Source organism: Colwellia psychrerythraea, from assembly GCF_000764185.1.
GTDB classification, from domain to species: Bacteria; Pseudomonadota; Gammaproteobacteria; order Enterobacterales; family Alteromonadaceae; genus Colwellia; species Colwellia psychrerythraea_B.
The window spans coordinates 57,672-173,014 of record NZ_JQEC01000057.1 but is presented as its reverse complement, the minus strand read 5'-3'; the positions used below and the strand labels follow the sequence as shown (position 1 = coordinate 173,014).

Annotated in this window: 93 protein-coding genes and 3 tRNA genes (2 of these 96 cut by a window edge); 29 read left to right on the top strand and 67 right to left on the bottom strand. The window is 37.9% G+C overall.

What is annotated here, in order from left to right; translation table 11 throughout:
• Positions 1-997, top strand: partial view of an HlyC/CorC family transporter gene (locus GAB14E_RS03330; protein WP_033084019.1) — the 3' portion only. 308 nt of this gene lie to the left of the window's left edge; 997 of the gene's 1,305 nt are visible here — the last part of the coding sequence; the start codon falls outside the window, past its left edge; the stop codon is at positions 995-997.
• Between the two features lie 611 nt (positions 998-1,608).
• Here the strand turns inward: GAB14E_RS03330 and GAB14E_RS03335 are convergent.
• From GAB14E_RS03335 to GAB14E_RS03345, 3 genes are all read right to left on the bottom strand, one after another.
• Positions 1,609-2,229, bottom strand: a complete 621-nt coding sequence (locus tag GAB14E_RS03335) for a transglycosylase SLT domain-containing protein (protein ID WP_033084018.1) — start codon at positions 2,227-2,229, stop codon at positions 1,609-1,611.
• A gap of 1,802 nt (positions 2,230-4,031) precedes the next feature.
• On the bottom strand, positions 4,032-5,636 hold the full coding sequence (gene gshA, locus GAB14E_RS03340) for a glutamate--cysteine ligase (RefSeq protein WP_033084017.1): 1,605 nt from the start codon (positions 5,634-5,636) through the stop codon (positions 4,032-4,034).
• A 177-nt stretch (positions 5,637-5,813) separates the two neighbouring features.
• On the bottom strand, positions 5,814-8,696 hold the full coding sequence (locus GAB14E_RS03345; protein WP_081967906.1) for a M16 family metallopeptidase: 2,883 nt from the start codon (positions 8,694-8,696) through the stop codon (positions 5,814-5,816).
• A gap of 87 nt (positions 8,697-8,783) precedes the next feature.
• Here GAB14E_RS03345 and GAB14E_RS03350 point away from each other — a divergent pair, with 87 nt between their 5' ends.
• A complete protein-coding gene (locus GAB14E_RS03350; protein ID WP_033084016.1) occupies positions 8,784-9,476 on the top strand; it encodes a TIGR01621 family pseudouridine synthase in 693 nt (230 codons plus the stop codon).
• A gap of 135 nt (positions 9,477-9,611) precedes the next feature.
• On the opposite strand, the gene GAB14E_RS03355 is transcribed toward GAB14E_RS03350, so the two are convergent.
• From GAB14E_RS03355 to prfB, 3 genes are all read right to left on the bottom strand, one after another.
• On the bottom strand, positions 9,612-10,958 hold the full coding sequence (locus GAB14E_RS03355) for a sodium-dependent transporter (protein WP_033084015.1): 1,347 nt from the start codon (positions 10,956-10,958) through the stop codon (positions 9,612-9,614).
• 270 nt (positions 10,959-11,228) lie between these two features.
• Entirely contained in the window at positions 11,229-12,803 is a 1,575-nt protein-coding gene (lysS, locus tag GAB14E_RS03360; protein WP_033084014.1) for a lysine--tRNA ligase, read from the bottom strand.
• Positions 12,804-12,989: 186 nt separating this feature from the next.
• A protein-coding gene (gene prfB / locus GAB14E_RS03365; RefSeq protein WP_197061239.1) for a peptide chain release factor 2 occupies positions 12,990-14,088 on the bottom strand; the annotation gives its coding sequence in 2 pieces (ribosomal slippage) (positions 12,990-14,012 and positions 14,014-14,088; 1,098 coding nt in all).
• Positions 14,089-14,715: 627 nt separating this feature from the next.
• Here prfB and GAB14E_RS03375 point away from each other — a divergent pair.
• Positions 14,716-15,795, top strand: a complete 1,080-nt coding sequence (locus GAB14E_RS03375; protein ID WP_033084012.1) for a hypothetical protein — start codon at positions 14,716-14,718, stop codon at positions 15,793-15,795.
• Between the two features lie 11 nt (positions 15,796-15,806).
• Positions 15,807-16,982 carry a PorV/PorQ family protein gene (locus GAB14E_RS03380; RefSeq protein ID WP_033084011.1) on the top strand — a complete coding sequence of 392 codons (1,176 nt, stop codon included), beginning with the start codon at positions 15,807-15,809 and terminating at the stop codon, positions 16,980-16,982.
• A 181-nt stretch (positions 16,983-17,163) separates the two neighbouring features.
• Here the strand turns inward: GAB14E_RS03380 and GAB14E_RS03385 are convergent, their stop codons facing one another.
• The 3 genes from GAB14E_RS03385 to dsbC all read right to left on the bottom strand — a co-directional run bounded on the left by GAB14E_RS03385 (position 17,164) and on the right by dsbC (position 20,792).
• Positions 17,164-17,874: an ABC transporter permease gene (locus tag GAB14E_RS03385; protein WP_033084010.1), complete on the bottom strand. Its 711-nt coding sequence runs from the start codon at positions 17,872-17,874 to the stop codon at positions 17,164-17,166.
• Between the two features lie 49 nt (positions 17,875-17,923).
• Entirely contained in the window at positions 17,924-19,702 is a 1,779-nt protein-coding gene (gene recJ, locus GAB14E_RS03390) for a single-stranded-DNA-specific exonuclease RecJ (RefSeq protein ID WP_033084009.1), read from the bottom strand.
• Between the two features lie 295 nt (positions 19,703-19,997).
• Positions 19,998-20,792, bottom strand: a complete 795-nt coding sequence (gene dsbC / locus GAB14E_RS03395) for a bifunctional protein-disulfide isomerase/oxidoreductase DsbC (protein WP_033084008.1) — start codon at positions 20,790-20,792, stop codon at positions 19,998-20,000.
• Positions 20,793-21,030: 238 nt separating this feature from the next.
• On the opposite strand from dsbC, the gene fldB reads away from it, so the two are divergent.
• The 3 genes from fldB (at position 21,031) to GAB14E_RS03410 (ending at position 24,413) form a co-directional block, all read left to right on the top strand.
• The gene (gene fldB / locus GAB14E_RS03400; RefSeq protein ID WP_033084007.1) at positions 21,031-21,549 is read left to right on the top strand and encodes a flavodoxin FldB; all 519 of its coding nucleotides are present in this window, start codon (positions 21,031-21,033) and stop codon (positions 21,547-21,549) included.
• Between the two features lie 186 nt (positions 21,550-21,735).
• A complete protein-coding gene (srmB, locus tag GAB14E_RS03405) occupies positions 21,736-22,989 on the top strand; it encodes an ATP-dependent RNA helicase SrmB (protein ID WP_033084006.1) in 1,254 nt (417 codons plus the stop codon).
• Between the two features lie 224 nt (positions 22,990-23,213).
• Entirely contained in the window at positions 23,214-24,413 is a 1,200-nt protein-coding gene (locus GAB14E_RS03410; protein WP_033084005.1) for a porin, read from the top strand.
• A 93-nt stretch (positions 24,414-24,506) separates the two neighbouring features.
• Here the strand turns inward: GAB14E_RS03410 and aqpZ are convergent, their stop codons facing one another.
• The 4 genes from aqpZ to yaaA all read right to left on the bottom strand — a co-directional run bounded on the left by aqpZ (position 24,507) and on the right by yaaA (position 28,484).
• Positions 24,507-25,205, bottom strand: a complete 699-nt coding sequence (aqpZ, locus tag GAB14E_RS03415) for an aquaporin Z (protein ID WP_033084004.1) — start codon at positions 25,203-25,205, stop codon at positions 24,507-24,509.
• A gap of 70 nt (positions 25,206-25,275) precedes the next feature.
• Positions 25,276-27,078: a TIGR03545 family protein gene (locus GAB14E_RS03420; protein ID WP_033084003.1), complete on the bottom strand. Its 1,803-nt coding sequence runs from the start codon at positions 27,076-27,078 to the stop codon at positions 25,276-25,278.
• Positions 27,078-27,611, bottom strand: coding sequence for a DUF2062 domain-containing protein (locus GAB14E_RS03425; protein WP_033084002.1), 534 nt, complete (start codon positions 27,609-27,611; stop codon positions 27,078-27,080). Before GAB14E_RS03425 ends, GAB14E_RS03420 begins: the two co-directional genes overlap by 1 nt.
• Positions 27,612-27,710: 99 nt before the next feature.
• On the bottom strand, positions 27,711-28,484 hold the full coding sequence (gene yaaA, locus GAB14E_RS03430; protein WP_033084001.1) for a peroxide stress protein YaaA: 774 nt from the start codon (positions 28,482-28,484) through the stop codon (positions 27,711-27,713).
• Between the two features lie 266 nt (positions 28,485-28,750).
• Between yaaA and tal the strand changes: the two genes are divergently transcribed.
• The 3 genes from tal to GAB14E_RS03440 all read left to right on the top strand — a co-directional run bounded on the left by tal (position 28,751) and on the right by GAB14E_RS03440 (position 31,034).
• Positions 28,751-29,713 (top strand): transaldolase, encoded by a 963-nt coding sequence (tal, locus tag GAB14E_RS03435; RefSeq protein ID WP_033084000.1) that lies wholly within the window; start codon positions 28,751-28,753, stop codon positions 29,711-29,713.
• Between the two features lie 164 nt (positions 29,714-29,877).
• Positions 29,878-30,051, top strand: a complete 174-nt coding sequence (locus GAB14E_RS24940; RefSeq protein WP_156115784.1) for a DUF3545 family protein — start codon at positions 29,878-29,880, stop codon at positions 30,049-30,051.
• 179 nt (positions 30,052-30,230) lie between these two features.
• Entirely contained in the window at positions 30,231-31,034 is an 804-nt protein-coding gene (locus tag GAB14E_RS03440) for an alpha/beta fold hydrolase (RefSeq protein ID WP_033083999.1), read from the top strand.
• A gap of 211 nt (positions 31,035-31,245) precedes the next feature.
• On the opposite strand, the gene eno is transcribed toward GAB14E_RS03440, so the two are convergent.
• Positions 31,246-32,544 carry a phosphopyruvate hydratase gene (gene eno / locus GAB14E_RS03445; RefSeq protein WP_033083998.1) on the bottom strand — a complete coding sequence of 433 codons (1,299 nt, stop codon included), beginning with the start codon at positions 32,542-32,544 and terminating at the stop codon, positions 31,246-31,248.
• 118 nt (positions 32,545-32,662) lie between these two features.
• Positions 32,663-34,303 (bottom strand): CTP synthase, encoded by a 1,641-nt coding sequence (locus GAB14E_RS03450; protein WP_033083997.1) that lies wholly within the window; start codon positions 34,301-34,303, stop codon positions 32,663-32,665.
• 529 nt (positions 34,304-34,832) lie between these two features.
• Between GAB14E_RS03450 and GAB14E_RS03455 the strand changes: the two genes are divergently transcribed.
• The gene (locus GAB14E_RS03455) at positions 34,833-35,429 is read left to right on the top strand and encodes a DUF4202 domain-containing protein (protein ID WP_033084104.1); all 597 of its coding nucleotides are present in this window, start codon (positions 34,833-34,835) and stop codon (positions 35,427-35,429) included.
• Between the two features lie 118 nt (positions 35,430-35,547).
• On the opposite strand, the gene GAB14E_RS0123420 is transcribed toward GAB14E_RS03455, so the two are convergent.
• The 5 genes from GAB14E_RS0123420 to rlmD all read right to left on the bottom strand — a co-directional run bounded on the left by GAB14E_RS0123420 (position 35,548) and on the right by rlmD (position 41,325).
• Entirely contained in the window at positions 35,548-36,000 is a 453-nt protein-coding gene (locus GAB14E_RS0123420; protein ID WP_231562105.1) for a YbaN family protein, read from the bottom strand.
• Positions 36,001-36,012: 12 nt separating this feature from the next.
• On the bottom strand, positions 36,013-36,600 hold the full coding sequence (locus GAB14E_RS03460) for an RNA methyltransferase (protein ID WP_033083996.1): 588 nt from the start codon (positions 36,598-36,600) through the stop codon (positions 36,013-36,015).
• Positions 36,601-36,719: 119 nt separating this feature from the next.
• Complete coding sequence (mazG, locus tag GAB14E_RS03465) at positions 36,720-37,556, bottom strand: nucleoside triphosphate pyrophosphohydrolase (protein ID WP_033083995.1); 837 nt, start codon at positions 37,554-37,556, stop codon at positions 36,720-36,722.
• A gap of 76 nt (positions 37,557-37,632) precedes the next feature.
• Positions 37,633-39,846, bottom strand: a complete 2,214-nt coding sequence (gene relA / locus GAB14E_RS03470) for a GTP diphosphokinase (protein ID WP_033083994.1) — start codon at positions 39,844-39,846, stop codon at positions 37,633-37,635.
• 75 nt (positions 39,847-39,921) lie between these two features.
• Positions 39,922-41,325: a 23S rRNA (uracil(1939)-C(5))-methyltransferase RlmD gene (gene rlmD, locus GAB14E_RS03475; RefSeq protein ID WP_033083993.1), complete on the bottom strand. Its 1,404-nt coding sequence runs from the start codon at positions 41,323-41,325 to the stop codon at positions 39,922-39,924.
• A 415-nt stretch (positions 41,326-41,740) separates the two neighbouring features.
• Between rlmD and barA the strand changes: the two genes are divergently transcribed.
• Positions 41,741-44,584 (top strand): two-component sensor histidine kinase BarA, encoded by a 2,844-nt coding sequence (barA, locus tag GAB14E_RS03480; protein ID WP_033083992.1) that lies wholly within the window; start codon positions 41,741-41,743, stop codon positions 44,582-44,584.
• Positions 44,585-44,655: 71 nt separating this feature from the next.
• Here the strand turns inward: barA and GAB14E_RS03485 are convergent, their stop codons facing one another.
• The 11 genes from GAB14E_RS03485 to rpoE form a co-directional block, all read right to left on the bottom strand.
• The gene (locus tag GAB14E_RS03485) at positions 44,656-44,904 is read right to left on the bottom strand and encodes a hypothetical protein (protein WP_033083991.1); all 249 of its coding nucleotides are present in this window, start codon (positions 44,902-44,904) and stop codon (positions 44,656-44,658) included.
• Between the two features lie 121 nt (positions 44,905-45,025).
• Positions 45,026-45,766, bottom strand: a complete 741-nt coding sequence (gene pdxJ / locus GAB14E_RS03490) for a pyridoxine 5'-phosphate synthase (protein ID WP_033083990.1) — start codon at positions 45,764-45,766, stop codon at positions 45,026-45,028.
• A 56-nt stretch (positions 45,767-45,822) separates the two neighbouring features.
• On the bottom strand, positions 45,823-46,545 hold the full coding sequence (gene recO, locus GAB14E_RS03495; protein ID WP_231562104.1) for a DNA repair protein RecO: 723 nt from the start codon (positions 46,543-46,545) through the stop codon (positions 45,823-45,825).
• 5 nt (positions 46,546-46,550) lie between these two features.
• Positions 46,551-47,468: a GTPase Era gene (gene era / locus GAB14E_RS03500; RefSeq protein ID WP_033083989.1), complete on the bottom strand. Its 918-nt coding sequence runs from the start codon at positions 47,466-47,468 to the stop codon at positions 46,551-46,553.
• Positions 47,469-47,471: 3 nt separating this feature from the next.
• On the bottom strand, positions 47,472-48,260 hold the full coding sequence (gene rnc, locus GAB14E_RS03505; protein ID WP_033083988.1) for a ribonuclease III: 789 nt from the start codon (positions 48,258-48,260) through the stop codon (positions 47,472-47,474).
• A gap of 38 nt (positions 48,261-48,298) precedes the next feature.
• Complete coding sequence (gene lepB / locus GAB14E_RS03510; RefSeq protein ID WP_033083987.1) at positions 48,299-49,231, bottom strand: signal peptidase I; 933 nt, start codon at positions 49,229-49,231, stop codon at positions 48,299-48,301.
• Between the two features lie 79 nt (positions 49,232-49,310).
• Positions 49,311-51,101, bottom strand: coding sequence for a translation elongation factor 4 (gene lepA / locus GAB14E_RS03515; protein WP_033083986.1), 1,791 nt, complete (start codon positions 51,099-51,101; stop codon positions 49,311-49,313).
• 119 nt (positions 51,102-51,220) lie between these two features.
• On the bottom strand, positions 51,221-51,703 hold the full coding sequence (locus GAB14E_RS03520) for a SoxR reducing system RseC family protein (protein WP_231562103.1): 483 nt from the start codon (positions 51,701-51,703) through the stop codon (positions 51,221-51,223).
• On the bottom strand, positions 51,693-52,733 hold the full coding sequence (locus tag GAB14E_RS03525) for a MucB/RseB C-terminal domain-containing protein (RefSeq protein WP_033083985.1): 1,041 nt from the start codon (positions 52,731-52,733) through the stop codon (positions 51,693-51,695). Before GAB14E_RS03525 ends, GAB14E_RS03520 begins: the two co-directional genes overlap by 11 nt.
• A 56-nt stretch (positions 52,734-52,789) precedes the next feature.
• Positions 52,790-53,488 carry a sigma-E factor negative regulatory protein gene (locus tag GAB14E_RS03530; protein ID WP_033083984.1) on the bottom strand — a complete coding sequence of 233 codons (699 nt, stop codon included), beginning with the start codon at positions 53,486-53,488 and terminating at the stop codon, positions 52,790-52,792.
• A 46-nt stretch (positions 53,489-53,534) separates the two neighbouring features.
• Entirely contained in the window at positions 53,535-54,161 is a 627-nt protein-coding gene (rpoE, locus tag GAB14E_RS03535) for an RNA polymerase sigma factor RpoE (RefSeq protein WP_231562102.1), read from the bottom strand.
• Between the two features lie 236 nt (positions 54,162-54,397).
• On the opposite strand from rpoE, the gene nadB reads away from it, so the two are divergent.
• A complete protein-coding gene (gene nadB, locus GAB14E_RS03540; protein ID WP_033083983.1) occupies positions 54,398-55,999 on the top strand; it encodes an L-aspartate oxidase in 1,602 nt (533 codons plus the stop codon).
• Between the two features lie 15 nt (positions 56,000-56,014).
• Here the strand turns inward: nadB and GAB14E_RS03545 are convergent, their stop codons facing one another.
• The gene (locus GAB14E_RS03545; protein WP_331386607.1) at positions 56,015-56,515 is read right to left on the bottom strand and encodes a protein YgfX; all 501 of its coding nucleotides are present in this window, start codon (positions 56,513-56,515) and stop codon (positions 56,015-56,017) included.
• Positions 56,448-56,723: an FAD assembly factor SdhE gene (locus tag GAB14E_RS0123415; RefSeq protein ID WP_033084099.1), complete on the bottom strand. Its 276-nt coding sequence runs from the start codon at positions 56,721-56,723 to the stop codon at positions 56,448-56,450. Before GAB14E_RS0123415 ends, GAB14E_RS03545 begins: the two co-directional genes overlap by 68 nt.
• 209 nt (positions 56,724-56,932) lie before the next feature.
• Here GAB14E_RS0123415 and ygfZ point away from each other — a divergent pair, with 209 nt between their 5' ends.
• Complete coding sequence (gene ygfZ, locus GAB14E_RS03550; protein ID WP_033083981.1) at positions 56,933-57,907, top strand: tRNA-modifying protein YgfZ; 975 nt, start codon at positions 56,933-56,935, stop codon at positions 57,905-57,907.
• 29 nt (positions 57,908-57,936) lie between these two features.
• Positions 57,937-58,425: an FKBP-type peptidyl-prolyl cis-trans isomerase gene (locus tag GAB14E_RS03555; protein WP_033083980.1), complete on the top strand. Its 489-nt coding sequence runs from the start codon at positions 57,937-57,939 to the stop codon at positions 58,423-58,425.
• Between the two features lie 157 nt (positions 58,426-58,582).
• Here the strand turns inward: GAB14E_RS03555 and recA are convergent, their stop codons facing one another.
• The 3 genes from recA to GAB14E_RS03565 all read right to left on the bottom strand — a co-directional run bounded on the left by recA (position 58,583) and on the right by GAB14E_RS03565 (position 63,335).
• The gene (recA, locus tag GAB14E_RS03560; protein ID WP_033083979.1) at positions 58,583-59,614 is read right to left on the bottom strand and encodes a recombinase RecA; all 1,032 of its coding nucleotides are present in this window, start codon (positions 59,612-59,614) and stop codon (positions 58,583-58,585) included.
• Between the two features lie 525 nt (positions 59,615-60,139).
• A complete protein-coding gene (locus GAB14E_RS24290; RefSeq protein ID WP_156115783.1) occupies positions 60,140-62,356 on the bottom strand; it encodes a putative bifunctional diguanylate cyclase/phosphodiesterase in 2,217 nt (738 codons plus the stop codon).
• Between the two features lie 85 nt (positions 62,357-62,441).
• Positions 62,442-63,335 carry an ArgP/LysG family DNA-binding transcriptional regulator gene (locus GAB14E_RS03565; protein WP_033083978.1) on the bottom strand — a complete coding sequence of 298 codons (894 nt, stop codon included), beginning with the start codon at positions 63,333-63,335 and terminating at the stop codon, positions 62,442-62,444.
• Between the two features lie 119 nt (positions 63,336-63,454).
• Here GAB14E_RS03565 and GAB14E_RS03570 point away from each other — a divergent pair, with 119 nt between their 5' ends.
• A complete protein-coding gene (locus GAB14E_RS03570; protein ID WP_033083977.1) occupies positions 63,455-64,075 on the top strand; it encodes a LysE/ArgO family amino acid transporter in 621 nt (206 codons plus the stop codon).
• A gap of 92 nt (positions 64,076-64,167) precedes the next feature.
• Complete coding sequence (mutS, locus tag GAB14E_RS03575; RefSeq protein ID WP_033083976.1) at positions 64,168-66,777, top strand: DNA mismatch repair protein MutS; 2,610 nt, start codon at positions 64,168-64,170, stop codon at positions 66,775-66,777.
• 164 nt (positions 66,778-66,941) lie between these two features.
• Here mutS and GAB14E_RS03580 read toward each other — a convergent pair.
• From GAB14E_RS03580 to GAB14E_RS03605, 6 genes are all read right to left on the bottom strand, one after another.
• A tRNA-Phe gene (locus tag GAB14E_RS03580) sits at positions 66,942-67,017 on the bottom strand.
• A gap of 223 nt (positions 67,018-67,240) precedes the next feature.
• The gene (locus GAB14E_RS03585) at positions 67,241-68,509 is read right to left on the bottom strand and encodes an erythromycin esterase family protein (protein WP_033083975.1); all 1,269 of its coding nucleotides are present in this window, start codon (positions 68,507-68,509) and stop codon (positions 67,241-67,243) included.
• A 113-nt stretch (positions 68,510-68,622) separates the two neighbouring features.
• Positions 68,623-68,961 carry a DUF1289 domain-containing protein gene (locus GAB14E_RS03590; RefSeq protein ID WP_033083974.1) on the bottom strand — a complete coding sequence of 113 codons (339 nt, stop codon included), beginning with the start codon at positions 68,959-68,961 and terminating at the stop codon, positions 68,623-68,625.
• Between the two features lie 118 nt (positions 68,962-69,079).
• Positions 69,080-70,609 (bottom strand): SulP family inorganic anion transporter, encoded by a 1,530-nt coding sequence (locus GAB14E_RS03595; protein ID WP_033083973.1) that lies wholly within the window; start codon positions 70,607-70,609, stop codon positions 69,080-69,082.
• 230 nt (positions 70,610-70,839) lie between these two features.
• Positions 70,840-71,508, bottom strand: a complete 669-nt coding sequence (locus tag GAB14E_RS03600; protein ID WP_033083972.1) for a GntR family transcriptional regulator — start codon at positions 71,506-71,508, stop codon at positions 70,840-70,842.
• A 162-nt stretch (positions 71,509-71,670) separates the two neighbouring features.
• Positions 71,671-72,720 carry a S1C family serine protease gene (locus GAB14E_RS03605; protein WP_033083971.1) on the bottom strand — a complete coding sequence of 350 codons (1,050 nt, stop codon included), beginning with the start codon at positions 72,718-72,720 and terminating at the stop codon, positions 71,671-71,673.
• 147 nt (positions 72,721-72,867) lie between these two features.
• Here GAB14E_RS03605 and GAB14E_RS03610 point away from each other — a divergent pair, with 147 nt between their 5' ends.
• Positions 72,868-73,239 carry a hypothetical protein gene (locus GAB14E_RS03610; protein WP_033083970.1) on the top strand — a complete coding sequence of 124 codons (372 nt, stop codon included), beginning with the start codon at positions 72,868-72,870 and terminating at the stop codon, positions 73,237-73,239.
• A gap of 29 nt (positions 73,240-73,268) precedes the next feature.
• Here GAB14E_RS03610 and trmB read toward each other — a convergent pair whose 3' ends face one another.
• Positions 73,269-73,994 carry a tRNA (guanosine(46)-N7)-methyltransferase TrmB gene (gene trmB, locus GAB14E_RS03615; protein WP_033083969.1) on the bottom strand — a complete coding sequence of 242 codons (726 nt, stop codon included), beginning with the start codon at positions 73,992-73,994 and terminating at the stop codon, positions 73,269-73,271.
• Between the two features lie 192 nt (positions 73,995-74,186).
• Complete coding sequence (locus tag GAB14E_RS03620) at positions 74,187-74,525, bottom strand: YggL family protein (protein ID WP_033083968.1); 339 nt, start codon at positions 74,523-74,525, stop codon at positions 74,187-74,189.
• 149 nt (positions 74,526-74,674) lie between these two features.
• Between GAB14E_RS03620 and mutY the strand changes: the two genes are divergently transcribed.
• From mutY to GAB14E_RS03640, 4 genes are all read left to right on the top strand, one after another.
• Positions 74,675-75,760 (top strand): A/G-specific adenine glycosylase, encoded by a 1,086-nt coding sequence (gene mutY, locus GAB14E_RS03625; protein WP_033083967.1) that lies wholly within the window; start codon positions 74,675-74,677, stop codon positions 75,758-75,760.
• A gap of 66 nt (positions 75,761-75,826) precedes the next feature.
• Positions 75,827-76,099 carry an oxidative damage protection protein gene (locus GAB14E_RS03630; protein WP_033083966.1) on the top strand — a complete coding sequence of 91 codons (273 nt, stop codon included), beginning with the start codon at positions 75,827-75,829 and terminating at the stop codon, positions 76,097-76,099.
• Positions 76,100-76,314: 215 nt separating this feature from the next.
• Positions 76,315-76,390: transfer RNA gene (locus tag GAB14E_RS03635), tRNA-Phe, on the top strand.
• 113 nt (positions 76,391-76,503) lie between these two features.
• Positions 76,504-76,579 (top strand) — tRNA-Thr (locus GAB14E_RS03640).
• Positions 76,580-76,987: 408 nt separating this feature from the next.
• Here the strand turns inward: GAB14E_RS03640 and GAB14E_RS03645 are convergent.
• Positions 76,988-77,635 carry a PEP-CTERM sorting domain-containing protein gene (locus GAB14E_RS03645; protein WP_033083965.1) on the bottom strand — a complete coding sequence of 216 codons (648 nt, stop codon included), beginning with the start codon at positions 77,633-77,635 and terminating at the stop codon, positions 76,988-76,990.
• 257 nt (positions 77,636-77,892) lie between these two features.
• On the opposite strand from GAB14E_RS03645, the gene GAB14E_RS03650 reads away from it, so the two are divergent.
• Positions 77,893-78,120, top strand: a complete 228-nt coding sequence (locus GAB14E_RS03650; RefSeq protein ID WP_033083964.1) for a response regulator — start codon at positions 77,893-77,895, stop codon at positions 78,118-78,120.
• Between the two features lie 416 nt (positions 78,121-78,536).
• On the opposite strand, the gene GAB14E_RS03655 is transcribed toward GAB14E_RS03650, so the two are convergent.
• A complete protein-coding gene (locus GAB14E_RS03655) occupies positions 78,537-79,589 on the bottom strand; it encodes a DUF2955 domain-containing protein (RefSeq protein ID WP_231562101.1) in 1,053 nt (350 codons plus the stop codon).
• The gene (locus GAB14E_RS03660) at positions 79,579-80,727 is read right to left on the bottom strand and encodes an HlyD family secretion protein (protein ID WP_033083963.1); all 1,149 of its coding nucleotides are present in this window, start codon (positions 80,725-80,727) and stop codon (positions 79,579-79,581) included. The genes GAB14E_RS03655 and GAB14E_RS03660 overlap by 11 nt, the downstream gene beginning before the upstream one ends.
• A gap of 314 nt (positions 80,728-81,041) precedes the next feature.
• Here GAB14E_RS03660 and GAB14E_RS03665 point away from each other — a divergent pair, with 314 nt between their 5' ends.
• A complete protein-coding gene (locus GAB14E_RS03665) occupies positions 81,042-83,207 on the top strand; it encodes a cation:dicarboxylate symporter family transporter (RefSeq protein WP_033083962.1) in 2,166 nt (721 codons plus the stop codon).
• Positions 83,208-83,301: 94 nt separating this feature from the next.
• On the opposite strand, the gene GAB14E_RS03670 is transcribed toward GAB14E_RS03665, so the two are convergent.
• The 4 genes from GAB14E_RS03670 to GAB14E_RS03685 form a co-directional block, all read right to left on the bottom strand.
• A complete protein-coding gene (locus GAB14E_RS03670; RefSeq protein WP_033083961.1) occupies positions 83,302-84,150 on the bottom strand; it encodes an N-formylglutamate amidohydrolase in 849 nt (282 codons plus the stop codon).
• Between the two features lie 380 nt (positions 84,151-84,530).
• Complete coding sequence (locus GAB14E_RS03675) at positions 84,531-84,911, bottom strand: TM2 domain-containing protein (protein ID WP_033083960.1); 381 nt, start codon at positions 84,909-84,911, stop codon at positions 84,531-84,533.
• A gap of 13 nt (positions 84,912-84,924) precedes the next feature.
• Positions 84,925-85,191, bottom strand: coding sequence for a membrane protein insertion efficiency factor YidD (yidD, locus tag GAB14E_RS03680; RefSeq protein ID WP_052094009.1), 267 nt, complete (start codon positions 85,189-85,191; stop codon positions 84,925-84,927).
• On the bottom strand, positions 85,184-85,408 hold the full coding sequence (locus GAB14E_RS03685) for a DUF4177 domain-containing protein (protein ID WP_033083959.1): 225 nt from the start codon (positions 85,406-85,408) through the stop codon (positions 85,184-85,186). The genes yidD and GAB14E_RS03685 overlap by 8 nt, the downstream gene beginning before the upstream one ends.
• A 237-nt stretch (positions 85,409-85,645) precedes the next feature.
• Between GAB14E_RS03685 and GAB14E_RS03690 the strand changes: the two genes are divergently transcribed.
• A complete protein-coding gene (locus GAB14E_RS03690; protein WP_033083958.1) occupies positions 85,646-86,371 on the top strand; it encodes a YebC/PmpR family DNA-binding transcriptional regulator in 726 nt (241 codons plus the stop codon).
• A 159-nt stretch (positions 86,372-86,530) separates the two neighbouring features.
• Here the strand turns inward: GAB14E_RS03690 and GAB14E_RS03695 are convergent, their stop codons facing one another.
• Complete coding sequence (locus GAB14E_RS03695) at positions 86,531-87,760, bottom strand: metallophosphoesterase (RefSeq protein ID WP_033083957.1); 1,230 nt, start codon at positions 87,758-87,760, stop codon at positions 86,531-86,533.
• Positions 87,761-87,904: 144 nt separating this feature from the next.
• Positions 87,905-90,952 carry a TonB-dependent receptor domain-containing protein gene (locus GAB14E_RS03700; protein ID WP_033084095.1) on the bottom strand — a complete coding sequence of 1,016 codons (3,048 nt, stop codon included), beginning with the start codon at positions 90,950-90,952 and terminating at the stop codon, positions 87,905-87,907.
• A 556-nt stretch (positions 90,953-91,508) separates the two neighbouring features.
• Between GAB14E_RS03700 and GAB14E_RS03705 the strand changes: the two genes are divergently transcribed.
• Positions 91,509-93,746: a winged helix-turn-helix domain-containing protein gene (locus GAB14E_RS03705; RefSeq protein ID WP_033083956.1), complete on the top strand. Its 2,238-nt coding sequence runs from the start codon at positions 91,509-91,511 to the stop codon at positions 93,744-93,746.
• Positions 93,747-93,845: 99 nt separating this feature from the next.
• Here GAB14E_RS03705 and parC read toward each other — a convergent pair whose 3' ends face one another.
• The 12 genes from parC to GAB14E_RS03760 all read right to left on the bottom strand — a co-directional run bounded on the left by parC (position 93,846) and on the right by GAB14E_RS03760 (position 108,460).
• On the bottom strand, positions 93,846-96,155 hold the full coding sequence (gene parC / locus GAB14E_RS03710; RefSeq protein ID WP_033083955.1) for a DNA topoisomerase IV subunit A: 2,310 nt from the start codon (positions 96,153-96,155) through the stop codon (positions 93,846-93,848).
• A gap of 101 nt (positions 96,156-96,256) precedes the next feature.
• The gene (locus GAB14E_RS03715; protein WP_033083954.1) at positions 96,257-97,564 is read right to left on the bottom strand and encodes a GGDEF domain-containing protein; all 1,308 of its coding nucleotides are present in this window, start codon (positions 97,562-97,564) and stop codon (positions 96,257-96,259) included.
• Positions 97,564-99,474 carry a GGDEF domain-containing protein gene (locus GAB14E_RS03720; protein WP_231562100.1) on the bottom strand — a complete coding sequence of 637 codons (1,911 nt, stop codon included), beginning with the start codon at positions 99,472-99,474 and terminating at the stop codon, positions 97,564-97,566. The genes GAB14E_RS03715 and GAB14E_RS03720 overlap by 1 nt, the downstream gene beginning before the upstream one ends.
• A 100-nt stretch (positions 99,475-99,574) precedes the next feature.
• Positions 99,575-100,795 (bottom strand): organoarsenical effux MFS transporter ArsJ, encoded by a 1,221-nt coding sequence (gene arsJ, locus GAB14E_RS03725; protein ID WP_033083953.1) that lies wholly within the window; start codon positions 100,793-100,795, stop codon positions 99,575-99,577.
• Between the two features lie 11 nt (positions 100,796-100,806).
• On the bottom strand, positions 100,807-101,847 hold the full coding sequence (locus tag GAB14E_RS03730; protein WP_033083952.1) for an ArsJ-associated glyceraldehyde-3-phosphate dehydrogenase: 1,041 nt from the start codon (positions 101,845-101,847) through the stop codon (positions 100,807-100,809).
• A gap of 163 nt (positions 101,848-102,010) precedes the next feature.
• Positions 102,011-103,252, bottom strand: a complete 1,242-nt coding sequence (locus GAB14E_RS03735; protein ID WP_033083951.1) for an HlyD family secretion protein — start codon at positions 103,250-103,252, stop codon at positions 102,011-102,013.
• A 1-nt stretch (position 103,253) separates the two neighbouring features.
• Entirely contained in the window at positions 103,254-103,646 is a 393-nt protein-coding gene (locus tag GAB14E_RS03740) for a hypothetical protein (RefSeq protein ID WP_033083950.1), read from the bottom strand.
• 82 nt (positions 103,647-103,728) lie between these two features.
• A complete protein-coding gene (parE, locus tag GAB14E_RS03745) occupies positions 103,729-105,621 on the bottom strand; it encodes a DNA topoisomerase IV subunit B (protein WP_033083949.1) in 1,893 nt (630 codons plus the stop codon).
• An 86-nt stretch (positions 105,622-105,707) separates the two neighbouring features.
• A complete protein-coding gene (locus GAB14E_RS03750; RefSeq protein WP_033083948.1) occupies positions 105,708-106,301 on the bottom strand; it encodes a YqiA/YcfP family alpha/beta fold hydrolase in 594 nt (197 codons plus the stop codon).
• 50 nt (positions 106,302-106,351) lie between these two features.
• Positions 106,352-107,236 (bottom strand): metallophosphoesterase, encoded by an 885-nt coding sequence (locus tag GAB14E_RS23775; protein WP_035126985.1) that lies wholly within the window; start codon positions 107,234-107,236, stop codon positions 106,352-106,354.
• A gap of 18 nt (positions 107,237-107,254) precedes the next feature.
• Positions 107,255-107,749 carry a DUF1249 domain-containing protein gene (locus GAB14E_RS03755; protein WP_052094008.1) on the bottom strand — a complete coding sequence of 165 codons (495 nt, stop codon included), beginning with the start codon at positions 107,747-107,749 and terminating at the stop codon, positions 107,255-107,257.
• Positions 107,750-107,815: 66 nt separating this feature from the next.
• Positions 107,816-108,460 carry an NUDIX domain-containing protein gene (locus tag GAB14E_RS03760; RefSeq protein WP_033083947.1) on the bottom strand — a complete coding sequence of 215 codons (645 nt, stop codon included), beginning with the start codon at positions 108,458-108,460 and terminating at the stop codon, positions 107,816-107,818.
• A gap of 143 nt (positions 108,461-108,603) precedes the next feature.
• Here GAB14E_RS03760 and tolC point away from each other — a divergent pair, with 143 nt between their 5' ends.
• Positions 108,604-109,947, top strand: coding sequence for an outer membrane channel protein TolC (gene tolC, locus GAB14E_RS03765; protein WP_033083946.1), 1,344 nt, complete (start codon positions 108,604-108,606; stop codon positions 109,945-109,947).
• A gap of 141 nt (positions 109,948-110,088) precedes the next feature.
• Here tolC and GAB14E_RS03770 read toward each other — a convergent pair whose 3' ends face one another.
• Positions 110,089-111,183, bottom strand: coding sequence for a glycosyltransferase family 4 protein (locus GAB14E_RS03770; RefSeq protein ID WP_033083945.1), 1,095 nt, complete (start codon positions 111,181-111,183; stop codon positions 110,089-110,091).
• Positions 111,184-111,331: 148 nt separating this feature from the next.
• Here GAB14E_RS03770 and lpxL point away from each other — a divergent pair, with 148 nt between their 5' ends.
• Complete coding sequence (gene lpxL, locus GAB14E_RS03775; protein WP_033083944.1) at positions 111,332-112,270, top strand: LpxL/LpxP family Kdo(2)-lipid IV(A) lauroyl/palmitoleoyl acyltransferase; 939 nt, start codon at positions 111,332-111,334, stop codon at positions 112,268-112,270.
• A 108-nt stretch (positions 112,271-112,378) separates the two neighbouring features.
• Positions 112,379-113,077: a TcpQ domain-containing protein gene (locus tag GAB14E_RS03780; protein WP_033083943.1), complete on the top strand. Its 699-nt coding sequence runs from the start codon at positions 112,379-112,381 to the stop codon at positions 113,075-113,077.
• Between the two features lie 73 nt (positions 113,078-113,150).
• Here GAB14E_RS03780 and glnE read toward each other — a convergent pair whose 3' ends face one another.
• On the bottom strand, positions 113,151-115,343 hold the 3' portion of the coding sequence (glnE, locus tag GAB14E_RS03785; RefSeq protein WP_033083942.1) for a bifunctional [glutamate--ammonia ligase]-adenylyl-L-tyrosine phosphorylase/[glutamate--ammonia-ligase] adenylyltransferase. The gene runs 666 nt beyond the window's last position; only the last 2,193 of its 2,859 coding nucleotides appear in the window; the start codon falls outside the window, past its right edge — the gene reads right to left on this strand; the stop codon is at positions 113,151-113,153.

Below are 115,343 nucleotides of genomic sequence, written 5' to 3'. Positions count from 1 at the left end.
CACCATTATATTAACCTTAATCGTGCTTATTTTTGCTGAAGTGACCCCGAAAACATTGGCGGCCTTATATCCAGAAAAAATAGCTTTCCCAAGTTCAATTATTTTATCACTGTTATTAAAAGTCATGTTGCCTTTTGTTGTTACGGTTAACTGGATAACCAATGGCATTTTGATGATGTTAGGTATAAATGCTGAGCAAAGAGAGCAGCATAGTTTAAGTAGCGAAGAATTAAGAACCGTAGTGAACGAATCTGGTGCTTTATTGCATCAGCGTGACCAAGATATGTTAGTCGGTATTTTAGACTTAGAAAAAGTTGTCGTTGAAGATATCATGATCCCCCGAAGTGAATTAGTTGGCATTGATGTTAACGATGACTGGAAGAAAATACAGAAGCAACTTACCCAAGCAAATCATACCCGAGTGCTGCTTTATCGTGACAGTATCGATGATGTTGTCGGATATATTCATGCCCGTGATGCCTTAAAGCTGCTATCCAAAAGTCAGTTTACTAAAGCGACCTTACTTAGAGCAGTACGTGAATTATACTTTGTTCCTGAGGGAACTCCTTTAAACATTCAATTGCTAAAGTTTCAACATGCTAAAGAGCGTTTAGGCTTAGTGGTTGATGAATATGGCGATATCCAAGGGCTTGTGACTTTAGAAGATATCCTAGAAGAAATTGTTGGTGACTTCACCACAACCATGACACCGACAACCAGTGACGAAGTTAACTTGCAGCCTGATGGCAGCTATTTAGTTGATGGCAGCGCGAGTATTCGAGATATTAATAAAGAAATGTCATGGAAGTTGCCCACAGATGGTCCTAAAACGCTCAATGGCTTGATAATAGAGTACTTAGAAGATATCCCGCAGAGTAATATTAGTTTACGTATTTCAGGCTACCCTGTAGAAATCATTGATGTAGCAGATAATAAAATAAAAACTGTGCGGGTAATGCCTGAACATTTTGTTGATGATAGCCCTGAAGAAGACTAATTATACACTTAGAAAGTTAATCACAAAGTTATCCACAGAATAAGCTTTTTGAATATTCTTATTCAGCTTTCCACAATTTCTGTGGATAACAATAGCCAACCCTATCAGTAGCAGCCTTTACTTATTTCAACAGTTTTTTACTAAAAACGCAGTCTTTTTTTTCCTGTTTTTTTACAAAACCGCTAGCTATTTCTGAAGCTATTATCACAGCTAGCCTTCGCGGTTTTTTGTTGTCAAAGGAAGGAATTGGCAAGCTTTATGCGTTTGTTTTATTATTAAACACATAATTCCACTGGCTAAAAATTACCAAGTTACTTTTGCTGTTATTGCTAGGGGCTGTTGATCTTTCAGGGTTAATTTTGTTCGCTTCTTTTCAAAAGAGTAGAGCGTTTTAATCGCGGCGAGTAGTGTGTAGCCTAGTCATTCTAAGCAAATACTACTCAACAAAGAATAGAACGCTTTTAGCCGAACCCTTCGGACAGCGTTTGTTGGGAGTTTTTACTACGTTATCGCCTTTTGTGTGGAATAACCAAATGGCAAAGGCCCTGCCTTGTATCAATACCCAACGATTCGCTGTAAAAACAATCTCGAAAGATCAACAACCCCAAGTATTAACCAAAGAATAAGCGCCACAACCAACCGTGGTCTAGATCTTTTTCACAGCTCTTTAATTGACTACTGTAGCGTCGAGCGCGATTATCCACTTTACGCGATACTTTCACTAACCAAGGTTTTTTCTTATAACTTTTATGCTTAAAGCCGCCCCAACCTTCGTGGTAATTTAAGTACTGACTGTATGCATCCCACTTAGAGACACCATTAACTTTTTGGGTTTTAAAAATAAACCACCCCATAAAATCAATTGCGTCCTCAAAATCATCGCGATCAGCACCTGAATTACCTGTTTCCCGCACGTAATCTTTCCAGGTCATCGTTTTAGCCTGTGCGTAACCGTATGCACTACTTACTCTGCCCCAAGGAATAAAACCGAAGAGATAGTCCCTTGGTGGAATTGCATTATGGCGAAATGAGCTTTCTTGATACATCATACTCATAGGTACATGAATGGGCACCCCCCAGCGTTCCCGTACATCTTTAGCAGCAAAGTACCAATCACGGTGTTCGCGAAATATTTCACATATATTTTCGGGATTTTTAGGTGGTGGCGTGGCACAACTAGCAAGCAAGAAAACACTTACCACCGTTAACAATGCAGTTTTATATGAAGGCATACACGAATAATGGTTATTTAAATTTGTCAGTTATAATGCCAGAAACCCCTGTTTAATGGCAGTTTTTGGCAAAATTTTTATTTATTTTAACTAAATTGAAAAAGTTTTAAAATAATTTGAACTAAACTAACAAACAGCACTCTTATTTATCAGTTATGTTATTCCCTTAGTGTTTCATGTTTTACGCGCTCTCTAATTTTAGTTGGGCGCTTTTTTTTGTCTTCAATTCAGCAAATAGAAAAACAGCTATGTTATTCCCCCCCCCCCTTATTAGTGAAGTCTCATGCTTTTACTGTGCTTACCTTTAATAGTTAACCACTTTTTTGTGCCTTTAATTCAGCAAATAGAATAACAGCTATGTTATTCCCACCCTTATTAGTGAAGTTTCATGTTTTTACCGCGCTCTCTAATTTTAGTTGGGCACTTTTTTTGTCTTCAATTCAGCAAATAGAATAATAGCTATGTTATTCCCACCCTTATTAGTGAAGTCTCATGTTTTTACTGTGCTCTCTAATTTTAGTTGGGCGCTTTTTTTTACCTTCAATTCAGCAAATAGAATAACAGCTATGTTATTCCCACCCTTATTAGTGAAGTTTCATGTTTTTACTGTGCTAACCTTTTTTATCAGGCTGTTATTCTCGCCCTATTTTTCTCGATAATAACTAAATAAATTTTATTATAGATAATTTGAACTAAAACAATAAACAGCACTCTTACTTAACAGTTATGTTATTCCCTTAGTGTTTCATGTTTTTATCGCGCTCTCTATTTTTAGTTGGGCGCTTTTTTTTGCCCTAAATTTGAAGGTGAACATAACACTGATGTTATTCCACCTAATTTAGTGAAGTCTCATATTCTTACTGTGCTTATCTTTTCTTAATAAGGCTGTTATTCTCGCCCTATTTTTCTCGATAATAACTAAATACATTTTATTATAGATAATTTGAACTAAAACAATAAACAGCACTCTTACTTAACAGTTATGTTATTCCCTTAGTGTTTCATGTTTTTATCGCGCTCTCTAATATTAGTTGGGCGCTTTTTTTTGCCCTAAATTTGAAGATGAACATAACACTGATGTTATTCCGCCCAATTTAGTGAAGTCTCATACTTTACACACGCTAACTTATCTTTAGAAAGTAGTTGGGCGATTTTTTTTACCCTAAATTTGAAGGTAAACATAACATTGATGTTATTCCGCCCAATTTAGTGAAGTCTCGTGTTTTACATGCGCTATCTTATCTTTAGAAAGTAGTTAGGCGCTTTTTTTTTGCCCTAAATTTGAAGATGAACATAACACTGATGTTATTCCGCCCAATTTAGTGAAGTCTCGTGTTTTACATGCGCTATCTTATCTTTAGAAAGTAGTTAGGCGCTTTTTTTTTGCCCTAAATTTGAAGATGAACATAACATTGATGTTATTCTACCGCTTTGGCTGGAACTTTCTTGTTTGTAGGCACTTTATAGCTAAGTGAACTTATACCTCGAATATAAAAAGAAATAATAGTGATGTTAACAGAAGCTTTACTGGAGTTTAATTAGGGTGAAAATAAGGTGTTTGTCAAAGCAAGAAGTTATCAATAAATATATTTGAAATAAAATGAACTTATCCGCTATTACGACGTCTTAACTATTGAAACATTCTTCCCTGGATTGCTTTCATTTGATTTAAGTTTTGTTTACTTAAATAACCGGCGCGTCACCTTGACGCGCTTTTTTTATAGCTATCTTTTTGATTTTCCACTATTGATTCAACATAAGTGATTCAACATAAGTTACAGTGTTGGCATTATGCAAACTTTTTATGCAAAATAATCGGATAAAAAATCATCGAAATCAAGCTCATCGTCTGCTTCAATTTTTTGTTGGGCTTGATGTGATGCTGGCACACTGTTATCAAAAAAGGCTTGATCGTAAAACTGGTAGTCACGAGCTTTAGCTTGCTGCTGATATAGGCTTGCTTTATCTAAGGCGTAACCAGATAAGCATTGTTCTTGAATAACTGATATTAACTGCGCAGAGGGCGTTAAACTGGCATCATTAATTTTAGCTTGCTCACGAACAATGGCGGCACTGTAATTACTGGTTTGGTAAGCCTTATCTAACAGTTCAGCCACAAGGTGCAGCTGCTCAAAGATCTCATTACCCCAAGTAGTAACCGATTTAAGTTTAACTTCACCTTGGTTATTACTATCAGACAATAATAACTCAGGGTCTCTACCACGTAACACTACCTCATTCATATTTGAGTCATGAATCTTTTGTGCCGCACAATCAAACTCTTCATTATCGAGAAATGCACAATAAGTAAGGAATATATCTAAGAAGTGAACTTGCTCAATGCTAATACCTGTGTCGGAAAAAGGGTTTACATCAAGCGCTCTAACCTCAATATATTCAACACCACGTTCACCTAATGCAACTGACGGCTTCTCACCCGATTTAGCAACACGTTTAGGGCGGATTGGTGCATACAACTCATTTTCAATTTGCAGGACATTATCGTTAAGCTGCTGGTATTTACCGTTTACTTTGATACCAATATCAGCGAAGTCTTTAGACTTTAATTTGATCGCTTGCTGCACACCATCGACATAATCAGCTAAGTTGTTATAACAGATTTTCAATGCCGATTGCTCTGAGCTGGTATAACCTAAATCACTCATACGTAACGAGGTAGCATGCTCAAGATAAAGCGCACCAAAAGGTGATTTTTTAAAAGGTAACTTATGTTCCTTACCTTGTAAAAACGAGCCACAAATGGTCGGAGAACTACCGTATAAGTAGGGGATCAACCAACAAAAGCGCTTATAATTTCTTAAAATAGAAAAGTAACGCTCAGAAATAAAATCATCTAAGGCTAATGGCTGTTCACTAGATGTCGCTAATTTTTCAGCATCATGTAAGTTTTTCTGTACTTGCCAAAAGTCTTGCGAAAACGAAAAATTAAAGTGAATACCTGAGATCACTTGCATCATTGAGCCATAGCGATTTTTCAAACCTTGACGGTAAACTGTCTTCATTTTACCGATGTTTGAACTACCATATTGCGCTAACGGTATCTTTTCAGCATCGTTAACAAAACATGGCATACTCATCGGCCATAACAGTTCACCTTCAATATTCTCAAGAGTATACTTTTGAATATCTTGTAGCTGGGCAATGGCTTGTTCAGGAGAATGGCTTACCGGGGTAATAAACTCAAGTAAGGTCTCTGAGTAATCAGTCGTTATTTGCCCGTGGGTAAGCGCTGAACCAAGCTGGTGATAATGACCATGCTCTGATAACTTGCCTTCAGGCAATATTCGTAATGCTTCTCGCTCTATGCCGCGGCCAATACCTGCAACTGCAGCCAAATTTTCACTTTGGCTGAAAGTGCCAATATAATCTGTTAATGAGAGTGTCAAAATAATTCCTATCTATACTCGTTAGGCTAACATGTAGTCTAATTATTAGTTTAATTTAGTATTTAGCGAGTCAAAGGTAAAAGACCCCTTACTGATAACGATATAAATAAGGGGCCTTTTAGTTATTTTCAATACTTTGTGAATTAAAATCAGCTTTATTTATTACCCAGAATATTATTACTTAGCCAATTCCAGTTCAACCACCTCAATATTAAGCGCTTTTAATTGTGGCCTGACTACTTGACCGTCGCCAACGACAATCCATTGCATAGGTTTTGCTAATTCTTTTGCCGCAATAGCATTTAATTGCTCAAGGCTGATATTGTGTATTATCTCACTTTGCTTTTCACCATAATTAGTCGGTAAATGAAACTGTAACAATTGTCTTAAGAAACCACTTTTCTGACTTGGTGTTTCAAAACTCAACGCTTCATTTTGTGAAATAGCTTGACGCATAAAAGTGACTTCTTCTGTAGTTAAACCATGCAATTGATAGTTTTCCAGCTCTTTTTCAATTTCGACCATAGCATCATAAGTGTGCTCTTTTTTAACACTAGCGCCAGCACTGAAACGGCCGAGAGTTTTACCTGCTGAGAAGTAACTTGAAGCGCCATAGGTGTAGCCCTTGTCTTCACGTAAATTTAAGTTAATACGGCTGTTAAACGCGCTACCTAACGGGTAATTCATTAACGTCGCTTTAAAATGTTCACCTGTTGCATCATAAGTCATTGCTCTACGAGATAACTTAATTACCGACTGGCTAGCATTAGGTAAGTCAACAAAATAAAGTTTACTTGGGGTTACGTCTGGAAATAGATAATCACCATGGACATTATAGTCTTTGCCTTGCCATGCTTTTAATGGCCATAACTTGCTAAGAAAATCAGCTTTATCGATATCACCAACCACCACTAAGCTCGCTTTAGCTGGAGAGAAGTAAGCTTGATAGAAGCTTTTAATATCTTCAAGTGTTATCGCCGACACAGTAGCTATAGTACCACTATCAGCTAATCCAAAACGATTATCCTTGCCGTAGGTTACTTGCTTTAATGCTCTACTAGCTAAAGTACGAGCATCTTTATTACCCTGTTGTAAACCTTGAATCAATTGATTTTTCACGCGGTTAAAGTCATCTTCATTAAAAGCAGGCTTGAACATCATTTCATTCATTAGCGCTAAAGTAGCATCAAGGTTTTTTACTAAGCTATTAACTTTAATATAAGTGTTACGACCACCGGCACCAATTGAAATATTACTACCTAATATGGCTAGTTCGTTTGAGAGCTCTTCTTTACTGTGCACTGTCGTGCCTTCATTCATTAAACTTGCTGTTAAACTAGCTAAACCAGCTTTCTCCACTGAATCTAGCAATACTCCACCATCTAAACTCAATAATAAGCTTACTGTTGGAGTTTCACTATTCTTAGTCGCTATGATTTCAATGCCATTATCAAACTTCTCCCGCCATAAAGTAGGCACGGTAATCTGTGGATTAGCACCTGATAATGGCATTACACTGCGATCAAAGTCACTGGTGTTTTTCATTAGTGGTGTATCAAGCTCTGCTAGCAATGGCGGCTTACTAACATCTGGTAGGGCAAAGTTATTTTCTTTAGCGACTAACACTTCTTGGCCTTCTGGCACTATCGATAATATCGCGGCACCTTTCCCGTGAATGTATTGTTTAAAAACACGCATTACATCGGCTTTAGTCACTTTATTATACCGAGCAACTTGTTGCTCGGTATAATTAGCATTACCCAACATAGTTTGATAATGCGCTAAGTTAGATATTTTTCCTGAAACACTCTGTAGGCCATAAATGGTGCCAGTTTCAATACCTACTTTTGTTTTTAATAAATCATCGGCGTTAACACCACGCTCTTCAAACTCAACTAAAGTATCATTAATGACTTTTTCAATTTTTGCTAGTGATAGACCTTGCTGTGGGTTTGGTAAAGCAAAGAAGTTCATGCCACAAGCTAATTCACGACATGGGTGACTTGCTCCCGCCTGCACGGCAACACCCGACTTTACAAGGTTTTTATAAAGTAATGATGTTGGACCACCGCCTAAGATATTAGCCAAAACATCAAGAGCTGGCTCATCGTCATGCATACCATAAACTGTTGGGAAGCTGATATATAGTAGTGGTAAGGATACATTATCGGTAAATGAGTAATAACGATTTTCCTCAAGTGTTACCGGCGTTTTAGCCATATTTTCAACCGCAGGCCCCTGGCTTAACCCACCAAAGTATTTATTTACCCAAGCAAGAGTTTGCGCTTCATCGATATCACCACCGATGGTAAGTACGGCATTATTAGGTCCGTACCAACGTGAGAAAAATTCTTTTAAGTCGGTGACAGTACCGCGATCAAGATCTGACATATAGCCAATAACTGGCCATGAATATGGATGTTCACGTGGGAAAATCATCTGATTAACGGTTTCATTTAATCGACCATAGGGACGATCATCAACATTTTGACCACGTTCATTTTTTACTGTCGCGCGTTGTATTTCAAATTTTTCAGGGGTAATTGCTTCAAGTAAAAAACCCATTCGGTCAGACTCAAGCCATAACATTTTCTCTAACTGGTTTTTCGGTACCGTTTCAAAATAGTTGGTGCGATCTGAATTTGTCGTGCCATTTAAATCACCACCACTTTGTGTGACCACTTTAAAGTGCTGCTCATCGGCAACATTTTGTGAACCTTGAAACATCATGTGTTCGAAGAAGTGAGCAAAGCCAGATTTACCCAATTGTTCACGAGCTGAGCCAACATGATAAGTAACATCAACGTGCACTAGCGGGTCTGAATTATCTTGATGTAAAATTACAGTCAAGCCGTTAGCTAACTTGTATTTTTTAAAAGGTATATTAATGGTATCTTGCGTAGCAACTACCGTTTCAACCAAGCTTACACCGCTAGGTAGAATGGTTGTTTCTTGACTACTACAGGCAAATATTAATGCTGTAGTAGCGGCAATTGCCGTGACTTTAAATATAGAACTAAATTTTTTTAATATCGATGAAGAAAAGCGCTTCTGAGGGATATGTGGCAAAATAACATCCTGTAAAAAGGGTAAAATATAAGAGTTTGAATTATCATAGCAAACATAAATCCTTTTCGGTTAATTTAAATGTTTAAAACTATTACAGAACATACTGACTTTATAGTTGTTGATAAAAATGCAGGAATAAATTTTCATGATGAAGGAGATCTCGGCTCAGGACTGTTCTCTTTAGTTAAAAAACAACTACAACGCCATAATGTAGATGCTGAACTTTTTCCAGTGCACCGCTTAGATAAAATGACTTCTGGCTTAGTTATCTTTGCCAAAAACCTTACCTGTGCCCAAGTCTTTGGCAAGCTATTTAATGACCATGACATCGAAAAGTACTACCTTGCCATTAGTGACAAAAAGCCGAGTAAAAAACAGGGTTTAATTAAAGGCGATATGGCTAAGAGCCGCCGCGGTATGTTTAAATTATTACGCACCATGGAAAACCCAGCAATCACTCAATTTTTTTCATTCAGCATTGCCAATAAACAACGTTTATATTTACTCAAACCTCACTCAGGTAAAACTCATCAATTACGCGTTGCATTAGCAAGTATTGGCGCACCTATTGTCGGTGATCCTTTATATTACAGTCAGTCAATCGCAGACAGAGGTTATCTCCACGCCTATTCGCTCAAGTTTAGCTATTTAGGCGAAGAGTTCGAGTTCACTTCCCTACCGACAAAAGGCAAGTATTACCTTAATGAAGCGCTTATTGAGCAATTAGCAGCAATAAAAAAGCCTTGGCAGTTAAACTGGCCAAGGCTTTAAGCAACTTTCAATATTTAATAGCTTTACAGCAAGATGTTAGTATTTAGACAAGGCAGAGTGTGTGACATGTAGTCTGCTACAAGAACACACGGTTACTCCGACTTAGCAGACCGCATAAATTTCAAATAAGAGCGGTTAAAGAGAGTGCCAAAAAACTAAACCTATAGCTGTCGGACAAACAAACTTAGTATACCAAGGCCAAATCTTCCAGAAGAGGCTGTGCTCAACAGTATCATTGCCTTGTTTAATCTCCGCTAAGATATCACTTCTATGCCATATCCATGTAGCAAATACACAGCACAGCATGGCAATAATTGGTTGGCCATATTGCGTTGATAGAATGGCGACAAAATCTAACATCCATTCTAAATTTAACACTATAATAATACTTAATACTAAAATACCTAAACCAATAAAAGTTGTAGCTCGTTCACGTGACATATCATGACGTTCTACCGCAAACGACACGGGTCCTTCAAGCATTGAGATACTCGATGTTAATGCTGCTATCGACATTAAAACAAAAAAGCCAAAAGCAACAAATAAACCAACCAAACCCATACCCGAAAAAAGCGCCGGTAGTACGGTAAATACCAAGTTAGAGCCAGATATTAAGCTACCGTCTTCTGCAAATATAGCAACACCCTGGGCCTGTGCTACATACATAGAAGGAATAATTAATAGGCCAGCTAAAAAGGCAATAGAAACATCTATAAGGGTTACTTGTGCGCCAAGAGTGACTAAGTTTTCTTTTTTAGCAATATAAGAGCCATAAATGATCATCACACTGGTGCCCAGTGACAAGGAGAAAAACGCTTGCCCTAAAGCACTTATTAGCAAGTCGGGTTCAAATACACGGGATATGTCTGGATTTAAGTAAGCAGAAAACCCCTCCTTTGAGCCTTCCAGCGTAAATACGTAAATGATTAATAATATCAACAAACCGATGAGCATCGGCATTAAGCGTTTAGACCATTTTTCAATGCCCTGTTCAACACCCCGGCGAATGATAAATATGGTTAGGCTCATAAAAAATGCGGTAAATAGAATATTACGTGTTAACGAATGATTGATAAGCCAATCAGCTGCGTCAATTAAACCCGCTAACCTTGCTATTGGTTCAATAGCGTAAGACATCATCCAACCAGCGATAATGCCATAAAAACTTAAAATGAGTGCTGCACAAATAATACCGCCAAAACCAACAACAAAACCAAAACGTCTTTGCCAGGGATTACGGGCTATTTTTTGCATACTACTAACGGCGTTAGCTTGGCCATAACGCCCTATTAATAGCTCAGCCATAAAAGCAGGATAAGCTAAACAAAATGCCAACACTAGATAAACTAGTACAAAAGCAGCACCGCCATTACTTGCAGTTTGAGTTGGAAAACCCCAAATATTACCTAAGCCTACAGCTGAACCTGCTGCAGCCATAATAAAACCGAAACGCGAACTAAAGCCGCCTCTTGAAACACCCATTTATTACCCCAGAACTTTTTTGCTTTTCACGCCGTTGAGCCTGTTAACCATACCTAGCTCAGCGTGATATTATTTTTATAATGATTGATCGTATGGTGGCACTAATCTACGCAATTACAGATAAGATGAACAGAGCCATAAGATAAAAAAAAAAAAAGCCCAGTGTATAGCTTTATTTACGAGCTTTACACCAGGCTTTACCTTTATATTCGCTAATAGTTACTAAAGCTCAAAGCTATAGTAAAGCGACGATATAGTTAATACTGCTAATTATTCCGCTTCAGGACGCATATGTGGGAATAAAATTACGTCTTTGATCGTTGGTGAGTCAGTAAACAACATCACTAAACGGTCGATACCAATACCTTCACCTGCCGTTGGCGGTAAACCGTACTCTAAGGCATTGATATAATCGGCATCATAATGCATGGCTTCATCATCGCCAGCATCTTTTTCTGCCACTTGTTTTTGGAAACGTTCAGCTTGATCTTCAGCATCGTTAAGCTCTGAGAAACCATTGGCTAATTCACGACCGCCAACGAAGAACTCAAATCTATCAGTAATAAATGAATTGTTATCATTACGACGTGCCAGTGGTGAAACTTCCCACGGGTATTCAGTGATAAATGTAGGTTGATCTAATAAGTGCTCTGCTACTTCTTCAAAGATTTCACAAATATATTTACCTGGGCCCCAAACTTTTGAAGCACTACTTTCTTTAACACCAACCGCTTTCGCCATGGCTTTGATTGCATCGAAGTTATTTTCTGGGTCACGTAATACAGCTTCATCAAGGCTTGCTGCCGCGCGATGGTCTTTACCGTAACTCAAAATAGCATCAACCATTGATAAACGTGCAAACGGCTTACCGAGGTCGTAGAATTTTTCTTCTACTACTTCGCCATCAGCATTCTTAACGGTATTACGAATAGTGGTAGTACCTAATACATCTTGGGCAATAGTACGTAACATTTCTTCGGTGGTATTCATCAGGTCATGATAATCAGCGTAGGCCTGATAGAATTCAATCATAGTGAATTCTGGATTATGACGGGTTGAAATACCTTCGTTACGGAAACTACGGTTAATTTCAAACACACGATCAAAACCACCTACCACTAAACGTTTTAAGTTAAGCTCTGGCGCAATACGTAGGTACATATCAAGATCAAAAGTATTATGATGGGTCATAAATGGCTTAGCTGTTGCGCCGCCCGGTATGATTTGCAGCATCGGTGTTTCTACTTCCATAAAATCACGCTGCGTTAAGAAGTTACGAATACCAGCAACAATCTTTGAACGAATTTTAAAAGTATTACGAGTATCTTCATTGATAATTAAATCAACGTAACGCTGACGATACTTAGTTTCTTGATCAGATAAGCCGTGAAATTTTTCTGGTAATGGGCGTAAAGATTTGGTTAATAGCGAGTACTCATCCATATTCACGTAAAGATCACCTTTACCTGATTTATGTAAAATACCTTTAATACCAACAATATCGCCAATGTCTAATGAACCCCATTTAGCTCGGATTTCTTTTTGCACTGTTTTTTCAGCGTAGCCTTGAATACGGCCTGACGAGTCTTGTATTACTAAAAATGGTCCACGTTTTGCCATAACACGGCCGGCAATAGCATATGTAACTTGTAGTCCTTCAAGCTCTTCTTTGGTTTTTTCACCGTGTTCAGCTTGAATGTCTGCAGCTAAATGTTCACGATTAAAATCGTTAGGAAAACCATTAGCTGAACAATTAGAGCGAATCTTTTCAAGTTTTACACGGCGCTCAGCAATCAGTTTATTTTCATCTTGTGCTACGGGTGCATTATTGGCTTTATCTGTCATGTTAATTTCTCAAAGTTATCTTTAATTTTTCAATGTGTGATTCACACCTTGTTGAGGTAACTATGTCTTTCCTCTATTACCTTCAGTGAATCCATAATGTGTTCATGGATTCCCGATAAGACACTTCGGGAATGACGTAAACACGCTAAAGTGCTTACCTCAATGTTGGTTAATCTATGATTACTGCTACAAACCAGACTTTAAGCTGGCTTCTAGGAATTTATCTAAATCACCGTCTAACACGGCTTGGGTATTGCGGTTTTCAACACCTGTTCGTAAATCTTTAATCCGGCTATCATCTAGTACATAAGAGCGAATTTGACTACCCCAACCTATATCGGATTTACCATCTTCTAACTCTTGTTTACCTTCATTTTGCTTTTGCATTTCCATTTCATACAATTTGGCTTTAAGTAGCTTCATCGCTGTCGCGCGGTTCTTATGCTGAGACCTGTCTGCCTGACAAGCAACCACAGCGCCAGTTGGCACATGAGTTATGCGAATGGCAGAATCTGTTTTGTTAACGTGCTGACCACCAGCGCCTGATGCGCGAAAAGTATCAATACGCAAATCTGATGGATTGATATCAATCTCAATATTGTCATCAATTTCAGGATAAATAAACGCTGAAGCAAATGAGGTATGGCGGCGACCCGATGAATCAAATGGCGATTTACGAACAAGACGATGCACACCTGTTTCCGTACGCAACCAACCAAAAGCATATTCACCGGTGTACTTAATAGTACAGCCTTTAATACCAGCGACATCACCATCAGTGACTTCAATCGCTTCAGTTTTATAGCCGTGCGCCTCACCCCAACGTAGATACATACGCATCAGCATTTCAGCCCAATCTTGCGCTTCAGTACCGCCCGAGCCAGATTGAATATCTAAATAACAGTTGTTGGCGTCTTGCTCACCTGAAAACATCCGGCGAAATTCTAATTTCTCTAGTACTGCATCAAGGGCATCAGCTTCCACCTCTGCATCGTCGAAGGTTTCTTGATCTTCTTCTTCAACCGCTAGCTCAACTAAATCTGCGATATCTTCACAACCAGTTTCAAGTTCAACAATTGTATTAACGACTTCTTCAAGGGCGCTGCGCTCTTTACCTAGGGCTTGAGCACGCTCTGGCTCATTCCAAACTTCAGGTTGCTCTAACTCACGAGAAACTTCAACTAAACGTTCAGCTTTAACATCATAGTCAAAGATACCCCCGAAGCGAATTAGCGCGTTCACGGATTTCTTTTAATTTACTTAATATAGGATTTGTTTCGAACATAAATCTTCAAACATAAATTTTAATGAGTAGTCTTTTGTTATATCGCAAGGCAAAAGACAAATAGTGGCGCATTGTAACGTAAAATAGGGGGTAAATAAATGACTATAAAATGCAAGTATTTCTTAAGTTTACTATTTAGTTAAAGCACAACTTTTTCATGAACCAGTTTCGATTGAAATTGGTATTAAGACTGGCAATTACATACATTGATATTTACTTATCAAATTATTAATAGCTTTAAAAAAGCCTGTAACTGTAAAGTTTACATTATTAATAAAATAGACTCTGCAAAGTGGCTTCAATAAATACTCATCACCTTCAAATAGCCCATCTTTTCTTATTAAAAGCACCTGTTTTTTATAGCTCCATTTTAAGGTTATTTTTGATTGTCTATGTATTTCCAGAACGATAAACATTCATTAACACTCCCATTCATTTAACTAACAATAATAATGTATTGCACTGACCATTTGAGCCCAATGCGGACTTCAACGGCACATTCAATTGCTTTATTAATAATATTGATTAAACAGGGTTATTCAATAATTTTGCCTATACTTTCAAATGTTAATTAATAATACATTTTCATACGTAGAGTATGCTATTGAATAATACAAGGAAAATACTATGAAGACAGCTTATCTACTTGCTTTTATTCCAGCGAGTTTATTCATTAATGCTTGTAATGATTCCGAAAGTGAATTGTGTCGTTATTACATCCAAAACGATTTAGACAAAGGAAGTTTTGAGTCAGCTATTGCTCGTCTTGCTGATGAAAGTTGTCAAAAAACGTATCCTAAAAATGAATATTTGGTGGATTTAAGCAGTGCATATTTAGGTAAGTCAGGTTTGACTTTACCTGTATTATTGCGTGCCATGATTGAAGATGATGGCGCTACCGAAAAACTTACTTTTGAAAGTTTTGTCGCTGAGATAACCGAATCAGCGACAACATCAGCACTCTCAGATTTGGACGTTTCACGTTCAGCACTCGATGAATACCTAGAAACTAGCAGTTGCAAATCAATAGAATTCCCCACGTCGGCGCAGGAAACTGTTTGTTTGATCACCGGCTTTATTGATGTGTTAAAAACCACCATGGCCATTGATGCACTTACTGGTGGCAATGTTGCAGCATGGGCTGCTAATCAAAATGGTGATGACCCCTCTATGTTGCGCTCAAGCTGTGGGCTTAAATACAGCTATGAACATAAAAATGATATCGACTTCTCTACACCATATAACAATTGTGAAACTGGCGTAACGGTCGATAATAGCGAAGAAGTGACTTTTACAGCGACTAACGGTAGTGAAAAAACATATAACTACTTAACTATCAGTTATCAAGGTGAGTCTGAATATTTTTTAGAGTCAACAGCACTAGGTAGTACCATCTTCACCAAAAACTATTGCGAAGTTGACTTCGCCATTTGTAATGATGGCGGACTAAATGCTTGTTATACCTGTCCACTAAGCCAAGATGAAGAAGACCTTAATATTAAAGATTACCTAGTAGATGCTTTAAATAGTGGCTTTGATAGCATTGAAGCGGTAATTAAAAGCTCAGGACAAGATGATGATGCCGAAATTCAACAATCAATTAATGCCTTTAAACTAGAAATAAAGCCTGGAGGCTGTTCCGCTGTACCTGAGGGTGAAGACTGTTTCACTATGGATGATATTATTAATTATTTAAATAAAAATTAAGGAATTGCATAATGAAAAAATGGATCATTCCAGCACTCGCTGGATTTACATTAGCGCCTTTATCAAATGCAGCTGATCTCGCCTATCTATACAACGATATGCGCATTATGGGAATGGGTGGTGCAAACATAGCATCAGGTGGTTACAGTAGCTCGGTATTCGCTAATCCTGCAGGTATTGCTAATTTAGCTAAGGATCATGGTTTAATTGTCGAGCTTCTTGGTATCAACTTGACGGCTAGTGCTGATGCTAGCGATATTGTGAGTGACTTAACTGATGCTATCGACAGTGATAATGAAGATGAAATCATTGATGTATTAGAGAAATATTCTGGTGAACGTACCCATATAGATGTTGCGAACTATAGTTCAGTGAGCATTAACCATGGTAACTATGCTTGGAGTGTTGGTTTACTGGCAGCCACAGATGTTAACTTAACCCCACATGCAAACAGCATAGATGGAATTTTAGAAGTACAAAGCCGTGGTTATGGCGGGATAATAGCAGCATACACCTATACCATAGAGAATGTCGGCAATGGTGATCTACAGCTTGGCTTAGGTGCTAAATACCTTTTTCAGAAATCGTTTGAAGGCAAACTAACGCCCGCAGATTTATTAAATGGCGACGATATAGGCGACGAAATTCGCGATAGGATGGAGAAAGATAGCGATGGTTACTCCATTGACTTAGGCGCCATTTATCAGTTTGATTATATGAAAGAGCTCAAACCAGCAATTGGTTTAAGCATTATGAATATAGGAAGTCTAGATTTTGACGATAGTTATGGCGGACAGCCGACAACGGTTAACATTGGCGCCTCAATTGAACCTAATATCCCTTTCATCAAAAAAACACGTATTGCATTAGATTATGTTGATGTATTTAATGCCAATGAATACCGACTCTATGATTTAGATGTAAATGATGTTGTAAGTTATAGCGATTATGAAGATAGTGACTTTATGAAACGCTTACGCTTTGGTATCTCAGGATTAATCTATGATAACAGTTGGTCGTCTCTAGAAATCGCCACAGGTATTTATCAAGGGGGTTTAACAGCAGGCATTGATTTTACTGCATCAGTGTTCCGACTCGGGTTCGCTACCTATGAAGAACAAACCGGCCCTGAGCATGGTGACGAATCAGACAGACGTTATTCGTTAAACCTTAGTATCGCTTGGTAAACTAACCCTATTCACTTTGAATGGCGCTAACAGCGCCTATAAACATTATCCGCTACATTTTAACTTAACACCCGCTGAACTTAGGTACTCGCTGCCTTATTGCCAGTATCACTCAACCTATCTCTGAAAAGAAATGTGTAGATTGGGCATAAGCTAAAGTACTTCAGATTAACTTAGGGCTTTATTTATCCAGTTTGGTCTTATTTAACATTAAGAATATTGCCGATGCTAAACCTGCTGAAGCAAAAATCATACACATCACCATAATTTGATAACGGGCGGCAATAAATGGTGAGACACCAGCCAGTATTTGCCCTGTCATCATGCCAGGTAATGAAACGATACCAACCGCAAATAAAGCATTGATATTAGGGATCATTGATGCTTTAAAGGCGATATTACGCGCTTGTTGATAATGTTCGCCTCGGTTTAGCTCTGCAAAAAATCGTTCACCAGATAAACTAACACTATTCATACCGTTGGCGAAGACCATACCTGCAAGTGGTACAAGAGTTTTTGCTTGATGCCAAGGCTCTAAATTCAACACTCCTTGAGTTATAACTAACAAAACAACAAGGCTGCTGATAAAAATAGCCAAAAATGCACTTTGAAAAAGTGTCTTTCTCGGAGATTCAATATTATTTAACGCAATCCAACTCGAAAATAACATCATCATCAGCAGCAATGAGCCAATAACCCAAGCATTCTGACTTTCAAATATGTAACTTAAGACATAACCCACCAGTAATAATTGCACTAACATGCGCACTAAAGCATGCAAGGTACGCTTTTTTGGCAGTGACCAGTTAGCTAATATAATCAGTACCAAAACAACGGGAATAAATGCTATAGCGAGTTTAGTCAATGGGATAGTCGCTAGTGCTTGATCCATAGCTATCTCTTTAGTTGTACATAATTTATGTTAGTCATTTAGTGTTGCCTTAAACTGTGCGAATATCTTCAATCATCAGCTGTACTGTGCGTTTACCTCGAAATTCATTTACATCAAGGCGATAAGCAAGCTCAATTTGATTCGCCTGTGCATTAGGCCAAGCTTTAACATCAACATTAAAAGCAATACCATCGAAAACTTGTTGGCCGGGTGCCCCTGCTTCATCAATAAAATTTTTCTGCACGACTATCTTTAAATGTTTTTCGCCGACAATTCGCTGCTGCACTATAGTAAAAGTATCATCAAATAATGGCTCAGGAAAATTTTGTCCCCAAGGGCCGGCTTCTCGTAATTGCTCGGCAAATTCAAGGGTAAGCATATCGCTATTTAATTCACCATCGGAAAGGATAATGCTTTCTAAGTCTTCTGGCTTTAACCACCTTTCAGCCAATTCATCAAACTTCTGCTGAAAGAGAGTAAAGTTTTTTTCTTTAATTGATAAACCTGCTGCCATGGCATGACCACCGAACTTAAGAATTAAACCTGGATTTTGGCTATCAATATGCTCAAGTAAATCACGTATATGTAACCCCGGAATTGAACGTGCTGAGCCTTTAATTTCAGCTTGTTCAGGATCATTATCTTCGACTTTAGCTTTAGCAAAGACAATACAAGGGCGATGAAACTTCTCTTTTAAACGTCCGGCAACAATACCAATAACCCCTTGATGCCAATCTGCTTGAAAAAGGGAGATAGCACTAGGTAAATTCGACTCATCAAAATTGAGTGAGGTGAGTACTCTTTCAGCTTCTTGTTGCATCCCCTGCTCTATTTCTCGGCGAGCTTTATTTAAATCATCAAGCTCTGCCGCCATCACGCGAGCACTTGATAAATCATTAGCGAGTAAACAGTTAATACCATAAGACATATCATCTAAGCGCCCTGCCGCGTTGATGCGTGGACCTAGCGCAAAACCAAAATCACTGGCCACAAGCCTTTGCTGGTTTTTATTAGCGATTTCAATCAGTGCCTGAATGCCTGGCCGTGTTTGTCCTGCGCGAATACGCTTTAAACCTTGGGCAACTAAAATACGATTATTGGCATCAAGAGAAACCACATCAGCCACAGTGCCCAAAGCGACTAAATCTAATAATTGTGCAATATTAGGTTCGCTAATGCCTTGCTCAGAAAAGTAGTTTTTTTCGCGGCAATACTTTCTCAAAGCTAGCATTAAATAAAAAGCTACACCAACACCAGCAAGGGCTTTACTAGGAAAATTACAGCCCTCTTGATTAGGGTTAACTATGGCATCGGCGATTGGTAAAGAATGTCCCGGTAAGTGATGATCGGTAACTATAACTTGCATGCCTAAATCTTTTGCCCGTTTAACGCCGGCAATACAGCTAATACCGTTATCGACGGTGATTAGCATTTGTGCTTGTTGCTGCGCTGCAAGGTCAACGATTTCAGGTGTTAGACCATAACCAAATTCAAATCGATTTGGCACAATAAAGTTATGATGATTACTACCAAACAGACTTAGCGCTGTCATCATTAACGCTGTACTCGTTGCTCCATCGGCATCAAAATCACCGACAATGATAATACGGGTTTTATTCATTAGCGCTTGATGCAATAACTGACATGCTGTGTCCATGCCCATGAGAGCTGTTTCATCGACCATGCCTTGTAAACGGGCAACATTAAGCTCAAGTTCATCTGCTGATTTCATACCACGACTGGCATATATTTGTTTTATGGTTTCGGGCAAGCTATCGGGCAAGTGACTGGTAGATACTCGCGCTCGACGAATAATTTTTTTAATCATATTTATTCGGTCTCAGTTATACCAATTCCAATAAGTTTCTCCCCCCTCAGCGAGAGTTAAAAGGCTTAGAGGCAAGGCATTGATTGTAGGTAATGGTTATTCCCTTATCAAAATCAATAACGAAGCTTAAAAGCATTTGAAACTCGCCCTTTGGTAGCGAACTTAATGGACTTGGTATTATTCTTGTTATGATCACAATCAGCTGTTGTGACTTTTTTTGGTATAAAAAAAGTACTTACTGATAATCAGCAAGTACTTTTATAATAAAAATTTATCGGCACTTTGAAACAATAGGTTAAGTCTTTTTCAATAATTCTTCTAATTGTGCAGGCGGCTGGTACCCAGGGATCATCATACCATTTGATAAAATAATCGCTGGCGTGCCGTTAACACCGATTTGGCGACCAAAATCAAACTGTGCTTCAATCGGTGCTTCGCAAATACGATAAGCAATACCACTACCAGACTTAGCACTCGTTAATGCTTTAGCGGTATCGTCACTACACCATACTGAACGTAAATCTTTAAAACCTTGACTCAGGTTCCCAGTGCGATCTTTAATACCTGAACGCGGATAAGCTAAGTAACGAAAGGTGATGCCACGTGCATTGTAATCTGCCATTTGTTCATGCATTTTACGACAATAACCACAGGTAATATCAGTAAACACTGTCACCACATATTTTTCATTGTCGGCTTTATATTCAATCATGTCATTTTCAAAGGTTTTTATCCCCTCTAGACGTATTTTAGCTAAACTCTCTTCAGCTAAATCTGTCACAGTTGCGCCTAAGCTATAAACTTTACCTTGAATGAAATAATCACCGTTATAACTTGCATAAAACAAACCTTGATTGGTGACCAGCATAGCAATTCCTGGCACAGGTGTTTTTTCAACTTTAACCACAGTTAAGCCTAAAGAGCTGTTAATTTTTGCTTTCAAAAGGTCGACATCAAGTACAGTTGAATCATTCGCAGGTTTGGCTATTGCCGCGGGGGTTTTAGCTTGCGTATCAGCATTAGCGTTTGGTAAAAGCATAGCTAAGGTAAACGCAGCAAGCACGGTGCTATAAACAATGGTTTTATACATAAAGATTCCTAACAAATTTCCAACAATTAACAAGTAAAAGTAATAAGCCTTTAAATTAAGCATAATTTATAAGCTCATTTAAATAGACCTGGCATTATGCAAGGAAATTACAGCCATAGCACATTATTTGCAACTTAAAATAGCGAGTATAGTGAATTAACTTGTAAACAAAGATAAATGTTTTTGCTAAAATCCCACTGAAATATCTCATTGTTGAATTAAAATTGGAAATAGCAGCATGAAAATTGGTTTGTTTTATGGTTCAACCACTTGTTACACAGAGATCGTTGCCGAGAAAATTCAGGCAATAATCGGTGCCGATCTGGTTGATATATTTAATATCAAAGATCAACCATTATCCCATTGCCTTGATTATGATTTTATCATTTTTGGCATATCCACATGGGATTACGGTGAGCTGCAAGAAGATTGGGAATCAATTTGGAGTGATATTAACCAGCTTGATCTTTCTGATAAGATTATCGCTTTGTATGGTATGGGAGATCAAGTGGGATACACTGAATGGTTTCAAGATGCGCTTGGTATGTTACATGAACAAGTAGTAGCACAAGGCGCAAAAGTTGTTGGATATTGGCCAAATCAAGGTTACGAGTTTACCGCCTCAAAAGCACTCACTAGCGATGAAAGCCACTTTGTCGGTTTATCGTTGGATGAAGATAGTCAATATAACCTAACAGACGATCGTCTAGATAATTGGTGTGAAAAAATATTGTTAGAGTACAGTAACTTACTCTAGATATTAGTTTCATTAAAACCTCTAACAAAGTTAATTTACTCGTTCATTTACTTTACCCATTCACTTTAGCTAAACGCTATAGCTGACAAATAAGCTTGCCCTTGCGATAAATAGTTACAGCAAGGGCTAAACCCACTATAATTGCCGCCATATTAATCTTTTTTAACCCTTAGTGAATTATCCCCTATGTTTGAGCAATTTGATCTAGACTCTGAACTATTAGCCAGTATAAAGAAACTTGGCTACACCAAACCCACTTCAATTCAAGATCTCGTTATCCCTGAAGCGATGGCTGGCAAAGATGTACTAGCATCAGCCCCCACAGGTACGGGTAAAACAGCTGCCTTTTTATTACCTATTGCCCAACACTTGTTAGACTACCCAAGAACACAACCAGGTTTTCCACGAGTTTTAATTTTAACGCCGACCCGTGAACTAGCGATACAGATTGGCGAAGACAGTAAACAACTTACTGAACTTACAAAAATAAAAACTGGCGTAATCACGGGGGGGGTTAATTACGGTAGTCACTCTGATATTTTAACAACTACAACCGATATTTTAGTGGCAACCCCTGGGCGCTTATTAGAATATATTGAAAACGAACAATTTGATGCGCGTGAAATTGAAATTTTAGTGCTAGATGAAGCGGATCGCATGCTCGATATTGGTTTTAGTGACACCATCAACCGCATTGTTGCTGAAGCTCGCTGGCGCAAACAAACCATGCTGTTTTCAGCAACTCTAGAAGGTGCTGGTGTACTAGGTTTTGCCAAAGAGGTACTCAATGACCCTATATTTTTAGAGTCAAATCCATCACGCAAAGAGAAAGCGGTAATTCACCAATGGCTTCACTTAGCTGATGATGCTAATCATAAACTCAATATGTTGGTCAATACCCTTAAACAAGAGGGTGTAGAGCGTACGGTGGTATTTGCCAATAAACGCGAAACTGTGCAGTACCTTTCGGGCAAACTTTACGCTGAAGAGTTACCTTGTGTTTGGTTAGAAGGTAAAATGCCACAAGATAAACGTAATAAAGCAATTTCGCGTTTTAAAAATGGTGAGATTAAAGTATTAGTGGCAACCGATGTTGCCGCCCGTGGTTTAGATATTGATGATATCACTCACGTTATTAATTTTGATATGCCACGTAAAGTTGATATTTATATTCACCGTATTGGTCGTACAGGTCGAGCTGGCAATAAGGGTACTGCCATCTCTTTAGTTGAAGCACATGACATGGGCGTTATTGGAAAAATTGAGCGTTACACCAAAGAACGCATGTCACGCCGCGTTATTCCAGATTTACGACCGAAAAATAAGGAATCACGCGTTGTTAACAAAAAAGCTAAACTCAAACTGACTAACTCTCAGAAAAAGGCTAAAGCGAAGAAGCAAGTGAAGAAAAACGCAAAACGCGCTAAAGCGGCTAAGTAGCACAAGCTAGTAGTTAAACACCATATTTCGATTACACTTTATGACAATTTTATTGCGCTTTTATTGCGCTTAAGTCTGCCGTGTAATATTTCTGTCATAAAGCAATGCTGTAATAGCGCCGCATTCACTTTATGGATGAAGTTTATTCCGATATTTATTGAGGCCAAACTCAAAAGTGAGTTAGGCCCCAAAATAGGGTCTTCAACTTTATGATAGTAATTAATATGAAAAATCAGACATTAACAAATAAAACATCAGTACGTGTAAAAACACTCATAACACTTGCTGTAGCTGCATCACTTAGTACTCCACTGGCTCACGCACAAACCAAAGAAGCGACTGAAAAAGCTGAAACGACAAAAAGCAGTGAAAGCAGCTTTGCAGACGCTTGGGACTTTGCCGACTTATATGAGAATGAGCAAGGTGATTACTTGAAGTTATCAGGCCGTCTGCAGCTAGATTCTGCTTGGGTTGATAGTGATCAAGGTGACTATAACGACACTGCATGGCGCCGTTTTCGTTTTGGTTTCAAAGGCCAACAAGGTGAATTTAAATTTGCCCTTGAAGCTGATGTTAATTTAAATGATTCATTAGACGATGCTTATAATCGCCTAACTGATGCCAATGTTAGCTGGTCGTTAGATAAAGACACCGAACTTAAATTCTTAAAACAATCTGCAGGCTTTACTTTAGATGGTAAAACCTCATCAAAGAAACTATTAACTCCACAGCGTAACAACCTAACTAATAACTTATGGTTTACCTCTGAGTATTTTACTGGTGTAAGTGTTAAAAGTAAGCTTAGTAATGACTGGTCGTATAAAACTGGAATATTTTCTAGTGATGGCGCAGATGAAATATCAATAAGCGACGCCAGTTACTTCGCAACATTTTCGACCACTAAGAAACTAGCGAAAAATAACCTTTGGGATAAAGGTGAAGTGAGTTTTGATTACGTTTATAACGATACCCATGTCGATGGTGATACCCGAGATTTCTCACAAGTAATTAGTGCCTCAAGTAAATTTAAGCAAAAAGACTGGGGCTTACAAAGTGATATTTCATGGGGTAAAGGTGACTTTGAGCAAAGTGACTTATTTGGTGTTGTAATAATGCCAACCTATCAGCAAAGTGAAAAAATTCAGTGGGTTGCTCGTTACACTTACTTAAATAGTGCAGAAGATAATGGCGTTCGTTTAGGCCGTTATGAAAGCAAAGTGGTTGATGAGCACGGTGAGAGTAGTGTAAGTGGTGAGCGCGGTGATAAATACCAAGAAGTTTATGCTGGCGTTAACTGGTTCTTAAACGGCCATAAACTAAAACTCCAAGCTGGGCTGCAGTACGCAAAAATGGAAGATAATGCCAATGATGGTGGCGCGTATGATGGCTGGGGCTTTACGGTAGCAATGCGTAGTTATTGGTAAAACTCAGTTTATAGATAATAAAAAGACCGTATTCCATCTGGTAATACGGTCTTTTTATTTGTCTTTTATATTATTATTAATATTAATATTGAGCTAACTTACTTCTTGCTCTTCTTTAGCAATAAAGCGATATAACTTAGCACCAATAAAACCACCAACAATGGGGGCAAGCCAGAACAACCAAAGTTGTGCTACTGCCCAATCGCCTACAAATACGGCTACACCAGTACTACGTGCCGGGTTGACTGAAGTATTAGTAACAGGAATACTGATCAAATGAATTAACGTTAAACATAAACCAATAGCAATTGGTGCTAAACCTGCTGGTGCACGTTTATCTGTTGCGCCCATAATGACAAAGATAAACATCATAGTGAATACAACTTCAGCAATAAGGGCGGCAGTCATAGAGTAACCACCAGGCGAATGCTCACCAAAACCATTTGAAGCAAAACCTGCAGACAAATCAAATCCGGCTTGACCACTAGCAATAAGATATAACACGCCACCGCCAATAATAGCGCCAATGACTTGCGCGATGATATATGGCATGAGTTCACTGGCAGGAAATCGCCCACCAGCCCAAAGACCTACAGATACCGCGGGGTTTAGATGGCAACCCGAAATATGACCTATCGCATATGCCATGGTCAATACGGTTAAACCAAATGCAAATGAAACGCCAAGTAGACCAATACCTATTTCAGGAAAACCTGCCGCCAACACCGCGCTACCACAACCACCGAGTACTAACCAAAAAGTACCTATGCATTCTGCAATATATTTATTCATTTTTATTCCTTTAATTGTTAATAAATTTTGCTTAAGCCAAGTCATAACGCCATAAGTTTAAAACAATTACTTAACCAAACAAATCACCTAGCTTATCTTTTAACTTGTCTTTTGCTTTGTTTTTAAGTTTATCTTCAAGTTTCTTTTGTTGTTGTTTTACAATATCCGAATTCTTCAAATCATCAAGTGCTTTATCGGTATCAGTCAGCAAAGCTTCCAAATCAAGAAGTTCTGCCGTTTGACTATCACCAAGCTTCAAGGCATTCGCTAACTTTTCATTTAAACCTTCATTAACTTTACGCTTAAAGTCGTTAAGCTTCCCCGCGACTTGCTGCTTAAAAGCTCCCGTTAATGCTTCATTTAAAGATGAAGCAATACTAAATTTTGGTTGGCTAAGCTCGCCACTTACAGCAACATCAACCGTTAGCTTGTCTAGCGACTTAATAGTATCAAGTAATAACTTAGTCATTTTAGACTTCGCCTGACCTTGATAACTCGCTTGCTTAAGTGAAACCCCATTACTCGCTTCAATTTCACTATTCATTAAGCTAAAGCTGCCCTTACCGTTAAGTTTTGCCGCTGTCAACGATAACGTTAACGCCTTACTTTTTGTTAATTGTATATTTGCTAATGATCTGTCACTAACCAGCCATTCTCCCTCTGCATTGAAATCACCTGACTTTGACAGCTTGAAGTTACTGTTTAGACTAAGTTCACCATTTGACGTTGAGCTAATATTGATCAGGCTATCTTGACCTCTGATCCAATGCTGATGTGTTAATTCACTGCCAGTTACCATTAGTTCACCCTGCTCAAGTTGAATTGAGAACAGTGCCTTTTTAACTAATATTGATGGTAATGGCGTGTCTTCTTTAAAGTAGACAAAACGTCCATTTTCATGAGCCTTCTCTTTAGCCTCACTACTATCACCTTTCATGTTTTCCATAAGTGGTGACACTTTTTCATAGGCCCACTTCGCCTTTTGTACATACTCTCTTGCTTGTTCACCAAAAAGAATGTGAGCGAAGTCTTCAGTATCAATACTTTCAAGCTGATAGGTTTTTTCTATCTGTTGCCAATCTTTTGTTGGTGCATTTGTTATCTCATTCACTTGCTTAGCCAATAAGCTTTTACTGTCTAACACTTGCTTTTTAGCTTTTTTAACCAGTGCTTGATCTGCCTTGAATTCGGCTTTAATAAGTTCAAATTCAGTTTTTATTTTTTCTATGTCAGCTAATGAGTTAACTTTCATCTTACCTAAATTTTTCACCTTATCTTGGTAAGACTTCAACTTAGCTTTATTAGGTAATTGCCCCTTTAACGCTTTAATTTTTACTTGCTCAGTTTTATAGCTAGCTTTTAATTGCTCACCGGCCTTAACTGTTAATAAGTTACTGTCATTAAGTAAACTCTTAACATCTGGCAACTGCATATCAACTTCTGGCAATAGTGCTTTCCCTTGCTCAGCTAAACTGTCACCGCCGTGTTCATTAACTGTATCGTTAAGGTAAACTTCACCTGCTTGAGACCTTACGCTAGAGAATGCCAGTTGGCTGACTTCTAGCTCATCAATGATTATTTTGCCAAATAAATACTGCCAAACATCAATACCCGCAGTAGCACGGTCAAAGCTAAATAAGTTCTGTGTCGGTGTTTCTTTATCTGTTACTTGCAAGCCGATAACACTGACCTGTAACGGCGAATAGCCAAACTTAACCTCAGCTAAATTGACTTCAGCGCCAAAAGCACTTTCAGCTGAACTGATAATAGCTTTCTTAACCAGAGTTTCTGCAAAGAAATACAAAAAGGCTACCACTAAAGCACTTAAAACTATAAAGGCAATAATGCCCTGCCAACGAATAAACCGTGCCATTACAGGCCTCCTTTAGTTAAGCTAGAGCCACCGGAAAAGCTAGTGTATAAACGATAAAATTTAGATGCTTTTAATGCTTGTACGATTCTAAATTTTTCAAAAAAAGTCATGATATGTACGCGATATTTCTCAATAATAAACTTACTGATAAAATAGATTGGTGCACATAACAAAGCACCTAAAACAAATGCGCCAAGCACATAAGTATGGTGCCAATGAGCTAATTTAAATAAACTCAGCTGGTAAAGGGAAGTAAAAAAAACAGTCAGGTTAGGTGTAGTGAGCAAAGACTCACCCAGCTGAACTATAGCGGGAGATAAGAGGTAACTTAGTCCTGAGAAGAAACCAACCGCAAGAATAAAGCTGCCTAAATGTACTCGAATAAGTAGTACAAAAAATATTATCACTATATTGTGCAAAGTAAAAATTGGCGATAACCCTACGATAAAACCTAACGCTATTGCTAAAGCTATTTGCCTGATGGAACTATCACTGTTTAAGGCATGCAATAGCTTTGCTAGTAAAGTTAACATGTCACCTCCTGTTAAAATGTTTAAAGTATTAAGTGTTTCTGTGTTTAAGTAATGTGAATGCGAACATCACCAATATAGCTAAAACTAGATGAGCTAATATTAACTCTCTTTACGGGTAAAAACCCAATCGTTACCTTTCGACATAGTGGCATCGTATTGATAACCAGCCAAATCAAATGCCTTAATTTTCTCAACCGATGTCAATTTATTTTGAATGATGTAACGCGCCATTAGCCCGCGAGCTTTTTTAGCAAAAAAACTGATTATTTTATATTGACCATTTTTCCAATCTTTAAACGTTGGTGTGATAATCGTGGCATTCAAAGACTTTTGTTTTACTGATTTAAAGTATTCAGTAGAGGCTAAATTAATAAGCACATCATCATTATTATCTTTTAGCGCTTTATTAAGTTCATCAGTGATAATCTCACCCCAAAATTGATATAAATTATCACCACGACTATTACCAAGTTTACAGCCCATTTCTAAACGGTAAGCTTGCATTAAATCTAAAGGTTTTAATAATCCATATAAGCCGGATAGAATTTTAAAATGCTGCTGGGCAAAATCAAAATCATCATCGCTAAACGATTGCGCATCTAGTCCAGTGTATACATCACCGTTAAAACTTAATATCGCTTGTCTAGCGTTATCTTGAGTAAAAGGTGTTGACCATTGACCAAAACGTGCGGCATTCAAACCAGCAAGTTTATCACTCAATTTCATCAAACTGGCAATGTCGCTTGGTGAAAGTTTAATACAATCATCAATTAATAATTGACTTTGTTCAAGTAAGGCAGGCAGGCTAAACTTCTGGGTAGCAAGGGGGGATTCAAAGTCTAATTTTTTTGCAGGTGAAACAACAAGTAACATATATTTTCGCCAATTTTTGTGAGTACTTAATAAAGCATAATATATCATAAGGCTTAAACAAGTTAACAGCGTTTAATCTAAGGTAATAAATGCTTAACTAGTCACGTTTGGCGTAAGTTACAAACAAAAATGCAATAATTTGTTAAAAATAGCGCAATAAAGGGTGCTTTTTTATTTTTATGTTGTAATATTTCTCCAGCTATATTCATTATCGAATTTAGAAGTGCTTAATAAGCAAATCTCCAGGACAACTTTAAGGTAACGCCATGACAAATTCTTCTTCACAACTTGCACAATTAAAACAAATGACCACCGTTGTGGCTGATACAGGTGACATTGAAGCTATCGCAAAGTTTCAACCTCAAGATGCGACAACAAACCCATCACTATTATTAAAAGCCGCATCGTTACCTAATTACCAAGGCTTAGTTAAAGATGCTGTTGGTTGGGCCAAAACACAATCGGATAATGCTGAGCAACAAGTTAGCGATGCTGCTGACAAACTATCTGTATTGATTGGTCTAGAGATCTTAAAAACTGTGCCAGGGCGTATTTCAACCGAAGTAGATGCTAGATTATCTTTTGATACAACGGCGTCTATTACTAAAGCACATACGCTTATTGCCATGTACAACGAAGCTGGCATTAGCAACGATAGAATTTTAATCAAACTTGCTTCGACTTGGGAAGGCATCAAAGCGGCCGAACAACTCGAAAAAGAAGGTATTAACTGTAACTTAACCTTATTATTTAGTTTTGCCCAAGCCCGTGCTTGTGCCGAAGCAGATGTATATTTAATTTCGCCATTTGTTGGTCGTATTTTAGATTGGTTCAAAAAAGACACTGGCAGAAGTGATTATGCAAGTAATGAAGATCCCGGTGTTGTGTCAGTAACGAGTATTTATAATTACTACAAACAACAGGGATTTAATACAGTAGTTATGGGTGCTAGCTTCAGAAATATTGGTGAGATCCTTGAATTAGCCGGTTGTGACCGTTTAACTATCAGTCCACAATTAATGGATGAACTAGCAAACAATACTGATACCATTGTACGAAAACTTATTGCCAGTGAGGTTTCTGCAGAGAAAGAGTCGGTATTAAGCCAAGCACAATTTCGTTGGTTGATGAATGAAGATGCCATGGCGACAGAAAAACTTGCTGAAGGTATTCGTAACTTTACTATTGACCAAGTTAAACTTGAGCAGCAATTAGCCGCTATGATCTAGTTATTCAGCCCTAGTAAAAACATTTCACCTTTCGTACAAATAATGATGATTTAAAACGCATATTTTATAAAAAATATGCGTTTTTTCGTTTTCATCGCTAAAAAACTATGTTAAAAATAAGGTGCATTTGTTTTCAATGTGATGGTAAAAATAAGGGGCGCTTAATGGATAAGATAAACCAAGTTTTAAAGTCAACAAACCAAGTAGCAAAAAAACGTGTCATATCAACAACTAAAAGAAAATGGCGTGAAATAGAATCTATTCGTGATAAATTTCAGCTAGAAAAAGATATGCGCATGTATGAAGATTCATTGGAATATATGTTAGAAGAGTTCTAATCTGGTAAGTTAACTGTACAATCAGATAAAACGAACCTGTAAAAAAGCCCAGCCTGCTGGGCTTTTTCGTACCATAGCTTTGCCATTTTTAATTCCCTACCGGCAAAAGAAGTAATTTGTTGACAAAATTCAAACGTCCGTTTAAATTTTAACTATCAATTTTTATACGAATAAACTCAATGCCAAAAAATGTTATCAATTTTGCTCACGCAAACGGTTTTCCTGCGGGCAGTTATCAAACATTATTTAATTATCTGCCTGAGAATATGCATGTCATCGCATTAGATAAATATGGTCATCAAAAAAACAAGCCAATTAATCATAACTGGCAAGCTCAAGTAGAAGAGTTAATATACTTTGTCGAATCGAAACAAGTAGATAACAATAAAGTCATTTGCCTAGGTCATTCGTTTGGCGGCGTAATTTCTTTTATTGCTTGTTGCCAAAGGCCTGATTTATTCAAAGGGCTTATCATGTTAGATCCACCTGCCCTCAGTGGTGCCGGAGCCTTAGCAGCAAGGCTAGTGAAAAAAACTAGGTGGATAGATAAGTTTAGCCCTGCAGGGCGTGCTGAAAATCGTCGTGCTCAGTGGCCATTGGGTTCAGATATAGGCGCGCTATTTTCTGGCAGAAAACTATTTAAATACTTTGATAGTCGCTGTTTAACAGATTATATAACGCATGGTATTTGTGAGCGCAACAATCAATTAGAGCTTTCATTTGATGCCCAAGTTGAGGCCAATATATTTAGAAATATCCCTTCAAATTTATCAAGCTACAAAAACAAGTTAACAATACCTGCAACTTTAGTTTATGGCTCTAACACGGATGTGTTTCCTCACCATATATTTAGCCGCTTTGTTAAGCTTAATAAACATATTAAACTACAAACTACGCCAGGCGGTCACATGTTTCCACTAGAGAGCCCGGAAAGAACAGCTAAGTTAATTACAGATATAATAAACAGCTTTCCTGAAGAGTAATCCCCCCCCTTCCTACTTTAAACTACAGCCACAAAAAAACGCGACCTAGATCGCGTTTTTCATATATTTAGTTCTGTTATGAATTAAGTATATTAATAATGATTAATACTGAAGCAAGAGGGTAAAAGAAGAAGGCGTTTGCACGGAGCTGACGCTAGTCAGTGAGTACATGCAACGCAGTTATCTTACACACTAGCAAAGGTATTGATTATTATTGGCCTTTAATTTCACTACGACCATTAAAAATAGCTTTATCACCTAAGAACTCTTCAATACGTAACAATTGGTTGTACTTAGAAACACGGTCAGAGCGACATAAAGAACCAGTTTTGATTTGACCAGCTGCTGTACCTACCGCTAAATCAGCAATAGTAGCGTCTTCAGTTTCACCAGAACGATGGGAAATAACCGCCGTATAACCAGCATCTTTTGCCATTTTAATCGCAGCTAAAGTTTCTGTTAATGAACCAATTTGGTTAAATTTAATTAAGATTGAGTTAGCAACACCGGTATCAATACCACGTTTGAATATTTTAGTGTTGGTAACAAATAAATCATCACCAACAATTTGTACTTTATCGCCAAGTAAATCAGTTTGGTATTTAAAACCATCCCAATCAGACTCGTCTAAACCATCTTCAATAGATACGATTGGGTATTCTTTACAAAGATCACCTAGGAAGTCAGAAAATTCATTTGAAGTGAATTGCTTGCCTTCACCTTTAAGGTCGTAAATCCCTTTGTCTTTATCGTAAAACTCAGTAGCCGCACAATCCATGGCTAAAGTAACGTCTTCACCTAAAATATAACCAGCAGCCGCTACTGCTTCTTTAATTACTGCTAAAGCATCTGCGTTAGAAGCTAAATCGGGAGCAAAACCACCCTCATCACCAACCGCAGTATTTAAACCTTTGGCTGATAATACTTTTTTCAGAGCATGAAAGATTTCAGCGCCCATACGTAATGCTTCACTGAAGTTTTTAGCGCCAACAGGTTGAACCATAAACTCTTGAATATCTACGTTGTTATCAGCATGTTCACCACCATTGATGATGTTCATCATAGGAAGAGGTAAGCTATAAACACCCGGTGTGCCATTCAAATCAGCAATATGTTCGAATAATTGTACGCCTTTATCCATGGCCGCTGCTTTAGCTACTGCAAGTGATACGGCAAGAATAGCATTGGCGCCAAATTTTTCTTTGTTTTCAGTACCATCTAAATCAATCATGATTTTATCGATATTGGCTTGCTCTATAGCACTTTGACCAATTAGAGCAGGAGTGATGTCATTCTTGATAGCAGCAACGGCTTTTAATACACCTTTACCTAAATAACGAGACTTATCACCATCACGTAACTCTAATGCTTCACGTGAACCAGTAGATGCGCCAGATGGTGCAGCAGCACGACCCCAAGCACCAGACTCAAGATATACATCGGCTTCAACGGTTGGGTTACCACGAGAATCCATGATTTCACGTGCTAATATTTTGCTAATTTTTGACATTATCATTCCTGTTAAAATGTATGACGCTCAAGTAATCCTTTGAACGGTAAAGTTAATTTTTAATATTGCTAAACTGAAAGCAAAAACCGCAGCGCTAGCTACGGTTTTAATAAAGTTGTTATGCGTTTGTTTTTTGTTTTTGCAATTCAAAGCTCATTGCCACAAAACTTTCAAACAGCGGGTGTCCATCACGTGGAGTTGAATTAAACTCCGGATGGAATTGGCCCGCAATAAACCATGGGTGATCAGGCATTTCAATCACCTCCACTAAACTTTTATCTGTAGATAGACCCGAGAACACTAAACCTGCTTTGTTTAATTGTTCACGGTAGTTATTATTTACCTCATAACGATGACGGTGTCTCTCATTAATTGTTTCACTGCCATATACGTCACATGCCTTGGTACCTTTCACCAAGTGACACAATTGAGAGCCTAAGCGCATGGTACCGCCTAAGTCTGATTGCTCACTTCTGTACTCAACTTGGCCTTCATCGTCTAACCATTCACTGATCAAACCAACCACTGGGAATGGTGTTTCACTATTAAATTCAGTACTGTGCGCATCAGTTAAACCAGCAACATTACGAGCAAACTCAATTAATGCTACTTGCATACCTAAACAGATACCTAAATAAGGTACTTTGTTTTCACGGGCATATTGTGCGGCTAAAATTTTACCTTCAACACCACGCTCACCAAAACCACCCGGAACTAAGATTGCATCAAGGTCAGCTAAAATACCAACACCTTTTACTTCCAAGTCTTGTGAGTCAACGTACTTTATATTTACAGTGACTTGGTTTTTAAGGCCGGCATGCTTTAATGCTTCGTTGACTGATTTATAAGCATCAGGTAATTCAATGTACTTACCGACCATACCTATAGTGACTTCGCCTTGTGGGTTCGCTTCATGATAAAGCACTTCTTCCCATTCAGATAAATCAGCTTCTGGTACATCTAGACCAAAACGCTTCACTACGATTTCATCTGTTCCTTGCGCTTTTAATATCGCAGGGATTTTATAAATACTGTCAACATCACGCATTGATACCACAGCTTTTTCTTCCACGTTAGTGAATAAAGCTATTTTGGCTCGTTGTGCATTAGGAATAGCGCGGTCTGAGCGACACACTAAAATATCGGGCAAAATACCGATAGAGCGTAAGTCTTTTACTGAATGCTGTGTTGGTTTAGTTTTGATTTCGCCAGCAGCAGCCAAATAGGGCACTAAGGTAAGGTGCATAAACATGGCACGATCACGGCCTACTTCTAGAGCTAATTGACGAATAGCTTCTAAGAATGGCTGTGATTCCATATCACCAACCGTACCACCGATTTCAACCATGGCTATGTCGTAGCCTTCTGCACCTTCGATTACTCGACGTTTAATGTCGTTAGTAATATGTGGAACAACTTGAATAGTTGCGCCTAAAAACTCACCTTTACGTTCGCGAGCTAAAATATCTTGATAGATACGGCCGGTAGTAAAGTTATTTCGCTTGGTCATTTTGGTGCGAATAAAGCGCTCATAATGGCCCAAATCGAGATCAGTTTCAGCGCCATCTTCGGTAACAAAAACTTCACCATGTTGTATTGGGCTCATGGTACCTGGATCAACGTTAATATACGGATCAAGTTTTAACATGGTAACTTTTAAACCACGCGCTTCAAGAATTGCGGCTAGTGATGCTGCGGCAATACCTTTACCAAGAGACGATACTACACCGCCAGTTACAAAAATATATCTAGTTGTCATGTTTACACCGATGTCAGAAAAAACAGAATTTTGTGCTTAATTGGTTAATATTTATAAACTTTAATTAAAACTAACAATGGTAAATAACACTATACATATGTATTTAATAAGCAATTAAATACAGTCATAGCGTAAATATTTAGTTGTTGAAATAGAAGTTTTGCCAAACAAGCAGGACGGGACAGTATTATACGTAAAAGGCAATACCAATTCAATTAAGTTTTTATTACCTCGCTAGAATCAAAAGCCTTGTAAACAAGGCATTGATTGACGGTAATGGTTACTCAGATGAGTGGCAACGGTCCTCTCTAATAAACTACTCCCCTGCAGCGCTCTTATCAAAAAGAATAACGGTATAAGTTTGTTTGATTTGTTCTATACGAAAAATAATCACAACGGCACATTACAGTAATAAAAATTGTGTATGTTTATTATGATCTTATTGAGCTGTATTTAGCCTGATTCTTTTTGATCATTAGTTGCGTATAATGTTACTACTTCTGTGAATAAAACTGTGATTGATTTTACTATGACTATAGAAAATTTAAACAATACCTTAACCGCTGTTGATGAAATAAACAGCCAAGATCCAAATTCAATATTATCTAATGGCGCCAGCCAAGCAAAAGAGCTCGTTTATGGTCAGCAAATGACTGAGTGCTTGAAACAATATTGGCCACAAGCTAATGAGTTATTGCAAATTGCAGTTCGTGCCCAGCATATTAAACGTTGGCAGCTAAAGCGTACTGAGTTCAACGAGGGCAAAGCTGGGTATTATCAATGGCGAATTGCTCAAGGTAAGTTTCATGCTGAGCTAACGGCAAGTATTATGATTACTCAAGGCTACACAACGGAACAATCTGAGCAATGCGCTACCATAATCCGAAAAGAGAACTTAAAAACAAATAGTGATAGCCAAACCTTAGAAGATGTTGCTTGCTTAGTTTTTCTTATGCACTACTTTGATGAGTTTGCGGCTAAATATACTGAGCAAGATAATGAAGCGAAGATTGTTCGTATTGTGCAATTGACTTGGCATAAAATGTCAGAAAAAGCACATGATATTGCTTTAGGTTTAACCTTGCCGGATCATTTAGCTATTATAGTAAATAAGGCACTTGCCTAGACTATTTGTCCATATTATTAACATATCAAGTGACAATACAGACTTTCCTATCTGCTAATGTTTGAAAGTCTGCATAATTTTTAAATGTTGTCTTTATTACTTATTATAAAATTCTTGCCTATTTACTTAATGGTAAACGCATTAAAAAAATAAACGGCCCAATAACTAAAGCAATTACCAGCCCTGTCAACATAGCACTTTGTAACATAAACGCCGACCAGCATACTGATAAAGCGATAGTTAATAAGGCAATACGTTTCGCTTTTTTAGGAATAGTTCTATGTTGTTGCCAATCGAGGATCAAGGGACCGAAGGTTTTATTTGCTAATAATTTTTGCTGCATTCTTGGCGAAGACTTAGAAAAACAAGCTGCTGCCATTATTAAGAAAACCGTTGTTGGTAGTATAGGTAATATCGCACCTAATATGGCTAAACCAACACAAAACAATCCGGTTATTTTCAACAAGATAATCTTGGTTTTACTCTGGACTGATGGTGAAACTGGACAGGATCTGACATTTAGTTTTGAATCTGTAGCTAATTTTTGCTCAGTACTAATCACTCTTTCCATGTATAAATACCTTTAGTTACCAGTGTTAGCTTTAACTTTCACTTTGTTATTCGTATCACGACTTTGGCGAATCAGCACATCATCCGTTTGGCCATGTCCTTCTTGCATAGCACTAGATTTAGCTAATCGGTCATAAAGTAACACGTTAACCGAAGCCGCTAGGTTCATACAACCAACGGTAGGAACATAAACAACATCATCAGCAAAATCTATAACTTGTTGCTTTATAGTGCCATCCTCGGGACCAAATATATAAACGGCCTGCTGTGGGTGAACAAAATGTGGTAATGGTGTAGCGCCTTCCACTAAGTCAACACATATGATTTTAGTCGTCGTTGGAATATTTTCCAGTAAGTCTTTAATATTTATAAAATCATCTACGCCTAATAAAGGGATTTTTCCTTGAACATTTTTGGTGTCAGTCTTTAGAGACTCTTTATTATATTTAGCCGCCTGCGCATAACGCTTACCAGTATACAGCACTTGATCTACTTGATAACAGCCAGCAGCGCGCATTACCGCACCAACATTTGTTGGGCTCTTAGGGTTAGTCAAACCAATAGTAACGTGTTTTGGGCCGTGTTCTTTGTTTGTTATCATTAAATCGCTCATAAAATTATTAAGGAATTGCATAGCCGTTATCAATCAAAATGTATGATGCAGAATTTTTAAGAACTTCCAATGCAAGACTATAAATTGAAATAGTGGCGCCGTGTATATTATGCCTTTTTCTCTTGGTTTTTAACTTGCTGCCAATAATCTTCTAATTCAGATAAATCGTGTTCATGAAAGCTTTTACCCGATTGATTGACTTGTGCTTCTACACCATTAAAACGTTTAGTAAATTTTTTATTCGCTTGGCGAAGCAATGTTTCTGGATCTTCTTTGGCATGGCGACATAAATTAACGACTGCAAACATCAGATCGCCCAACTCTTCTGCTAGCGCTTTTTCATCCAGTGATTCGGCTTCTAATTCATCTTTAACTTCTTGCACTTCTTCTTCAATCTTAGCGAAGACATCGTATTTATTGTCCCAATCAAAGCCCACATGAGAGCAACGTTTTTGAATCTTTGCGGCTTGCGATAAAGCTGGTAAATTTTTCGGAATATCAGCCAAAATGCTCAACTGAATAAGGTCGTTATTTTTACCCACTTGTAACTTGTTTTTTTGCTCTCTCTCTAATGTTTTTTCATTTTCCCAATTAGTCTTTATTTCATCATCAGTTTGTAAATTTACTTGAGCGAAAACGTGGGGATGGCGACGAATAAGTTTTTCACAAATTGCGGCAATTACGGTGTCAAAATCAAAGTGCTGCTGCTCTTGACCTAACTGACTATAAAAAATCACTTGAAATAGTAAGTCTCCAAGCTCCTTTTCAAGTTCAATAAAATCACCTTGTTCGATAGCATCAACCACTTCATAGGCTTCTTCTAAGGTATGGCTGGTTATTGAGGAAAAGTCCTGCTTAATATCCCATGGACAACCAGTAATGGGATCTCGCAGTTGTGTCATAATCCAACGTAGTTTTTCTATTGAGGCTTGTTCATCTATCATTGTTATATTGCTTCTTAGTTTCGTTTTATCTTCAGTAGTCAGTGCATAGTGTTTGCATCATATTAGTAAAGAAAAATTACAGTCGCCTTACCTGGGTAACATCATCTAGTTGACGTAATTTATCTAAAACACGCATTAATAGTTCACTGCTAGCGACTTCTAATTTTAAGTTCATGCTCACCGTCTGTTTAGCTTTATCAGTATTGCTATCCATACCAATAATACTAACTCTTTCGTTGGCTATAATGGTCGAGATATCACGCAACAAACCTTGTCTGTCACTACCAATGATTTGTGCTGAGGCTTGATAACTGTGCTTATCTTCACTACCCCATTGCACTTCAACCAAACGTTCAGCTTGTAAACTTAGGGCATTAGCAAGCTGTTCACAATCTTGTCTATGCACTGATATGCCGCGGCCTTGAGTAATAAAACCAGAAATAGAATCACCTGGAACTGGCTGACAACACTTAGCCATATGAGTAAGTAAATTACCCACGCCAGAAACGGTTATGCCATTATCATCTTGTGCAAGGGCTTTATTTGTTGGGCTTTGCTTTACTAAACTTTGTGGGTCTATTTCTTCTTGAGGTTTTAACTTATTATCAAGTTGAGTAAAGTAATTAACAACTTGCTGTAGTCTCGCATTACCTGTACCAATAGCAGCATAAAGATCGTCTACCGCTTTCATATTAAACCGCTTTGCTGCTGCTAATAAATCTATATTGGTCAAATCATGCTTAGCAATTTCACCATCAAATAATTCTTTGCCGTGGGCAATATATTTATCCCGGTCAAGTAACTTAAAAAAGTGTTGAACTTTAGCCCGCGCGCGCGAAGAGTATATATAATTTAAATTAGGATTTAGCCAATCTCTGCTTGGGTTCGGCTGTTTACTGGTTAGTATCTCTACTTGGTCACCCGTTTGAAGTTGGTGAGTAAAGGGGACAATTTTGCCAAACACTTTTGCACCAATGCAACAATGACCAACATTAGAATGAATATAATAAGCAAAATCTAGCGGAGTAGCCCCCATAGGCAAGTCGATTACATCACCACCAGGCGTAAATACATAAATTCGGTCTTCAAATACCTGACTGCGTAACTCATCAAGTATCTCACCACTTTCCGAGACATCATCTTGCCATTGTAATATCTTTCTCAACCAACCTACTTTGTCATCAAAGCTATTACTTTTTCCGCTAGCATTACCTTCTTTATATCGCCAATGCGCGGCGACACCAAGCTCTGCATCATCATCCATTTTCTTGGTACGAATTTGTACTTCAACTGACTTGCCTGCTGGTCCTAATACCACTGTATGTATTGATTGGTAGCCATTATTTTTAGGGGTTGCCACATAATCAGAAAACTCTTTGGCAATATGCTGCCACTGGGTATGAACAATACCAAGAGCAGAATAACAATCTTGCACTCTTTCAACCACCACACGTACAGCGCGCACATCAAAAAGCTGCTCAAAATCTAGGGACTTTTGCTGCATCTTTTTCCAAATGCTATAGATGTGCTTAGGGCGCCCATAAACCTCGCCAATTATTGATAGTGTTTTGAGCTCACCGCTTAACTGACCAACAAAGCTGGCCATATACTCTTCTCTTTCTAATCGAGTTTCATCTAAAAGTTTAGCTATTTTTTTATAAACCAGAGGGTGTAGATAACGAAAAGAAATATCTTCAAGTTCCCACTTTAACTGACCTATTCCTAAACGGTTCGCTAATGGAGCATAAATATTCGCGCTCTCTTTTGCTGCCAGTACACGTGTTTCTTCATCGCTGTTTTTCTTTTCGCGAAGATCACATAAACGCTCAGCTAACTTAATCACTACAGCACGAACATCATCCACCATAGCCAATAACATCCGACGAATATTGTCGATATTTTGCGGTGCTTGTAGGTTTGACTGGTTGCTTTGTTGACGTAACGCCTTAATAGCAGCCATCTGCTCAACCCCTTGGCAAAGCATCAGAATATCTTTAGAGAAATGTTCTTTAACAAATTCTATTTCAATAATATCTTGTGCTAATAAGGGGGAGATAAAAGCCGCTGATAACGAATCTGCATCTAAGTTTAAACCACTTAAAATCTCAACCATTTCCATGCTTTTATTAAGTAACTCAAATTTTTCTGCATTTTCATGTTGGTAGCAGCTAGCGACTTGCAGCCATAAAGCTGACAAGGCACTGGCTTTAACATCAGTTAAGGCTAGGCCAGTTAACCATTGTTCAAAACTTTGCACTGTTATTTGATGAGATTTACGCACGGAAACCATGAGTATTCCTTTGATCTATTATTAATGAGTTTAATGTTATTTAATAAGTAGTTAAGTGACGCTCAACATTAAATATTATTGAGTGAATAATACCATAGTCTCAACATGCTTTGTTTGTGAAAACATATCCATCAAGGACATTTTATCTAGCTTATACCCTTGAGCAATAAGTATTGCACTATCTCTTGCTAATGTTGCAGGATCACAGCTGACATATAAGACTGTAGATATTTTTAATTTGGCAATTTGACGCACAGCTTGCTCTGCTCCTGCTCTTGCAGGGTCGAGTAATACCTTATCAAACACATGTTCTGTAGCCCAAGACTCTAATAACCAATCACTATTCAAGTCAGCCTGATAAAACTGGCAATTATCAATAATATTAAACTCTGCATTTTTACTGGCTTTATCAACCATCACTTGCACACCCTCAACGCCAGTAACAATTTGTACTTGTTTTGCCAGTGCTAAGCTAAAATTCCCCAAACCACAGAATAAATCTAAAACTTTGTCAGTGGATGATAAATTTAACCAAGTAAGGGCCTGACTAATCATGGCATTATTCACTTGATGATTAATTTGAATGAAATCGCTACTGGCAAAGTAAATTTTACTTTTATCTGCTAATTCATAGGAAAGAACTAAAGAGCTATCCTTTTGAAGAGGGACCAACGGGAACTGCTTGTCACCATCATCAACAATGACATGCCAGAAGTGTTGCTGGGCATTAGATAACCAAAGCTCAATATCAGCTTTATTCATAGGCCTCAGTTGTCGAATAACCAGGATAATTTGATTATCTTTTTGTATTTTACCTTGCGAGTCTGAATCTATAATATCGGCTTGAATGGCTTCTATATGACCTATGGCAGACTTTACGGTAAGTTGTGCCATTATTTTTTTTAACAAAGGAAAAATTTTATTCAGTGGCTCAACTAGCACAGCACAAGACTTGATTGCGGCTAATTGATTAGTGGACTTTTGTCTAAAGCCAATGGTAACTTGGCCTTTTTTGTCAAACTGAACACCTAACCGGGCCTTACGACGATAATTCCAAGGGCTACTTTTTATTGGTGCTTGCCAAGGCAGATCTTGTTGTACTATTTTTTTTGCTATATTTTCGGCACTAAAACAGCGTGAGAAAAGATAGCTAACTTTCTGTTGTTTGAAATTCAACTGTTCTGTTATATCAAGTATTTGCAAGTCACAACCACCACAAAGACCGAAGTGAATACACTGAGGTTGTATTCTCTTATCACTTTTTTTAATTATAGAAATAAGTTTAGCTCGAGAATATTTACTTTTTTGCTCGATAACTTTCACCTCAACCTCTTCACTGGGTAAGGCGCCGAAAATAAATAGTGGTTTATTTTGCCAACGAGCAACACCTACTCCATTCATGTCAAGTTTATCGACGCTAACAGTCAATAGTTGCTTGGAGGTTTTCGGTTTGACTACTGCTTTAAAAAAATTTGCCATTTTCACCCTAAAACTAACGCTAACTTTAATAATTACGAACCACTTTTTTGAAATATAGCCTCTCATCGATAATATAAATTTATCGCAGCTTATTGATTATACCAAATGGACTAATTTAGTGATCATTTTACGAGGCTTAAAAGCATGGCTTTGATTGCAGAGAATAGTAATTCTATGGTCAAAATCATAGTGCTGTATATCAGTCTTTTAAACTCGCCCTTAGTAAACTCATTAGCAAACTGATAACACATTTATCTTATTTTAAGCTCGCAAAAGTAACGCTAAGTTATACAATAAATTAATCTGTTTAGTATTATTTATGTTAAGTTGGATAATCGATTAGATAGCTAATTATTTCAGAGGCTATTTTACCCTAAATCCACCATGAAAGTTCAATAAAAAGTTCAACAAAAAAATGCATAAAATAAGTCTTAAAGACTGGGTTATCATACTCACTATCATCCCAACCACCTTAATCGGTTTTGGTTTAGCGAGTTATTTTTCTTATAGTCGCTCTGTTGAACTTAATGATTTCTTGGAACAGCGTGCAAAAAGCATCATAGAGCCGATAGCAATTGCTAGTAAAGACCCTTTATTAAATAACAATAGAGATAAACTTCGTCATTTAATCGGCTTCACCCACCGCAATCAATCAAGTATTGTTAATAGCATTGTTGTTTTTACCAAAGATAATCAAGTGTTTGTTACCAGTGCCTACCATGGTGATACCAATTTAATGAGGCTCAAAGCAGGTGTCGAACTACCCAGTCATACGAGTATTGAAACCATAGCTGATTATATTATCTTTAGAACACCTATCATTGATGAGAATTACACCCCTCGGTTAAATAAAAATTTTACTGGCAATGATAACGTGCAATTCGAAGCTTCCCCTAATAATAAGCCAACTCCCGTCGGTTATATCGCGATGCAAGTAGATAAGAGTCAACTCAACTTTCAACAACAAAGTCAGTTCTTAATCGCTTTTGCTTTTGCTTTGTTAGGTACATTACTCAGTGCTATTTTTGCCCTTAGACTCATTAAAAAAGTAACCAAACCAATAAACTCAATGGTTCAAGCAATTGAGCGTATAAGAGAAGGGAAACTACAAAGTAGGGTTAGTGGCCAACTCATTGGTGAACTAAATTTTTTAAAAAATGGCATTAATGCCATGGCGCAGTCACTTGATAGTTATCAAAACGAGATGAATGCTAGTATCGACCAAGCCACCATAGACTTACGAGAAAGTTTAGAGCAATTTGAAATACAAAACGTTGAATTAAGTATTGCCAAACGTAAGGCACAGGATGCCAACCGCGTAAAGTCAGAGTTTTTAGCAAACATGAGTCATGAGTTACGCACGCCACTTAATGGCGTCATTGGTTTTACTCGACAGGTGCTAAAAACGCCATTGACCGAAAACCAGCGTGATTATTTGCAGACAATTGATCGCTCTGCAAACAATTTATTAACCATTATTAATGACATTCTCGACTTCTCTAAGCTTGATGCCGGTAAAATGGTGATTGAAAACATCCCCTTTTCACTTCGAGAATCTTTGGAAGAAACCTTAACTTTATTAGCTCCTTCTGCTCATAAGAAAAACATTGAGTTATCAATAAAAATTCCGCAAAAGCTACCGGACTCACTTGTCGGCGATACGATGCGGATTAAACAAATAATCACTAACCTAATAAGTAATGCTATTAAGTTTACCCCACAAGGTTCAGTAGCCGTAGATATCAGTAGTGAAGAAATTAGTCAGAAAAAAATCAAATTAAAAGTCACAGTATCCGATACTGGTATAGGCATGACAGATAAGCAACAAAGAACAATTTTTGATGCTTTTACTCAAGCAGATCAAAGTATCACTCGTTTGTATGGTGGTACTGGTTTAGGCTTGGTTATTTGCCAACGACTTGCACAAGAAATGTTAGGTGACATTGGCTTTACCAGTGAAAAAAATCAAGGCTCTAGTTTTTGGTTTACCTTTCAATGCGAAGTTAATGCTATGCCATTAATGCTCGAGCTAGATAACCAGCATTTAGCAAATAAGACCGTACTCTACTTTGAAGAAAATGCTCATAGTCGAGAAGCAACTAAAAATATATTAAAACATTGGCAGATGAGTGTTACCACCGTAATTAATAGACATCAATTATCCCAAGTACTTTCTCATAGCAGTCAAGCACAAAGGGGCTTTGATTATGCACTTATTGGCCATAATCAAACAGCTACCGCTTTAAGCGAGCTGAAGAAAACAATCGCACAACTGCAACCAATAACTGACAATATACATCTAGCGCTCAATAATAGCTCACCTAGCTTGCAAGATGCGTTAATTGCCAGTGGTGCTATAAGCTGTAGCAGTAAACCATTAACATCAAGCAGTTTAAGCCGTGTGTTGCAGCCCCTAGTTAAAGCTGGCACACAAAGACTTACCCTTAATGCTCCTACGGGAAAAATATTACCGATAAAAGTATTAGCTGTTGATGATAATGAAGCCAATTTAAAACTGATAAATGCACTATTATTAGAGCAAGTGGCTGAAGTCGTAGTAACCGACAACGGCATTTCGGCGATAGAGCTTTGTAAAAAGGAAAATTTCGCACTAATTTTTATGGATATTCAAATGCCTGTCCTCGACGGTATTAGCACTTTAAAAGAAATTAGGAAATTAACCTGTAACGGTGACACACCTATTATTGCCGTTACCGCTCATGCGCTAAGTGGTGAAAGAGAAAAGATGCACCAGCAGGGGTTTAATGCCTATATGACTAAACCGATAGATGAGACAATGTTACGTCATATTATTTATGAATATTGTGATTTCAACCACTTAGTAAGCCCTGTAGGCAGCAAGACTGCCAATAACCTTATAGATCAGGCTGCACAATATTCAAAAGTAATTGATTGGCCTTTAGCGCTAAAGAGAAGCGCAAATAAAGCTGACTTAGCCAAAGAGATGTTCCTAGGATTAATAGAGAGCTTACCTGAAACACGACAAAATATACAAAAAGCAATAAATACTCAAGATATAGTTTCAATCAAACATTTAGTCCATAAACTTAATGGCGCTTGTTGTTATACAGGCGCACCAAACCTTAGCAAAATAACCAATCACTTAGAAACGCAGTTAAAAATGGGCTTAAACCTTGAAGATCTTGAGCCTGAATTTTTTGAATTTTTTGAACATATAGAGCAAGTACTTCTTGCAGCGCCTGAAGCATTAAAAGAAATATCAGTAAAGAGTCATTAACCCTGTGCTAAATAAAAAAGCAACAATATTGTTGCTTTTCAGAGGGACGATTCGCTTTTAATTAACTATAGTTAGCGAATGGTAATTGCTGGTGAAGTATCTATATCACCATCTTCAGAAATCACAGCGACACCACCGCTACATTGCAGTACTGCCAAACTTTGGCCGTTTATATTACGAACAAAGGTCAGTTCATAGCCAAATTTTCCTAAACTACTAGCAGAAAACTTTTGCGCTAATGATAACTTATTCCACCATACTGATTGCTCAGGAGCCTCCTTTCTACGCTCTAGCAATGGTTTCATCTGTGTTTGCATCATTTATCCTCATTTAAGTATATGCCGAATCCGTCCTACAGCTTATTCATTAAAGTGTAGACTATAATTTGAACAAATATAAATAAATGAGTTTTTAAATCACGATTGAATCTATAACCATAAATTAAGTGATTGAATTTCTAGCTTCCAACATTAACTGTTTCATATCTCTCACAGCCCGATCTAAGCCGTCAATTGCAGCACGAGCAATAATGGCATGACCAATGTTTAGTTCAATAATCTCTTTAATAGCAGCGATTGGTTTTACGTTAAAATAATTCAAACCATGACCAGCATTTACCTTCAACCCTAAACTATGCGCATACTTGATACCTATTGTTAAACGTTCAAGTTCTAATTGCTGTTCTGCTTCTGATGTAAGATCAGCATAATGTCCAGTATGAATTTCTATATAGGGCGCTTTACTGGCAAGTGCAGCATCAATTTGAGCTTTATCTGCATCAATAAATAAACTTACTGCAATGCCTGCAGCTGTTAATTTCTGTGTTGCCTGGGTAATTTTATCTAATTGACCAACAACATCTAAACCACCTTCTGTAGTCAGCTCTTCACGCTTTTCTGGTACTAAGCAGCTAAAAGCCGGTTTCACATCACAGGCGATGGCGACCATTTCATCTGTCACTGCCATTTCAAAATTCATACGTGTATGTAATGTTTGCTTTAAAACATGAATATCACGGTCTTGGATATGACGACGATCCTCACGTAAGTGAACTGTAATACCATCAGCCCCAGCATGTTCGGCAACACTTGCAGCATAAACAGGATCAGGGTAATTAGTACCGCGAGCTTGTCTGAGTGTGGCAATATGATCTACATTTACACCTAATAATAATTCTGTCATGTTAATCTCTTTTAATTTTTTAATGATTTATTAATATTTTCTGATGATATAAATAGCTAAACTTTTATGACTTTTTTCGCAAAAAGTTTACGGCTATTTAATGGCTTATTTCCCAATAACTGATTGATTACCTGTCGCATGAGTAATTTAAAGGTGTAACTAACCTCTTCGGTAACGTTATTTAAATAGAGAGATTCTCGTTGAGCAATGGCTTGTAAATGGACTTTATTGAAACAGTTAGTTCTATTTTTGGGTAATGCACTATATACCGGGACAAAGCCTTGCTCAGCAATATAATGAAAGTAACTAACATCGTGCTCAAATACCGGACTAAAATCAAAAGCTAGTCCTAACTCTTCTAGTAGTGCCAATTCAAACAAACGTAATTGTGGGGCAATATCTTCACCTTGTGCTAAGGCGCTTAATGCTGATTGATACTGATAAAACAACTGCTGACAAGTAATGTGTTCGGTTAACAAGCGAATCAGTAATTCATTGATATAAAAAGCACTAAATAAGCTGTTCTTTTTCAATGAAAATGATTTGGCAATAGAATCAATTTGGCTAATTTGTTTAACGTTAGCTTGGCCTTTCAACGTTAACCTTAGCGGTAAAAAAGGCTGGATTAAGCCTTTTTTTATCGAACGTTTAGATTGACCTACATAAACTAATGCGGTCACCTTACCATCCTGCTCAGTTAATAGATCTACTAACTGCTGATTTTCACGATAAGGTCGACTATGTAAGACAAATGCATCTTGTTCAAGCATCTGCCACATTCCAATTAACCTGAGTAATCATCACCATAACCTAAACTGCGTAATGCACGTTCATCATCAGCCCAACCTGATTTTACTTTAACCCAGGTTTCAAGGAAAACTTTACTTTCAAATAAATTTTCCATATCGCGGCGTGCTTCTTGACCAATGGTTTTTAAACGTTCGCCTCTGTTACCGATTACCATACGTTTTTGACTATCACGCTCAACAAGTATTAGGGCATTAATATGAATAATTCCCTTATCATCCATCTTAAATTGCTCTATCTCTACCGTGATAGAATAAGGCAACTCATCACCGGTAAAGCGGATAAGTTTTTCACGAATAATCTCAGAAGCCATAAAACGGCTAGAGCGATCAGTTATATGATCCTCTGGGAACCAGAAACCGCCCTCAGGAAGTGAGGCTAAACATAATTTACGAATGGTATCAACGCCATGGCCTTTACTCGCCGAAATAGGAACGATATCTTTAAAATCATGCAATTCACCTAGCTTTTTCAGATGTGGTAATAGCTCATCTTTGTCTGAGATGTTATCAGTTTTATTAACAACTAATATACACTGTGCACCACTTTGTTTTACTTTAGTCATGACCAGCTCATCATCTTGTGTCCAATGAGTACCCTCAACTAAAAACATGATTAGTTCAACTTCTGCAATTGAACTACTTGCAGCACGGTTCATTAATCTATTAATGGCACGCTTTTCTTCTGTATGTAAACCAGGAGTATCCACCAATACCGCTTGTCTATTTTCTTCGGTCAATATGCCTAAAATTCGATGACGGGTCGTTTGTGGTTTTTTAGAAGTAATACTAATTTTTTGCCCTAATAAGGCATTTAATAACGTTGATTTACCAACATTTGGGCGACCGACAATAGCAATTAAGCCTGCATAGGTATTTGAGGTATCGTTGTGCATAATTTATTTTCTCGTGCTGCTTTTTTTGCTTAAGTTACTGTGCTTACTATTAGTATGTCGGGGATTTACTGAATTAGCTTGCTTTGATGGTTTTTTTTTTACTTCTTTACCCTGTTCAATCAAGGCAAGTATTTGCTGAGCTGCTGCTTGTTCTGCTTTTCTTCGGCTCGTTCCTTTAGCAATCACGACTTCATTGATAATAGAAGTTTGACAACGAACTGTAAATTCTTGGTTATGAGATTGTCCGCTGGTATCAATTACTTCATAAGCTGGCAGAGGGATTTTTCTTCCCTGTAGAAACTCTTGTAATCGTGTTTTTGGATCTTTTTGTTCGTTTCCAGGTTTAATCACAGAGAGGCGTTTTTCAAACCAATTTAAGATAAGTGCCTTGCAGCGTTCGATAGTAGAATCTAGGTACACTGCGCCAATAATAGCCTCAATCGCATCTTCTAAAATAGACTCTCGACGATGACCACCACTTTTTAATTCACCGGGACCTAGTATTAAACATTCACCCAAATCAAAGTCTCGAGCAACTTCAGCTAAAGTAACCCCCTTAACTAAGCTAGATCGCATGCGAGTTAAGTCACCCTCATCATGTTTTGGGAACTGCTCATAAAGGGCCTCAGCAATAACAAAGCCTAAAATGGAATCCCCTAAAAACTCGAGTCTTTCATTATGAGCGCCTTTAGCACTACGATGAGTCAGTGCTTGTACCAGCAATGCCGGTTCACTAAATTCATAACCAAGTTTCTTGGTTAATCTGGCGAGGTTGTGTGGATTAACTTTCACGATAGAACTCTTTATGCCATGTAAAAAAATTAGCCATATTAAATGATAGCGCCAATACGATCGAAACGAACACCTGATGGTAACCACTGCGGTAAAAAACTGTCTTCGCTACGATCAAAATCAAAGCTCATCCAAATAGCAACAGCCTCACCGACTAAGTTTTCTTCAGGTACAAAGCCCCAAAAACGGCCATCTAAAGAGTTATCTCTGTTATCACCCATGACAAAGTAATGCTTGGCAGGAACTAAAAATTCATCCGGCGCTGTGCCTGATTGTTGAAAGTAATGCGCGACTCTAGGTAGAGTATGGCTATCATTTAGAATTTGATGACTCTTGTTAAGCATTTTGGATTGAAACTCATTCATACCGAACTCGGCATCTGGCCCTTCATACTTAGCAATAAATTCTTGCTGTATTTGTACAAATTCAGGGCATTTGGTATCACTATCGCTACAGGCTCGTTTAATATAAATGGATTTATTTCGATAAATGATACGGTCACCTGGCAAACCAATTACTCGCTTAATGTAATCAACTCTAGGATCTTGTGGGTACTTAAAGACAACAACATCACCATACTCTGGCAAGCCATTTTCAAGGAACTTATGCCTAAGAACAGGATCTTTCAAACCATAATTGAATTTATTCACCAGAATAAAATCACCATCAAGTAATGTTGGCATCATTGAGCCTGACGGTATTTGAAAAGGTTCGTAAATAAAAGAACGCAAGATCAATACAAAAGCAATAACAGGAAAAATTTGAACTGCTGTATCAACAATTGGCGACGGCTCGGTTAACGTTGCTAGTGCTTGTGGTGTTAACTCTGCTGCGGATAATTCCTTTGCCGAAACTTGCGCGGCAGCAGCTTTCAATTTACGTTGCGGTGCTAAATAAAACTTATCAGCAAACCAAACAATACCTGTTAATACTGTAATTATCACTAAGATAATCGAAAAATAAACGGCCATACTATTCCTATTTTTAATCCTATTAAGTCACGTTTAGCGGCAATACCTGCCGCTACTTTTTAAGTTAACTTAATAACCCTTAACTATCGAGTTTAAGAACAGCTAAAAACGCTTCTTGTGGCACTTCAACGTTACCTACTTGCTTCATACGTTTTTTACCATCTTTTTGCTTTTGCAGAAGCTTCTTCTTACGACTTATATCACCACCGTAACATTTAGCTGTCACGTTTTTACGTAGTTGTTTTACCGTAGTACGCGCAATAACATTGCTACCAATAGCAGCTTGAATGGCGATATCAAACATTTGACGATGTATCAACTCTTTTAGTTTATCCACCAACAAGCGTCCACGAGCAACAGAGTTTGCTCTGTGGGTGATCATAGCTAAAGCATCAACGCGATCGCCATTAATCATAACATCAACACGAACCATGTCAGCAACTTCAAAGCGGACGAAACTATAATCTAACGAGGCATAACCTCGACTGGTAGATTTCAACTTATCGAAAAAGTCCATAACCACTTCAGCCATAGGCAGTTCATAGGTAACAGCAACTTGATTCCCATGATAAATCAAGTCTTTTTGCACACCACGCTTTTCAATACAAAGGGTAATAACACTGCCTAAATACTCTTGTGGCACTAAAATGTTAGCTTGAACGATAGGCTCTCGAATTTCATCAATATTGTTGATTGGAGGTAAATCAGAAGGGTTATCTATCGAGATAACTTCACCGTTATTACAGGCTATTTCATAGTTTACTGTTGGCGCTGTGGTGATAAGGTCTAAATCATATTCACGTGCTAAACGTTCTTGAATGATCTCCATGTGTAGCATGCCAAGGAAACCAATACGGAAGCCAAAACCTAACGCAGAAGAATTTTCTGGCTCAAAGAATAGTGACGCATCATTTAAACTTAATTTATTAAGCGCATCTCTGAAATTTTCATAATCGTCAGAGCTTATTGGAAAAATACCCGCATAAACTTGTGGTTGTGCTTTTTTAAAGCCAGGTAAAGCCTTTGCCGTTTCTTTTTTACTGATAGTGATAGTATCACCTACTGGCGCACCATGAATCTCTTTGATACCCGCAATAATAAAGCCTACTTCACCAGCCCTTAAAATACCCGTTTCAGTTTGCTTTGGCGTAAATATACCCACTTTATCGATTTGATGAACTTGCCCTGTAGACATCACCAACATTTTATCGCCCTTTTTCACTTGGCCATTAATAACACGTACAAGTGAAACAACACCTTGATAATTATCAAACCATGAATCAACAATTAACGCTTGCAGAGGAGCATCTACATCACCTACAGGTGAAGGGATATTTTTAACGATTGTCTCTAAAACATCATCAATGCCAACACCTGTTTTAGCTGAACAAGTAACAGCATCAGTCGCATCGATACCGATAATGTGCTCAATTTCTTCACTAACACGCTCAGGATCAGCTTGTGGTAAATCAATTTTATTTAAAATGGGTAAAACTTCTAAGTCCATTTCAATCGCGGTATAACAGTTCGCAACCGTTTGTGCTTCGACACCTTGTCCAGCATCAACAACAAGTAGTGCACCTTCACATGAAGCTAAAGAACGCGATACTTCATAAGAAAAATCAACATGCCCTGGAGTATCGATAAAGTTCAGCTGGTAAACTTCACCGTCTTTAGCTTTATAATCTAAAGTAACACTCTGCGCTTTAATGGTGATGCCACGTTCTCGCTCAATGTCCATTGAATCTAGAACTTGAGCTTCCATTTCACGTTCTTGTAAACCACCACAATGCTGAATTAGACGGTCAGAAAGGGTTGATTTACCATGATCAATGTGGGCAATAATTGAGAAGTTTCGAATATTTTTCATAAAAGGCAGTCAAATTAAAGGCGTTAAAATAATATAATGACGTGATTTTAACGAATTTACTGCCTTGGGGCTATCTTTTGTTCAGATATCTTTTGTTTCAAGCCATAACAGCCTGATACTTATTTAGCTTGGGTTGGCAAAGGCAAGACTTCAATGATTTTAGGTTGTAATTTTTCGCTTTGCTTTCCTTGTTCTTGGTTAAACTTAGCAAACCTATATCCTAAATAACCGCCAAACAAGCCAAGACCTAAGGCAATAAGTTCATGGGGTACAATTTGCTGTTTATATAACCACTGCCCAACAGCAGAAAAAGCAATTAAACCAAATAATGGTAGTAAATATACTTGAGCTGCACTCGATAAAACATGTTTTTCAGGTAATGCTAATACCACACAATCGCCCTGTTCTAAGGTTTTACCAAACTTTTTAATATCGTAGGGCAAAGTTAAAGTCAGCTTGGCTTGTGGTAATGCTTTAGCAATTTGACCACTGCCACAGCTATCAACTTGGGCACAGCTACTACATGTTGACTTTATTTGACTTGTAACGGTTACTTGTCCTGCTTTATTAGCAACAACATTCGCCAGCTCTTTAATCATCATGAGACTCACTTACCGAGCCTTGAACACTGCTATTTCCATTCTTTTTTCTAGCGGGAACAATAGATTCAGCAATCTTTTTAGCCGTCACTAAGGGGATATTACCGACAACACCCACTTCAATCCCCTGCACAATATGATTAAAGACCATGGTGGCGCCATCACTTGCATACTCAGGCGCTCTAAAATTTTCTTGGCTAAGGTTAACATAAACTGATATGTCAACTAAGCCGTCTGAGAACAACATAAACTCAACCGCTTTTTCATCACCGCGATTATTACTGTTGAGATTATGATGATTTGATTTCACTGCACTAAAACCATGCGGCAGCCAATTCACTTGCCATGCAAAAACCTTACTTTGTTGCTGACGCACTAATTTAACCGCTTCAGGTAGCTCTGTTAATTGAAACTGTGCTAAATTTTCTGATAACTGGTCACTTACTTCTATGTGAGTAAACTGAATTTGTTCTAAGAGAAGCCCCTGGCGAGTCAATATTGCCATTTTTAATAGCAAGCCGGTTTGTTGATCAAGCCAAAGCCAATAACTATAACGATACTTATCTTTGGCAACAATACGAATAAGTTGAGCAACGCGTCCTAAAACTCGACTACGGCCAACAGAGATGAAACGGTAACTATCTTCGAGCTCACTGATATCACCACGAAAAATGGTAGGGATTGGACCTTTAACATCATTAGAAATAACGGAATAAGCTTCTTGTTCGGGTTCTATATAACTAACGATATCCCCCTTGCGTAATACATCACGACGCGGTCCGTTAAGACGAGTAAATATCTCTAACTCTTGATCATTTTCACCAAGACCATGTAACCAATGATAGGGCTCGGCTTGATTGCTTTTTACAACAACAAAAGAAGTTGTAAAATTAAGTTGATTTAGTGAAGTAGACAGGCGTTCTAGCCAACGTTTCGCAGAAGCCGTATCTGAAGATGTAGCTGGATTTGCTGCTGAAGTAGTTGCGGATACATTAAAGCTTAACAGCAATAACAATAGTGCCAATAATTTCATAGGTTCTCAAGAGTGATGGCTGAAAGTTTAATTATCAACTAATTCAGCCAATCAAGCTATTTTATATTACTACCTAATTTCACTTGTTGAGTATGATCTTTTAACAAAGCTTGTAAGCGGCGCTGTTGGGCAACTCTTTCTGCGGCTAACTGTTCGTTCATTACTTGTTGTGCTTGCAGCTTACCTTGCTGATTTTTCTGAAACTTAGTTGACTGAACACTAAAACTTACCGGATTAGCATACCCAGTTAAAGGTACAGTTTGTACTACCTGACTAGGAGTAATTGAAGAATTATCGCTGATGTTGTTTTGCACACCGACAATCATTAAAGCGGCAGCAGAAGCAGCGATAGCAACTTGCCCCATTGGCTTAACTAAAGCTGAAATCTTCGCTTTAAAACGGTTTGTTGCATCAATAACCCGACTAGTACTTTTTACCGACTCGCTTGTTTGAACAACTGCATCATTTGTCAATGGAGCAAAGCTATTCGAGGATGACTGTGTTGAAGAATTAGGCGACAATATCGTTGCTTCTTGAGCAATTGCTGCAGATATAGTTTTGCTTAAATCTAATTGTAACGATTGCGGTACTTCATCGCGTAACACATCACCTATTAAATGATAGTTTTGCCAAGTACTCGATAAGTGTTCATCCTTGAGCATATTATCAACTAGATGCGTATTAACACTTGTGTCTGTTGATGGTGAGTAGTTATCCACTAATGAAGATATTGACTCAGATTTAATTTCACTCATACATTTACCTTAAAATACACTTCGTTAAATATTATTTTACAAATGACTAATTATTTTTTTGTAACAAGGGTCTAATCTTCTTGTCGATCGCATCACGTGCTCTAAAGATTCGTGATCTTACCGTACCGACAGGGCACTCCATAATCGTAGCGATTTCTTCATAACTTAAACCTTCAATTTCTCTAAAGTTTATAGCTAAGCGAAGATCTTCTGGTAGTGATTCCATCGTGCTAAAAATAACTTTTTTAATTTCAGCGGTTAGCAAAATCTTTTCCGGAGAAGCATTCTCACGTAAAGCATCACCACCATCAAAAAGCTCCGCATCACCGATTTCAACATCACTACTTGGCGGTTTACGTCCAAGGGCAACACTATGATTCTTTGCACAATTAACCGCTATACGATACAACCAGGTATAAAAAGCACTGTCTCCTCTAAAGTTAGGGAGAGCTCTATATGCCTTAATAAATGCTTCCTGTACTATATCTGGCACATCGCTATGATTTTTAACATAACGACTCACTAAATTAGCAACCTTGTGCTGATATTTAGTAACCAGCAGATTAAACGCATTTTTATCACCACGTTGAACCCGTTCAACTAATTGTTGATCTATATTTGGTTCGCTCTTTTGAGCCATATCCTTTAACACTGACAATTGATTTGTACTCATATTTTTCACTGGCTCATAACAAACGCATAAAATAAGACTAACGTTTTACAAAAAAGTTCTTATTATTTTTGATCTTTTTTTAAAATTAGACTAATTGGCTTATGAAGCAGTGAGATTATTAATACCAGAAGCTAATTAATCGCTATTATCTGGCGGCTTATACCTATGTATTATAGAATACCTGAAACTCCTTTACTTATACTTTCGCTTAAACAGCAGAATTTAATCAATACAACATGACTCAACAAAACAATTGCGATGTTTTAATCATAGGCAGTGGCGCTGCAGGTTTAACCTTGGCTCTACATTTAGCAAAAAATGCCGACGTGGTCATTTTAAGCAAAGGCCCATTAAACGAAGGCTCTACATTTTATGCTCAAGGTGGTATTGCCGCAGTCTTTGATGAAAATGATAGTGTTGCTGCGCATGTTGAAGATACCCTTATTGCTGGTGCCGGTTTATGCGATGAAAATATTGTCCGCTTTACCACACAAAACGCTAAGTCTTGTTTAGAGTGGTTAATTGGCCAAGGTGTTGAATTTGATAAAGAGCAAGGTACTCACAGTGAACCTCGTTATCACCTGACTCGCGAAGGTGGACATAGCCACCGCAGAATATTACATGCGGCTGATGCGACCGGTCAAGCAATTCAAACAACCTTAGCAGACCAAGTAAGGCAACATTCTCGTATTCGTATATTCGAACGATTTAATGCTATCGACCTAATTTGTCAACCTAGCACTATGGGCGGTCAAAATAAGCAATGTATTGGCGCTTATATTTGGAATAGAAACACTGAAAAAGTAGAAAGCATATATGCACAAAAAACTATTCTAGCAACGGGTGGTGCCAGCAAAGTTTATCAATATACCTCTAATCCTGATGTTGCCAGTGGTGACGGTATCGCTATGGCATGGCGTGCTGGCTGCAGAGTAGCAAATATGGAATTTAATCAATTTCATCCTACTTGCTTATTTCATCCTTCTGCTGGTACTTTTCTCCTTACCGAAGCGCTTCGAGGTGAAGGCGCTAAATTAAGGCGCCCTGATGGTAGTCGTTTTATGCCCGCATTTGATGAACGCGCGGAGTTAGCCCCCCGTGATATTGTCGCTCGGGCGATTGATTTTGAAATGAAACGCTTAGGTGCTGATTGCATGTACCTTGATATTAGTCACAAACCCAGTAGCTTTATTAAACAGCATTTTCCCACCATTTATGAAAAAACCATGTCATTGGGCATCGACATCACTAAACAACCCATACCTATTGTGCCCGCCGCCCACTATACCTGTGGCGGTGTTATGGTTGACCAACAAGGCAAAACTGATATTAGCCAGCTATATGCTATTGGTGAAATGTCATATACCGGATTACATGGTGCCAATCGTTTAGCAAGTAACTCCTTACTCGAATGTCTTGTATTTGCTCGTGCAGCAGCCGTAGAGATCAGTGAAACTTTAGTTCAGGATAATCGCCACTTAACATTACCGCTATGGGATGAGAGTCGGGTGACTGACTCAGATGAAGAAGTTGTCATTCAACATAACTGGCACGAACTTAGATTATTTATGTGGGATTACGTCGGCATTGTTCGCACCACTAAACGCCTTGAACGTGCATTACACCGGGTAGAATTGTTACAACAAGAAATTGCAGATTATTACCAAAACTTTAAAGTCAGTAATAATTTACTTGAGTTAAGAAATCTTGTGCAAGTAGCTGAGCTTATTATCAGATGTGCCATGGAACGAAAAGAAAGTAGAGGTTTACACTACACTTTAGATTACCCTGATTTATTACCAACAACTGAACCAACCATACTTTTACCTGCGTCATAGCGGCCACTAAGCTGATTAATCAGCTTTATCTAGTTGTTGTATCACCCTAGCAAGTCGGGAAAAGTCTTGGTCGGAGACACTATCTCTAAATATAAAGAGCTGTTTTCCCGATGACTGTCGAAAGCTAGGTTGTCGGTAGGGCTTTGGCTCATTTTTCACCATAACTAACCAACAACCAATAAAACCAAGCCTACTCGTTGCTAATAGTTGATAACTATCTTTGTCATTATCAAAGGAAAGTCCGCCAGCAGCGGTTAAAGTCATATGTGTACTGAATGGATAATCATTATCTATTGCTAAGAATAAACTAAGCGCCATCAAACTTGTTACGGCGATGGTTTGAGCTATAACATAATGATAACTAAAAATAACAAGCATGATTAAGCTAACGGTAATGGCTATATAGCTATAAATGGCTAACTTATATCGAGAATTTCTAATTCCAATATTATATTTTGACTCGTTTGAGTATAAGTTGCACCATTGTGCTGAGTTCTGTGTCTTCACAAATTTCATGCCCCATAAACCATGCAAATAACTCAGGGTCTTGGCAAGTGAGTAGACGTTCAAAGGTAAATTGCTCTTTGGTTGATAAGTCATCATATGCTTCATCAACAAACGGAATAAACAATACATCCAACTCTAACATACCGCGACGACATGCCCACTTTAAGCGAGCTTTATTGACTTTTAAAACATTAGCCGAGTTTTCATTATTTGCCATTGTCTTGCTTGAAACATCATTATCCGACATACGTACCCTTAATTGATTATCGCCAGTGTATTGTAACAAGAACTCAACCAACACAACCATTAAAAACACGAGTTATCACTAATAAAAATCCCTTCTCGAGTTGTTTTTACCATTTTAGCCCCTATTTTATAGTTAACCTTTAATAGTCAGCTAGCCCTGCGCTTTATCATAGAGTCATCATGACAATAACAACCAATACAAATTTACCTTCTCTATCAGAGCTTCCAGGGAGCTTCCTTATTGAGCTTAGCGATTTTAGTGCCATCTCTTTATCCGGTGTCGAGCAAAGCTCCTATCTACAAGGACAAGTAACTTGTGATGTTAATAGCAGCACAGAACAAAGCTTGCACATTGGCGCTCACTGCGATGCTAAGGGAAAAGTTTTTTCTGTTTTTAGATTAATTAACCGCTCATCTGCTCACCTTTTATTGCAACCTAAAGCCAGTATTGAAAACTCACTGAAGGCGCTGAAAAAGTTTGGCGTATTCGCTAAAGTTACTATCGAAGAAACTCAAGACTTAAGTTTCACCGCATTAATTGGTGAGCAAGCAAGCTCATTATTGCAACAAGAATTTTCACAAGTACCGGACACTTTAACCCCTGTAGTACAAATTGGCACAACGAGCTTAGTTTACCTATGTGGTGAACAACCACGTTATATCATTATTGATGATCAAGCCGCTATTACAGAACTGATTAAAAAATTCGCCCTACCTGTCTATCACCAAGGTGTTTGGGATTTATTAGAGATAAGCCAAGGATTTCCAATTCTATCTGCGAAAACTAGCGGTCATTACGTTCCGCAGATGCTTAACTTACAAGCAATTAATGGTATTAGTTTCACTAAAGGCTGTTATCTAGGTCAAGAGACAGTTGCGAGAATGCAGTACTTAGGCAAAAACAAACGTGCATTATTTTCTCTTCATGCTCAACTTGAACAGCCATTCGCAGATGATGATATTATTGAAAAGCAACTAGGCGATAACTGGCGAAAAGCAGGAGATATTCTCTCCTATTACCAAGCTGATAACGGTAGTTGCGTCATACAAGCAGTATTGGTTAATGATGGTGAGTTGCCATTAATGCGCGTTGCTTCACAAACGGATACTGCAGTAACCAATCAAACATTACCATACACTTTAGAAACTCAATAAATTTAAAATATAAATTATTAGGATAAAATATGAAAATAGCTAAAAATAATGTCGTTGTTATGCACTATGCCGTTTCCGATGGCGAAGGCACTTTAATTGATAGTTCATATGAAGATAAGCCAATGGCTATAATTCAAGGTAGCGGTTATTTAATTCCTGGTTTAGATGAAGTACTTATTGACCACAAAGCCGGTGATAAGTTTGAAGTTGCTGTCGCTTGTGAACAAGCTTACGGTGAGCGTCATGAAGATTATGTACAAACTGTACCTAGAGAAGTACTCGCTGGTGTGGAAGACCTTTCATTAGGCACACAATTACGCGCAACAACAGATGACGGTGAACAAACAGTTATTGTTATTGATGTACAAGATGATGCAATTACAGTTGATGGTAATCACCCCCTTGCAGGTTTAGATTTAAACTTTGATGTTGAAATTATCGAAGTACGTGAAGCAACAGCAGAAGAGCTTGAGCATGGCCATGTTCATGCTGAAGGTGGCTGTGGGCACGAGCACTAAAACATTTAGCCTTTTATACATTTATAATAAAGCTATTTATTAGTAATTTTCAGTCATAAAAAAACGTAACCTTACGTCTAAGGTTACGTTTTTTTGTGCCTGTTTTTTGCTACCAAGCCGTTATCTATTAGCTTTTAGGTTTAATTTGTATAGTTAACTAATCAGCTAATGCTTCTTCTTTCTTATCTTCGGTCACGTCTTTTTTTGATAAAAACATATCACGTAGCTTAGTATCAACATCTTTGGCCATATCAGGGTGCTCGTCTAAATATTTAGCAGCGTTTGCTTTACCTTGACCAATACGTTCACCATTACAGCTATACCAAGCGCCAGCTTTTTCTACAAAACCATGCTTAACGCCTAGCTCTATTAGTTCACCTAAGTTGTTAATGCCTTCACCGTATAATATTTGGAATTCAGCCTGTTTGAACGGAGGCGCAATTTTGTTTTTAACTACTTTAACTCTGGTTTCATTACCAACAATTTCATCACCGTTTTTCACTGCGCCAATACGACGGATATCTAAACGTACTGAAGCATAGAATTTTAACGCATTACCACCAGTAGTTGTTTCTGGGCTACCAAACATAACACCTATTTTCATACGAATTTGGTTGATGAAAATAAGCATTGTATTCGATTTTTTCAAATTACCAGTAAGCTTACGCATTGCTTGTGACAACATACGTGCTTGTAAGCCCATATGTGAATCACCCATATCACCTTCAATCTCGGCTTTAGGAGTAAGCGCGGCAACAGAATCGACAACAATTACATCAATAGCACCAGAGCGCGTTAACATATCAACAATTTCTAATGCTTGTTCACCGGTATCAGGCTGTGAAATTAATAACTCATTAATATTAACACCTAGCTTTTCAGCATAAACTGGATCTAGAGCATGCTCTGCATCAATAAATGCACAAACTTTACCATTGCGTTGTGCTTCTGCAATCACTTCTAGAGTTAACGTTGTTTTACCACTCGATTCTGGGCCATAAATTTCAACAACACGACCTAGAGGTAAACCGCCAGCACCTAATGCGATATCTAAGCCTAATGAACCAGTAGAAATAGTTTCTACATCCATGGTGTTATTATCACCAAGCTTCATTATTGAACCTTTACCGAATTGACGTTCGATTTGACTTAAGGCTGCAGATAGTGCTTTTTCTTTATCGTCTTTCATAGTTGCTCCGCGATTTTTATCGCTTATCTCGTTTTGATGAGACAAGTATACTGTATGGTCGTACAGTATCAAGCTTTTTAATGATTTTTTTATTTTTGTTTAAAAAAACTGACAGATGACACTTTTAATACACTGATAAATAATAGTTTTTACAACAATAGTAACTTTAGTGACTTTTATTATTAAAAGTTACTATTCAATTATTCATCCCTACTTAATTTTACTTAAATTCTGATTTTGTTGTTTTTTAATTTATCATTTTGAGAGAGCCGCGTTATATTTTGTACAGTGAAAGCCTATAGTCTCTTTAGGCTTAAATGGATTTATAGGGGCAGCGCAAAGCACATAGTAAGATATTAGAATAAAGAAGCTACGGACTAAAATCCGAGACTTGGCAGTACTTTTTTTTGGAAGAAAATGTTATTTCTGACGAATATGATACTAATGTTTTCTACAGATGTTGCACTAAATGTAGGACCACCAATAAAATAAAAGTCTTAAATTTATCTGTGTAGCAGTAAGCGATTATTCTCTTGCTTCAAACCAAAGCTCAGGCTTATGAATATGATAACCTTGGCCATAATCGATACCGATTTCAGTTAACATTTTTTCAATAACGGCATTCTCAACAAACTCAGCTATGGTTTTTTTATTCATTGCCTCGGCAGTACGTTTAATATTCTCGACAAAAATACGGTTTATCGGGTTAGTATCCATATCTTGCACAAAAGCACCGTCTATTTTTATAATATCAACAGGTAGTTTTTGTAGGTAACTAAATGATGATAAACCACTACCAAAATCATCCAATGAAAATTGGCAACCAAAGATCTTCATTTTATGAATAAAGTGTAGTGCTGAGTCTAAATGACTTATTGCTGAGGTTTCAGTGATTTCAAAACAAATTCTTTTTGCTGGTATCCGGTACTGTTCGAATAAGCTAACTACCTGATCGTATATATCACGGTCAGCTATGGTAACACCCGACAAATTTATGCTGTAACGGGTGTTATCCTCTGGGGATAAGGCGAGCATTTTAAAAGTATTTTCAATAACCCATTGGTCTATCTGCCTGATTGAGCCATATTTCTCAGCGGCTGGAATAAAATGGTTAGGTGGCACTAACATGCCTTTTGAATTCTTCATACGTACCAGTACTTCATAATGAGAACTATTTTCTTGGCTCAGAGATTTAATTTCTTGTCGGTACAAAAGCAATCTATTTTCTTTTAGTGCCTCAGCAACATCATGCACTGCCTCCATCTCTTTCGCGTGTAAAACAAGTTGCTCATCATCACTTTGATAAACTTGTACTCTATTTCGACCTTTTTCTTTTGCCAAACTAACCGCTTGCCCTAAAGATGAATACACTTGCTGTGCATCAAAAATAGAATGATCTAAAATGATGACACCAATACTGGCGGTAATATTCGTATCTTGATGATATTCAGCGATGCGAATTTTTTGAATAAGTAGGCGTATTTTATGAGCAAACGCCTTAGCTTCACTAAACAATAAATCAGGTAGCAGTACAGCAAATTCATCATTACCTAAGCGACTAATAATAGCATTATCAGGGAGAAATTCTTTTAAACTCATTGATATTTGATGCAGGAACTTATCACCAAGAGCATAACTAACACTGTTATTAATAACTTGAAATTTATCCAAATCAATATGCATAACAACACCCACTTTGTTGCTCACTATTGTGTTCGCATTTATTGAATTATGAGCAAGTAAACGGTTGACTTCAATATGTTCAGATAACTGCCTATCAAAGTTCACACGGTTAGCTAAACCTGTTAATTGGTCATAATTATCGACGTAAGCTAGCGCTTTTTCAACTTGCAATTGCTTTTGTAAACTGTGCTTTTGTTGGCGGAAAAAACCATAGATAAATAATGATAACAACAGCCAAATAAGTACGGCTTTAATCAAACCTTGGCGGTATAAATTACTGCTATATTGTGGCGATAAACGAATGGCTAGTTGCCAGCGAGTATTTGGAATTTGTTTAACAAAATTAAAAGACTTTAACTCTCCAAGGCTAATTAACTCACCATATTTATTATTATTATTCGTTTCAGTGGTTAACTCAACTTCTCCAGGAGTATCCGCTCGCATTAAGAACAGTTGCTGGTGTGGTAATTGATATTTCTTTAGTAAGTTAATTAAAATATCGGGATTAAAAGCTACAAAGAAAAAAGCCCCTTCACCAGAGTTAGTCGCCAAAGGCTGTAATAAGTCAAAGTGAATACTGCTTTTACTGCGATGTAAAAACAGCTTTTTTTGCATCCCATCTGCTATTGTTGTCGCAATTTCACTTTCACAATCAGGCAAAAAATTTCCTGTTATATGCTTTAAGCTGCCTTGGCCATTTTGATCAATTAAGGCAAATAACCGTGTATTCTCAATATCACTTCGCAATGAAGTTAATACTTGCATATAGTTTTGCTGTGAAGCTTGTTCTGCTTTCTGTTCTAATTGCTCAATTGCATTAAGCTGCTTTTGTTGAAATAGGTCTATTTCTAAACGCAGTTGAGTGAAATACTCTTGATAATCGGAAAGGATACGGTCGGTGACTGAGTCCATCAATGATTCTTGGTAACTTTGATGGATATTACTGGCAGAGAAGCTCTGTGATACCAACAATATTAAGATCAAAAAACTCGTTAAAATAACAACTCGCTTAGATGTATTTAACGCTTTATTCTCTTGCTCTACGTATGATTTTTTCAATAAGCTCTCAAAATGAACACCTCATCTAAATTAATATAAACAGTCACATTATGTTACGCAAGTACTATAAAACGTAAAAAAATTACTACGCTAGTTTTTTTCGTCCAAAACTCACTATTTGTTCTGAAATTTGTTTGTTAACACCTTTAACTAACACCCAGCTATGCCAGTATAAAGTTTCTACTAATTCTTGATCAGGGCATAAATTAATTAATTGACCGCTGTTTAGCTCTTGTTCTATTTGTAATTTAGGTAATAAACAATAAGCAACACTTTGTTTTACCAGCGCAACAAATGCTTCAGATGAGCGTACACTATGGCAATAATACTCACTAGCAGCCAAGTTAAAGTGCTTGGCAATATAGCGAACATGCATATCATCTTTATGATCATAACTTATCGCAGGTGCCATTTTTAACGAACTTTGGTTAACACCATCAGGAAAATATTTTTGTGCAAAAGTCTTACTCGCCACCAAACAATACTCCATTTCACCAAGTTTAAATGAACGATAGCCTTTTAGTGGTTGTTCAATAACACTCACCGCGCCAATAGCTTGCCCGCTTCGTAACTTATCTAACGTTCTCTCTTCATGTTCAATGATTAGATTTAACTCCACTAGGTGATTTTTAAGTACTGGCGTAATGGCATCAATAAACCAAGTAGCAATACTATCAGCATTAATAGCTAGCGACACTTTCATCGGTTTTATTGGTTTATCTGGAAACAATATAGGCACAAGTTCATGCTCAAGTTGTTTAATTTTTTTATAGTGGCTTAGCAGTTTTTCGCCAGCAGCTGTGGCAATGATGGGTTGATTACGAATAAGTACCGGCTGGCCAATATGCTCTTCTAGCGCCTTAATTCGTTGAGAAATAGCCGATTGAGAGATAAATAATTTTTGCGCCGCTAACTCGAAACTTTGTAGTTCGATAACATCTGCCAACGCAGCCAGCAATTTATAGTCAAAGTTTGCCATTACTCTTCACCTCTAATAAGTTTTACTAATGATAGTTAAATATTATTAATTATATTAAAACAAATCATTAGTGCAAACTAGCGCTTATCAAATTCCCTGATTAATTTATCGAGTACATTATGAGTTTATTAGTTTTAGCCAAAGGTTTTACCCTAACATTAAGCATGATCATGCCCATAGGCACGCAAAATTCGATGCTAATAAACCAAGGTATTAGCCAAAATCATCACAAAATGACCGCGGCTCTTTTTGTGCTTTATGATGCTTTGTTAATTAGCTTGGGCGTGCTTGGTGGTAGTATTTTACTGTCGCACAATGCTACTTTATTTAACATACTTACTTGGGGTGGCATCTTATTTCTAAGTATATATGGACTACTCTCGATGAGATCTGCATTTGGGCAAAAAAATAAAACCTCTGATACCGTTTTGAAAAAAAAGTCAGCGAAGATCATTTTTCTAACTACCTTAGCGGTAACATTTTTAAACCCACACGCTTACATTGATACTGTAATGGTTATTGGTAGTGTTGGCGGACAATATTCAGATGAAGTAAAAGTGTACTTTCTCATTGGTTGTGTTTTTGGCTCATTAACTTGGTTTAGTTGTTTAGCGTTTGGCGCGGCCAAATTATCTAAAAAATTAAGTAGACCAAAAGTAAAAATGACTATCGATGTAATCATTGCTTTAGTTATGTGGTTAGTAGCTTGGTCCCTATTTAATACTTGGATGGCGAGATAATAAATAGCAAAAAGTTAAGAAATGCTAATCCTGCTTATGGCATAATCTAGCGATAAATATCCCTAGTAACAACCTAAGAGTTTTAGCATTTCATGACCACTGTCACAAAAGATCTTTCATCCCACACCCCTATGATGCGTCAATACTTAACTATTAAGGCTGAGTTTCCGCATATTTTGATCTTTTATCGCATGGGCGATTTCTATGAGTTATTTTTTGATGATGCAAAAAAAGCATCAGACTTATTAGATATCTCACTTACTGCTCGTGGTAAAACCGGCGGTAATGCAATTCCAATGGCTGGTGTGCCATATCATGCGGTAGAAAACTACTTAGCCAAGTTGGTTAGCTTAGGTGAGTCTGTCGCTATTTGTGAGCAAATAGGTGATCCTGCTACGAGCAAAGGTCCGGTTGAACGTAAAGTGGTACGGGTTATTACGCCTGGTACTGTTAGTGATGAAGCATTACTAACGGATAGGCAAGACAACCTCATTGTTGCTATTGTCGATAATCAATCTCCGCAAGCTAAGTTAAAAACAAATTCAGCGCCAGCTTTTGGTCTTGCCTATTTAGATATGGCCAGTGGCCGGTTTGTATTAACAGAACCACAAACCAATGAACAATTGCAAGCGGAGCTACAAAGGTTATCGCCTGCTGAATTACTTTACAGTGAATCATTACAAGACTTTAGTTTAATTGAACAAAGAAAAGGTTTACGCCGCCGCCCTGAGTGGGAGTTTGACCTTGATACTGCTATTAAATTATTAAACAATCAATTTGATACCAAAGAATTAACTGGCTTTGGTGTTGATGACAAGCCCTTAGGCTTAGCCGCAGCTGGCTGTTTATTTCAGTATGTTAAAGACACACAACGTACAGCCCTGCCCCACATACGTGCGATTATTTGTGAATCAGCAAACACTGGCGTTGTGCTTGATGCAGCCACCAGACGAAACTTAGAGTTAACACAAAATCTGCAAGGTGGCCTTGATAATACCCTAGCCGCTATTTTAGATAAATCATCGACACCAATGGGATCACGTTTGCTTAAACGTTGGTTACACTTCCCCTTGCGTGATTTAACTGTACTTAACAATCGACAAAATACGGTAAGTGATATTATAGATTTAGACCTAATCACACCAATTCAGCCATTATTAAAGGGTTTGGGCGACATTGAACGTATTGTTTCGCGTATTGCTTTGGGCTCAGCACGACCACGAGATTTTGCTCGCTTACGTCATGCACTACAACAACTACCAGAATTACAAAACGAATTAACCTTAACTAAGCCTAGTTACTTACAAACCTTAGCGCAGCAAAGTGAACCAATGCCAACGTTACAAGGTTTGCTTGAACATGCCATTGTTGAAAACCCACCTGTATTGATCCGTGATGGCGGCGTTATCGCGCCAGGTTATAATGGCGAACTCGATGTATTACGAGATTTAAGTGATGGCGCTACTGAATTTTTAGCACAACTTGAACAACGTGAAAAAGACCGCACTGGTATTCATTCACTCAAAGTTGGCTATAACAAGGTCCATGGCTTTTTTATTGAGATGAGCCGGACTGCAGCAGCTAATGTACCGGATGATTATATCCGTCGCCAAACCTTAAAAAATAATGAACGCTTTATCACCGAAGAGTTAAAACTGCACGAACATAAAGTGCTCAGCGCACAAAGTAAGTTTTTAGCATTAGAGAAATCTCTCTATCAAGAATTGTTCGCTAAGGTCATGCCTGATTTAGCACAATTACAGCAATTGAGCCAAGCCATCGCAGAACTTGATGTATTGACCACATTTGCAGATCGAGCGTTAGCGTTAGGTTATGTTAAGCCAACATTAGTAAAAGAGTCTGGCATTAGTATTGATGCTGGTCGTCATGTGGTGGTTGAGCAAATGACCAGTGATGTCTTTATTGCTAATCCAGTGTTATTAACTGAGCAGCGTAAAATGCTGATAATTACCGGTCCAAACATGGGTGGTAAATCGACTTATATGCGCCAAACAGCCTTAATAGTATTACTCGCTCATATTGGTTGTTATGTACCCGCTGACAGCGCAACCATAGGTCTAGTCGATAGAATATTTACTCGCATAGGCGCCTCAGATGATTTAGCCAGTGGTCGTTCAACTTTTATGGTCGAAATGACTGAAACCGCTAATATCTTGCATAATGCTACCGATAGAAGTTTAGTCCTGCTTGATGAAATTGGCCGTGGTACTAGTACCTATGATGGTTTATCACTTGCTTGGGCTTGTGCAGAAATGCTGGCACTCAAAACCAAAGCCTTCACGCTGTTTGCTACCCATTACTTTGAACTGACTATGCTAGCAGAGCAGATTGAAACCTTAGCTAATGTACACTTAGATGCCATGGAGCATGACGATAACATCGTTTTCATGCACGCAGTGCAAGAAGGTGCCGCCAGTAAAAGTTTTGGCCTACAAGTAGCACAACTCGCAGGTGTGCCAAAAATGGTAATAAAGCGCGCGAAACAAAGGTTGAGTGAATTAGAACAGCAGCAAACACCCACGGTATTAACTGCTACGCCTGTGCAAAGTGATGCTTTTGAACAACTCAGTTTATCCCCTGATGAGCACCCAGCTTTAGCTACACTTGCCGAAACCGATATAAACGATTTAAGCCCAAGACAAGCATTAGATTTATTGTTTACTATGAAAGAGCAACTTTAGGCTTCTAGAATATCCCTACAGAGTTATTCGTACTCTGTAGGTTTTATCTTCGTTAGTCTGTTAACTGCACAATAACTAATTTTCCAATCCTAGAAACGAAAAAAGCCTGAGCATACTATTTATAATAGTATGCTCAGGCTTCGTTACTTCATAGAGAAGTTATATGGTGCCCCGACCCGGATTTGAACCAGGGACACGAGGATTTTCAATCCTCTGCTCTACCAACTGAGCTATCGGGGCATTCTTTATGGAGTTGAACTCTCTAAAGAGCGCGTATAATATAGTTAAAAATTATCACTGGCAACCGTTTTATAACAATAATTAACTTAAAATTTAATTTAGTACTTTATTCATACTTTACCGCTAAATATGTGCGCAAGTCTAACCGAAGCAACTATGCAAAACTTTCGTGTTATTAGCTCATCAGAGTGAACAGATAGCAAAGTCACACTCAGCTAATGCATTATTGCTGATAAGTTGCTGGTGTGATTTCTTTTAAGACGAACATTCCATCCCAATAAGTAGACCATTGATTTGCCGGCAGCGTAGTTTGATAATCATTAGCAAAAGCAGCCATTACTCTGTCCTTAAGCAAGAGGCCTTTATTTTCGACAAAATTGATAGGTGCAATAGCTGCTTGGTTAAAGGTTTGCTCTACTGAATTTTCTGTTAACTTAGCAACACCTTTATTCTTTAAATCAATATAACTTAAGTATTTCCCTTGCTCACCGCTAAAGTGCACCATGTAATAGGCTTCACCAAAAGCATCACTCACCACTTTGCCGGCATTGATCTGATTGTTACCTTCTTTTGTTAAATGCCAGGTATGTGCCCATACGATGATCTTTTTATCTGGATATTGTTCTGCCCACCATTTAATATTTTCACCCATTTGCTCACTGCGATTATCACCAAGTTGCCACTGCCTTTTGGCTTGAGCGACAAGCCCTTTGCTTATGCGCAGCCAAAAACCATTATTACCTAGTGAATTATGTGAATCAAAATTACTTGCTAACTTGTCAAGCAGGCTAAAAAATACGGTCTCTTCATCTTTTGCAAAGCGACTATTCGAGCCATCAAGTACTTGTTGAACTTGTTGGGAAAACAACTGCCACTGCGGGCTATTTACCCAAGAACAATCTATCTTTGCTTGCGCTTTAGTGAGATCTGTAACAAGTGAAGATAAAGATAAACCTCCAGTATGCTGACTATCAAAGCCGACCATAGTTAGCGGATTTTCAGTATTTATCTGTTCGTTAACATAATCAAATAAAGTAGTGACCTCTTCACTTTTGGCATACATATAGAAAATATTGCCAGGGGCTAATGTTTTTATTGATTGGCCGTTTTTAGCTTGTTGATAAATTTCACGCACATCATACATGCCACTTTCTAAAATAAACAAATCAAAACCATGGTGCTGATGTAAATATTTTATTAAATCAGTTTTTAATTTAAAAACACTACCGGCGCCATGGGTTTGTTCACCTAAAGCTAAGATCCTGACATTTTCAATCTTTTTTGCAAAGGCCGCTAAATCTTGCTCTGCAGGCTGCCCTGCGCTATCGACATTAATGGCGAGGTGGCTGCTTATTATTTCTTTTTTGAGGCTATTAGTAGAGGAAAACTCAGCGTTATTTTTCCCTCTAGAGCTTTTATTTTGGCTATTATGTGTATGGCTACAAGCAGCTAACAGCAAAGTAAGTATAATGATAAAGTGATTTAGGCGCATAGATTCATCCATGAAGAAAGTAGTATCAATTAAGTTGATTTCAAAATCATAGAAACATTAACACAATGAATCGCAGCAGGTTATTCTAATAAATACTGGCGTATAACTAAAAATCACAATTCAAAGTCACTAAAATCTAAATCAGAATTTTGTCCCAGCTCAGCTTTAAGATTAGGTTTAGTTTGGCTTGGAGGGTCAAGTAATGAAGGTTGTAAATTTTCTTCTAATAAAGACTCAACAACTTGTTCCGGTTGCTTTTCTTTTTGCTGATTCAATTTACGTTTTTTACGTTGTAAACAACGTTTGATTACTTTTTGTTTTTCATCGTTAGTAAAGCTTATCCATTCTTGTCGTTCATTGCGCGAGCGCATGCAACCACGACAGAGGCCTTTTTCATCAGTCTCACAAATGCTGACACATGGGCTAGGAACGTCAAAGAACTCTAATTGCACTTAACTCTCCTAGGGTTAGAAAAACAAATAAAAAAAATGCGCTGTAAGTTAAGTATAACTTATCAACGCATTTTTTATAACTGCAAGCTTGATTCACTCAAGCTAGTGATAAATTAGCTTAAGCTAACTTATCACTAGCAATATGATAATCAGGATCTTCAATTAAATTTAGCTCAACTAATTTATCAGCTTTCTCTAGTAAATCCTTACACTCTTTATTTAAGTGTTTTAAATGCATGGTTTTGTTACGTGATAAATAACGTTCGGCCAAGGTATCAATAGCTTCGATTGCTGAATGGTCAACAACACGGGCATGTTTAAATTCAACAATAACATCGTCACTGTCTTTTTCTGGCGTAAATTGCTCAAGGAAGTTAGCAATTGAACCAAAGAATATTGGACCATTAACCTCATATACTGTTGATCCACTTTCATCAACACTACGAGTTACTGCAATATGTTTGGCATGCTCCCATGCAAAAACTAGCGCTGAAACAATAACACCGACAACTACAGCTACCGCCAAATCAGAATAAACAGTTACGCCAGAAACCAAGATAATAACAAAAGCATCAGCTTTAGGTACCTTGCCTAAAATACGTAGACTTGACCATTCAAAAGTACCAATAACAACAATGAACATCACCCCAACCAATGCGGCTAATGGTATTTGCTCAATTAAACCAGAGGCAAATAAGATAAAACCTAACAATGCTAATGCAGCGGTAATACCTGATGCTCGACCACGACCACCTGAGTTAACGTTGATCATCGACTGACCTATCATCGCACAACCACCCATACCGCCGAAGAAGCCTGTGGCAGTGTTTGCTGCGCCTTGGGCAATACATTCTTTATTGCTACGACCACGTGTGCCAGTTAGTTCGTCAATTAAAGTCAGAGTTAATAAAGATTCAATCAAGCCAATCGCGGCAAGTACAAGTGCAAAAGGGAAAATAATTTTTAACGTTTCTAGAGAAAAAGGCACATCTGGAATTGAGAAGGTCGGCAAGCCGCCAGCAATAGATGCCACATCGCCTACCAATTTAGTATCTAGACCGAGTGCAAACACTAATATAGAAACCCCAACAATAGCTACCAAGGTAGAAGGTACGGCCTTAGTTAATTTAGGGAATAAATGAATTACCGCCATGGTTAAAATAATTAAACCTGCCATGGTATAGAGCGGTGCACCTTGCATCCACTCTAATTCACCAGCTGCATTGGTAACTTTAAATTGGCCAAGTTGTGCTAAGAAAATAACAATGGCTAAACCGTTAACAAAACCTAACATTACCGGGTGCGGTACCAAACGGATAAACTTACCCATCTTAAAAACCCCTGCCAATATTTGTAAAATACCGGTCAGCACGACAGTGGCAAATAAATATTCAACACCATAAATGGCAACTAAACTAACCATAACCACAGCCATAGCGCCCGTTGCACCTGAGATCATTCCAGGACGACCACCAAACACAGCGGTAATTAAACCGACCATAAAGGCTGCATATAAACCGACTAATGGGCCTACACCGGCAACAAATGCAAAAGCTATCGCTTCAGGGACTAGTGCTAGGGCAACGGTTAGACCCGATAACACATCATTTTTCAGGTTGGACACTTTACTGGCGTGTAATTCAAACATTTTTATCTCATTGGGTTTATCGCGGCTATTTAATTCAATGAATAAATATCAGCGAATACTAATTGGCGAGCATGATTATTTATACTTAATCAACGTTAAGCATAGACAATAACAAGCAAGTTTTCTGTGATTTTAAGGCGCGGGAATACTATAGATATAGAGGGGAAAAGTCAATATTTGCTTACTTTTAGGACAAAAGTAAGCAAATATACTTATAACATTGAGCTAACTTATATATTTGCTGCTTCGCGTTGTTCTAAAAATGCTTTTATTTCATCTCTAGAGCTCAATATATGATGCTTTAATACCGCCACGGCTTCATCAATATCGCCTGTTTTACAAAAAGCGAGTAACTGGTTGTGCTCCGGGCCTGCTTTTGAAATACCGCCTGCCCACAATAAATGCATACGAATATATCGGTCTGCATTTTTATTTAGCGTATTAACTAAATCTTGCGTTTGAGGACGATTAGCTGCTGAATATAAACAATTATGATAGCGAGAATTCAGCTCACTCCAAGTGTTTGCTGCATTTTCCTTACCTAACGCTTTATCTAACTGCGCTAAAATCTCACTAGCCTCAGTCAACTTTTCGCTGGTTAATAGCGGTAATGAAGCAGCTAATAAGTGCCCTTCAAGCATTGCTCTTAAGTCAAAAAGCTCATCAACATGTTTAGCGTTAAGCTCAGTAACCGTTGCACCTTTATGCGGTTCAAAAACTACTAACCCTTCACCTTCAAGTTGCAACAATGCTTCTCTTACAGGAATACGACTTACATTTAATTCGGTCGCTAACGCTGCTTGACGAAGTGATTCACCAGCTTTAAATTCACCACTTAGGATTTTCTCACGAAGAGTTTCAACCACTAGTTGTGTTCTTGTTTTATATACTATATTCATAAAATGCTTCCGAACAATATTAACGACCATTATAAAGAGTCATTAATAGAACACCATTAAAATATGTCTTTTACTGCTTAATAACCCCAAAAAAGCGCCAGATACTTCATCTGTCGCTTAATCCCAGTAACTTTTCAATAAAATATCACAAATAGTTAATAACTATTCAACGATCCAGTAAGTTTCTTTCTTTTGACCATTACGCAGATATTTAAAGGTTACTCTATCACCTTTTTCAAAACTTGTAAGATGCTTCTTAATTTGCACAGCTGAAGCTAGATCAATAATAGCTCGACCACCTACTTCTAGTAGAATATCGCCACCGAGTAAAACAGGCGTACGACCAATCACTACACTTAAATTACCACCTTTAAAACCTAGTTTATCAGCCAAAGTCCCAGGAATAACATGCTGAATTAACATACCATGACCGGCAGAGTTATTAATAGCATAAGACTGCTCTTTAGAAAGTAACATAGGAATAAATCCAGAGAAAGTACCAGGATCGCTATCAATTATATGCTGTATGGTATCAACAGAAATCACAAAACCTAAACCATTACTGCCGCCACTTCTTGATAATATATGGCTAACTATGCCAATAATTTCACCATTAAGGTTAAACATTGGTCCACCAGAATTACCTTGGTTAATTGAGGCATCTGTTTGTAATAAACGCGGTACTAACTTTCTGCCTGGAATAGCATTACCATCACGAATACCACTTAAATAACCGACAGATAAACTATGACTAACTCCAAAAGGTGCACCAATAACAATTACTTGCTCACCTATTTGGTAGTCATTAGCTTTTGCTAATTTTAACGGTTTAGCTGAACTAGGAACTTCCGCAGCTTGAATCATGGCTAAATCAATCAGTGGCTCTACCCAAACAACATGACCGGTAGTTTTAGTACCATCAGCAAACTGCACTTCAATTGCAGTGGCTTTATCTACCACATGTGCTGCAGTTAATATACGGCCTTCACTGCTAACTAAAGCACCTGAACCCAAAGAGTTAGAAGTATGATCTTTATATGTAACTTGGCCAGGCTTAGGGTCAGCCAATGACTTTACATGTAATTCAACAACCGAAGGGTTTACTTTTTTATATAAAGTTTGAATTGAATTTTCTTTAACTTGATACGCCTGTGAAGATGTTGCGCAGCCACTTAAGAAGAAAACGCTAAGAATAAAAATAGCTCTGATCATTGATAAAAATCCGTGTGTGATGAAATTAATAACAGTGTAACCAACTGTTATCTTTTTATCATTAGTTTTATGCAGTTGACTAGATAAATGGTTTAGGGACTGTTTAAAATGGTATAGTGTTATTGATCACACAAATAGGAAATATGCATGGAAATTATCGCCATACTGGCGTTACTGTCATTACTTTGGTTGCTATGGCAATTAGTAAAAGCAAAAAGATTTACTCGCTTTAAGCAGCAAATCGATAGTGAATTAAAAAGTAAAGTTATCGCTAATATTATCGAAGAATTAGCCCTAACGCGCAGTAAACAGCGGCCTAATAATGATTGTCATCAAGCAGCAACATTACTCTATTGGACTCAATATAAAAGCCGCATTTTGCATGCAGCTTTAGCACGTGAGATCATTGATCAACAATGGCTCATTGACAGTGGAAATTTACGCAATGCTCAGCATTTATTTTTCATCGAACGCCAATATTTACCTTTACCAAGCCAAGACCAAGCTTGCATTAGCTAAGGTAAACAAAGTAAAGCTTAACAATACGGTTAAGCTTTCTTAGCAAATTGTAAATCCCAAACACCATGCCCTAAATTTTGACCACGGTTTTCAAACTTAGTTAACGGACGTGAGTCTGGACGTGGGACATAATCATTTGTTTCAGACAAATTGTTATAACCAGGCGCACTTTGCATATCTTCTAACATGCATTCTGCATAGTTTTCCCAATCTGTTGCCATATGAAAAACACCACCAACCTTCAACTTCTGCCTAATTGTTTCAACAAATTCAGCTGAAACAATACGACGCTTATGATGCTTTTTCTTGTGCCATGGATCAGGGAAAAACAATTGTACTGTTGTTAACGTACCGTCGGGAATACAATCGGCTAAAATTTCAATAGCATCGTGTTCATACACTTTTAAGTTATCAACACCTTCTTCAATTGCAGATGAAATACAAGCACCGACACCTGGTTTGTGAACTTCAATACCAATAAAGTTCAGCTCTGGCGCCGCTTTAGCCATTTCAACCAAAGACTTACCCATACCAAAACCAATTTCTAACACTACTGGATTTTCATTGGAAAATAATGCTTGGGTATTGATCACGCCATCACTATGGTTTAAGCCCATACCTTGCCAATGATCATTAATCGCACGTTCTTGGTTTTTTGTTAAGCGACCTTCGCGCTTTACGAAGCTACGTACTTTACGAATGTACTTACCTTCTTGCTCTGCTTGCTCTATTGTTTTATGTGTTTTTTCAGTCATTTTAAATATCTTTTCTAATCTTTCTAATAAACGCCATTTAGACGATAATCAATAAAGGGTTACGCCAATTACGCAATATCAATGCGTTTTAGGCAAAGCGGTCGAGCTATTTTTAACTGAGCTTATGTTTCATAAGTGATGCTAAAAATAGTGAGAACAATGCAGCATAAAGCGCAGTTATGAAGCGCAATTTTATTCAGCCCACCATACATCGTAAAGGTCACTTACTGCTACTGAAGTAGCACCATTTCCTGTTAACCATTTTTCAACAGCTACACGATGCTCTTCAGTACAAGAGCCTAAAGCTTGCGTACAAATTAAGCCATGCCATAAAGTATCACCTTCACCGCCAAAACCTAATTCGTTTGGCTGTATCGCTTCTGCAAAAAATTTACTAATAAAGGCATCAAGTTCCTCACCATTTATGCCGTCTTGTAATTTCCAAGCAACATCAAAGCCTAACTCTTGAAACTCATCAACACGTAATTTTTTACGGATGCGACGACTACGATTTTTTGCGTTAAATTTCATTATAAAGCCTTATTTTTTCCTAGTTCGGTTCTAGGTTTAGCTTGCAATTAAGCTAAGATAATTTCAAAAGCGATATTATATAGCCTAATCATTCAAGATGCGAATTTGCCTATTTGAGCTCAACACATTATTTAGTTACACTGCGCGCTATGAATAATCCAATAACAATATCAGCTAACTCGGCTGAACAATTTGGCCAGCAAGTAGTCAGCTGGTATCACCAACAAGGTCGAAAACACTTTCCTTGGCAACAAGATAAAACCCCATATCGCGTGTGGATTTCTGAGATCATGTTACAACAAACTCAAGTTGCAACGGTTATCCCTTATTACCAACGCTTTATGGCAAGTTTTCCGACAATTACTGATTTAGCCAATGCTGATGAAGATGTAGTTTTACATCATTGGACAGGTTTAGGTTATTACGCCAGAGCACGTAATTTGCATAAAGCGGCCAAGATTATGGTCAGTGACTTTAAAGGACTATTTCCAATAGAAATTGAGCAAGTTATTGCCCTACCTGGCATTGGCCGTTCAACCGCTGGCGCTATTTTAAGTTTGTCCTTAAAACAACATCACCCTATTTTAGATGGCAATGTAAAACGTGTGCTTGCACGAAGCTATTTGGTTGAAGGTTATAACGGTTTAAGCAAGTTCGATAAAGCTCTATGGCAATTAAGCGAGCAATTAACCCCCGCTATAGAAACTGACAGTTTCAACCAAGCCATGATGGATCTTGGTGCAACTGTCTGTACACGCAGCAAACCCACTTGTCCATTATGCCCAGTTGAACAAAGTTGTTTAGCTAAAGCTGGTGAGCAACAAATGAATTACCCTCAGAAAAAACCGAAGAAGAAAATTCCTGAGAAGAAAACCATTATGGTCATTCCTAGAATACTAAATGAACGCACTAATAGAGTATTAATGGAGAAGCGACCGCCTACTGGCATTTGGGGTGGTTTATGGTGCTTCCATGAGATTGATGAGCTAACTGAAATGGATGAATTATTGGCTAACTTATCACTTAAAGCAATTTCATCACATACAATGACAGAGTTCAGGCATACATTTAGCCACTTTCATTTAGATATCACGCCTGTACTGGTTGACTGTGAACAACTTGAGTTAACAGAAATAAACGAACCTAATCAGCAGAAGTGGTATGATTTGCATCAAGGACTAAATGTTGGCTTAGCAGCTTCAACGCAAAAACTACTAACCTTACTTAGTGATTAAGAGTTAGCAATTAGCTAAAAGTTAAATTAACTATCACCTACCTAAATATAGAGAAGAGAAAACATTATGAGTCGCACAGTATTTTGTCAAAATCTAAAAAAAGACGCGGAAGGTTTAGGTTTTCAACTTTACCCTGGTGAAATAGGTAAACGTATCTTTGATAATATTTCTAAAGAGGCTTGGACTATCTGGCAAAAGAAACAAACTATGATCATTAATGAGAAAAAAATGAACATGATGAATGCCGATGACCGTAATTTTTTAGAAACAGCCATGGTTGCTTACCTATTTGAAGGCAAAGAACCTGAGATTGAAGGTTATGTACCTCCAAGTAAATAGAAGTTATTTTATTGCGACCTTGCATCAGCCTGGTTATTTTATCACTCGTTAACGCTCACAAAAACTGCACAAAAAACATATCTGCTGTAAAAAACAGCAAATAGACACTTTTTATAAAAAAGTTAGTAAAAAACAGTTGACGGGGTAAAGGAAAAACAGTTTAATACGCCCCGTCTTAACGAGGTAGCAGATTAAAGCCAAGTTATACATGATATGCCCCGATAGCTCAGTTGGTAGAGCAGAGGATTGAAAATCCTCGTGTCCCTGGTTCAAATCCGGGTCGGGGCACCATTTTACAGAAGTGGTGCTCAGTTATTATTTTATTAGTAATATTAAGCATTATTTCGGTGCCAGAGTGTTTAAGTCAATTAACTTAGTCTTGAATACTGCACACAGCTTTGTGTGCCGACTTAGCTCAGTTGGTAGAGCAACTGACTTGTAATCAGTAGGTCGCCAGTTCGATTCCGGCAGTCGGCACCATTCATTCTCAGTGAGAATATAATAAGCCTCAGCATTTATGTTGAGGCTTTTTTATTGCCTTAAATTCACCTTACATGAAGTAACAACCGCCCTACTAATGGAATCAGTAATTCATATAAGCCCAGCAGTTTGATTCTGGCAGTCGGCACCATTTATTCCGCAAGGAAGAAACGAAACCTTAACAGCAATGTTAAGGTTTTTGTTCGTCTGGAATTTGTCAACACAATCAACTACCGATTGAATCAGTAACTCATATAAGCCTAGCAGTTTGATTCTGGCAGTCGGCACAATTGATTCCGCAGGGAATAAATTGTGCCCCTTATCTGACTATACCTGCACACTACAACTTCAATGGATGAAAATAGAAGAAATTCCCAACAATGGCTATTTATGAAAATAGTATTACAGTTAAGCGCTTTTATTATAACGGCGTAAGCCCAAACCAATTAAACCTAAAGCATAAATAGCAAGTACCGCTGGCTCAGGTACTGGTGTCGCTTGAATAGAAAAAGAACTATCAACTATGATTATTTCTGGGGTAATAAATTGATCGGTAAAAGAAAGAAACTTAAAGCTATTTATACCAACAATATCACTAAAAGTAATATCAATATTAAAATCATCCTTATTGCTTATTTTGTAAATCATTCCATCGGTGCAACAAGAAACCCACCGCCAACTAAAACCACTTGACGTTCCTTCTTTAGAATCATCCACTAAAACAACATCAGACAAATTAAAATCACTTAAAGTCATATTAAGGGAGCGAAGAGGATGAGCAACTCCAGGAGCATCTAACAAAGTAAAAAAGGCTAATTCACCACTATATTCAGCTAAAAACATTATTGCATTACCTTCTTCCTCAAGCCCTGTATTAGCAGAAGCTGTGTTGGGTGTACCGTAACTATAAAAACCGGTAAAACTACTAGATAATGTTAACGTAGAAATTTCAGTATTATTATTTAAGGTAATCACTCCTGCATTAGCAATGTTTATCAACATATATAAAGTAAAAATTAAGCTGGTAAACAATGAATTAAATATTTTATTTCTCATTTTGAATTCCCTCTTATTTACATTAACAATCGGATATCTATTATTTTTAAATCATGATCTCTTTGATGATTTAAAAACTCAATAAAACAAATAAAAGTCGCCGTATAATAAGTTATATCAAAAACTGTACCAACTAAGTAAGGTACTAAATTTAAACACTTAAAAGGTTTTTCCGATATAGCTGAACAAATCTGAGGCTAGATATTAAGCGCAATATAAGAATTCTTTCTTAATTTGCAAATACTATTCCTAGCAAAATGAAGATATTGTTAGTTGAAGATACTCGAATATTACAAGGACTTATGCTTGCTGTACTCGGAAACCTAATCCATAAGGTTGATGTTGCAAATAATGGCGAGGTAGCACTTAAGCAACTTAAATCAGGAGATTTTGATCTGGTCGTAATGGATGGTTTAGAAGCGACTAAAATAATTCGTTCTTGGAGCTGTAATAAGTCAACCATTCCAATAATTGTGCGGTTTTGACAATTAATTTTTCAGCAGTAAAATATTATGATTCTCTAGCTCTAATATTATTAGCATAAAGTTATTTTAATAATTGTGCCGCTGTATATAAAAGCATTATTTTTTGTTGATTAGTTTAATTACTAATCAAGCTTGGTCTATTCATTTACCCGATGAACATTCAATAGAACTGACAGGTCAGGCTTTGCAAATAATTGATGAAAAAGAGGTTTAGGGCATCAGTTTTGGAATAGCATCAAACATAGAGAGTAAAAGTCAATCTGAGTGTTTAACACTCGCCGATAAGCGCATGCATCAACAAAAGAGAAGTAAAAAACAACCGCTAAATATGAACAGCTAATTTGCTCTGGAAACATAGAGTTTATTAAATAGCTGTCAGTTATTTTTTATCCACCTTCTACATTCAAGTACTAGGGCTATTGGTTATTGGCTTTAAACCAAAAACGTTCAAGTACTTTTAAAGCACAGATAATATAAAAAATTGCTGAGCAAATAAGTAAAACCCGTTGGACTAATATTTCACTAAAATTACTATCTGCTGCCATTGCACTATTAACAATAACCAGCAAGGCAATAAAACCAGAGCTGTAATATTTGGCTATTGGCGTACCAGAAAAGATATGGCGACCAAAAAATAGCGCGGTAGCAAACAGTAAAAACAAGTAAAAATTAAATTGTGGTACTGCGACAATTAACCAATAAAAAACACAAGCAAATGTGCCTCCTAACAAGGTAGAAAGTAATGAATTCATACCTGCTTCTTTACCTTCTGCCAAGTCAGGTTTCAGAATGAAAAGCGCTGAAAAAATAATCACAAGTAAATAATCACTCAAGCCATAACTTATAAAAACTGCCGCGATGGGAAAAACAACCAAGGTGCTTTTTAAAGCAGTTTTAGCGGCAACTTTTGAATAGACATTGCTATATTTAGGTTTTACCGGAAAGTGGGTAAAGCTAGGGTCAGGAAAAACAAAATGCGCCAACCAAAGCATAACAATAGTTAACCAACTGGAATAAACAAAACCAGCAGAAAAGCCTATTGCCAGACCTTCATTGGTATTGGCTATCATTGGTAAAATTAAAATCGCGATCATCGCCATTAAGGTAAACCAAAAAGAGCCACCACGATTTAAGTAATAATATAAATGGAATAACACCAAAGCTAGCGTTATTAAATAAGCCATTGGATATTGTAAAAAGAATAAAGAAAAAGCGAGTCCAATAGCAAATGCTTGCAGCGTGCTCACCATATTGTAAAAACTTGCTTTTACCGATGGTTTTGGTAATGGCATCGCCAAGATCATTGCGGTGAAAACAGGCATTAAAAAAGCCAACGGCCAATTAATACCATAAGCTAAAGCACAAGCGAAAGTTACACCAAAGGCAAAACGTAAAGTGCGCATCGCTTTAACATCAGCAAATATATTTTTGCCAATACTAGCTGATTTATCGGTCATTTTAATAGACATAAGAAAGTATGCTTAATACTCGAATCCAAGCCCAACCTAAACTATTCACAAACCAATTATCACCGGTATAAATTTGCACATCGGCTTGCCCACCTAAACGGCGCTTGCCTTTAGTACTGTCATCATCAAAGGTTATCATCACAGGAAAGCGCTGGGCATCTCTTAACCAGCCACTTTTTGACTCTACGTTAGCTAAACTGCCGACAGCACTCGTTGAAGCTGTATCTACCGCAAAACCTATACTGCTAATTTTTCCGCGATAAATAGTACCCGGATCAACATCTAAAGCTATTTCAACAGAATTTCCTATGGCTAAGTTGGCTAAGTTATTCTCACGTAAGTTAACTTGAATCCAAGCCGTATTACCTTCAATAAAGGTCATAGCGGCAGCGCCAGCTTTCGCATAAAACCCTATATCTATCTGTAAATTAGTAATGCCACCTAATGAGGGTGCCAAGACTACAGTACGGCTTAAATCTAATTGGGCTTTTTTCAATTTCGCTAATGCTGAACGGATACGTGGGTTTGCATTACCCGCCTTACCTAACGATTGCTTGGCTTTATCTAAGTTCGCTTTAGCGCTTATTACTTCGGCTTTACTCGCCTTGATTGCGGCACGTGCTTTATCACCGTCTGAATGTGAAAGAACATTTTTTTCTTCCATTTCAAATACACGAGCACTTTGCGCCCTAACATGTTCAACATTAGTTTCAGCGACAACCAGCTGTGCTTGGGCAGTTACTACCGTAGCCATACCTGCGCCAATTTCTTGCCCAGCTAACTCTAAAGCTGCTTCAGCATCTTCAACAGCCAATTGATAATCACTTGGATCTATTTTAAATAAGACATCGCCAGGGGAGACTATTTGATCTTGCTTAACTAAAACTTCGGTTACCCGACCTGAGACTTGCGGCACAATAGGAATAACATAAGTTTGCACTCTGGCTTGGTCTGACCAAGGCGCATGTCTATCAGCGATGATGTACCAAATAAAAATTAAAGCTGTAATGGCTAACACATATTTAGTTATCCTACGTACAGGATCTGCCGTTTCTACAAGAACATTAACTTCTGGCTTGGTTATTTGTGCAGCTGGGGTTTCTTTAACTTTTTCTTTATTTAGCTCTCGTTCTGACATGTTATTTTTATTTCCCTAAATTAAGGATACTTACTGCACCTTTTTACTAAATACCAAGGATATCAAGCGTTATTCATATTGTTATCAATTGATATTATCACTGATAAGTCATCTTCTATAGAGAAATAATGCCCAAGACATTATTGCCTATATTTACTTGTTTATGCCACTCACAGGCAGTCGATACAGCTTATATATTGCATTTTGATAAGTTAGCTTGTTATTTAACTGGTGCAACTACTTGAATAACCTTTTAGAAAAGTCATAATAACGGCTATAAATTGACTTTATGCTCTTTCCCTCTTGGAGACAAAATGCCATTAGTAAATCTATACAAAAAACTGAGCCCTTTTCAACGGGTCATCATTGCTTTAATACTCGGTATATCTACCGGAATTTTTGTTGGTGAGCCTGCAGGTCACCTAGAAGTTATTGGTGATGTTTACATTCGCTTATTACAGATGACCGTATTACCTTATGTACTGGTTTCAATTATTGGTGGTCTGGGTCGATTAGACAGTAATATGGCCAGCCGCATAGGTATGCGTGCAGTAAAAGTAATAGTAATTATGTGGTTGTCTGTTATGGCGACCTTATTATTACTACCCTTAGCTTATCCTAATTGGCAAACTGCCGGTTTTTTCAGTACCAGTATGATTGCTGAACCCGCCGCTTTTAACTTTGTAAAACTTTACATCCCCAGTAATATTTTTGCTTCATTATCTGAAACGATTGTGCCTGCGGTAGTGCTATTTTCATTACTTATGGGTGTGGCCTTAATCAAAGTACAAAACAAAGAAACTTTATTAACCTTAACCACCAATATTGGTGATAGTTTGATGAAAGTTGCTTCTTATGTGGCTAAATTAGCGCCTTTGGGTATTTTTGCGATTTCAGCTTCTGCCGCCGGCACACTAGCCGTTGATGAGCTTGGTCGCTTACAAGTATTTTTATGGGTGTATATTACTGCTGCTGCACTTCTTGCTTTTGTATTTTTACCACTAATAATTCATTGGGCTACGCCATTTTCCTACCGTGAAATATTATCAACCGCTGGTGAAGCTGTTATAACAGCATTAGCTACCGGCACAGTTTTAGTCGTTCTACCGATGATAATTGAGCGCAGTAAAGAGCTATTAGCCAAGCACGGCATGGAGTGTGAGGAGACAGATTCGACCGTTGATGTGCTTGTACCTACCGCCTATAGTTTCCCAAGCACCGGCACATTATTAGGTTTAGGTTTTATTCTATTTTCAGCTTGGTATGTTGGCTCGCCTCTAGGTTTTGATGACTATATATCTTTTGTTATTATGGGCGCGTTAACTGCTTTTGGCAGCATGGCTGTTGCAATTCCATTTTTACTGGACTTTTTCGACTTACCTGCTGATCAATTTCAATTATATTTATTAGGCAGTGTAGTAACAGCACGTTTTGCTACTGGCTTAGCCGCACTTCATGGTTTTGTCGTGACTTTACTCGTTGCCTCTGCCGTACTAAAAAAACTAAAATGGCATAGAATGATGCAAGCCATTGGTGTGCACTTAGCTGTCACCTTTGGTGTGATGATAGCAGCTGGTTTTGTTTTAAAATCTTTAATACCGTACAAGTACGAAGGTGTACAAACGTTTGAGTCGATGAAATCGATGAATATCAGCGCAAAAATAGACCAGTATAAAGAGCTAACTCCACTAGGATATTATGAGCAGCAACAACCTCGCCTGGAGGTAATTCTTGCCCGTAAAAGTCTGCGTGTTGGTTATCATTATGATAGCTTACCTTATGCTTTTAGAAACAAAGATGGCCGTATGATCGGGTTTGATGTTGAGCTGCTCAATCAATTTGCCAAAGATCTAGATATCAATTTATCCTTGATCCTTATCAAAGATAGAACTGATGGCGCAGAGCTGTTAGCTGACGGCAGTGTTGACATCATTATTGGTGGCCACACTATTACCCCAAAACGTGCATTAGCAGTAACGTTTTCAGACCCCTACTCTTTTCATACACTGGGCTTATTAGTTAGTGATGCTAAACGTGATGACTTTGCCGAGCTTTATACTATGCAAGCTATGGATACGCTCAATTTAGGTATGGGAAAAAATAAATATTACCGAGATATTGTTAAGGAATACTTACCAAAAGCGCAGTTAACCGAAGTAACTAAGGTTAGAAAGTTTCTTAAAGGAGACTATGAGGGAGTAGACGCTTTAATTTACTCAACCGAAGCAGGGTCTGCTTGGGCTATGTTATATCCAAATTATTCAGCCGTTATTCCTAAAGGCCTTAGATTCAGAGCACCTATTGCTTTTGTAATGCCAAAAGGCCAGTTAGATTATGTACAGTATATGAATACTTGGCTGAAACTCAAAAAGGAAACTGGTTTCCAAGAAAAGGTTTACGATTATTGGATTTTAGGTAAAAACCCAAAAGCGAAAAAACCACGCTGGTCAGTAATGAAAGATGTACTCGGCTGGCTATAAATCCTAGCGTAAGACAACTAGTAAGAAATAAAAAGCACCTTTACTTAAATTATCAGTAAGGTGCTTTTTTATAGGTTAGGAAGTAAGTTTACTGTTAGCTTTTATGATATTCATTGATATACCACTGAGTATGTTCGGCCACAGTAGCATTATAAACTTGCTGTAATGACGGTAATACCACTTCATTAGCCTCCCCCGTTAATTCATTCATAAAGACTTTCTTAGCTTCAGTCGCTAATACCAAAACATTGTCATAACGGCTATGACAAAAACCAGCTAAGCGACCTTTACCGTAGAAAATATCATTTTCTGCAGCGGTGACTTCAATGCCATCAACATTCATCCCCTGTAAAGCGCTCAGCCAACTATTTATGATAGGTCGCCATTGCTCACTTTTAACAGAACTAGTACCAACGTTAAGTACAGGTAAATCTTTTCGCTCATGACGTTTGAAGTTATAAGAATGATTGTCATAAACAATACATTGACCAAAATCTTCAACTAATGCCTCTACAACTGCCGCTACAATACGGTAGAACTGCGCATGCTTGGCTTTACTCTTAGTAATCATTTCTTCACTAAGTGGGGCTTTCCAAATTTCTTTGCCCCAAGCGGTTTCATAAACACATTCATCGGTATCACGATTTAAGTCATATTCATAACGTGAGTCATGGGCAATCAGAGTGATTGCTTGCTTGGCGATAAAACTCCCCGTGTATGGGTCTTCTTCATAATAGCGGTCAAGGCTTTCCAACAAACAATTGTCTTCAAGCTCAGTTCTAAAGTTACTACCATCATGAATGGCTGCCGACATAGCAGGCAGATATTTTTCAATTTTGAGGGTAAAGGCACCACCTTCAATGATCGCCTTAAAGCACTGACGCTGATTTATTTTATTGATGATCTGTTGTTCTGTTAAATGCTCGGTTAATTGCTCAGTCACAATTGAACTCCCTAAACTGGATAGTTATTACGGTTATATCTTAGGTTATACCACAGGATAATAGTACTTCAAATAATGGTATTTATAAGCTATTAAGTGTTACTTCAATACATTGATAACTTGCTGGCAACAGTTTTATAAACTAACCAACGAACCTGAACTCTGGATAAGCAGCATTTGCTCAATATGCCCCTTTATCCAATTATCAGCGTTAAAACGTCGATAAATAGCCCGTTATTCATAAACGTTTGGCCTTGATAACCGAAGAAATTGAAACATTGATAGAGTATATCGCTATTTAATCCGGTAGCATTTATTTTTAATAACCATAAACTGTTATTTTTATATAAAAATAAAGCACTCATCATCCCGAATTCAGGTTAACTACTGACTTGTTTCAGCAAGCGTTGCATGAGTTGATTATTGTATTGATGAATAATCTGTTGGCTGTTAAATAATTGTGGTAGCTCAATAATAAAAACCAGTAATATCATAAGCCCACCCAACCAGGGTACTAGCTGGCTAAAATATAAGAAACCACCAAGAAACATCAACACTAGGTTAAGGAAACCACGTCGCCACTTGCCTAAATAAAAATGATGCAAGCCAGCAATAAATACCCAATTTAATACGGCATAAGTATCTGGGTCTTTAACTTGGGTAACCTCTAAAGCGTAATACTGCTTTTGTTGCTCACTACTGAGCTGGGCACCCTGCTCACGTAAGCGCTCTTCTTCTCGGCGTAACGACTCTTGTGACATAACTATTCCTTCACTATTTAGTGGGCAGTACTCTTGGTAATTTAATTGCTAAGGTAATCGGCACTGGATCTTCGATCACATCAATGCAATTCGGATCGTTACAACGTTTAATGCGTTTAATCCCGATATGGACTCCTTTAATCACGCCAAAACGCTCTATGGCTTGGTAAGTATAATGTGAGCAAGTTGGCGTGAAGTTACAACTAATAGCAAAATACTTAACAGAGCCTCCCGTTTGTTGATAAAAACGAATGGCTTTGAGTAAAGCCGTTTTAACCATGACTTCGCCCTAAAGTTATAATAACGGCTTCACGTGACCAGAATAACCAAAAGCGTTTTTGCTCAATCACTTGAAAGACTAGCTGCCAGCCATCGCTAGCCTCTTGGTTTAATGTCGCTTCTAATCTTTTTAACGGTAAACCACTTGAGCCAAGTAATAAGGTGCCACAACCACCTTCAGTAACGTAAAGTACTTTGTATTCATCATACTTATTCATCGTATTCCCTTGAAATTATTATCATTAAACGCAATAACTAAGGTATGAAAGCTGTCCCGCAATAGCAAGTATTTATTTTACCTAGTTAAGCGCAATTGATTATGGAAAATATGTGCAGGCTTTACACCGTTATCAAGTATTTATTGCTAAAATATGAACAAGAGCACTAGTCAAGCGACCGTTGAGGCTGGTAGAATCTAGCGCATTATATTTTTGAACATAAAAGAAGACATTGAGATGGGCAGAGCTTACCAAAACCGCAAATTATCTATGGCCAAAACCGCTGGGGCCAAAACTAAAGTTTACTCTAAGTACGGTAAAGCAATTTACGTTTGTGCTAAAAATGGTGGCATTGATCCCGATGGTAACCTTACTTTACGTGGCTTAATTGACCGTGCCAAGAAAGACCAAGTTCCTACTCACGTTATTGATAATGCGCTTAAAAAAGCCTCTGGTGCTGGTGGTGAAGACTTTGTTGAAGCCCGTTATGAAGGTTTTGGTCCTGGCAACTGCATGGTAATTATTGATTGTTTAACTGACAATGGTAACCGTACCATTAAAGATGTTCGCCAGTGCTTTAGCAAAAGTCATGCAAAAATTGGCTCTTCAGGTACTGTTTCACACATGTTCGATCATCAAGCTGTTTTTGCTTTTAAAGGTGAAGATGATGAAGCCGTATTAGAAAATTTAATGATGGCTGATATTGATGTTACTGACGTTGAATTAGAAGACGGTATTATTACCGTTTATGCTCCTCATACTGAATTTTTCAAAATTAAAACTGAATTTGCTAACTCAATGCCTGAATTTGAGTTAGAAGTTGAAGAGATCACTTGGGTACCGCAAAACTACATCGATGTTGAAGGTGAAGAAGACTTAGCAAACTTTGACAAGTTTATTGCCATGTTAGATGACTGTGATGATGTACAAAACGTTTATCATAATGCTGAGATTAAAGATTAAGCTGACATTAAATCTGCTTGCAAAAAACCAGTAAATTGATACTGGTTTTTTTTGGTTTTAATTTTTATTCTACACTAAAGAAAAGTGCCACGAATAATATAGTATTGGCAGTGCAACTACCACGCTAGCATTTTCATTTTAGCAACGGTATAGTTTGATTTATTGATGATAAAGCGGCAACACCTTACCACTCATGCTACCACGCCATTTCTTACCATTTTCGACAAACAGTATTTCCCCGTAACTGCCACGTTTTATGCTTGAATCAATGGCGATAACTCGGCCTTGATAACGTGTTTCAATTTGCTTTTGTGAGGTATGACCGACAATTAAATGTTTCACCTTAAAGTTCTTTAACAACAAATCAATTTCAGCACTGGTTGCACCGTTATCTCTTTTTTTAGAGCCTTCAGGGTAATCATCAGCAAAATAACCACGGTACCAAATCACACCATTAGTTTTATGTAAAAACTTCGCAAAACCTTCACGGGGTTTTTCAAGTTCAGCTTTTACCAAACTATCTTTAAAAGTGGTATTAACTTCCACTAGGCTGCGCTGCTCAATGGCTAAACTAGGATGGAAGCCACCGTGGGCAAATAACATGTTATTTACTTTAACAAGTACAGGTTTACTGCGTAACCAATTGCCGATGATACTGTTTTTAGTAAATAGTTTTTCAAATGGTTTGTTTAACTGTTTAGCTGTTTCAATATATTTAGCATGTAAATACCGTAAATCGCCATTAAGAATCATTACTTCATGATTACCTAAAGTAAGATGAATATTTCCACCGGCCTTTTGCGCTTGTTGTTCTAAATCATACAAAAACCATAGTATTTCGGTGACTTTATCACCCCGGTCAAAAATATCACCGGTGATAACAAAATGGCCTTTGCCAAAGGCCCAGTTTTTATTGTCATCAATAATGTTATTGTTAGTTAATAACTCAATCATTAAGTCATATTTACCATGAAAATCGCTTAATGCTGCCACCGGATAGTCGCCAGAAAACTCTAATAATTTATTTTCAATGCTGCTAAAAGCATGCACTGACGCTGGCATGTTACAAGCGCTAATATCTACAGGAAAGTTACTTTCTTCGGTTATGGCTAATGTTTTATTAACGACTTCACCTTGACATAACCAGTAAGACTCTAACTCTTGTTTCTGGTTTACAAAAACATAAGGGCCGTCATTTACGGGTGCGAATACTGGCTTTAGCTTCTGCTTTAGTACCTGCTTCAACTCAGGCTTTAATGGTGGTTTTAATGGATCAACCTTTGCTTTTTCATCTGCACTGGAAAAAGCAAAGGTTGAAACACTGCTCGCTAGTAACAAAATTGCGGTGAACGCTATAGAGCGAACGGTATTTAATATACGGGAAGACATAGAAACTCCAGGGAATAATAAAGAATTTTACTGAAAAAGAGCTAAAAATAACAATGAGGTATTAGAAAAATTACTGCCATATGAGGGTTTAAAAATGGAGGTTAGCGGACTAACCTCCATAATAACTTACCTTACAAGTTAGGCTTAGAAGCTAACTTGTGCACCTAGGTAAACAAAACGACCGGTACCGGCATCGTAATCACTACCAAAGTTACCGCGACCACCGTAGTAGAACTCACCTTTATCATCAAAAATATTGTTTACACCACCAAAGACACGAACGGCAGAGTCATCACTCATTTCGATGTTATAAGACACAGATAAGTTATGCTTGAAGTAAGAGCTTAATTCTTGGAAAGCTAATGATTCAGGGTTAGCAACACAAGCGGCATCACCTGCGGCACAACGCTCAGCATTGTTCTGCATGTCGGTTTCCCAGCTTTCTTGATCTACAAGGTCAAGCAGGGCCGCACTCTTATAAGTAGTGCTCCAACGAACACGTAAGCCTTCTAAATACCAAGCAACAGAAGCTGACGCTTTATCTTCAAATATTCCTTCTTCGGCATAACCAACATAATCTTCAACAACGATACCGTCATTACCGGTAATTGTTTTAGAATGTTCAAGCAAGTGTGTCCAATCCATTTTAAATTTAACACTACCAAATGAATTCATGTCATATCTGTAAGCTACGGCGATATCAACACCACGAGTACCTAACTCATCAATGTTATAACTGCGTTGTAAGACTTCCTCTAGCTGACCTTCGCTATTACGTTTAATTGAATCACAAAACTTATTTTCTTGGCCTAAAGTAATACTAGTGTCGTAACACTGCGATAATATTTGATCATTACCAAACTCTGAAATAGCATCATCAATAGCAATATCATAATAATCTACTGCAACACTAAAACCTTCAAAGAACGTTGGTTCATACGTTGCACCTAAAGTAAGGGTCGTACCGGTTTCTTCATATAACTCAGGGTTACCAGCATTTGGCGAGTAACCATTGCTATCATCTTCAAATTCTCCGTCTGCTGCGATTGTTGCAGCAATGCCTGGCTCTAAACGACAGTTATCATGACCTGCACCCGATGAAGTTGCAGTAACACCGTGACAGATATCATCAAAGCTATCGAAATCACCTGCAGCTGGTTCATAAAGCTCATTTACGCTAGGTGCGCGTTGGGCAATGGCGTAGTTGCCACGTAAATTAAGACCTGCGCCCATTGTCCATAAGAAACCTAATTTGTAACTAGAGACTAAACCAACATTTGTCACATCATAATCAGACATACGTACTGATGCTTCTAATGACAAGTACTCTGCCCCAGGTAAATCACGTAATAAAGGAATTGATGCTTCACCAAAAACTTCAGCAACACTGATGCTACCTTTAAATGCTGGGATTAAGTTCCAAGTAATACCGCCATAAGTTAGTGCATCATCGGTTACTGCTTCTTGAGTATCTTTACGGTACTCAAAACCAAATACAGTCGCAACAGGACCTGCTGGCATCTCAAATAAATCACCGGTGATGTAACCCATAACGTTAGCTTGCTCGTTGTAAGTATTAAGCGTTGGATTAACACGAATGTAATCTGCCATCTCAGGGGTAATAGAGCCTTCACCGAATAAATCTAAAGCAACACAACCGTCAGCTCGTGCCTCGGCATCATTACACTGAATAGTTGTGCCGTCTGCTGCATAACCAGCATCTAACGCATTTTTTGCTTTAAAGACATCAATTTCATTATTTCTAAATTGACGCTGATGGAATTTACCGTAACCAGCAGAAATATCCCAATCCCATGCACCGTCAAACATAGTACCTTGTAAACCTGCCCAAGCACGTACGGTTTCACGTTCGTTATCAGTAGATACAGGACCTACTTCGGTAAAACGACGGTCCCAATAAATACGATCTTTATATTGGCTTGCTGTCTCTCGAATATTATCTGGTACATAAGGATTATCAATTGGGATATAGCCCAATTTTACTACCCCTGGTTCACCTGTTTCTCTATCTGTGTAAGTTGCAGATTCACCTTCATATGAATCTTCAGGAGACTTGTCATTAACGGTATAGTTACCACTCCATTGTACTTGTGAGTAAAAAGTGATGTCATCAGTAATATCAAAGTCTAATTTTAACGCTGCAGAAACACGCTCACTTGGTACTTTAAGTTGCACAAATTCTCGAGAGTTAATGCCATCTCTTTCTTCGTTCCAATCACTGCGTTGACCATTACCGTCATACCAATAAGTGGTATCGTACTTGCTTGATTCTAAAAATACACCACCGGGAATACCATCACTGCGGTTACGCCAATCACTCATCGGTGTTTCATGTAATGGCTTCATACCATCTTCAGTACGAATCATGTTTTGCATGGTATCGCCATCATAGGCCCAAGAGGCTTCTTGGGCAGCGCGGTCACGATCGCCATATTTAAGGCCGTAATCTTTATCGTAGTTACTGCTGAAATATAAATAACCGCGATCATCAGCAAATGAACTACCGTAACTAGCATCAAGGGTAAATTCTTTTGCTCCGCCATTAGTGCTTTCACCGCCGCGGACTTTAAAATCAAAACCTTCTTTACCTGATTGGGTAATGATGTTGACTACACCCGATACCGCATCAGCGCCATAGGTAGCAGAAGCGCCACCAGTGATAACTTCAACACGTTGCACCATGCCCGATGGAATGGTACTCATGCTGACATAGTTACCACTCTTTGAATTTGAAACCACACGACGACCATCAATTAAGGTCAAAGTACGGTTTGCACCTAAGTTACGCAACTCAACCGTTGTAATACCCGTATTTGATACACTAGATTGACTCGTTGCGTTACTAGTGCCATAAGAAAGTGCAGGCATGTTTTCGACTAGGATCTGGCCCATTTCACCAAGGCCCGTATCACCAATGGCTTCTTTATCCATGGATACAAGTGGTGTGGCAACAGTGAAACTATCACGGCGCAAGCGTGAGCCTGTTACCGTGATTTTTTCATCAGCTTCTTTTTTTTGTGCCTTTTCTGTCGGTGCGCTTTGTGCTACAGGCTTAGCGACTGAGTTTTCAGCATCAGCAGCAAAAGTAGCTGGAGCAAATGTTAATGCAGAGCCTGCGATGGCAGTATATATAGCAGTTTGAATTGCGATGGTGATTACGCTTTTATTCATCATTCATCTCTCTTAATGTTTTTGTTTGTTTAATTGTTGAGTTATATTTTTCATATTATTATTATGTTTTAGTTACCTCATCCAGCGGGTAACTTACCTGCTCGGTGAGGTAGATGAGCTTCTTATAACGGGTCATAACAGATCAGGTCACAGCAAAACTCACAAAAGCAAACATTCAAGTTCCAAGTAACTTTGTGTTACTAAAACCTAGTTCGAATTAAGCTTTCCTCTGTTTTAAGAAACTCTGCGCACATATACAATCTATAGAAAATCATTTGTACATCGATTTAATATCGATTCAAAAATAAACAAACAATAACCTTATAAAATCAATAAATTACATAAATGACAATTAATAGCTTTTCGATAACATTTAGAAATGGTTTTAAACAAAAAGATTACTCCAATAATAAAATGTAGATAAAAAAGTTACTTAGTTTTGATTATTTTGTTAGCATTAAATTAAGCTAAGGAAGGCTGATGAAGTTAGCGATAAGGACAAACAGCAGCAAGTATCAACTCAAAAAATCAGAGCCATTAAGCACACGCCATTCAAATGATAAGTAATAAGCCCTTTAAAATTAATCACTACCTAATAACCCCTGCTGAGTTTTCTATTCAGGCAGATGGTTTAGATAAGCAGTCATTACAGCCTAAATTTATTGAGGTGTTATTTTACTTGGCAGAACACCACGGGCGAGTGGTACCCAGAGATGAACTGATTGATCACATTTGGGGGCAAGATAGTTATGTTGGTGAAAAAAGTTTAACCAACGCTATCTGGCATTTACGTAAAAAACTCACCAGTGACGACGGTGAAGAAGAGATTATTAAAACCATTCGAAAAGCTGGCTATCAATTAATGCCGGAGCCACAATGGCTGGCTGAAATCAGCAAGCTTAATAAGTTATCTAACCCTGAGCTGGTAGAGAGTTCAATAAATTACTCTATTGATAGCTCCATTGAAAACTCAACCGATAGCTCTGCATATCAAGAGCAAGGTATTCAAACAAAAAAACGCGCAGAAGATGTTGCTGAAAAGTTTAGCAATAAGTCCTATAAACTTAAAATAAACAGTACCTATATACTAGTCACCTTAATTATCAGCTTGTTAGTACTGCTTTATGTTCAGCAATTACCTAATAATGAAAGTCCTGAAATTACTTCAATTACCAATCACCCAGGCAGTGAGCTTTTTCCATCTCCCTCTCCAGATGGACGTTATTTAGTCTATAGCCAAGTATCAGCTAATCAACCAACCAACTTGTTTATGAAAGATACCCATCAAGTGGAATTACCACCAAAGCAATTAACCTTTGATAGTGCCATAGAAAGACATAGCGTTTGGAGTAACGACGGCCAATACTTGTATTTTTCTCGTAAAAATAAAACTAACAACAGCTGCTTTTATATCCAATTAAAAGTCGCTAGCCAGCAAGAGACACGACTCGCTACTTGCCCAATGCAAGGGGTTTATTATTACCTTGATATTTCCCCTGATGACCAAACCCTTGCTGTGTACAACAAGGGTGCCTTAGCTAAAAGAACAGGAATATACTTTATTGATTTGTCATCACAAAACTTTGCCATGATACGTTTTTCTTGTGATCGTGTTTGTACTTATAAAGACAGAGATATGTCTTTTTCTCCTGATGGAAAATACTTGGCTGTTGCTAGGCGAATCAACCGGTTAAGTGAGAATATTTATCTTATTAACCTCGCAACTAAAGAAACCGAACAACTTACCTTCGATGAAGAAGATATTGTCGGCATGTCCTGGTTTGGCGATAGTCAAAGGTTAGCCTTTGCTGCACAACGCGCTGATAATCGCTTCGGTTTTGTTATCGATATTGATAGTCGAGCAAAACAAGCATTAAACTTAACCGGCTTTAGCTACCCGAGTATTGCCAAACAATCACAGCAGTTGTATTACCAAGAACGAAAAGAAAACTCTTCTCTAGTAAGCTTGCAACTTAATGATGTTATAGCGAGTAGTCCTTTCCCAGTTTTGCAATCAAATTTCACCTATGAATCACCTGATTACAATCAAATAAATGACTTAATAGTGTTCTCTTCCAATGAATCTGGCTTTGATGAACTTTGGTCAGCTAAACCTGATGGCAGTGCACGTAAGCAGTTAACCAATTTAAAGCAAACATTACGTTACCCTAAGTGGTCACATGATGGTCAAAAGGTTGCCTTTTTAGCACCATTATCTGAAGAAAGAGGCGATGGTATATATATTTACTCACGGATAAATCAACGAGTCACCTTGCTAAAAAGCCCTTTTGTACAACATAACCGTCCAAATTGGTCCATTGATGATAGTGAAATTATCTCTGCCATCTATGGTGATAAACATACCGACATTTATAGCATTAATATTGCAGACGCCAGTACCAAACGCCTGACATTTGATGGTGCGCGGTATGGCGTGATGATTTCAGCCGATATATTGCTTTATACCAAACTTAGAAAAGGCTTATGGCAAAAAAACATCAATAATATGCAAGCTGGCGATAGAGTGATTGAAGGGGATTTCTTTAATACCTTATATGCATGGACTTATGAGCAAGGTCATGTTTTTTATCAAAAGACTTTTGATGACCACTATCAGTTAGTATCTTATGATATCGAAAATAAAATCCAAACGCCGCTAGTTAGATTGCCGCTAAATACCATATCTAAAACTGATAGCATTACCTATATCGCGACTAAAGACCGTCTACTCTATACCAGCAGTAGTTTTCCACAAGCCAATATAAAAATGGTACCTAGCCAACATTTGTTTTAAAAACAAACATAAAAAAAGCCAACGAATGTGCATCATTTGTTGGCTTTTTTATGTTATTTCTGTAGCTAAAGGACAAGTTAGTATTAGTAAGTTATTACTTTATTCACTCACTTTTGGTGCATCAGCAACACTATCTTCACTAACATCACTTACTGCAACTGATTCGATTTCTACTTGTGAAACCCGTTGTAAACCACGAGGTAGTTTATTACCACGGCGACCACGCTCTCCTTTATAGTGCTCAATATCAGCGGCTTTCAAAGTAAGTTTACGCTTACCTGCATGTAAAGTAATGGCAGAGCCATTCGGAATAATACAAATAATACTAACGTACTCTTCCCTTAATTTTGCTCGGGCTGACGGGATATTAATAATTTTATTTCCCTTACCCTTACTGAGTACCGGTAAGTTTTTAACCGGGAAAACTAACATTCGACCTTCACTAGTAATACTTAAGCAGTAGTCGTTATCAAGGTTATTAATAGCTTGCGGCGTCATCACTTTAGCGGCTTCGGGTAGGCTAATAAGTGCCTTACCATTTTTATTTCTACTGACCATATCATTAAAGCTACTGACAAAACCATAACCCGCATCACTGACTAACAAATACTTAGTATCATCTTCTGACATTAAACTGTGCACAAAGGTTTTTCCTGTCGCCAGATTAAAACGCCCTGTTAGCGGCTCACCTTGAGACCTAGCTGTTGGTAAGGTATGGGCATCTGTGGTATATGCCCTACCATCAGAGCCAATAAAAACTACCGGTCTATTACTACGCCCTTTTGAGGCACATAAATAACCATCACCGGCTTTATAACTTAAGCTTGTTGGGTCGATATCATGACCTTTAGCACAACGGGCCCACCCCTTATCAGAAACAACAACGGTTACCGCTTCACTGGGTACTAAATCTTTTTCTGTCAAGGCTTTTGACTCACTACGCTCAACGAGTTGAGAACGGCGATCATCGCCATATTCTTTGGCGGCAGCTAGGATTTCTTTTTTCATTAGCGTGCTCATACGCGTTTTAGAGTTTAGAATTTTTTCTAAGTACTCTTGTTCAATGCGTAACTCATCTTGCTCAGCGCGAATTTTTATTTCTTCAAGCTTGGCAAGTTGACGTAGTTTTATTTCTAAAATGGAGTGTGCTTGTGTTTCTGATAAAGAAAAGCGCGACATTAACTCCGCTTTAGGATCATCAAAGCCACGAATGATCTCTATCACTTCATCAATATTTAAATAAGCAATCAATAAACCATCAAGAATATGTAAACGTGCCAAGACTTTATCTAAGCGATATTGCAAGCGTCGACGCACGGTTTCACGGCGATATGCAAGCCATTCTGTTAAAATAACGAGTAAGTTTTTAACCGCTGGACGATTATCTAAACCTATCATATTGATATTAACACGATAGCTTTTTTCTAAATCAGTACTGGCAAATAAATGCTGCATTAACTGTTCAATATCAACACGATTTGAACGGGGCATAATCACCAAGCGTACTGGGTTTTCATGATCTGATTCATCACGAAGGTCAACTACCATAGGTAGCTTTTTCGCGGTCATCTGACCCGCGATTTGCTCTAATATTTTACCGCCAGAGGCTTGATGAGGCAGTGCAGTGATAACTATATCGCCATGCTCAACTTCATAAATGGCGCGCATTCGAATACTACCGCGACCGGTTTGATAGATTTTCTCAATATCAGCCTTAGCCGTGATGATCTCAGCATCTGTTGGGTAATCAGGGCCCTTAACAAACTCAAGTAGATCACTGACTTCTGCTTTAGGGTTTTCAATTAAGTGCACACAGGCATCAGCAACTTCACGGACATTATGCGGCGGAATATCTGTTGCCATGCCGACAGCAATACCCGTAATACCATTAAGTAAAATATGCGGTAAACGTGCTGGCAGCGTCATTGGCTCTTTCATGGTACCATCAAAATTCGGCTGCCAATCAACAGTACCTTGGCCTAATTCAGCCAGTAATACTTCACTAAATTTTGATAAGCGCGACTCGGTATAACGCATGGCGGCGAAAGATTTAGGATCATCTGGTGCACCCCAGTTACCTTGACCATCAACTAAAGGATAACGATAAGAGAAAGGTTGTGCCATCAACACCATGGCTTCATAACAGGCGCTATCACCATGAGGGTGGAATTTACCTAATACATCACCAACAGTACGTGCAGATTTTTTATATTTTGCTGCCGCAGATAAACCAAGCTCTGACATTGCATAAACTATGCGTCTTTGTACTGGTTTTAAGCCATCACCAATATGCGGTAGAGCTCGATCCATAATAACGTACATGGAATAGTTTAAATAAGCTTCTTCAGTAAACCGCCTTAATGGAACTTGCTCTATTCCATCGAGACTATATTTGAGCATATCTGACATGAAATTATTTTCCTGATCGTACAAATCTAGTTATTTTTATTGTTAAAGTTATAGCTTATCTGATTATCAGCTTAGAAAAAATAGCTAAGGTCACAAAACAGTTAATTACCTCGCCTTTCTTGAGCCTTAGCAATACTTTGGTAACAAACGACGTTATTTCGACCTCGTTCTTTGGCTTGGTACATGGCTAAATCGGCGTTGTGTAATACTTCATCAAAGGATTTGTGTTTATGTCCCATAGTAGCGACACCGATGCTCACGGTCACCTGACCTTTGAGCAGAAAAAATGAAAAATCATGTTGCGCTATTTTTTCATTGATACGCACCGCAATTGCTTTAGCTTTATTACTGTCAGAAAATGGTAATATAGCGACAAACTCTTCTCCACCAAGGCGGTAAAATACATCCCTAGAGCGCATGGTTTCATTTACTAACTGTGAAACAACTTTCAGTATTTTATCACCCACTTGATGGCCAAAGTTATCATTGATTCTTTTGAAATGGTCTAAGTCCAACATTAACACAGATAACTCTTCTGGCTTATCTACGAAACTAGCCAGCGTTAATTCGCCATGCTCAAATAAGGCACTACGATTTGCTAAACCCGTTAAGGCGTCTGTTCGAGTTAAGTGGATAAGTTTATTGCGTATTATCAGTTGCCTGAAAAAAAGTAATACAAAGACAATAGCGGTGCTGATAATTATGGTGAAATTGTACTTGTGACTGGCTTTTTGGTCTTGTACTTGTTCAACTCTGCGAACGTTTAATTCATTTTGACTTGCTAATAAGCTATTACTGGCTTTTTTATCTTTGATTTCAAATGATTGCTCTAAAGAAGCGATCATAGCTAAACGTTTGCTTTTACGATAAATGTAGTATTTTTTTAAATATGATTTTTTTTGTAAGTAAGCTAAATCAAACTCCCCTTGTTGTGCATAATACTCAGATAACATTAAGGGTAACTGTAAAAAATTAGGCTGACTTAACTGCTGCTCAGAGATATGTTCAGATAACTCATCCGCCTGCGCTAAAAGGGAAGTAATAGCAGTACTTTGAACTTTATCTTTATTTCCATCGATACTGGTTTCATCCATAACATTTTGTCTTAATAACGCTTGAGCAACTAACAGTAAGTATTGCTCGGCCGCATTAAAGCTGGATTTTGACAATGTAAGCTGCGCAAATATTCTATCAACTTCTTGATTATTGATACTTTTGTTATGAAGCAATGTCAATAAAGTAAGTAAATTAGAGTTTATCGGTAAGAGGCTAATTACTGGAATATGCAATAGCGAACTTTCACTATTTCTACCTTGTTCAACCTCCTGAGTGCTAGGGGCCTCTTGTGCCTGAACAAAAGGTACCAGTATTAGCAAAATAAAAAACATGCTTTGGTAAAATATCTTCATTAACCACAGACCTTATTTCTTCCTGATGCCTTAGCTTGATATAATTGGTCATCGGCTCTTTTTATCAAATTAAGAAAATCCTTATCCGTGGTTAAACTAGCGACTCCAATACTAACACAAGCTCTTTCTAGGTTATCGAAGCGCCATGAATGTTGGCATACACATAAGCGAATTCGTTCACTTATATCTAAAGCGGATTCCATGGTAGTTTTAGATAAACAAACCATAAATTGTTCACCGCCAAAGCGCCCATAAATATCACTTTTTCGCATTATTTCAGCGATGATTGTCGCAATTTCAGCTAGTACTTTATCGCCAATATTATGACCTAAACTGTCGTTAATTTTTTTAAAATGGTCGATATCTATCATCAAAACACTGAAATCTATTTGCTTTCTTCTCGCATATTTAAATTCCTGCTCAGCTTTTCTCATTAAACTTCGCCTATTGGCAACTCCCGTAAGAGCATCAACATTAGAAGCGACTTTAAGCTTATGCTGACTTTGCAGTAACTTAATGAGTACCCACGCAAATGCTAAAGCAACCAAGGCACTGATAATTAGATATAAACGCTGCTGTTCATTTTCCAAATTGGCTTCACGCAAATTACTTTCATAAAGATCATGTTTATTTTGCAATAGTTTATTTTTTTTATCTGCCTGCTCCCCTTCAAGCCTCAACCGTACCTTGGCAATTGAGCGGTTATCTTCATTTACATGTAATTTGTCTGTTAACGTAATAACCCGTGACTTAGTTAGATAGGCTTTTTCAAATTGTTCTTTTTTATAATAAACAGCTGACTTTAGATCAATAATGCTGACGTAACTTCTTTTTTTATTTAATGATAGTTCTTGATGATTAGCTAACATTTTTTCAACTTGAGCTATGCTGACTAGCGCATCATCATAACGATCTAATTTATATAGGATGTAAGCTTCATCGATATAATATTGCAATTGAACGATAAGGTTTTCAGTGAAGACTAAGTACTGCTTAGCCATCAATAGGTATTCATAAGCTGCATCCGCATTACTATCTTCTTTTTGTAAATGCGCCCAAGCCATACCTGAATAGGCGCCATACATACTGTCAACGGGGCTATCTTTATTAGACTCTGCAATAACCGTTTTAAAAACCGTGATAGCTTGCTGATAGCTTTTATTATAAATATGCATATTGGCAATATTAACCAAAGTAGTTTGTGCCGCGATTAACATGCCAGCCTTTTTATAATGTAAATAGGCTTGCTGATAATATTCCATTGACTGATCATCTTGCAATAAATGAGAATAAACTATGCCAAGCTCTGTATTAGCTTCAGCTTTTAGCTTTTCATCATGGGTTTGACCAGCGATATTAAAAGCGTCATTAAGTAATACTAAAGAGCGTTCATAATCGTCAGTAAGGTAAGAAATTGCGCCTAAATTAAGTAAACCATAAGCTATTTGTACCTTATGATGTAATGATTCAGCTACTTCCAAGCCCTTCTTATACTCTTTTTCAGCTTGGCTCGTATCACCTAAGAACTCAAGTGCATAGCCTTTTAAATACAAGAGTTCACTAATGCGTATACTTGGACTAGCCAACCTTTTCGCTATAGTGAGTCCCCTATTTGCCGTTACTTTCGCAGTACTATACTTATTTTGTTCAATTTGTATTTCAGCAAGCAGTTTAAAGTAAACTAAGTTTTGTTCGACACTAAGGGCGTTAAGTAGATCTTGATAAACAGCTAATTTTTTGAGGGAAAGTACTAAATCGGTCTTTTTCAACTCAATGACTTGCTCAGCAACTTGATTGAAACTTTTAAGGTCGACCTTTTCTTGCGCAGTGCTGGACACAGCTAAAAGCAAGCAGAAAATACTGATAACTACCTGTATGGATTGGGAAATTTTTTTAGCAAAGCTCGACAAATTGTTATTCCTTAAATAAACAACTCGGGGTCAGCCGATAAGTGCGATTAAGGAGTATAAAACGATTTGACCTTAGAGTTAAACCGTAATTTTTATATAGTTATGCAATTTTTCTAACAAAATAGCTCGCTAATATAATAAATATAAAAGCAAAAGACATACAAGCTAACAAACCAATGTGTTGATAAATCAGTCCTGAAAGTACAGTACCAATTAATCTTCCCATAGCATTAGCCATATAATAAAACCCTACATCCATCGAGACTCCATCCTCTCTAGCAATAGCTACAATAAGATAACTATGCAAGGATGAATTGATGGCAAAAATAGTAGCAAATATAAATAGACCAAAAATCAGTACCGTATTATTGTACGGGAAAAGGTAAATAGCTAAACATAACAGCAATGTTTGTACCGCAAGTATTAACGACCAAAGTGTTGTTTGTTCCTGCGAAGTTTTATCTACTTTACTTTTGAACAATGACAACAGTTTTGGTGTATTAGCTTGGATGATGCCATAAAAAATAATCCAACAGGCAAGTAAAGCGCCTACGCTTTGGTGTTGCCATTGTAATTGGCTTGCTAAATAAACAGGCAAAGCAATGACAAACCAAACATCACGGCCGGCAAACAGACATAGCCGCGCTGCTGATAAATAGTTTAGCGAGGCATCATTTGAAAATAATTGACTAAACTTGGCTTTGTAACTCGCTTTACCTATGTCACCACGCAGCAACGGATAAGTACTAATAGCAACAATAGCTAATGCAGATGCCATTAATAATACCGCGACTTGAAAATCAAAAGTAGTCAGTAGTACACCACCAAGAAAAAATCCAATGCCTTTTAAGGTGTTTTTTGAACCGGTAAGTAAGGCGACCCAAGTAAATAACCGGCTTTGTGCTTGCTTGTTATTTAAATTGCCAACGAGCAGTTTTATACTTGATTTAGCACTCATTTTATTAAGATCTTTAGCAATACCTGACAAGGCCTGAGCAGACATCACATAAGCAACACTTAAATACTCGCTTGGCACCGCTAACATTATTAATGCCAACACTTGAATAACTATGCCTATGCACATAGTTTTATTTAAACCAATGCGAGCACCGAACCAGCCACCAACAAGGTTGGTAATTACACCAAAGACTTCATAAAGAACGAATAAGGTTGCCAAGGCAAATGGGCTATAACCCAACTGATAAAAATACAGTAATACCAACATACGCAGCGCGCCATCGGTCAAGGTAAATGCCCAATAGTTCGCGGTGATTGCTAAGTATTTTTTTACAGGTTGCGACAAAATATTAATTGAAAACAAACTATTACTCTTTAAAGCCCGTTAAGACCAGTTAAGCTATTTGCCACAAGTTTCATTAACTCCGCCGTACGATTAGCGTAACCCCACTCATTGTCATACCACAAATACATCTTCAGCTGGCTACCGTTAATCACCATAGTAGATAACGCATCAACAACACAGGATCTAGCATCAGTTTTATAATCAACTGACACTAAGGGTTTAGTTTCATAACCCAGAATTCCCTTTAACTCACCTTGTGCGGCATCAGACATTAACTGATTTATTTCTTCAATAGTGACCTCGCGCTGCATTTCAAAAACACAATCAGTTAATGAAGCATTGGCTAGAGGAACACGAACGGCATGGCCATTTAACTTGCCTTTTAGTTCCGGAAAAATATCAGTGATGGCTTTAGCTGATCCCGTTGTTGTTGGAATAAGTGATTGCCCGCAAGCGCGTGCACGACGTAAGTCTTTATGTGGCGCATCTAATATTGATTGGGTATTGGTAATATCATGGATAGTGGTCATACTGCCATGTTTTATGCCCACAGACTCTTGCAAAACTTTAACCACGGGTGCTAAACAGTTAGTGGTACAAGAGGCTGCGGTAACAATTTTATGTTTATTTTCTTGGTATAGCTGTTGATTAACACCCATAACAATATTGACCATGTCATCATCAGAGCCATCTCGTGCTAACTTCATCGGTGCTGTAACAAGTACTTTTTTAACACCTTGAATGAAGTAAGCTTGCAGTTTTTCTTTATCTCTCATAACTCCTGAAGCTTCAATAACAAGATCGCAATCCGACCAGTCAGTTTCAGCTATGCAATCATTACGGCTAACAATTAATGACTTATCGTTAATATGCATTAGAGTCTCTATAGCAGTCGCCTCATATTGCCAACGGCCATGAATAGAATCAAAATTAAGTAAATGCGCGAGTGTTGCAGCATCACCAGCAGGGTCATTAATTTGAATAAACTCCACTTCAGGCCAATGCCAGGCTGCGCGTAATATTAATCGTCCCATACGGCCAAAACCGTTAATACCTACTCTAATTGTCATTTACCCAACTCTTATCTTTATCGTATTTGCCTTAATTATTTTCAGCAAATAGTCGATCTGAAAAACACAAAAAAAATCCTCTACTAAAGAGGATTTATCTAAATTAACTATATTACAGCTAGATTACACTTTTATGACAAAGTTAACTGTTGAACTTTATTATTTAATTGCCTGAAAAGACTAATCCTTTTACCGGCAACAGTAAGGCTTGCATTCTTAGGATAATGGCATGAACAATTCCTACAGTATCAACCATATGTAGGTAGATTGATTCTGTAGCGCTCAGCGTACCGCTATTAATTAATTCATGATGATAACTATATGCATTAGCTATACATTTTGTGCCTGGTATAACACCATCAAGCCCACCTTCATATAAAGGCACCAATTTTACTGTTAACGTACCCGGTCTTGCCCTTTCTTGTATATCCAACAAGGTCTCAACTGCCCTTACTTGTCCTGTAGCAATAACACTTTGCACGCTAGCCACCTTCATAGGTATGATAGTGAAAGGTTTTGACATACAGGTAATTTCAGCAAAAGTTCCCACCTTAATGACATTAGCCGTTAACTGATTAAAACCCGCTTGTACTGCTTCTTTTCCAGAAGCCTCACCGGTAGTTGGTACAAGAATACCCGCAGCGCGAATCATAGGATTAACAAAATCTCCCGGCTGTAAGGCAAATTGTTGTAATTCGCCATCAATACGGGCATAAATTGTCCTTTTAGCTTTATCAACAATCACCGACTCTAAAGTTTCTATGGCACTGGCCCTTTTAGCTGGCAGAATAGTGTCTAAAACACCTTGTGCTGCAGCCTGATTAGCGAGCGAAGCTGACAACGTCGCTTGTTGCATTGCCACAGTATCCGCTAATTTTTGTACCTCACTTTCACTGATAATATTATTACCTTGTAGTGATAACTTCTTTTTTCTATCGTACTCATGTTGCGAACGTAGGTAAGCACTCTTATCCCTTTCAACCACACTTATCGTCACTGCATGTTGTGCATAAGCGGTAACAAACTCAGCCTCAACTTGCTGAACTTGTGCTTGCGCCCCCTCAATAGCTGCCACTTGAGATTCATCATACATGCTAAAAAGTGCTGTTCCCGCTTTCACTTGCTGATGATTCTCAACAAAAACATGCTGCACCCGGCCACTTTTTTCAGGCATTATCGATACAGTTCGAAACATTGGCGTAGCATTAGTGGTCGATGGATGATAATAAAAGATTAAAGTAACCAGTGAGATGGCTAAAATAGTACAGGCAGATATCCCCCAACGAAGTTCATACCACATAGTGAAGAAGGTAATCTCTTTGCCCCAAGTCTTGCCTTGGTGGTATTTTCTAAATAAATAATCCGGAAGGATGGTAAAAAGTGAACATAAAAGTACTTCTAACATGTTAGTTGCTCTCCTTGTTACTCACCTGCTCTGCTGAGGGCTGCTCTGGGCAAGCTTGTTTTTCTGTCGAGTCTTTAGCTTTAGCGATTATTTCTAAAGACTTAGCTATAGACTTCAATGGAGCTAAAAAATCGGGGAGTTCAACCACCGCTAATACTAGCGCTGCGACCCAAAATATATTGTTGTGGGTAAATAAAGCTAAAATAGTTAATATGGCAATCAACTGTATTTGAGTATGATTTTTTCCATGGGCAATATGCTCTGGCACTGCATGTAACTTGAAATATAAAACGCCACCAATCAATATCGCAACCACCAAAATAACAGCCATAACAACCATTAGAGGATCACTATTAGCACCGGCTAAATACCCCGGAATATGCTCAATTTCCATGTCCATTTCCATGTCCCTATTTCATATAGTTTTAGTTGTATTTTCAAATTTATTGTCTAGGAGTTCATTGAACGCCTAGACCTTATACAATGGCAAGATCACCCTTACTCTGTAACCATTCTTTTCTATCCGGGCTGCGTTTTTTCGATAACAACATATCCATCAACTCCATAGTTTCGGCATGTTCATCTTCAAGAGCAGTTAACTGCACTAAACGGCGAGTATTCGGGTCCATGGTAGTTTCACGTAACTGTAGCGGGTTCATCTCACCCAAACCTTTAAAGCGCTGTACGTTAACTTTACCACGCTTTTTCTCCGCTTCAATTCGATCTAATACGCCATCTTTTTCAGCTTCATCTAGGGCATAATAGACTTCCTTACCAATATCTATGCGATACAATGGCGGCATAGCTACATAAACATGACCAGCTTGCACTAAAGGTAAAAAGTGTTGAGTGAATAAGGCGCACAATAATGTAGCGATATGCAGTCCGTCCGAATCGGCATCCGCTAAGATACAAATTTTACCGTAACGTAACTCAGATAAATCATCGGAGTCGGGATCAATACCCAAGGCTACTGAAATATCATGTACCTCTTGTGAGGCGAGGATTTGCCCTGAGTCGACTTCCCAAGTATTTAGGATTTTACCACGCAACGGCATAATCGCTTGAAATTCACGATCTCGCGCTTGTTTAGCACTACCGCCAGCTGAATCACCTTCCACTAAAAACAACTCAGTACGGGCTAAATCTTGACTACCACAATCAGTTAATTTCCCGGGTAAAGCGGGGCCTTGAGTGATTTTTTTCCTTACCACCTTCTTACTGGCGCGCATACGTTTTTGCGCATTGCTGAGACAAAACTCTGCCAATAACTCAGCTTTATCTGTATGCTCATTTAGCCACAAACTAAAAGAATCTTTTACCACACCAGTAACAAAAGCCGCACACTGACGTGACGATAATCGTTCTTTAGTCTGACCAGCAAATTGTGGGTCTTGCATCTTAATTGATAAGATATAACTACATTTATCCCAAATATCATCTGGGGTTAATTTTACCCCGCGCGGTAAAATATTACGGAATTCACAAAATTCTCGCATCGACTCAAGCAATCCCTGGCGCATACCATTAACATGAGTACCACCGGAAATAGTAGGAATTAAGTTAACATAACTTTCGCCTACGCTTTCACCGCCTTCGGTTAACCAAGTAACCGCCCAATCAGCCGCTTCATGTTGTGAGGTAAAACTACCAACAAAAGGCTGCTCAGGCAAAGAGATATAATCTTTTACAGAGTCTATTAAATAATCGGTAAGACCATCTTCATAACACCACTCATATTTTTTATCTTCATTTTTATCATTAAATTTTATAGTTAAACCTGGACATAAAACGGCTTTAGCTTTAAGTAAGTGCACTAAGCGACGAGCTGAGAATTTAGGGCTGTCAAAGTATTTAGGATCAGGCCAAAACTTTACTCTTGTACCAGTATTTCGTTTTCCGACTGTACCTGTTTCTCTTAGCTCTTCAACTTTATAACCATTTTCAAAAGCCATTTCATAGACTTTACTGTCTCTTCGAACGCTAACATCAACACGGGTAGATAAAGCATTTACTACAGAGATGCCAACGCCATGTAAACCACCTGAAAATTGATAGTTTTTATTGGAAAACTTACCACCCGCATGCAACTTACAAAAGATAAGTTCAACCCCGGAAACCCCTTCTTCAGGATGAATATCGGTAGGCATGCCACGGCCATCATCAATTATTTCTAATGATTGATCTTTATCTAACGTTACCGTGATATTTTGTGCATGTCCTGCAAGCGCCTCGTCCACAGAGTTATCGATAACTTCTTGGCCGATATGATTTGGACGACTAGTGTCGGTATACATGCCTGGACGATGGCGTACAGGATCTAAGCCACTAAGTACTTCAATGGAGTCGGAGTTGTATTGGTCAGTCATTTGAAGCTCATTTTAATCGCGGTTAAAAGGGTTAAGTATTATAGTATTAGCAACCACATATCAGATATGACTAATGTGATTGGTGGTCAATCAAGTTGGAAAAAGTCAAAAATAGTAGCTAAGCACTTATCAAAACCGATAAAGCTATGATCGCCACCTCGCTGTACTATTAATCGACAATGTTGATATTTTTCCACAGCTTGTTGGTAATTTAACACTTCATCACCCGTTTGTACCATAACAAGGTAATTATTTTTTTGCTGACAATCAATTGTTGGCATCGCCTGCTCTAAAACTTGTAGTTGTCGGAGATGATCTCCGGTAACTTGATATACTTCTTGGGTATAAGGGTTTACTTGTTCACCAATATAATCATGCAATAATTCATAAGGTCTTATCGCTGGATTCACCAATACGGCTAAACAGTTGTACTTTATCGTCAAATAACTAGCAAAATAACCACCTAAAGAAGAACCTATTAAATACCATTTTGTATTCAAACAGTGGTTTTCAATAAGATGCTCTAACTGAGCAATAGCTCCTTCTGGTGTTGATACCAATTGCGGGCAAAAAAAGTCTATATCAGGAAAATTGTCAGCTAAATACTGTCGAGTTTGCTCAGCTTTTATCGACAAAGGTGAAGAGTTAAAACCATGGATGTAGAGAATGTTTTTTTTCATTATATTTGCAGCTCATATCAGGTTGTTGTGAAGCAAAGCGAGAGGATTTATTATAAATAAATGACATCGGTAGCTATCTTTCCATTAGCAAACAAGTGAAATAATCGATAACCTGGTCCTTTATCTAAAGCAGCAACGCCATCAACACTTGGGTCAAATTGTATTGATGTCGCCGGACAAGTATATAAAGTTACTGGCTCTTTAACCTTATCTACCTTTTGAGTCCCTTGCTGACTGAGTGATTTATTCGGTGATATCACTAGGGCATCGACTAGCGGTTCAACTAATGCTGTTTCTAAAGGTATATCTAATGGATAGCTTAGCTGAATAGCACTATGCACATGGCCGCAAGCGATAGCTTTAACATTATCAAAACAATCAATAACTTGCCAAAAGCCAGTTTGATTTTGTAAGCCATGTTTATCAATAAAATAGCCTACATCTATGGGATGATGATGCATCATCACTAGCTGATGTTTATCTGCCTTGATAGCGTCCTTTAATTCTCCTAAAGCCTGTTCACTAACATGTCCCGCTGGAGTCTCACTTTTGCTATCAATTAATTGCACTTGCCACTGAGGCAAGTTTAATGTTTTATCCGCTTGAAAGGGTGACTTGGAAAAATATTTATCCAATAATTCTGGTTCGTCATGATTGCCCGCTAAATAATAAATAGGCACACAAACATCACACTCATGAACACAATCCACAAAATTTTGGTAAGACTGTTCACTGTGATCTTGAGTTAAATCACCGGTAAAGACGATGGAGTCAATTACTGGATTTTGGCAAATGCTTAATAAGACTTTTTTAAGGTTCGCTAGAACATTATGCCCGTGATGCAAACTATCAATTGAGGCAAACAAATGGCTATCGCTTATTTGCGCCAAAACGATAGGTTTATTGCTTTTAGGATAAGATTCAATAGAGTGCATAAGTTAACCGTTCATATATTAAGATTGTAACTCAACATTCACCTGCCCTAAACGTAAACATAAATGTAACCACTCATTTAAAAACTGGTTAGTTTGTTGTTTTTCATCTTGTTGATGCATTTGGCTATTTGGGTAATCGTAGCGTGGCTTTACTTGTCTGATATCTTGGGTAGAAAGCACCTCCGTCATACGAGCGTCGTGATATAAACGAATGGTCATACGCGGATGTAAAGCGCTAGCGATAGTGTCTGGAATATTTTTAAACGCGAAATTTAAACTTTCCTGCTCAAAACTTATTAGCGAGGTATAACGAGTAACCTCCAATATAGTCACATTATATGAGAGGAAATCACTGATAAAAAAGTGACGAGTTTCCCCTGTAGCTGCTTTATCTGCTAACACTCTGAGCAATAACATATAGTTGTTGGCACACAAAGTCATTAAACTAACTAGGTTAGGTTGGTAACTTTTTCTAGTGCCGTTAACTAATGCCCTATTAGGAAAAAAACTCATAAATGCCTCTTAACTACTAATTTTTTTAAACTGATACCTTCAATGGTCGTACTATATAAAGCCTACTTATTTTGAAGAGAGCGATTGATAGTTCATTGCCAGCCATTGTAACCCGATAATAGTGGCTGCGTTAGTGATTTTACCTTTCGCTAATAAATCGAAAGCACAGTTACGGCTAACCAGATGTAACAGTATGTCTTCATTTTCTTCTGGCAGGCCATAAACAGCACCAGAAGTTACATTTTCACTATCAAAATGTGCTAAATATAGGTGAATTCGCTCACTCATTCCGCCTGGGCTCGAAAGGTATTGCATAATCGGTTGTAAGTTATCGGCACTAAGACTGATATTAGCTTCCTCTTTAGCCTCTCGTATAGCGACCTCAACCGGGCTTTCATTATCATCAAACATGCCCGCAATAAACTCTAATAACCAAGGGCTGTCAGCTCCCCTAATTGCACCTGGTCTAAATTGCTCTATAAGTAATATTTTGTCACGCTGTACATCATACGGCATAACAACTACAGCATCACCGCGTTCAAATACCTCTCGAGTGAAGATCTGACTTTTCTGCCCCGAAAACAGCTTATGTTGCAGTGTGTATTCATTCATTTTAAAAAAGCCCTGATACTTAGTATCAACCGAGTGCAAAGTCATTTGCTCATTTCCAAATTGCAACAAAGCTAATGGCTTATTTGTATTACTTTTCATCGAAAATCTCTTTTGTAAAATAATTTGTTACACTAGTAAACAGTTATTTTATTTGGTTAATTTAAAAATCCATGTAGGATACTCTACCAACTAATATCAATACATGAATAACAAGAGTAATACACCCAAGGAATTCCTTACTCATGAATAAAACACTAAGCACTCTAATTATAGCGATAACTGCGGCTATTAGCAGCACACACGCCCAAGCCGATGATTTACTTACAGTTTATCAACAAGCGTTATTAAACGACCCTGTGGTACTAAAATCACAAGCACAGTTTATGATTGTAAAAGAAGATATTGTTCAAGCAAGATCAGTTTTATTACCACAAATTAACCTTACTGGTGGTTATAGCACTGGCGAACAAGAAGATTTTAATACTGGCTCAGTAGTCAATACCGAATTTTCAAGTTTAACGTATGGCGCCAACTTAAATATGCAGCTTTATCATCATGATAGCTGGTTACGTTTAGGTAATGCTGAAAAAGCTGCGCATCAAAGTGATTTGACTTATCAAGTTGCCAAGCAAGATTTAATCACTCGTGTTACTCAAGCTTATTTTGATTTATTGAGTACAAAAGATGATCTCGTTTTTGCTACAGCAGAAAAAGATGCGATTGCTCGTCAACTTGAGCAAACTAAACAACGCTTTTCAGTTGGCTTAACCGCGATAACCGATGTGTATGAAGCTCAAGCTCAATTTGATAGTGCTGTTACTGAAGAAATTCGTGCTGAAAATGCGATTTATCAAGCTGAAGAAGAGTTACGTGTAATTACCAACACTTATCCAAGTAATGTCAGCATATTAAATACGCAACGTTTTAGCACTAGCACGCCTATACCTAATAGTGCTGATGAGTGGCAAGTTACTGCAGAAGCTAAAAATCTCGATTTAATTACCGCTAAAGTAGGTATTGATATCGCACAGGATAATATCAATATAGCGCGTTCGGGCCATTACCCAACATTAGATTTTGGTGCAAGCTACAGTGGTAAAGATGATGAATCAACCCGCGGCATAAATCCAACAATAGATGCCCCTGGTATTAATGGTTATTCACTTGGTGTGCAGTTAAATGTGCCAATTTACTCAGGTGGGGCAATTCAAAGTTCAGTGCGTAAAGCACAAAATAGCTTCGTATTAGCCAGCCAAGATTTATCATTAACTCATCGTAGTGTGGTGCGTACTACACGTAATGCCTATAACACAGTTATTGCCGCCATTTCAGCCATTAAAGCATTTGAGCAGTCAGTATTAAGTGCACAAAAAGCACTTGAAGCTACAGAAGCGGGTTTTGAAGTGGGTACTCGTACCATTGTTGATGTATTAGACAGCACACGTAATTTATATAACGCGAAACGTAATCTATCATCAACACGTTATGCCTATATTCAAAACGTTTTATTATTAAAACGCGCTGCTGGTACCATCACTGATGAAGATATAAGTTCCATCAACTCAGGCTTGATGGTAGTTAAGTAAAGACTAAAAAATATTTAAAAAGCCCTAAGCAATACTCTTGCTTAGGGCTTTTTATTAAATTAATTTTGATTCTTAAAGTTGCTTAAGCGGGGGGGAACATAACATCCGATACCTAGGGTCTACTAGTAATCAATAATCGAATTACACTAGTGTTTTTAGAAAATGGGTTAGCTCTTTTGCTTCCCTCTCCACCGAGTAGTGCTCTTCAACGCGTTGACGACCGGCAAGTCCCATTTTGGTAAGTTTATCCTCATCACTGAGTAATAGTGCCATTTTCTCTTTTACTGCTGCTAAATCATTTACCGGTACCACATAACCATCAACCCCTTGACGAATAACTTCTGGCCATGCGCCAGCTTCGCTAGCAAGTACTGCTGCGCCACTACTCATTGCTTCAAGTACAGTTAAACCAAAACCTTCATTTTCACTTAAAGCGACAACAAGTGATAAGCTGCTAAAGATTTTAGGAATATCGGCAAAATCTTGTTCGCCAGCAAAAACTATTCGCTGGGACAAACCAGCTTGGGTAATTTTATCACGTAACTCTTGAGTGAATTTTTCATGTTTAGTAGCAATACCACCAACAATAACGGCGGTATAATCAGGATAATCTTTTAGCAACTCAATACAACTTTGCACAAAAAGGTGCACGCCTTTTTGTTTTCTCACTCGCCCAAGGATGGCGATACCGCGCTTACCTTTTTCCTGAACTGGCGATAATAAATCGAGGGATTGCCATGCTTTTTGCTTATCTACGCTTGATGCATAGGTATTGGTATTAACACCGTGATATATGATGGTATTAGGAGGGTTTTCTAAATAACTGGCTGAGGCATTACACATAGCAATAACCGCATCCATACGGCTTGTTAACCAGCAAGTAAATTTCGCCCGTTTACGTTGAGCGGCGGAGCTGAAAACTAATTTAATTTTAGCTCTAAAAAGATATTTTAATAATACACCTTGAATCATTTCATCAACACGACGAGCATGAAATATACGAAGTTTACCATTTTTTAACGGGTGTTGGCACATTTTAACCACTTGCCAAAAGCTAATAGCTAGGCTTGGTTCGGTTAAATTATTCTTGCCCATGACTCGCAGCGGAATCATGTCTTTTTGATAAGACATCACCTGCAACATTGTTGAGGTGATCCCTGAGAAATTCCGTTTTGAATTTCCAAGAATAAGCTCTATTTCGCTATTACTTATTCCTTGGTCAACCACTGCATCCATTAAAAATATCTCAATATACCAATTATTAGCTTATTGCCGCCATTCTACTGTAAAAACCAGCTTATGTGGTAAATAACTTCATTGCCCAAGGCAAACTAACTTGCGTATAATCACACATAGTTAAAATAAGGTTAAATGAGACAAAACATTGAGCAAAAATAAAGTATTACAGCCAGACTTCAAACTATCATTTTTCTTACCAAAATATTGGTTAACTTGGCTTGGTGTCTCTATTCTTTACACCATTTCATGGCTACCATTCAAGTTACAGCTTGCTATGGGCCGAGTATTAGGTCGATTACTATTCAAATTTGCTTCAAAACGTAAACATATTGCGCTGACAAACTTGAAATTATGTTTCCCTGATAAAAGTGAAAAAGAATTACAAATATTACTTAAAAAAAACTTCGAAAATACCGGGATTGCACTTTTTGAAACTGGTATGGGCTGGTGGTGGCCTGACTGGCGGGTAAAACGTAAATTTACAATTAAGGGATTAGAGCACCTCGAAAAAGCTCAACAGGAAGGTAAAGGTATTTTATTACTTGCCATGCATTACTTAAGTGTTGAGATGAATGCTAGAGGTGTTGGCTATAGTCACCCTATGGTCGTTTTTTACCGGCCTCATAACAATCAATTGATGGAGTTTTTCCAATTTCGAGGAAGAGGTCGTTCTAATAAATACATGTTAGGTAAACGTGATGTAAAAGGATTAATGAAAGCACTCAAAAATGGTGAGGCATGTATTTACTTACCTGACCAAGATTATGGCAGAAACCGTAGTGTCTTTGTGCCCTTTTTTAAAGTAAAAAAAACGGCAAGTACAACGGGTACTCTCCTCTTTGCTCGACAAAAAAATGTTGAAACCATGATGATTATTCCAATAAGGAATGAAGACGGGAGTGGTTATAGTTTAGAAGTAATGCCACCATTAGAGAATTTTCCTTCGGGGGATGATATTGCAGACGTTACACGTGTTAATCAAGAATTAGAAAAAGCTATTTTACGTAAACCTGAGCAATATATGTGGTTACACAGACGCTTTAAAACCAGACCCAACCCTGAAGATATTTCATTATACAAATAACTGACTGCTCAGTTTTTATCAGTTATTTGTATAAATACTATTCTTTGCGTAAAGTAGTCAAATATTCACTATAATTAAATTATTGAAAACACAGGTATTGATTATCCAATGAACTTTTGGCTGCGTAACATTGTATTAGGACTTTTTCTTACCGCACTGGCTTGGGCATTTTTTGCTAACCAAGACTTTTTGCTATCCCTAGATGGCTCACTAGGCAAAGTAGATAAGAGTGCAATAACTAGCACGACAACCGTTGTAGACACTATTCCACAGACATCTAAAAGTAAAAAGGATGAGTATCAACAAGGTAGAGCCTCAACTAATGCAGCTGCAATAGGTTTATCCAAGTTTTATGCAAATTTACATGGCGATATGGATGGTAAAGGCCCTAAAATTCGTAATAATATTGTTTACCTTCCGCAGCCAAAAGGTGATTTAACTAAGTTATTACAAGCGAGAGAAATGATTGTACGCCCTTATAAAAAGAATTGGCAAGGCAGTGTAGAGTCTAGACCCTTTAGGCGCGGTGAAACCTTAAACCAAAAGCTGGCTGAGTATTCAGAACAAGATGGTGTCGATTTAATTTGGTGGCTTAACCGTGATTACGTGGTAAAAGATCCCTTTAGAATAGAAAAGAACATTTTGAAAACCGCCTTGCAAGTGGCTAAAGCTGTTGAAGGCCACTTCGAGTCAGGCCTTTCAATCTTCTTTTGTTATCGTCAACGTGCAATTGTCATTATTGAAAGTGCACCCCAGCCATTTTTGGATGAGGAATGCATCTTACTTTCTGGTATAAAAACTTATTAATTTTATTTACCTATCGACTTTAGTTACCGGTTTTAGTTACCGACTTTACTACTAAATTTAAAAGTCGGACTTATCAATCAACTAGGTATTTTTGCCAAATGTTACTAATGAAATCTTGCCCTGTTAGATTTTTCCTATGAATTAATTGCCCTGCACTTTGCATGGTCGCTTGATGACCTAAAGCCCTTAACTTTTGATACATATTACTCAACTGCTGTTGCTCTGATTTTTTCAATAAACCGAGTTTAAGTAATATTTTAAAAATCCCTAAGTTATCACAAACAAGCATCAATTCACTATGCTGCTCTGCGTGACCAAGTACTAAAAGCTGCGCCAGGAATTCAATATCAACTAAACCGCCCTTACCTTGCTTGATGTCGAAGTGCGACTCATTTGATTTGTCTAAATGTTTACGCATTTTTTCCCGCATACTAATAATGTCACTTTTGAGTTCGCTGGATTCTCTTCGTTTTGATAGTACCTCTTGCCTAACGCCAATAAATTTTTGCTTAAGTTTCTCATTACCAAAAATCATTCTAGCTCTAACTAAAGCTTGATGCTCCCATGTCCAGGCATCTAGATGTTGATATTGTGCAAAAGTATTTAAATGAACGACTAACAAGCCCGAATTTCCTGATGGTCTTAAACGCATATCTAGCTCATATAATATGCCGCTATTCATACGGGTATTAAATATATGCATGATTCGCTGAGCCAACTTCATATAAAACTGGCTTGCTGATACAGATTTACTACCATCGGCTCGACCTGTGGTATTTTCTTCAGGGCTACTTTGATGAACAAAAACTAAATCAAGGTCTGAGCTATAACCTAGCTCTACGCCACCCGTTTTACCATAAGCAATAACCCCAAAACCTTTTTCCTTACTGCCATCAACGCAGCTAGTTGGTATACCAAAACGTTCACTCACGTGTTGCCAAGCAAGGTTGATTACCTCTGTTATAATAGCTTCTGCTAATGCTGTTAGGTGTTCACTAATTTTAGAAACTGGTAATACATCTGCAATATCAGCCGCAGCTATACGTAATTGTTGCGATTGCTTAAACTGTCGCAAAGACTCCATTTGTGCTTCAAGGTCTTCCTCTGGAACTCTCAACATACGTTCACGTAATTCTATTGCATAAGATGAAAGCTGAGGCGGGTTATGCAATAACTCTGGGTCGATAAGTTCATCAAGTAGTATCGGGTACTTGGCAATATAATCAGTAACCCAGCTACTTGCTTGGCATAAATGAATAAGCTGTTTCAGCGCTCCTTCATTTTCAAAGAGTAATTCCAAATAAGCTGTACGTGTTACTATTTTACTAAACACTATTAATACACGTGCTAACACCTGCTCGGCATCAACTTTTTTTTGTAACCTGCATAAAAGTAACGGGATTAATTTATCTAAAACCTGCCTGCCGCGATTTCCTAAACTTCGCTTGCCGGTATCCTCCCGAAAGTCTTTTATTATTTGCCAAATTTTATCACTTTGCCAAGTAAGACCTTCTTGATCTAACCAAGAAATTGACTCTTCATCACTCCAGCGGCTATGCCATAACGTAATCCAGTGTTCATCTGCTGCTTGATGATTTGGGCTATCAATACCAATTAACAAGTCAAACTCTTGGTGTACGCCATCCATATGTGTGGCCAAGATAGCTAAAAAACTAGGCCAATTATCAATTTCAACGACAGCTAACAACCTTTGTTGGTTCAGTTCATCATCTGGTAAGGTTTGGGTTTGTTTGTCATCCAAGGCTTGAATTATATTTTCAACACGACGTAAAAAACGATAGGCGTTTTCTAATACTTGTTTATTTTCTTCCTTAATTTCGCCTGACTCAACCAGTTTTGGTAAAACGGTTAACAGACGTCGCTGTTGTAGTTCTTTTACCCGCCCTCCCCTAATTAACTGGAAAACTTGTACAATAAACTCAATTTCGCGAATGCCGCCTGCACCCAATTTAATATTATTGATTAATTGCTTACGACGAACTTCTTGAGCGATCATCATTTTCATACGGCGCAAACTATCAATCACACTAAAATCAATATACCGGCGATAAACAAACGGTCTTAGCATGTTTGAAAGTTGTTGATGATAGATTGAATCACCAATAACGCGTGCTTTCAACATGGCGTAACGTTCCCAATCTCGACCTTGTTCTTGGTAATAATCTTCCATTGCGTTAAAAGTTAGTACCAATGGACCACTATCACCAAAAGGACGCAATCTCATGTCTACTCGATAGACAAAGCC

Excerpts from the sequence above, each read along its gene's own strand:
- GAB14E_RS03460 (WP_033083996.1), bottom strand. The coding sequence starts at position 36,600 with ATGATAACAAACAAAGAACACGGCCCAAAACACGTTACTATTGGTTTG.
- GAB14E_RS03685 (WP_033083959.1), bottom strand. The coding sequence starts at position 85,408 with ATGAATAAGTATGATGAATACAAAGTACTTTACGTTACTGAAGGTGGT.
- GAB14E_RS03530 (WP_033083984.1), bottom strand. The coding sequence starts at position 53,488 with ATGAGTGAAATTAAATCTGAGTCAATATCTTCATTAGTGGATAACTAC.
- GAB14E_RS03450 (WP_033083997.1), bottom strand. The coding sequence starts at position 34,303 with ATGACAACTAGATATATTTTTGTAACTGGCGGTGTAGTATCGTCTCTT.
- GAB14E_RS03525 (WP_033083985.1), bottom strand. The coding sequence starts at position 52,733 with ATGAAATTATTGGCACTATTGTTATTGCTGTTAAGCTTTAATGTATCC.
- GAB14E_RS03740 (WP_033083950.1), bottom strand. The coding sequence starts at position 103,646 with ATGGAAATTGAGCATATTCCGGGGTATTTAGCCGGTGCTAATAGTGAT.
- GAB14E_RS03545 (WP_331386607.1), bottom strand. The coding sequence starts at position 56,515 with ATGAAATTTGTGAAGACACAGAACTCAGCACAATGGTGCAACTTATAC.
- GAB14E_RS03375 (WP_033084012.1), top strand. The coding sequence starts at position 14,716 with ATGAAGACAGCTTATCTACTTGCTTTTATTCCAGCGAGTTTATTCATT.
- GAB14E_RS03695 (WP_033083957.1), bottom strand. The coding sequence starts at position 87,760 with ATGTCTTCCCGTATATTAAATACCGTTCGCTCTATAGCGTTCACCGCA.
- GAB14E_RS03630 (WP_033083966.1), top strand. The coding sequence starts at position 75,827 with ATGAGTCGCACAGTATTTTGTCAAAATCTAAAAAAAGACGCGGAAGGT.
- parC (WP_033083955.1), bottom strand. The coding sequence starts at position 96,155 with ATGTCAGATATGCTCAAATATAGTCTCGATGGAATAGAGCAAGTTCCA.
- GAB14E_RS03565 (WP_033083978.1), bottom strand. The coding sequence starts at position 63,335 with ATGGCAAACTTTGACTATAAATTGCTGGCTGCGTTGGCAGATGTTATC.
- GAB14E_RS03555 (WP_033083980.1), top strand. The coding sequence starts at position 57,937 with ATGAAAATAGCTAAAAATAATGTCGTTGTTATGCACTATGCCGTTTCC.
- GAB14E_RS0123415 (WP_033084099.1), bottom strand. The coding sequence starts at position 56,723 with ATGGCAAATAATGAAAACTCGGCTAATGTTTTAAAAGTCAATAAAGCT.
- recO (WP_231562104.1), bottom strand. The coding sequence starts at position 46,545 with ATGTGGCAGATGCTTGAACAAGATGCATTTGTCTTACATAGTCGACCT.
- GAB14E_RS03570 (WP_033083977.1), top strand. The coding sequence starts at position 63,455 with ATGAGTTTATTAGTTTTAGCCAAAGGTTTTACCCTAACATTAAGCATG.
- fldB (WP_033084007.1), top strand. The coding sequence starts at position 21,031 with ATGAAAATTGGTTTGTTTTATGGTTCAACCACTTGTTACACAGAGATC.
- GAB14E_RS03610 (WP_033083970.1), top strand. The coding sequence starts at position 72,868 with ATGGAAATTATCGCCATACTGGCGTTACTGTCATTACTTTGGTTGCTA.
- GAB14E_RS24940 (WP_156115784.1), top strand. The coding sequence starts at position 29,878 with ATGGATAAGATAAACCAAGTTTTAAAGTCAACAAACCAAGTAGCAAAA.
- GAB14E_RS03440 (WP_033083999.1), top strand. The coding sequence starts at position 30,231 with ATGCCAAAAAATGTTATCAATTTTGCTCACGCAAACGGTTTTCCTGCG.
- GAB14E_RS23775 (WP_035126985.1), bottom strand. The coding sequence starts at position 107,236 with ATGCACTCTATTGAATCTTATCCTAAAAGCAATAAACCTATCGTTTTG.
- mutS (WP_033083976.1), top strand. The coding sequence starts at position 64,168 with ATGACCACTGTCACAAAAGATCTTTCATCCCACACCCCTATGATGCGT.
- GAB14E_RS03485 (WP_033083991.1), bottom strand. The coding sequence starts at position 44,904 with ATGATGCAAACACAGATGAAACCATTGCTAGAGCGTAGAAAGGAGGCT.
- GAB14E_RS03700 (WP_033084095.1), bottom strand. The coding sequence starts at position 90,952 with ATGAATAAAAGCGTAATCACCATCGCAATTCAAACTGCTATATATACT.
- GAB14E_RS03385 (WP_033084010.1), bottom strand. The coding sequence starts at position 17,874 with ATGGATCAAGCACTAGCGACTATCCCATTGACTAAACTCGCTATAGCA.
- GAB14E_RS03585 (WP_033083975.1), bottom strand. The coding sequence starts at position 68,509 with ATGCGCCTAAATCACTTTATCATTATACTTACTTTGCTGTTAGCTGCT.
- GAB14E_RS03665 (WP_033083962.1), top strand. The coding sequence starts at position 81,042 with ATGCCATTAGTAAATCTATACAAAAAACTGAGCCCTTTTCAACGGGTC.
- eno (WP_033083998.1), bottom strand. The coding sequence starts at position 32,544 with ATGTCAAAAATTAGCAAAATATTAGCACGTGAAATCATGGATTCTCGT.
- GAB14E_RS03760 (WP_033083947.1), bottom strand. The coding sequence starts at position 108,460 with ATGAAAAGTAATACAAATAAGCCATTAGCTTTGTTGCAATTTGGAAAT.
- GAB14E_RS03770 (WP_033083945.1), bottom strand. The coding sequence starts at position 111,183 with ATGGATGCAGTGGTTGACCAAGGAATAAGTAATAGCGAAATAGAGCTT.
- GAB14E_RS03675 (WP_033083960.1), bottom strand. The coding sequence starts at position 84,911 with ATGTCACAAGAGTCGTTACGCCGAGAAGAAGAGCGCTTACGTGAGCAG.
- GAB14E_RS0123420 (WP_231562105.1), bottom strand. The coding sequence starts at position 36,000 with ATGGAAAGAGTGATTAGTACTGAGCAAAAATTAGCTACAGATTCAAAA.
- GAB14E_RS03350 (WP_033084016.1), top strand. The coding sequence starts at position 8,784 with ATGTTTAAAACTATTACAGAACATACTGACTTTATAGTTGTTGATAAA.
- aqpZ (WP_033084004.1), bottom strand. The coding sequence starts at position 25,205 with ATGAATAAATATATTGCAGAATGCATAGGTACTTTTTGGTTAGTACTC.
- tal (WP_033084000.1), top strand. The coding sequence starts at position 28,751 with ATGACAAATTCTTCTTCACAACTTGCACAATTAAAACAAATGACCACC.
- GAB14E_RS03355 (WP_033084015.1), bottom strand. The coding sequence starts at position 10,958 with ATGGGTGTTTCAAGAGGCGGCTTTAGTTCGCGTTTCGGTTTTATTATG.
- GAB14E_RS03750 (WP_033083948.1), bottom strand. The coding sequence starts at position 106,301 with ATGAAAAAAAACATTCTCTACATCCATGGTTTTAACTCTTCACCTTTG.
- GAB14E_RS03660 (WP_033083963.1), bottom strand. The coding sequence starts at position 80,727 with ATGTCAGAACGAGAGCTAAATAAAGAAAAAGTTAAAGAAACCCCAGCT.
- GAB14E_RS03455 (WP_033084104.1), top strand. The coding sequence starts at position 34,833 with ATGACTATAGAAAATTTAAACAATACCTTAACCGCTGTTGATGAAATA.
- srmB (WP_033084006.1), top strand. The coding sequence starts at position 21,736 with ATGTTTGAGCAATTTGATCTAGACTCTGAACTATTAGCCAGTATAAAG.
- recJ (WP_033084009.1), bottom strand. The coding sequence starts at position 19,702 with ATGATTAAAAAAATTATTCGTCGAGCGCGAGTATCTACCAGTCACTTG.
- lepB (WP_033083987.1), bottom strand. The coding sequence starts at position 49,231 with ATGGCCGTTTATTTTTCGATTATCTTAGTGATAATTACAGTATTAACA.
- pdxJ (WP_033083990.1), bottom strand. The coding sequence starts at position 45,766 with ATGACAGAATTATTATTAGGTGTAAATGTAGATCATATTGCCACACTC.
- GAB14E_RS03730 (WP_033083952.1), bottom strand. The coding sequence starts at position 101,847 with ATGACAATTAGAGTAGGTATTAACGGTTTTGGCCGTATGGGACGATTA.
- GAB14E_RS03735 (WP_033083951.1), bottom strand. The coding sequence starts at position 103,252 with ATGTTAGAAGTACTTTTATGTTCACTTTTTACCATCCTTCCGGATTAT.
- GAB14E_RS03425 (WP_033084002.1), bottom strand. The coding sequence starts at position 27,611 with ATGTTAACTTTACTAGCAAAGCTATTGCATGCCTTAAACAGTGATAGT.
- yidD (WP_052094009.1), bottom strand. The coding sequence starts at position 85,191 with ATGGTTAAAACGGCTTTACTCAAAGCCATTCGTTTTTATCAACAAACG.
- GAB14E_RS03380 (WP_033084011.1), top strand. The coding sequence starts at position 15,807 with ATGAAAAAATGGATCATTCCAGCACTCGCTGGATTTACATTAGCGCCT.
- GAB14E_RS03520 (WP_231562103.1), bottom strand. The coding sequence starts at position 51,703 with ATGATGATTAAAGAGCTGGCGAATGTTGTTGCTAATAAAGCAGGACAA.
- lepA (WP_033083986.1), bottom strand. The coding sequence starts at position 51,101 with ATGAAAAATATTCGAAACTTCTCAATTATTGCCCACATTGATCATGGT.
- GAB14E_RS03755 (WP_052094008.1), bottom strand. The coding sequence starts at position 107,749 with ATGAGTTTTTTTCCTAATAGGGCATTAGTTAACGGCACTAGAAAAAGT.
- tolC (WP_033083946.1), top strand. The coding sequence starts at position 108,604 with ATGAATAAAACACTAAGCACTCTAATTATAGCGATAACTGCGGCTATT.
- GAB14E_RS03410 (WP_033084005.1), top strand. The coding sequence starts at position 23,214 with ATGAAAAATCAGACATTAACAAATAAAACATCAGTACGTGTAAAAACA.
- yaaA (WP_033084001.1), bottom strand. The coding sequence starts at position 28,484 with ATGTTACTTGTTGTTTCACCTGCAAAAAAATTAGACTTTGAATCCCCC.
- GAB14E_RS03620 (WP_033083968.1), bottom strand. The coding sequence starts at position 74,525 with ATGAAATTTAACGCAAAAAATCGTAGTCGTCGCATCCGTAAAAAATTA.
- parE (WP_033083949.1), bottom strand. The coding sequence starts at position 105,621 with ATGACTGACCAATACAACTCCGACTCCATTGAAGTACTTAGTGGCTTA.
- GAB14E_RS03605 (WP_033083971.1), bottom strand. The coding sequence starts at position 72,720 with ATGATCAGAGCTATTTTTATTCTTAGCGTTTTCTTCTTAAGTGGCTGC.
- GAB14E_RS03595 (WP_033083973.1), bottom strand. The coding sequence starts at position 70,609 with ATGTTTGAATTACACGCCAGTAAAGTGTCCAACCTGAAAAATGATGTG.
- GAB14E_RS03645 (WP_033083965.1), bottom strand. The coding sequence starts at position 77,635 with ATGAGAAATAAAATATTTAATTCATTGTTTACCAGCTTAATTTTTACT.
- GAB14E_RS03780 (WP_033083943.1), top strand. The coding sequence starts at position 112,379 with ATGAACTTTTGGCTGCGTAACATTGTATTAGGACTTTTTCTTACCGCA.
- dsbC (WP_033084008.1), bottom strand. The coding sequence starts at position 20,792 with ATGTATAAAACCATTGTTTATAGCACCGTGCTTGCTGCGTTTACCTTA.
- GAB14E_RS03650 (WP_033083964.1), top strand. The coding sequence starts at position 77,893 with ATGAAGATATTGTTAGTTGAAGATACTCGAATATTACAAGGACTTATG.
- GAB14E_RS03420 (WP_033084003.1), bottom strand. The coding sequence starts at position 27,078 with ATGGCACGGTTTATTCGTTGGCAGGGCATTATTGCCTTTATAGTTTTA.
- GAB14E_RS03705 (WP_033083956.1), top strand. The coding sequence starts at position 91,509 with ATGATAAGTAATAAGCCCTTTAAAATTAATCACTACCTAATAACCCCT.
- trmB (WP_033083969.1), bottom strand. The coding sequence starts at position 73,994 with ATGACTGAAAAAACACATAAAACAATAGAGCAAGCAGAGCAAGAAGGT.
- barA (WP_033083992.1), top strand. The coding sequence starts at position 41,741 with ATGCATAAAATAAGTCTTAAAGACTGGGTTATCATACTCACTATCATC.
- recA (WP_033083979.1), bottom strand. The coding sequence starts at position 59,614 with ATGAAAGACGATAAAGAAAAAGCACTATCTGCAGCCTTAAGTCAAATC.
- mazG (WP_033083995.1), bottom strand. The coding sequence starts at position 37,556 with ATGATAGATGAACAAGCCTCAATAGAAAAACTACGTTGGATTATGACA.
- rlmD (WP_033083993.1), bottom strand. The coding sequence starts at position 41,325 with ATGGCAAATTTTTTTAAAGCAGTAGTCAAACCGAAAACCTCCAAGCAA.
- era (WP_033083989.1), bottom strand. The coding sequence starts at position 47,468 with ATGCACAACGATACCTCAAATACCTATGCAGGCTTAATTGCTATTGTC.
- nadB (WP_033083983.1), top strand. The coding sequence starts at position 54,398 with ATGACTCAACAAAACAATTGCGATGTTTTAATCATAGGCAGTGGCGCT.
- GAB14E_RS03690 (WP_033083958.1), top strand. The coding sequence starts at position 85,646 with ATGGGCAGAGCTTACCAAAACCGCAAATTATCTATGGCCAAAACCGCT.
- GAB14E_RS03600 (WP_033083972.1), bottom strand. The coding sequence starts at position 71,508 with ATGAATATAGTATATAAAACAAGAACACAACTAGTGGTTGAAACTCTT.
- ygfZ (WP_033083981.1), top strand. The coding sequence starts at position 56,933 with ATGACAATAACAACCAATACAAATTTACCTTCTCTATCAGAGCTTCCA.
- lysS (WP_033084014.1), bottom strand. The coding sequence starts at position 12,803 with ATGACAGATAAAGCCAATAATGCACCCGTAGCACAAGATGAAAATAAA.
- GAB14E_RS03335 (WP_033084018.1), bottom strand. The coding sequence starts at position 2,229 with ATGCCTTCATATAAAACTGCATTGTTAACGGTGGTAAGTGTTTTCTTG.
- relA (WP_033083994.1), bottom strand. The coding sequence starts at position 39,846 with ATGGTTTCCGTGCGTAAATCTCATCAAATAACAGTGCAAAGTTTTGAA.
- rpoE (WP_231562102.1), bottom strand. The coding sequence starts at position 54,161 with ATGAGTACAAATCAATTGTCAGTGTTAAAGGATATGGCTCAAAAGAGC.
- mutY (WP_033083967.1), top strand. The coding sequence starts at position 74,675 with ATGAATAATCCAATAACAATATCAGCTAACTCGGCTGAACAATTTGGC.
- GAB14E_RS03715 (WP_033083954.1), bottom strand. The coding sequence starts at position 97,564 with ATGAAGATATTTTACCAAAGCATGTTTTTTATTTTGCTAATACTGGTA.
- GAB14E_RS03655 (WP_231562101.1), bottom strand. The coding sequence starts at position 79,589 with ATGTCTATTAAAATGACCGATAAATCAGCTAGTATTGGCAAAAATATA.